118 protein-coding genes, 1 tRNA gene, 2 pseudogenes and 2 CRISPR repeat arrays (2 of these 123 cut by a window edge) are annotated in these 113,033 nt (G+C 56.9%); of the genes and pseudogenes, 17 read left to right on the plus strand and 104 right to left on the minus strand.

Annotated elements, in window-relative coordinates; translation table 11 throughout:
* The 17 genes and pseudogenes from B5G03_RS02340 to murD all read right to left on the minus strand — a co-directional run.
* Positions 1–794, minus strand: the 5' portion of a protein-coding gene (locus B5G03_RS02340) for a carbohydrate ABC transporter permease (protein WP_087180197.1). Its footprint begins 37 nt before the window's first position; only the first 794 of its 831 coding nucleotides appear in the window; its start codon is at positions 792–794; its stop codon lies beyond the left edge, outside the window.
* Positions 795–808: 14 nt separating this feature from the next.
* Positions 809–1,738, minus strand: a complete 930-nt coding sequence (locus tag B5G03_RS02345; protein ID WP_087180198.1) for a carbohydrate ABC transporter permease — start codon at positions 1,736–1,738, stop codon at positions 809–811.
* A 101-nt stretch (positions 1,739–1,839) separates the two neighbouring features.
* Positions 1,840–2,163, minus strand: a complete 324-nt coding sequence (locus tag B5G03_RS02350; RefSeq protein WP_140401625.1) for a hypothetical protein — start codon at positions 2,161–2,163, stop codon at positions 1,840–1,842.
* Positions 2,091–2,507 (minus strand): type 2 periplasmic-binding domain-containing protein, encoded by a 417-nt coding sequence (locus B5G03_RS02355; RefSeq protein WP_087180200.1) that lies wholly within the window; start codon positions 2,505–2,507, stop codon positions 2,091–2,093. The genes B5G03_RS02350 and B5G03_RS02355 overlap by 73 nt, the downstream gene beginning before the upstream one ends.
* Complete coding sequence (locus tag B5G03_RS02360) at positions 2,504–3,094, minus strand: ABC transporter substrate-binding protein (RefSeq protein WP_087180201.1); 591 nt, start codon at positions 3,092–3,094, stop codon at positions 2,504–2,506. The genes B5G03_RS02355 and B5G03_RS02360 overlap by 4 nt, the downstream gene beginning before the upstream one ends.
* A gap of 204 nt (positions 3,095–3,298) precedes the next feature.
* Entirely contained in the window at positions 3,299–4,828 is a 1,530-nt protein-coding gene (locus B5G03_RS02365) for a glycosyl hydrolase family 65 domain-containing protein (RefSeq protein ID WP_343286887.1), read from the minus strand.
* Positions 4,829–4,873: 45 nt separating this feature from the next.
* Positions 4,874–5,629: pseudogene (locus B5G03_RS17765) on the minus strand (glycoside hydrolase family 65 protein); the annotation flags it as partial.
* Positions 5,630–5,665: 36 nt separating this feature from the next.
* Positions 5,666–5,959, minus strand: coding sequence for a hypothetical protein (locus B5G03_RS02370; protein ID WP_087180202.1), 294 nt, complete (start codon positions 5,957–5,959; stop codon positions 5,666–5,668).
* On the minus strand, positions 5,943–6,281 hold the full coding sequence (locus B5G03_RS02375) for an RDD family protein (RefSeq protein ID WP_162613312.1): 339 nt from the start codon (positions 6,279–6,281) through the stop codon (positions 5,943–5,945). Before B5G03_RS02375 ends, B5G03_RS02370 begins: the two co-directional genes overlap by 17 nt.
* A 197-nt stretch (positions 6,282–6,478) precedes the next feature.
* The gene (locus B5G03_RS02380; protein WP_087180204.1) at positions 6,479–7,492 is read right to left on the minus strand and encodes a LacI family DNA-binding transcriptional regulator; all 1,014 of its coding nucleotides are present in this window, start codon (positions 7,490–7,492) and stop codon (positions 6,479–6,481) included.
* A gap of 144 nt (positions 7,493–7,636) precedes the next feature.
* Positions 7,637–8,785: a lactaldehyde reductase gene (gene fucO / locus B5G03_RS02385; protein ID WP_087180205.1), complete on the minus strand. Its 1,149-nt coding sequence runs from the start codon at positions 8,783–8,785 to the stop codon at positions 7,637–7,639.
* A 176-nt stretch (positions 8,786–8,961) separates the two neighbouring features.
* On the minus strand, positions 8,962–9,522 hold the full coding sequence (locus B5G03_RS02390) for a TetR/AcrR family transcriptional regulator C-terminal domain-containing protein (RefSeq protein WP_087180206.1): 561 nt from the start codon (positions 9,520–9,522) through the stop codon (positions 8,962–8,964).
* Positions 9,523–10,191: 669 nt separating this feature from the next.
* Positions 10,192–10,267, minus strand: a tRNA-Asn gene (locus B5G03_RS02395).
* Positions 10,268–10,397: 130 nt separating this feature from the next.
* Entirely contained in the window at positions 10,398–11,678 is a 1,281-nt protein-coding gene (locus tag B5G03_RS02400) for a cation:proton antiporter (RefSeq protein ID WP_087180207.1), read from the minus strand.
* Positions 11,679–12,039: 361 nt separating this feature from the next.
* The gene (locus B5G03_RS02405; protein WP_087180208.1) at positions 12,040–13,299 is read right to left on the minus strand and encodes a methionine gamma-lyase family protein; all 1,260 of its coding nucleotides are present in this window, start codon (positions 13,297–13,299) and stop codon (positions 12,040–12,042) included.
* Positions 13,300–13,345: 46 nt separating this feature from the next.
* Positions 13,346–14,137, minus strand: a complete 792-nt coding sequence (locus tag B5G03_RS02410; protein WP_087180209.1) for a GNAT family N-acetyltransferase — start codon at positions 14,135–14,137, stop codon at positions 13,346–13,348.
* Complete coding sequence (gene murD, locus B5G03_RS02415) at positions 14,134–15,525, minus strand: UDP-N-acetylmuramoyl-L-alanine--D-glutamate ligase (RefSeq protein ID WP_087180210.1); 1,392 nt, start codon at positions 15,523–15,525, stop codon at positions 14,134–14,136. The genes B5G03_RS02410 and murD overlap by 4 nt, the downstream gene beginning before the upstream one ends.
* Before the next feature lie 315 nt (positions 15,526–15,840).
* Here murD and B5G03_RS02420 point away from each other — a divergent pair, with 315 nt between their 5' ends.
* Both B5G03_RS02420 and B5G03_RS17305 read left to right on the plus strand, forming a co-directional pair.
* Positions 15,841–17,436, plus strand: coding sequence for an ABC transporter substrate-binding protein (locus B5G03_RS02420; RefSeq protein WP_087180211.1), 1,596 nt, complete (start codon positions 15,841–15,843; stop codon positions 17,434–17,436).
* 139 nt (positions 17,437–17,575) lie between these two features.
* Positions 17,576–17,848: a metal-sensing transcriptional repressor gene (locus B5G03_RS17305; RefSeq protein WP_162613313.1), complete on the plus strand. Its 273-nt coding sequence runs from the start codon at positions 17,576–17,578 to the stop codon at positions 17,846–17,848.
* Positions 17,849–17,923: 75 nt separating this feature from the next.
* Here the strand turns inward: B5G03_RS17305 and B5G03_RS02430 are convergent, their stop codons facing one another.
* The 46 genes from B5G03_RS02430 to B5G03_RS02655 form a co-directional block, all read right to left on the minus strand.
* Positions 17,924–19,072 (minus strand): ribose-phosphate pyrophosphokinase, encoded by a 1,149-nt coding sequence (locus tag B5G03_RS02430; protein WP_087180213.1) that lies wholly within the window; start codon positions 19,070–19,072, stop codon positions 17,924–17,926.
* Positions 19,073–19,440: 368 nt separating this feature from the next.
* Positions 19,441–20,274: an energy-coupling factor transporter transmembrane component T family protein gene (locus B5G03_RS02435; RefSeq protein ID WP_087180214.1), complete on the minus strand. Its 834-nt coding sequence runs from the start codon at positions 20,272–20,274 to the stop codon at positions 19,441–19,443.
* Entirely contained in the window at positions 20,259–21,980 is a 1,722-nt protein-coding gene (locus B5G03_RS02440; protein WP_087180215.1) for an ABC transporter ATP-binding protein, read from the minus strand. The genes B5G03_RS02435 and B5G03_RS02440 overlap by 16 nt, the downstream gene beginning before the upstream one ends.
* Before the next feature lie 192 nt (positions 21,981–22,172).
* On the minus strand, positions 22,173–22,715 hold the full coding sequence (locus B5G03_RS02445; protein WP_087180216.1) for an ECF-type riboflavin transporter substrate-binding protein: 543 nt from the start codon (positions 22,713–22,715) through the stop codon (positions 22,173–22,175).
* A gap of 78 nt (positions 22,716–22,793) precedes the next feature.
* Positions 22,794–23,648, minus strand: a complete 855-nt coding sequence (locus B5G03_RS02450) for an SAM hydrolase/SAM-dependent halogenase family protein (RefSeq protein WP_087180217.1) — start codon at positions 23,646–23,648, stop codon at positions 22,794–22,796.
* 243 nt (positions 23,649–23,891) lie between these two features.
* Positions 23,892–24,233 carry a 50S ribosomal protein L17 gene (gene rplQ, locus B5G03_RS02455; RefSeq protein WP_058965276.1) on the minus strand — a complete coding sequence of 114 codons (342 nt, stop codon included), beginning with the start codon at positions 24,231–24,233 and terminating at the stop codon, positions 23,892–23,894.
* A 23-nt stretch (positions 24,234–24,256) separates the two neighbouring features.
* Positions 24,257–25,213, minus strand: coding sequence for a DNA-directed RNA polymerase subunit alpha (locus B5G03_RS02460; RefSeq protein ID WP_087180218.1), 957 nt, complete (start codon positions 25,211–25,213; stop codon positions 24,257–24,259).
* Positions 25,214–25,292: 79 nt separating this feature from the next.
* A complete protein-coding gene (gene rpsD / locus B5G03_RS02465; RefSeq protein ID WP_087180219.1) occupies positions 25,293–25,895 on the minus strand; it encodes a 30S ribosomal protein S4 in 603 nt (200 codons plus the stop codon).
* Between the two features lie 21 nt (positions 25,896–25,916).
* Positions 25,917–26,324, minus strand: a complete 408-nt coding sequence (gene rpsK, locus B5G03_RS02470) for a 30S ribosomal protein S11 (protein ID WP_058965279.1) — start codon at positions 26,322–26,324, stop codon at positions 25,917–25,919.
* Positions 26,325–26,339: 15 nt separating this feature from the next.
* Positions 26,340–26,711, minus strand: a complete 372-nt coding sequence (gene rpsM, locus B5G03_RS02475; protein WP_058965280.1) for a 30S ribosomal protein S13 — start codon at positions 26,709–26,711, stop codon at positions 26,340–26,342.
* A gap of 94 nt (positions 26,712–26,805) precedes the next feature.
* Positions 26,806–26,919, minus strand: coding sequence for a 50S ribosomal protein L36 (rpmJ, locus tag B5G03_RS02480; protein WP_058965281.1), 114 nt, complete (start codon positions 26,917–26,919; stop codon positions 26,806–26,808).
* Positions 26,920–26,952: 33 nt separating this feature from the next.
* Positions 26,953–27,171, minus strand: a complete 219-nt coding sequence (gene infA, locus B5G03_RS02485; protein WP_058965282.1) for a translation initiation factor IF-1 — start codon at positions 27,169–27,171, stop codon at positions 26,953–26,955.
* A 20-nt stretch (positions 27,172–27,191) separates the two neighbouring features.
* Positions 27,192–27,443, minus strand: coding sequence for a KOW domain-containing RNA-binding protein (locus tag B5G03_RS02490; RefSeq protein WP_058965283.1), 252 nt, complete (start codon positions 27,441–27,443; stop codon positions 27,192–27,194).
* Positions 27,431–28,204, minus strand: a complete 774-nt coding sequence (map, locus tag B5G03_RS02495; RefSeq protein WP_058965331.1) for a type I methionyl aminopeptidase — start codon at positions 28,202–28,204, stop codon at positions 27,431–27,433. The genes B5G03_RS02490 and map overlap by 13 nt, the downstream gene beginning before the upstream one ends.
* Before the next feature lie 5 nt (positions 28,205–28,209).
* Positions 28,210–28,842 (minus strand): adenylate kinase, encoded by a 633-nt coding sequence (locus tag B5G03_RS02500; RefSeq protein WP_087180220.1) that lies wholly within the window; start codon positions 28,840–28,842, stop codon positions 28,210–28,212.
* 40 nt (positions 28,843–28,882) lie between these two features.
* Positions 28,883–30,178 (minus strand): preprotein translocase subunit SecY, encoded by a 1,296-nt coding sequence (secY, locus tag B5G03_RS02505; protein WP_087180221.1) that lies wholly within the window; start codon positions 30,176–30,178, stop codon positions 28,883–28,885.
* Position 30,179: 1 nt separating this feature from the next.
* Positions 30,180–30,620 (minus strand): 50S ribosomal protein L15, encoded by a 441-nt coding sequence (gene rplO / locus B5G03_RS02510; protein ID WP_058965286.1) that lies wholly within the window; start codon positions 30,618–30,620, stop codon positions 30,180–30,182.
* A gap of 20 nt (positions 30,621–30,640) precedes the next feature.
* Positions 30,641–30,799, minus strand: a complete 159-nt coding sequence (gene rpmD, locus B5G03_RS17770) for a 50S ribosomal protein L30 (RefSeq protein ID WP_058965332.1) — start codon at positions 30,797–30,799, stop codon at positions 30,641–30,643.
* A gap of 203 nt (positions 30,800–31,002) precedes the next feature.
* Complete coding sequence (rpsE, locus tag B5G03_RS02520; protein ID WP_058965287.1) at positions 31,003–31,503, minus strand: 30S ribosomal protein S5; 501 nt, start codon at positions 31,501–31,503, stop codon at positions 31,003–31,005.
* Positions 31,504–31,514: 11 nt separating this feature from the next.
* Positions 31,515–31,874, minus strand: coding sequence for a 50S ribosomal protein L18 (rplR, locus tag B5G03_RS02525; protein ID WP_058965288.1), 360 nt, complete (start codon positions 31,872–31,874; stop codon positions 31,515–31,517).
* 18 nt (positions 31,875–31,892) lie between these two features.
* Positions 31,893–32,435 carry a 50S ribosomal protein L6 gene (gene rplF, locus B5G03_RS02530; RefSeq protein WP_058965289.1) on the minus strand — a complete coding sequence of 181 codons (543 nt, stop codon included), beginning with the start codon at positions 32,433–32,435 and terminating at the stop codon, positions 31,893–31,895.
* A gap of 18 nt (positions 32,436–32,453) precedes the next feature.
* A complete protein-coding gene (rpsH, locus tag B5G03_RS02535) occupies positions 32,454–32,852 on the minus strand; it encodes a 30S ribosomal protein S8 (RefSeq protein WP_087180222.1) in 399 nt (132 codons plus the stop codon).
* A 160-nt stretch (positions 32,853–33,012) separates the two neighbouring features.
* On the minus strand, positions 33,013–33,198 hold the full coding sequence (locus B5G03_RS02540; protein WP_058965291.1) for a type Z 30S ribosomal protein S14: 186 nt from the start codon (positions 33,196–33,198) through the stop codon (positions 33,013–33,015).
* A gap of 14 nt (positions 33,199–33,212) precedes the next feature.
* Positions 33,213–33,752, minus strand: coding sequence for a 50S ribosomal protein L5 (rplE, locus tag B5G03_RS02545; RefSeq protein WP_058965292.1), 540 nt, complete (start codon positions 33,750–33,752; stop codon positions 33,213–33,215).
* A 17-nt stretch (positions 33,753–33,769) separates the two neighbouring features.
* Positions 33,770–34,084 (minus strand): 50S ribosomal protein L24, encoded by a 315-nt coding sequence (gene rplX, locus B5G03_RS02550; protein ID WP_058965293.1) that lies wholly within the window; start codon positions 34,082–34,084, stop codon positions 33,770–33,772.
* 13 nt (positions 34,085–34,097) lie between these two features.
* Positions 34,098–34,466: a 50S ribosomal protein L14 gene (gene rplN / locus B5G03_RS02555; protein ID WP_087180223.1), complete on the minus strand. Its 369-nt coding sequence runs from the start codon at positions 34,464–34,466 to the stop codon at positions 34,098–34,100.
* A 29-nt stretch (positions 34,467–34,495) separates the two neighbouring features.
* Positions 34,496–34,750: a 30S ribosomal protein S17 gene (gene rpsQ, locus B5G03_RS02560; RefSeq protein ID WP_058965295.1), complete on the minus strand. Its 255-nt coding sequence runs from the start codon at positions 34,748–34,750 to the stop codon at positions 34,496–34,498.
* A 13-nt stretch (positions 34,751–34,763) separates the two neighbouring features.
* A complete protein-coding gene (gene rpmC / locus B5G03_RS02565; protein WP_058965296.1) occupies positions 34,764–34,949 on the minus strand; it encodes a 50S ribosomal protein L29 in 186 nt (61 codons plus the stop codon).
* Positions 34,946–35,383 (minus strand): 50S ribosomal protein L16, encoded by a 438-nt coding sequence (gene rplP, locus B5G03_RS02570; protein WP_087180224.1) that lies wholly within the window; start codon positions 35,381–35,383, stop codon positions 34,946–34,948. The genes rpmC and rplP overlap by 4 nt, the downstream gene beginning before the upstream one ends.
* On the minus strand, positions 35,383–36,069 hold the full coding sequence (rpsC, locus tag B5G03_RS02575) for a 30S ribosomal protein S3 (protein ID WP_087180225.1): 687 nt from the start codon (positions 36,067–36,069) through the stop codon (positions 35,383–35,385). Before rpsC ends, rplP begins: the two co-directional genes overlap by 1 nt.
* Before the next feature lie 13 nt (positions 36,070–36,082).
* Positions 36,083–36,418, minus strand: a complete 336-nt coding sequence (gene rplV, locus B5G03_RS02580; protein WP_058965299.1) for a 50S ribosomal protein L22 — start codon at positions 36,416–36,418, stop codon at positions 36,083–36,085.
* A 20-nt stretch (positions 36,419–36,438) separates the two neighbouring features.
* Entirely contained in the window at positions 36,439–36,711 is a 273-nt protein-coding gene (rpsS, locus tag B5G03_RS02585; protein ID WP_058965300.1) for a 30S ribosomal protein S19, read from the minus strand.
* 15 nt (positions 36,712–36,726) lie between these two features.
* Positions 36,727–37,557 (minus strand): 50S ribosomal protein L2, encoded by an 831-nt coding sequence (rplB, locus tag B5G03_RS02590; RefSeq protein ID WP_087180226.1) that lies wholly within the window; start codon positions 37,555–37,557, stop codon positions 36,727–36,729.
* A gap of 98 nt (positions 37,558–37,655) precedes the next feature.
* Positions 37,656–37,949 carry a 50S ribosomal protein L23 gene (gene rplW, locus B5G03_RS02595; protein ID WP_058965302.1) on the minus strand — a complete coding sequence of 98 codons (294 nt, stop codon included), beginning with the start codon at positions 37,947–37,949 and terminating at the stop codon, positions 37,656–37,658.
* Positions 37,949–38,572: a 50S ribosomal protein L4 gene (gene rplD, locus B5G03_RS02600; RefSeq protein WP_087180227.1), complete on the minus strand. Its 624-nt coding sequence runs from the start codon at positions 38,570–38,572 to the stop codon at positions 37,949–37,951. Before rplD ends, rplW begins: the two co-directional genes overlap by 1 nt.
* A 14-nt stretch (positions 38,573–38,586) precedes the next feature.
* Complete coding sequence (gene rplC / locus B5G03_RS02605) at positions 38,587–39,219, minus strand: 50S ribosomal protein L3 (protein WP_058965304.1); 633 nt, start codon at positions 39,217–39,219, stop codon at positions 38,587–38,589.
* A 158-nt stretch (positions 39,220–39,377) separates the two neighbouring features.
* Positions 39,378–39,689 (minus strand): 30S ribosomal protein S10, encoded by a 312-nt coding sequence (rpsJ, locus tag B5G03_RS02610; protein ID WP_058965305.1) that lies wholly within the window; start codon positions 39,687–39,689, stop codon positions 39,378–39,380.
* Between the two features lie 495 nt (positions 39,690–40,184).
* Positions 40,185–40,748: a zinc-ribbon domain-containing protein gene (locus B5G03_RS02615; RefSeq protein ID WP_087180228.1), complete on the minus strand. Its 564-nt coding sequence runs from the start codon at positions 40,746–40,748 to the stop codon at positions 40,185–40,187.
* A 27-nt stretch (positions 40,749–40,775) separates the two neighbouring features.
* Entirely contained in the window at positions 40,776–42,527 is a 1,752-nt protein-coding gene (locus B5G03_RS02620) for an Rqc2 family fibronectin-binding protein (protein ID WP_087180229.1), read from the minus strand.
* Positions 42,528–42,594: 67 nt separating this feature from the next.
* The gene (locus B5G03_RS02625) at positions 42,595–43,230 is read right to left on the minus strand and encodes a hypothetical protein (RefSeq protein ID WP_087180230.1); all 636 of its coding nucleotides are present in this window, start codon (positions 43,228–43,230) and stop codon (positions 42,595–42,597) included.
* 18 nt (positions 43,231–43,248) lie between these two features.
* Positions 43,249–43,995: a Nif3-like dinuclear metal center hexameric protein gene (locus B5G03_RS02630; RefSeq protein WP_087180231.1), complete on the minus strand. Its 747-nt coding sequence runs from the start codon at positions 43,993–43,995 to the stop codon at positions 43,249–43,251.
* A gap of 23 nt (positions 43,996–44,018) precedes the next feature.
* On the minus strand, positions 44,019–44,687 hold the full coding sequence (locus B5G03_RS02635) for a class I SAM-dependent methyltransferase (protein ID WP_242962266.1): 669 nt from the start codon (positions 44,685–44,687) through the stop codon (positions 44,019–44,021).
* Complete coding sequence (locus tag B5G03_RS02640) at positions 44,684–44,884, minus strand: DUF1858 domain-containing protein (protein ID WP_087180232.1); 201 nt, start codon at positions 44,882–44,884, stop codon at positions 44,684–44,686. Before B5G03_RS02640 ends, B5G03_RS02635 begins: the two co-directional genes overlap by 4 nt.
* 92 nt (positions 44,885–44,976) lie before the next feature.
* Positions 44,977–47,319 carry a DUF2142 domain-containing protein gene (locus B5G03_RS02645; protein WP_087180233.1) on the minus strand — a complete coding sequence of 781 codons (2,343 nt, stop codon included), beginning with the start codon at positions 47,317–47,319 and terminating at the stop codon, positions 44,977–44,979.
* Positions 47,320–47,551: 232 nt separating this feature from the next.
* On the minus strand, positions 47,552–47,830 hold the full coding sequence (locus tag B5G03_RS02650; protein WP_087180234.1) for a zinc-ribbon domain containing protein: 279 nt from the start codon (positions 47,828–47,830) through the stop codon (positions 47,552–47,554).
* 141 nt (positions 47,831–47,971) lie between these two features.
* Positions 47,972–48,517: a sigma-70 family RNA polymerase sigma factor gene (locus tag B5G03_RS02655; protein ID WP_162613314.1), complete on the minus strand. Its 546-nt coding sequence runs from the start codon at positions 48,515–48,517 to the stop codon at positions 47,972–47,974.
* Positions 48,518–49,028: 511 nt separating this feature from the next.
* Between B5G03_RS02655 and hcp the strand changes: the two genes are divergently transcribed.
* A complete protein-coding gene (hcp, locus tag B5G03_RS02660; RefSeq protein ID WP_087180236.1) occupies positions 49,029–50,669 on the plus strand; it encodes a hydroxylamine reductase in 1,641 nt (546 codons plus the stop codon).
* A 66-nt stretch (positions 50,670–50,735) separates the two neighbouring features.
* Here hcp and B5G03_RS02665 read toward each other — a convergent pair whose 3' ends face one another.
* The 12 genes from B5G03_RS02665 to B5G03_RS02715 all read right to left on the minus strand — a co-directional run bounded on the left by B5G03_RS02665 (position 50,736) and on the right by B5G03_RS02715 (position 66,749).
* Positions 50,736–51,185: a GNAT family N-acetyltransferase gene (locus tag B5G03_RS02665; RefSeq protein WP_087180237.1), complete on the minus strand. Its 450-nt coding sequence runs from the start codon at positions 51,183–51,185 to the stop codon at positions 50,736–50,738.
* 236 nt (positions 51,186–51,421) lie between these two features.
* On the minus strand, positions 51,422–53,053 hold the full coding sequence (locus B5G03_RS02670; protein WP_087180238.1) for a glycoside hydrolase family 13 protein: 1,632 nt from the start codon (positions 53,051–53,053) through the stop codon (positions 51,422–51,424).
* Positions 53,054–53,065: 12 nt separating this feature from the next.
* A complete protein-coding gene (locus B5G03_RS02675; protein WP_087180239.1) occupies positions 53,066–53,821 on the minus strand; it encodes an HAD family hydrolase in 756 nt (251 codons plus the stop codon).
* Between the two features lie 19 nt (positions 53,822–53,840).
* The gene (locus B5G03_RS02680) at positions 53,841–55,571 is read right to left on the minus strand and encodes a glycoside hydrolase family 13 protein (RefSeq protein ID WP_087180240.1); all 1,731 of its coding nucleotides are present in this window, start codon (positions 55,569–55,571) and stop codon (positions 53,841–53,843) included.
* Positions 55,568–57,031 (minus strand): 4-alpha-glucanotransferase, encoded by a 1,464-nt coding sequence (gene malQ / locus B5G03_RS02685; RefSeq protein WP_087180241.1) that lies wholly within the window; start codon positions 57,029–57,031, stop codon positions 55,568–55,570. The genes B5G03_RS02680 and malQ overlap by 4 nt, the downstream gene beginning before the upstream one ends.
* 10 nt (positions 57,032–57,041) lie before the next feature.
* Positions 57,042–59,300, minus strand: coding sequence for a glycogen/starch/alpha-glucan phosphorylase (locus tag B5G03_RS02690; RefSeq protein ID WP_087180242.1), 2,259 nt, complete (start codon positions 59,298–59,300; stop codon positions 57,042–57,044).
* Between the two features lie 22 nt (positions 59,301–59,322).
* Positions 59,323–61,272: an amylo-alpha-1,6-glucosidase gene (locus B5G03_RS02695; protein WP_087180243.1), complete on the minus strand. Its 1,950-nt coding sequence runs from the start codon at positions 61,270–61,272 to the stop codon at positions 59,323–59,325.
* A 26-nt stretch (positions 61,273–61,298) separates the two neighbouring features.
* Positions 61,299–63,215, minus strand: a complete 1,917-nt coding sequence (pulA, locus tag B5G03_RS02700; RefSeq protein WP_087180244.1) for a type I pullulanase — start codon at positions 63,213–63,215, stop codon at positions 61,299–61,301.
* A gap of 33 nt (positions 63,216–63,248) precedes the next feature.
* Positions 63,249–64,115 (minus strand): sugar ABC transporter permease, encoded by an 867-nt coding sequence (locus B5G03_RS02705; RefSeq protein ID WP_087180245.1) that lies wholly within the window; start codon positions 64,113–64,115, stop codon positions 63,249–63,251.
* Between the two features lie 3 nt (positions 64,116–64,118).
* Complete coding sequence (locus B5G03_RS18075) at positions 64,119–64,688, minus strand: ABC transporter permease subunit (RefSeq protein WP_343286883.1); 570 nt, start codon at positions 64,686–64,688, stop codon at positions 64,119–64,121.
* Positions 64,618–65,496, minus strand: a complete 879-nt coding sequence (locus B5G03_RS18080) for a carbohydrate ABC transporter permease (RefSeq protein WP_343286884.1) — start codon at positions 65,494–65,496, stop codon at positions 64,618–64,620. Before B5G03_RS18080 ends, B5G03_RS18075 begins: the two co-directional genes overlap by 71 nt.
* A gap of 20 nt (positions 65,497–65,516) precedes the next feature.
* A complete protein-coding gene (locus tag B5G03_RS02715; protein WP_087180246.1) occupies positions 65,517–66,749 on the minus strand; it encodes an extracellular solute-binding protein in 1,233 nt (410 codons plus the stop codon).
* Positions 66,750–67,034: 285 nt separating this feature from the next.
* Here B5G03_RS02715 and B5G03_RS02720 point away from each other — a divergent pair, with 285 nt between their 5' ends.
* Positions 67,035–68,039 (plus strand): LacI family DNA-binding transcriptional regulator, encoded by a 1,005-nt coding sequence (locus tag B5G03_RS02720; RefSeq protein ID WP_087180247.1) that lies wholly within the window; start codon positions 67,035–67,037, stop codon positions 68,037–68,039.
* 108 nt (positions 68,040–68,147) lie between these two features.
* Here the strand turns inward: B5G03_RS02720 and B5G03_RS02725 are convergent, their stop codons facing one another.
* Positions 68,148–68,777 carry a Crp/Fnr family transcriptional regulator gene (locus tag B5G03_RS02725; protein WP_162613315.1) on the minus strand — a complete coding sequence of 210 codons (630 nt, stop codon included), beginning with the start codon at positions 68,775–68,777 and terminating at the stop codon, positions 68,148–68,150.
* A 347-nt stretch (positions 68,778–69,124) separates the two neighbouring features.
* Between B5G03_RS02725 and B5G03_RS02730 the strand changes: the two genes are divergently transcribed.
* The 3 genes from B5G03_RS02730 (at position 69,125) to B5G03_RS02740 (ending at position 72,332) form a co-directional block, all read left to right on the plus strand.
* Complete coding sequence (locus B5G03_RS02730) at positions 69,125–70,204, plus strand: SulP family inorganic anion transporter (RefSeq protein WP_087180249.1); 1,080 nt, start codon at positions 69,125–69,127, stop codon at positions 70,202–70,204.
* A gap of 19 nt (positions 70,205–70,223) precedes the next feature.
* Positions 70,224–71,477: an amidohydrolase family protein gene (locus tag B5G03_RS02735; RefSeq protein ID WP_087180250.1), complete on the plus strand. Its 1,254-nt coding sequence runs from the start codon at positions 70,224–70,226 to the stop codon at positions 71,475–71,477.
* A gap of 96 nt (positions 71,478–71,573) precedes the next feature.
* Positions 71,574–72,332: a MerR family transcriptional regulator gene (locus tag B5G03_RS02740; protein WP_087180251.1), complete on the plus strand. Its 759-nt coding sequence runs from the start codon at positions 71,574–71,576 to the stop codon at positions 72,330–72,332.
* Between the two features lie 433 nt (positions 72,333–72,765).
* Positions 72,766–75,493: direct repeats of the CRISPR family, unit length 33 nt; unit sequence ATTTCTATCCACGCCCTCCGTACGGAGGGCGAC.
* 184 nt (positions 75,494–75,677) lie between these two features.
* Here B5G03_RS02740 and cas2 read toward each other — a convergent pair.
* The 16 genes and pseudogenes from cas2 to B5G03_RS02815 all read right to left on the minus strand — a co-directional run bounded on the left by cas2 (position 75,678) and on the right by B5G03_RS02815 (position 92,939).
* The gene (gene cas2 / locus B5G03_RS02745) at positions 75,678–75,968 is read right to left on the minus strand and encodes a CRISPR-associated endonuclease Cas2 (RefSeq protein WP_087180252.1); all 291 of its coding nucleotides are present in this window, start codon (positions 75,966–75,968) and stop codon (positions 75,678–75,680) included.
* 19 nt (positions 75,969–75,987) lie between these two features.
* Positions 75,988–77,019 carry a type I-C CRISPR-associated endonuclease Cas1c gene (gene cas1c, locus B5G03_RS02750; protein ID WP_087180253.1) on the minus strand — a complete coding sequence of 344 codons (1,032 nt, stop codon included), beginning with the start codon at positions 77,017–77,019 and terminating at the stop codon, positions 75,988–75,990.
* Complete coding sequence (gene cas4, locus B5G03_RS02755; protein ID WP_087180254.1) at positions 77,016–77,687, minus strand: CRISPR-associated protein Cas4; 672 nt, start codon at positions 77,685–77,687, stop codon at positions 77,016–77,018. The genes cas1c and cas4 overlap by 4 nt, the downstream gene beginning before the upstream one ends.
* A complete protein-coding gene (gene cas7c, locus B5G03_RS02760; RefSeq protein WP_087180255.1) occupies positions 77,684–78,568 on the minus strand; it encodes a type I-C CRISPR-associated protein Cas7/Csd2 in 885 nt (294 codons plus the stop codon). Before cas7c ends, cas4 begins: the two co-directional genes overlap by 4 nt.
* A gap of 1 nt (position 78,569) precedes the next feature.
* Complete coding sequence (cas8c, locus tag B5G03_RS02765) at positions 78,570–80,297, minus strand: type I-C CRISPR-associated protein Cas8c/Csd1 (protein ID WP_087180256.1); 1,728 nt, start codon at positions 80,295–80,297, stop codon at positions 78,570–78,572.
* Complete coding sequence (gene cas5c, locus B5G03_RS02770) at positions 80,294–80,938, minus strand: type I-C CRISPR-associated protein Cas5c (RefSeq protein ID WP_087180257.1); 645 nt, start codon at positions 80,936–80,938, stop codon at positions 80,294–80,296. The genes cas8c and cas5c overlap by 4 nt, the downstream gene beginning before the upstream one ends.
* A gap of 270 nt (positions 80,939–81,208) precedes the next feature.
* Complete coding sequence (cas3, locus tag B5G03_RS02775) at positions 81,209–83,368, minus strand: CRISPR-associated helicase Cas3' (protein ID WP_242962267.1); 2,160 nt, start codon at positions 83,366–83,368, stop codon at positions 81,209–81,211.
* A gap of 255 nt (positions 83,369–83,623) precedes the next feature.
* A CRISPR array of direct repeats spans positions 83,624–84,463; the repeat unit is 33 nt; unit sequence ATTTCTATCCACGCTCTCCTTGCGGAGAGCGAC.
* A gap of 657 nt (positions 84,464–85,120) precedes the next feature.
* A complete protein-coding gene (locus B5G03_RS16975) occupies positions 85,121–85,963 on the minus strand; it encodes a hypothetical protein (protein ID WP_140401626.1) in 843 nt (280 codons plus the stop codon).
* 3 nt (positions 85,964–85,966) lie between these two features.
* Entirely contained in the window at positions 85,967–86,431 is a 465-nt protein-coding gene (locus B5G03_RS02785; RefSeq protein ID WP_087180259.1) for a low molecular weight protein-tyrosine-phosphatase, read from the minus strand.
* A gap of 88 nt (positions 86,432–86,519) precedes the next feature.
* Positions 86,520–86,912 (minus strand): annotated as a pseudogene (locus tag B5G03_RS18130) (DUF1016 N-terminal domain-containing protein); the annotation flags it as partial.
* An 89-nt stretch (positions 86,913–87,001) separates the two neighbouring features.
* On the minus strand, positions 87,002–87,748 hold the full coding sequence (locus tag B5G03_RS02795) for a metallophosphoesterase family protein (protein ID WP_087180260.1): 747 nt from the start codon (positions 87,746–87,748) through the stop codon (positions 87,002–87,004).
* 23 nt (positions 87,749–87,771) lie between these two features.
* Positions 87,772–89,397 (minus strand): recombinase family protein, encoded by a 1,626-nt coding sequence (locus B5G03_RS02800; RefSeq protein ID WP_087180261.1) that lies wholly within the window; start codon positions 89,395–89,397, stop codon positions 87,772–87,774.
* Positions 89,398–89,403: 6 nt separating this feature from the next.
* Complete coding sequence (locus B5G03_RS02805) at positions 89,404–90,147, minus strand: recombinase family protein (RefSeq protein ID WP_087180262.1); 744 nt, start codon at positions 90,145–90,147, stop codon at positions 89,404–89,406.
* The gene (locus B5G03_RS02810) at positions 90,147–91,751 is read right to left on the minus strand and encodes a recombinase family protein (RefSeq protein WP_087180263.1); all 1,605 of its coding nucleotides are present in this window, start codon (positions 91,749–91,751) and stop codon (positions 90,147–90,149) included. The genes B5G03_RS02805 and B5G03_RS02810 overlap by 1 nt, the downstream gene beginning before the upstream one ends.
* 75 nt (positions 91,752–91,826) lie before the next feature.
* Positions 91,827–91,967: a hypothetical protein gene (locus tag B5G03_RS17310; protein WP_162613316.1), complete on the minus strand. Its 141-nt coding sequence runs from the start codon at positions 91,965–91,967 to the stop codon at positions 91,827–91,829.
* A 684-nt stretch (positions 91,968–92,651) separates the two neighbouring features.
* On the minus strand, positions 92,652–92,939 hold the full coding sequence (locus B5G03_RS02815) for a helix-turn-helix domain-containing protein (protein WP_087180264.1): 288 nt from the start codon (positions 92,937–92,939) through the stop codon (positions 92,652–92,654).
* Between the two features lie 622 nt (positions 92,940–93,561).
* Here B5G03_RS02815 and B5G03_RS02820 point away from each other — a divergent pair.
* Positions 93,562–93,792, plus strand: coding sequence for a helix-turn-helix domain-containing protein (locus tag B5G03_RS02820; RefSeq protein ID WP_040648020.1), 231 nt, complete (start codon positions 93,562–93,564; stop codon positions 93,790–93,792).
* 74 nt (positions 93,793–93,866) lie between these two features.
* On the opposite strand, the gene B5G03_RS02825 is transcribed toward B5G03_RS02820, so the two are convergent.
* From B5G03_RS02825 to B5G03_RS02835, 3 genes are all read right to left on the minus strand, one after another.
* Positions 93,867–94,337: a hypothetical protein gene (locus B5G03_RS02825; RefSeq protein WP_242962268.1), complete on the minus strand. Its 471-nt coding sequence runs from the start codon at positions 94,335–94,337 to the stop codon at positions 93,867–93,869.
* 110 nt (positions 94,338–94,447) lie between these two features.
* Complete coding sequence (locus tag B5G03_RS02830; protein WP_087180265.1) at positions 94,448–94,870, minus strand: flavodoxin; 423 nt, start codon at positions 94,868–94,870, stop codon at positions 94,448–94,450.
* 44 nt (positions 94,871–94,914) lie between these two features.
* Positions 94,915–95,466: a DUF3793 family protein gene (locus B5G03_RS02835; RefSeq protein WP_087180266.1), complete on the minus strand. Its 552-nt coding sequence runs from the start codon at positions 95,464–95,466 to the stop codon at positions 94,915–94,917.
* 260 nt (positions 95,467–95,726) lie between these two features.
* Here B5G03_RS02835 and B5G03_RS02840 point away from each other — a divergent pair, with 260 nt between their 5' ends.
* On the plus strand, positions 95,727–96,122 hold the full coding sequence (locus tag B5G03_RS02840) for a metal-dependent transcriptional regulator (protein WP_087180267.1): 396 nt from the start codon (positions 95,727–95,729) through the stop codon (positions 96,120–96,122).
* Between the two features lie 2 nt (positions 96,123–96,124).
* Here the strand turns inward: B5G03_RS02840 and B5G03_RS02845 are convergent, their stop codons facing one another.
* From B5G03_RS02845 to B5G03_RS02875, 7 genes are all read right to left on the minus strand, one after another.
* Complete coding sequence (locus B5G03_RS02845; protein WP_087180268.1) at positions 96,125–96,271, minus strand: winged helix-turn-helix domain-containing protein; 147 nt, start codon at positions 96,269–96,271, stop codon at positions 96,125–96,127.
* Between the two features lie 374 nt (positions 96,272–96,645).
* The gene (locus tag B5G03_RS17775; protein WP_242962269.1) at positions 96,646–96,789 is read right to left on the minus strand and encodes a hypothetical protein; all 144 of its coding nucleotides are present in this window, start codon (positions 96,787–96,789) and stop codon (positions 96,646–96,648) included.
* A gap of 37 nt (positions 96,790–96,826) precedes the next feature.
* Positions 96,827–97,072: a heavy-metal-associated domain-containing protein gene (locus tag B5G03_RS02855; RefSeq protein WP_007713022.1), complete on the minus strand. Its 246-nt coding sequence runs from the start codon at positions 97,070–97,072 to the stop codon at positions 96,827–96,829.
* A 6-nt stretch (positions 97,073–97,078) separates the two neighbouring features.
* Positions 97,079–97,765: a class I SAM-dependent methyltransferase gene (locus B5G03_RS02860; protein ID WP_087180270.1), complete on the minus strand. Its 687-nt coding sequence runs from the start codon at positions 97,763–97,765 to the stop codon at positions 97,079–97,081.
* Between the two features lie 184 nt (positions 97,766–97,949).
* Complete coding sequence (locus B5G03_RS02865; RefSeq protein WP_087180271.1) at positions 97,950–99,689, minus strand: ABC transporter ATP-binding protein; 1,740 nt, start codon at positions 99,687–99,689, stop codon at positions 97,950–97,952.
* Positions 99,686–101,437 carry an ABC transporter ATP-binding protein gene (locus B5G03_RS02870; RefSeq protein WP_087180272.1) on the minus strand — a complete coding sequence of 584 codons (1,752 nt, stop codon included), beginning with the start codon at positions 101,435–101,437 and terminating at the stop codon, positions 99,686–99,688. Before B5G03_RS02870 ends, B5G03_RS02865 begins: the two co-directional genes overlap by 4 nt.
* Positions 101,438–101,506: 69 nt before the next feature.
* Entirely contained in the window at positions 101,507–102,127 is a 621-nt protein-coding gene (locus B5G03_RS02875; RefSeq protein WP_087180273.1) for a TetR/AcrR family transcriptional regulator, read from the minus strand.
* Between the two features lie 166 nt (positions 102,128–102,293).
* On the opposite strand from B5G03_RS02875, the gene B5G03_RS02880 reads away from it, so the two are divergent.
* The 3 genes from B5G03_RS02880 to B5G03_RS02890 all read left to right on the plus strand — a co-directional run bounded on the left by B5G03_RS02880 (position 102,294) and on the right by B5G03_RS02890 (position 106,471).
* Positions 102,294–102,923, plus strand: coding sequence for a TetR/AcrR family transcriptional regulator (locus tag B5G03_RS02880; RefSeq protein WP_087180274.1), 630 nt, complete (start codon positions 102,294–102,296; stop codon positions 102,921–102,923).
* 75 nt (positions 102,924–102,998) lie between these two features.
* Entirely contained in the window at positions 102,999–104,744 is a 1,746-nt protein-coding gene (locus tag B5G03_RS02885) for an ABC transporter ATP-binding protein (RefSeq protein ID WP_087180275.1), read from the plus strand.
* Positions 104,741–106,471: an ABC transporter ATP-binding protein gene (locus B5G03_RS02890; RefSeq protein WP_087180276.1), complete on the plus strand. Its 1,731-nt coding sequence runs from the start codon at positions 104,741–104,743 to the stop codon at positions 106,469–106,471. The genes B5G03_RS02885 and B5G03_RS02890 overlap by 4 nt, the downstream gene beginning before the upstream one ends.
* A 110-nt stretch (positions 106,472–106,581) precedes the next feature.
* Here the strand turns inward: B5G03_RS02890 and B5G03_RS02895 are convergent, their stop codons facing one another.
* Together B5G03_RS02895 and B5G03_RS02900 are read right to left on the minus strand one after the other, a co-directional pair.
* Positions 106,582–108,456 (minus strand): heavy metal translocating P-type ATPase, encoded by a 1,875-nt coding sequence (locus B5G03_RS02895; protein ID WP_087180277.1) that lies wholly within the window; start codon positions 108,454–108,456, stop codon positions 106,582–106,584.
* A gap of 103 nt (positions 108,457–108,559) precedes the next feature.
* Positions 108,560–108,835 carry a metal-sensing transcriptional repressor gene (locus B5G03_RS02900; protein ID WP_087180278.1) on the minus strand — a complete coding sequence of 92 codons (276 nt, stop codon included), beginning with the start codon at positions 108,833–108,835 and terminating at the stop codon, positions 108,560–108,562.
* Between the two features lie 393 nt (positions 108,836–109,228).
* On the opposite strand from B5G03_RS02900, the gene B5G03_RS02905 reads away from it, so the two are divergent.
* From B5G03_RS02905 to B5G03_RS02925, 5 genes are all read left to right on the plus strand, one after another.
* Positions 109,229–110,014 carry a ZIP family metal transporter gene (locus B5G03_RS02905; protein ID WP_087180279.1) on the plus strand — a complete coding sequence of 262 codons (786 nt, stop codon included), beginning with the start codon at positions 109,229–109,231 and terminating at the stop codon, positions 110,012–110,014.
* Between the two features lie 18 nt (positions 110,015–110,032).
* Positions 110,033–110,725 (plus strand): class I SAM-dependent methyltransferase, encoded by a 693-nt coding sequence (locus B5G03_RS02910; protein WP_087180280.1) that lies wholly within the window; start codon positions 110,033–110,035, stop codon positions 110,723–110,725.
* Between the two features lie 42 nt (positions 110,726–110,767).
* Positions 110,768–111,583, plus strand: coding sequence for a class I SAM-dependent methyltransferase (locus tag B5G03_RS02915; protein WP_087180281.1), 816 nt, complete (start codon positions 110,768–110,770; stop codon positions 111,581–111,583).
* 24 nt (positions 111,584–111,607) lie between these two features.
* A complete protein-coding gene (locus B5G03_RS02920; protein WP_087180282.1) occupies positions 111,608–112,432 on the plus strand; it encodes a class I SAM-dependent methyltransferase in 825 nt (274 codons plus the stop codon).
* Between the two features lie 137 nt (positions 112,433–112,569).
* On the plus strand, positions 112,570–113,033 hold the 5' portion of the coding sequence (locus tag B5G03_RS02925; RefSeq protein WP_087180283.1) for an MptD family putative ECF transporter S component. It continues 136 nt past the right edge of the window; the window shows 464 of its 600 coding nt (coding positions 1–464); the start codon lies at positions 112,570–112,572; its stop codon lies off the right edge, out of view.

A 113,033-nucleotide genomic window follows, 5' to 3' on the forward strand; every position in this document is an offset into this window, starting at 1 on the left:
AATCGGTTGAAAATCAGGTAGATGACGATGATGGGCAGCACCGAGATGCAGGCCGCCGCCATCACCTGGTTCCACATGGTGCCTGCGTTCTGGCTCTGGAAGCTCTGCAGGCCCAGGGTAAGGGTGTATTTGGTTTCGCTCTTGATGTAGAGCATGGGTGCGGTAAAGTTGTTCCAGAAACCCATGAACACAAAGATGGCCTGGGTTGCAATGGTGGGCCGTGCCAGGGGCATGCTGATGCGGAAGAAACGGGCATAGCGGCCCAGACCGTCGATGCTGGCGGCCTCTTCCACATCCTTGGGGAAGTTCATGAAGAACTGACGCATCAAAAAGATGTTTGCAATGTTGGCCGCCGAGGGGAAAATCAGGGCGGTGAAGCTGTCCAGCATGCCCAGATTCTGCAGGATCAGGTAGTTGGGGATCAGCAGCACCTGACCGGGAACCATCATCAGCATCAGCAGCAGGTGATGGATCTTATCCCGCCCGGGGAAGCTGAGCCGGCTGAGAGAGTAGCCCGCCATGGTGTTGATGAACACGTTCAGAATGGTACCGATCACACTGACAAACAGCGAGTTGAAGAACCAGCGGGTGAACAGCGAGGAGCGGCCGAAGATGTACTGGTAATTTTCCAGCGACATGTTGGGCGAGATCAGCGACATATTGCCGCCCACGATCTCCTTCAGGGGCTTAAAGGACGCGGACACCATCCACAAAAACGGGTAGAGGGTAAAGAATGCCGCGCCGACGAGGATCACATACAGGGCAACGCGCCCGGGAGTAAGTTTCGCTTTCATTCCGGTCAGCCTCCTTAATAGTCCGAATCCGAGGCGTTAAGCTTTTCGGAGGTGAAGGACACGATCATGATGATGACAGCCAGCACGATGGCCATGGTGGCCGCGTAGCCCATGGCGTTCTGGGTACCGAAGGCATAGCGGTAGACCAGCAGAGACACCGTCAAAGTGGAGTTGGCCGGGCCGCCGGAGCCGTTGGAGAAGATGTAGGCCTGGTCGAACATCTGCAGAGTACCGATGATGCTGGTGAGCAGCACGTAGGTGGTGATGGGCTTTAAGTAAGGCACCGTGATGGCCCAGAACCGGCGGACGGGGCCCGCGCCGTCGATGGCTGCCGCCTCATACATGCCGCCGGGCAGATCCTGCAGGCTGGCCAGGTACATGGTGGTATACTGGGGAATGGTGGACCAGATGTTCATGACCATGATGACCTTCAGCGCAAAGCTGGGATCGTTCAGGAAGTTGATTCCGGTCTCCAAAAAGCCCATCTTAATGAGCAGGTTATTCACCGGGCCGGTGACGCTGAACATGAACATGAAGATGATGGTCAGCGCACTGCTGGAAGTCAGGGTGGGCAAAAAGTAGATAGTCCGGAAGGTGTAGCGGCCCTTGATGTTGCTGTCCAGCACAGCCGCGATAATCAGGGACAGAATGGTCTGAATGGGTACCACGACCACCGCAAAGGATAGCGTGTTTTTCAGCGCGGTGCGGGCCATTCCGTCGGAAAACAGGCGCATGTAGTTTTCCAGACCCACGAAGGTGTACTGGCCGGTGAACAGGTTGACCTTGTGGAAGGACAGATAGATCACGAACAGTACCGCCGCGCCGATGAAGATGCCCAGTACGATCAGGGCGGGCGTCAAGAACAGGTAGCCCTGGCGGAATTCCGCCAGCTGCGTTTTGGTGTGCTTACGGGGCTTCGCCGCTGCTTTGGTGTTGCCCGACATGGCAGTTCCTCCTTTTTGTTGGCCGGTTCACAGATAAACTCTGTTCCGTAAAAGGCCCGCCGGTTTGAACCGGCGGGCACTTGCGGGATTCAGGATTCCGATCAGTCGGCGTTTGCGATCTCGCTGTTGGCCTGCTGCATCGCTTCCTGTGCGCTCAGCTCGCCGCTCACGGCCAGGGGCAGGAAGTTCTGGCAGGCGCTGTTGATGATGGAGCAGGTGTCCTCCAGCTGCCAGGGAATGGCGATGGAAGTCATCTCCGAATGGACCTTCCAAACGGGATCGCTCTCCACATCCATGGCCTCGGCCACGTCGGGACGGCTGGGCAGGCAGCCGGCGCCGGAGCACCAGGTGGTCATGCCTTCCACACCGCAGGCATACTTGATCCACTCCTTGGCCAGCTCCTTGTTCTCGGAACCGGCGAAGATGCATAGCCAACGGTGAAGCTCATGGAAGCCTCCACGCCCTTATAGCTGGGCATGGCCTTTACGCCGAAGTTGATGTCGCTGTAGTCCTTCTGCAGGGTACCGTAAACCCAGTTGCCTTCCTTCATGATCACAGCCTTGCCGGTACCAAAGGCCTCGCCGTTCCAGCCCAGGCCCAGGTCAGCGGGAGTAGTCCACAGACCGTTGTTCACAAAGTTCAGCATGAACTCCAGGTTCTCCACCACGCCAGCGCTGGCCAGAGTGGAGTTGCCCTCAGCGTCACACACAGCGGCGCCGCCGTTCTGCAGGATGGGCAGGTTGCGGGACAGGTCCTGGTTGTAGGTCATGCCGCGATCTGGTTCTTGCCGTATTTCTCATCCAGCTTGGCCTGCAGCTCGGTGAGGAAGTCGAAGTAATCTTCGTAAGTATCGGGGATATCCTCGGGAGTGTAGCCCACACTCTCCAGCAGGTCGATGTTGTAGTAAACCGCCAGGGTGGATACATCCTTGGGGATGCAGTAGATGGTGCCATCCTCAGCGGTGAAAGCACCGATCAGGTTCTCATAGTAGGCATCCACACCCATCTCCTCCGGGTCCAGGGGCTCCATCACGCCCAGCTGGCTGTAGAAGGGGAACATGTTGCCGTCCACATAGAACACATCGGGAGCGGTCTTGCCGATGAAGTCCGCCTGGATCTGGGTGTTGTAGTCGGTGTAGGTCTTCAGCTCCACAGTGCAGTTGTTGGCTGCCTCGAAGTCTGCCTTTACCTGATTGATGGCGGCGGCCTCCTGGTCGTTGCCGCCCCAGATGCCCACGGTCAGGGTCTTCTTTTCACCGGTGGCCTGGCCGTCACCGCTGGCCGACTGGCCGCCGCAGGCTGCGAAGGACAATACCATAATGCCTGCCATTGCCAGAGCAAGTGCTTTCTTTAACATACGATATCTCCTCCTGTTGCTTGTATCCCGCCGGGGACGCCGCCCCGGCGGAAGGGATCTCAGTGAATTTCGAAAACGTTTTTGTTGACAGTTTCAGTATAAACCTAAAACGTTTTTGATTCAATGGAACGGTTATCCAAACTTCGCAGGCCTTTTTCGGCAATATCCACGATTTTCAAAACCGTTTTCGTTAACAGAATCCACTTACAGGCTGCGGGTCACAGAATCGGTCAGGCTGATCTGCTCGCCGACCAGCTCCATCTCCACGGGAGCGGTGCCGGTCAGGTTCTCCACGGTCACGCTGCCGGGGGTCTGCACCACGTGCAGCTTCTGACCGTGCCAGTACAGGCTGAAATCCAGACGGCTCCAGGCCTTGGGCAGAGCGGGACGGATGCGCAGCTTGCCGCCCAGCATACGAACACCGCCGAAGCCGAACACGGCACACTGCCAGATGCCGGCCACGCTGCCCGCATGGATACCGGCGCTGCTGGACTTCATATCCGGGCCTGCGTCGATGGCAGCAGCACGGCGGAACAGCTGGTAAGCCAGCTCGGTGTCGTGCAGGTCGTTGGCCAGGATGCAGTGGGTGGACAGAGACAGGCTGGAATCGTGCAGGGTGCGGGGCTCGTAGTAGTCCCAGTTGGCCTGCTTGGTCTTGTGATCGAACAGGTCCTCCATCAGCAGGAACAGCAGCAGGATATCCGCCTGCTTGCTCACCTGGATCTGGTTCACCTGCTCCAGGTTGTAGTCATCAAACAGGCTGCCCACGTGGTCCTGATTCTTGTACTTGGTCAGGTCGATGTCCTTCAGCTGCAGGTAGGTGGCGTTCTGCGGGATCACGCCGTCCTCATGGGGCTGGGGCAGGAAGATACGGTCCAGCGCGCCGGTCCACTGAGCATAGGCCTCGGCCAGGCCCAGCTTGGCGTCCAGCTTGGCAAACAGCTCGGGCTTTTCGACCTTCAGCAGATCGTGGTACTCGATGGCCTTCTTGATGTTCCAGTGCGCCATGTAGTTGGTGAAGGCGTTGTCGTCCACATGCTCCTTGTATTCGTCGGGGCCCACCACGTCCAGAATGTGCAGCTTGCCGTCTTCCTTCTCGGTCATGCGGCTCACCCAGTAGATAGCAGTGTCCATCATCAGCTCATAGCCGGACTTGTCCATGAATTCCTGGTCACCAGCCACGGTGCAGTACTGCCACAGGCCGTAGACCACGTCGGCGGTGATGTGCTCTTCGATGAAGCCGGACCAGATCTTGGTGGGCAGGCCGGTCACGATGTCCGCCGCGCCCCATACCGGAGTCACCTCGCCGTCGTCCAGCCAGGCAGCCTCCCAGGGAAACTGAGCGCCCTTGTAGTTGTTGGAAGCAGCCTTCTTGTGGGCGCCGGGCAGGGACAGATAGCGGTACTCCTCCAGGCTCTTGGCGATGGCGGGATCGGTGAAGTTGAAGTAGGGCAGGATGAACATTTCAGTATCCCAGAAGGTGTGGCCCTTGTAGGCCTCACCGGACAGGCCCTTCGCACCCACATTCATCCGGTTGTCATGGGCGGGGGTCATCACATACAGATGATACTGGGCGAAATGCAGAGCCAGAGCGTCGAACTCGTCCTCGGACTCCACAGTCACGGCCACACGGTCCCAAACGCGCTCGTTCCAGGCAGCGGCGCTCTCGTCGGCCAGGGCCTGGTAGCCCATGGCCTGAGCCTCCTCGGCCTGGGCCAGGGTGCGGGTCTGCATCTCCTTGAAGTCCACGCCCTCGGCGTCCTTGTCGCGGCTGGTGTGCACGGTGCTGATCTTCTCGATGGTCAGCGCCTCACCGGCGGCCAGCTCCAGGGTGTAGCGCATGTCGATGCGGCGGCGGTCCATGGTGATAAAGCCCTTCTCCTGCTGCTCGGTGCCGTTCTTGAAGAAACGCAGACGGGTGTTGAAAAAGAAGTCGATCTTGCTCTGGATGGTGGTCTGGGTGTACTGCATCACCGCACCGTCATACAGGCGCTTCTCGCCCTCGCTGAAGTGCTGGCTGCCAGTGTTGGTCATCTGGCCGTTGATGCCGCTCTCCACCACCAGCTTCACATCCCGGTCGGCCCGGATGGTGACGCTCTGGGCGATCACATGCAGACGGGCAAAGCTTACGATGCGCTTGAACTCCAGGTCCAGCACCTCGCCCGCCGGGGCCTGCCAGCGAACGGAACGGACCATCTCGCCGGTGCGCAGGTTCAGCTAGCGATGGTAAGTCAGGATCTTGCCCTGGGTCAGATCGAACCGCTGGCCGTTGATGCGCAGAGTCAGGTTCAGCACATCGGCGGCGTTGGGCAGCTCGGTTACTTCATTCTCGTCAAACTTATTGAAGGTGCCGGCCACGAACAGGTTGCGCTGCTCGCCCAGATACTGCTCCTCGGTGGCGCAGCGCAGACCCATGTAGCCGTTGCCCTGGCACATGACCGCTTCGCACTTGCCCAGCAGCTCGGTGCTGAAGTCCTTCTCGGCCAGAATCCAGTCCTTTGCCGCAGAATAATCCATAAAGGTATTTTTGCTCATACTTTTTCCCCCTTGGCTGCCCTGGCAGCCTGTTTGCTAGTGATAAAAATAGTAATTGGAAAACCACATCATGGTCACAAAACCGCACAGCACACATCCCGCACTGAACAGCAGCGGAAGCCCCAGCAGACAGAAGCCCACCAGCGCCGCCGCGCCCAGCGGCAGATACAGCCGCACGCTTTTTGCAAAATCATTGGTGCGCCGGAAGGCCCTGGCGCAGAGCCAGGCCAGCAGGATCGCCGCCCCCAGGCAGAGGGCCACCAGCAGCGGATCGGTGGTGGCCAGCGGCGACGTGGGATCGATGCGGTACTCTTCACCGTTCACGTTCATACTGTGCCTCCTGCTCTGCGCGGATGCGCTTTGCCTGCCCCAGGTACACCACCCGGGTGCGGCCGATCAGATCGTGCAGGGTCACGCCCCGCACCAGATACATGCCCAGCGAGACGATCATCAGCACCGGGCCCGCCAGCGGCTGCAGATACATGGCCTTTGTGAGCTCCCGCAGGCCAAGATACATTATAGAAGGCTTGGTGCCGTCCCGGTCCAGCACACACATCTTGCCGCAGTATTTGCCCAGGGTCATTCCCCCGGTGATCTCGCAGCACAGCGTGCCATACACCGCCCACAGCAGCAGGATGCTTGTCTTTCGCACGAACGGCACCTCCCCCGCTCCGCCCTTGCGCCGGACGGAACGCTTGTTTGCAAAAACGTTTTCGTTGAGAACAGAATATCATACTTGCTCCCTGATTTCCAGATAATAAAAGCGCCAAACTTCCCAATGGACGTTTGGCGCTTTTGCACAATTTTCGATTTTGTTTTGTTTCGAAATGACCAAATTTTCGTCAGCGATCAGGGCATCGCCGTTTTCCGGATCACCAGGTCGAAATCCACGCTGGGCAGCTCGCCGGTGGACTTGCCCTGCAGCATACGGCAGACTGCCTCTCCCGCCATGCAGCCCAGCTGATAGGGGTCCTGCTGAACGGTGGTAATCCCGCCGAACAGATATTTGGCAATGGGGATGTCGTCGAAGCCGATCACATCCACATCCCGGCCGGGAATCAGGCCCAGCTGGCTGATGGCCCGGCAGGCCCCGATGGCCATCAGGTCGCTGGCGGCAAAGATAGCGGTGATCTTCGGGTGACGGCCCAGCAGCTCCAGTGTGGCCTGCAGCGCCTTGCCCTCGTCGAAATCGCAGCTGCGCAGATAATCCGGGTTCGGCGCCAGGCCCTGTTTCTGAAAAGCCAGCCGGTAGCCCTCGTACCGTTTGCGGGAAACCACCGCCTCCGGCTGGCCGTTCAGCATGGCAATATTCTTATGGCCCTTTTTGAGCAGGAACTCGGTGGCCCGGCAGGCCGCCTCCACGTTGTCCACCGAAACATTATAGAGGTTGTTCCCCTTCTCGTCCATATCCACCAGGGCGATGGGCAGATCCATCTGGCGCATCTGAACCATATAGGGGGAATCCAGCCGGAAGCCGGTGACCACCAAACCGTTCACGCCTTTTTTCCGGCACAGCTGCAAAAGCGGCGTCTCCTGCTGCTCCTGCGGGCTGGTGACCAGCAGCATAAAGTCGCAGCCCCGCCGTTTGCAGATGTAATGAACGCCGCTCAGAATGCCAAACACAAAACCGCTGGGGTCCTCGGGGCGCAAATCGCTCACCAGCAGGGCGATGGTGGTGGTCTCCACCTTGCCGCCCATGTTGCGGGCGTTGGTATCCGCAACATAGTTCAGCTGGTTGGCAACCTCCTGAATCCGTGTGCGGGTCTCGGGGTTCACGTCCGGATAGCCGTTCAGCGCCTTGGACACCGTTGCCACCGATACCCCCGCCGCTTTTGCCACATCCCGAATGTTCACCCGCCGCATTACTCAACACACCTTTCCCCTTTTGTCTGATTTCGTTACCATTTTATACAATCTTCCGCAAAACGTCAATTGTTTTGCACACATGCAAAAAAGTGCGCCCCAAGCTTGGCTCGGGGCGCACAAAAATTCGATTCAGTTGGCTGCTTACAGCAGGCTGCGGTACAGAGCAGCGATCTCCTCCACGCTGGTGTCGCGGGGGTTGCCGGGGCGGCAGGCATCGGCGAAAGCGGACTCAGACAGGAACTGTACGTCCTCTTCCTTCACGATCTCCTTCAGGTCAGCGGGGATGCCCACGTCGGCGGAGAGCTTCTTCACAGCGTCCACAGCGGCCTTGATGTACTCTTTCTTGGTCATGGTCTCGGTGCCTTCCACGCCCATGGCCTTGGCAATGTCGCGGTACTTCTCACCGGTAGCGGGAGCGTTGTACTCCATCACGGTGGGCAGCAGGATGGCGTTGGCAACACCGTGGGGGGTGTCGTAAACAGCGCCCAAGCTGTGAGCCATGCTGTGAACGATGCCCAGGCCCACGTTGGAGAAGCCCTGACCGGCGATGTACTGCGCCAGAGCCATGCCCTCACGGCCCTCGGGAGTGTTCTCAACAGCGCCGCGCAGGTGCTTGGAGATCAGCTCGATGGCCTTCAGGTGGAACATATCGGTCATCTCCCAAGCGCCCTTGGTGATGTAGCCCTCGATAGCGTGGGTCAGGGCGTCCATACCGGTGGCAGCGGTCAGGCCCTTGGGCATGCTGCTCATCATGTCGGGATCAACCACGGCAATCTCGGGGATGTCGTTGGTGTCCACGCAGACGAACTTGCGCTTCTTCTCCACGTCGGTGATGACGTAGTTGATGGTAACCTCGGCAGCGGTACCGGCAGTGGTGGGAACAGCGATGGTGAACACGGCATGCTTCTTGGTGGGAGCAACGCCCTCCAGGCTGCGCACGTCGGCAAATTCGGGGTTGTTGATGATGATGCCAACAGCCTTGGCGGTATCCATGGAAGAACCGCCGCCGATGGTCACGATGCAGTCCGCGCCGGAAGCCTTGAAGGCCTCAACGCCGTGCTGTACGTTCTCAATGGTGGGGTTGGGCTTGATCTCGCTGTAAACTTCGTAAGCGAAGCCGGCAGCGTCCAGCAGGTCGGTGACCTTCTTGGTCACGCCGAACTTGACCAGATCGGGGTCAGAGCAAACAAAAGCCTTCTTGTAGCCGCGGGCGGTCAGCTCGGGAACGATGTTCTCGATGGCGCCCTTGCCATGATAGGAAATGGTGTTCAGAACAATGCGGTTAGCCATGGGTAAACCTCTCCTTTTTGTTATGAAAGTAAAACCGGGACGCTTCTCTCGCTGCAATCCGGCGGGAAGCGTTTCACTGTTATTATTATAACAACGTGATTTTCCTGTTTACAAGTTACACATGAATCCCAGTGTCACATTTCATAATTTTATCAAAAAGGCCAGAAAGGCGCAGTTCAGGCTTCCGGATGCAGATCCCGCAAAAGCAGCTCCAGCCGCTGGGGCATCGCCTCGATCAGCAGTTCCACCATCTGCTCCGGGCTGCGCTTCATGCCGCTCACCGCCCAGCTGGCGGTCATCTGAATGGAGGCGCGGCAATACATCTCCAGCAGGAAGGCCACATCCTCGGTCAGGGGCGCGCCGGTCTTGCGGGTGATGATCTCGCTGTAAAAGCGATGGATGTATTCGTAGTCATAGGCCATCAGCGAGTTGGCATCATGGCTGCCGAAGGCACAGGCGAAAAAGCTCTGCTCCGCCTTGATGAAGCGGAACTTGTTGAGCAGCCCTTCCCGCAGGGTAAGGCTTACGCCCATTTCTTTAAAGGACTGCTCCACCAGCCGCTCAAAATACCAGTTTACCAAATCGTATTTATCCAGAAAGCAGCGGTAGAAGGTCTGACGGCTCACGCCGCAGCCCTCCACGATCTGCTTGACAGTGATCTTATCCAGAGGTTCGCGGTCCACCAGCTCCTTCAGGGCATTGGCCAGTTTGTATTTGGTTTTCAGCGCGGATTCCATGGCGGGCGCCTCCTTTTGACAAATCGTTCTACCCTTCTACTTTATCACAAACCCGGTGTAAAGTCACGATATTTGCCGCTTGTACAGCTTTTGCAGCTGTTATCGTTTATAAAAGAAAAAACGCACCGGTCACCCGATACGCATGAATGTGAGTATGTACAGACCGAACCAACGACCATTCCGAGCCCGGAAATTGTCGCGCTGCATCGCCCACTGGGCGCGCTCGGCTCCGGCGCAGTTAACAGCCGCCCCGCGCCGTTTTGTTTGTGCGTTCGGTTTTGCTTTGCTGCACCCCGCCAGCTCTTGCGGCTGTGAACGCACAGGGTCGTTGGCGCTTTGCAAAAGAAAAAGCGCACCGGTTGCTCGATACGCATGAATGCAAGCAGCTACAGACCGAACCAACGACCATTCCGAGCCCGGAAATTGTCGCGCTACACCACGGGCCTTTGCCCGCGGCACATCCCTCTGTTTCCGGGCCCGCCTCCGCCTCGCTGCATCGCCCACTGGGCGCGCTCGGCTCCGGCGCAGTTAACAGCCGCCCCGCGCCGTTTTGTTTGTGCGTTCAGTTTTGCTTTGCTGCACCCCGCCAGCTCTTGCGGCTGTGAACGCACAGGGTCGTTGGCGCTTTGCAAAAGAAAAAGCGCACCGGTTATCCGATGCGCTTTTTTCTGGCTCCCCCTGTTGGGCTCGAACCAACGACCCTGCGGTTAACAGCCGCATGCTCTACCGACTGAGCTAAGGAGGATTATCTTGCCGCCCTTTCGTTCGGCGACTTTAATAATATAACACAACTCAAAAAAGAATGCAAGCCTTTTTTCTATTTTTTTCAAAAAATATGTGCGGGCCCTTTTGCAGGGCCCGCACATGCAAGCACATCAATGCTTCTGGTTCTTTTCCTTGATCTCCTGTTCGCGGGTGAGCAGCTGATCGGTAACGATATCCAGCTGTTCCAGCGCCTCGCTGCGGTTCTCCAGCGGGCTCTCCTCCAGCTGCAGATCGTCCTCGCCGCGGTAGGCCAGCTTCAGCAGGATCGGGGTCAGAATGGTGCTGATGATAACCATGATGATCACGGGTCCGAACAGAGCGTCCGGCATCAGGCCCACTTCCGCGCCCTTGTTGGCAACGATCAGCGCAACCTCGCCACGGCATACCATGCCCAGACCGATCTGGTTGCACTCACGGGTGGTAAAGCCGCACATCTTGGCGCCCGCGCCACAGCCCAGCCACTTGGACAGAACCGCAACCACCACCAGCAGAACACTGAAGATCACGATCTGAGTGTTCATGGCGGGCAGCACTACGGTCATACCGATGCTGGCGAAGAACACGGGGGCCAGGAACAGGTACTGCACCGGCTCAAACTTGGAGGCGATGTAGCCCGCCTTCTTGGTGGCGCCGATCATCAGGCCAGCCGCAAAGGCGCCGGTGATATCGGCCACGCCGAAGAAGTGCTCGGCAATCCAGGCCATCATCAGGCAGACCACGAAGGCCGCAATGGGGAAGCGCCGCAGATCGCGACGGCCGGCACGCTCGATGTACCAGTCCAGAGCCTTCAGGCCGACCACATACACGAAGCAGCAGACCACCAGGAACAGAACGATCTTCAGCAGCACTACGGCAATGCTCTCGCCGCCGCCGCCCAGGCTGGTCATGATGGTCAGGGCGATGATGCCCAGGATATCGTCAATGATGGCAGCGGCCAGGATGGTGTTGCCCACCCGGCTCTGCAGGCGGCCCATCTCACGCAGGGCCTCCACCGTGATGCTCACGGAGGTAGCAGTCAAAACGGTACCGATAAAGAAGTTCTGCAGCATGTTCTCGGTGGGAGCCAGCCAGGCAGCCAGACCCGCACCGCCCAGCAGCGGCACCAGAACGCCCAGCATCGCCACCAGGAAGCCGGACTTACCCGCGTTTTTCAGGTCGCGGATGTCGGTCTCCATACCGGCAGAGAACATGATCACGATCACGCCCAGCTCCGCCAGCTGCTTGATCATCTCGCTGTCGCTGGGCAGCAGGCCGAACACGGCGGGACCCAGCAGCAAACCTGCAAGCAGAGCGCCTACCACCTGGGGCATCTGGAAGCGGCGGGTGATCAGGCCGCAAATCTTAGTGCTTACCAGGATCAGAGCGATCTGCCACAAAAAATCATAAGACATTTCGTTGATTCCTCCTACTTATTTAAAACTCTCTCTTTGCAATAGGGCACCAAGGCATTATACACAAATCAATCACAAAGTGCAAGCGTGGGAATTTTCACATTTTTGCTTATTCAGAGGAAAAAACTTTGTCAGTTTTTTAGCAATATTTCACAAACAAACAAGTTCGCCAGTTTCATTTCGGAATTTCTGATTATTTTATGAATTCTGTTCAGCTTGCCTTCTTTTCTTTCATAAATATTGCAGTTCTTACAAAATTGTATCAATTTTTTCGTAAGAATGCACAGTGCTGATCGTACAAAACAAAGTACAAAAAAGCCCCATATCGAACGATATGGGGCTATGTTCAGAATGATTTTTCTTATTGGCCGTCAAATGCACGCTGAGCGGCCAGCAGCACACCGGCACGGCTGGCGGCAAAGTTCAAACCGCCCTGCAGGTAAACGGTGTAGGGCGGGCGCATGGGACCGTCGCAGCTGAGCTCGATGCTGCTGCCGTTGGTGAAGGCACCCGCCGCCATGATCACCTCGCTGGTATAGCCGGGCATGGCGTAGGGCTCCGGCGCAGCGAAGCTGTCCACCGGGCTGCCTGCCTGGATTCCCTGACAGAAGGCCACCATGGCCGCCGGGTCGCCGGTCTCAAAGCTGGTGATGATGTCGTTGCGGGGGTCGGTGTACTTGGGCAGAGGATTCTTGCCCAGCAGGTCCAGCAGGCAGCTGGCGTAGATGCTGGTCTTGATGGCCTCGGCAGTTACACCGGGGGCATAGTACAGGCCCAAGTACAGCTGACGCAGGCTGTCCAAGGTGCAGCCCAGCTCCCGGCCGGTGCCGGGGGCTGTGAGCCGGTGGGCGCACTTTTCTACCAGATCAGCCCGGCCCGCCACATAGCCGCCGGTGGGCGCGATGCCGCCGCCGGGGTTCTTGATCAGGCTGCCCACGATCAGGTCCGCCCCCACACTGGTGGGTTCTGCGGTCTGGGTGAACTCACCGTAGCAGTTGTCCACCATGACCACCACGTTGGGATTGGCCTGCTTGGCGGTGCGAATCACCTTTTCGATGGTGGCCAGGTCAAAGGCGGCACGGCTGGAATATCCGCGGCTGCGCTGGATATGGCAGACGGTGGCGTTCTTCGCCTTTTCGGCAATCAGCTCATAATCCGGCTGACCGTTCTGCAGGGGAGCTTCGTCGTATTTCACGCCGTATTCCGCCAGGGTACCGCAGCCCTTGCCCGCATCACCAATGCCGATCACACCCTCCAGAGTGTCATAGGGACGGCCGGTGGCGGCCAGCAGGGTGTCGCCCGCCCGCAGCAGACCGAACAGCGCCACAGTCAGCGCATGGGTACCGGACAGAAAATGGGGACGGCAGAGCGCGTCCTCCGCGCCCACCACCTGGGCGAACACCTGATCCAGACGGTCCCGGCCCGCATCGTCATAGCCGTAACCGGTGCTGCCCATCATGTGGGTGGCGGCCACACGGTTATCCGTGAAGGCCTTCAGCATCTTCACCTGATTGTAATCGCGGATGGCGTCGATTTTCTCGAACTCGGGGCGGCACAGCTCCATAGCGCGGGCGTCCAGCTCCTGAAAACGGGGGCTCACATCAAAAAATTGCTCGATCATGTATGATAATATCCTCTTTTCTCGTATTGATAACAGGCAGCTCTTTTCAGTTCAAATCCGGCTGAGGGCTGTAGCTGCTCACTTCGCCCTGTTTGACAAATCCCAGCCGCCGGTAGAATTCCTCTAAAGCAGGCAGACACAGCAGCTCCACCAAAATCCCCTGCTCCGCCAGCTGATTGGCCAGCCCGGTCACCAGTGCGCCTGCCAGGCCATTGCCCCGGGCATCCTGCCTGGTTTCCACTCCAGCCAGATAGGCGGTCTTATTCCAGATGGCATAGACTCCCGCCGTGGCGGCGATCTCCCCGGTCCGGCTTCGTGCCGCCCAGAGCAGCGCCCGGCCGTGGTTCACCAGGGTACAGGTCTCGCTGTAAAAACAGTCGCGGGTCTGCTGATCTCCGCTCAGGCTTTCGCCCTGGCAGAGGAACTCGGTCACCTGGCTCACAGCAGGATGTTCCTGCAGCACAAAAGCTGCGGGCAGTTCCCGCCGGGGCAGCTGTTCCCCGACGGGCAGAAGCATTCGGGAATACCGTCTCCGAAGCGTCCAGCCCTCCGGAGCCATTCCGGCGGCGCGCAGCCGGCACACACCCAGAAACCCCAAAAAACCGGCCAGCTCTTCAGCATCCGCCGGGCCGGCCAGAAGAGCGGTTTGTCCGCGGACGCCCAGCGCAAAGGGGGTCTCCCCCTCACCGCTGGTATAAAACTGCCAGCCGGAGCCGGGCAGCGGTCCGAACACCATCTCGCTTGCTCCCAGCTGGCAGGCTACGCCTGCGGCCCGGGGATCGGCCAGTGCGGCTGTAAAGCGCCGCCGGGTCTGTGCGGAATTGACCGCGCAGATCACAGCGCGTTCACCAGTTCCTTGAAGTGGCGGCCACGCACCTCAAAGTTGGGGTACAGATCAAAGCTTGCGGATGCGGGCGACAGGCTGACCACATCGCCGGGCTTTGCGTTCTTGCGGGCCAGCTGCACCGCCTCGGCCATATCCTCGGCGTGCTCGATGACCAGGCCACTCTCTGCAAAGCCGGGGCAGGCGCGCACTGCTGCCTCGATCTTGGGACCGGTCTGGCCCATGAGCACCAGCACCTTCACATGGGCCAGGATCTCGGGAGCCAGCGGCTCGTAGGGAATCTTCTTGTCATAGCCACCGGCGATAATGATGATCTTCTGGTCGAAGCTGCGCAGGCCCGCGATGGTGCGGGTGGGGCTGGAAGCGATGGAGTCGTTGTACCACTGCACGCCGTCCAGCAGGCGCACCGGCTCGATGCGATGCTCCACGCCGGTGAAGCTGGAGCCCACCTTGGCCATGGCTTCCACCGGCACGCGGCCCCACACGGCGGCACATGCTGCCAGCAGGTTCTCGATGTTATGCACACCCCGCAGCTTGATCTCGTCCTTGTGCAGGATGGGGGTCACCGCGCCGTTTTCCGCCATGCAGAGCATGCCGTCCTGGCGCAGGAACGCGCCGTTGTCGGTTTCCCGCAGGCGGGTAAACCAGCACTGGGTGCCCTTGCAGTCCGCCTGCATGCCCCGGGTGATCTCGTTCTCGTAGCCCAGCACCGCGCGGCAGCTCTCGTCCTGCCAGAGCAGGATGTTACGCTTGGCATCCACATACTCCTGCATATCCTTATGGTGATCCAGATGGTTGGGGGTCACGTTGGTGACCACCGCAACCTTGGGGCTGCGGCGCATGCTGATCAGCTGGAAGCTGGAAAGCTCCACCACGGCCTCGTCCGCCGGGTCGATCTGGTCCAGGATGGGCAGCAGGGCCCGACCGATGTTGCCGCCCAGATGCACGGTACGGCCCGCCGCCTCGAACATGGCGGCAATCAGGCTGGTGGTGGTGGTCTTGCCGTCCGAACCGGTGACCGCGGTGATCTCGCAGGGGCAGTACTCGAAGAACAGCTCCATTTCACTGGTCACCAGGCTTCCCGCCGCCTTCGCTGCCTGCAAAGCAGGCGTATAGTATTCGAAGCCCGGCGTGCGCATAATGATATCCTGCCCGGCCAGGCCGTTCAGGTAATCCTCGCCCAGGCTCAAGTTCACGCCCAGCTGGTTCAGAGTGCCGGCATAGTCGCCGAAGTCCGCCAGCTGTTTTTTATCGCACAGCGTCACCTGCGCTCCCATGGCGCAGAACTGCCCGATCAGTGTTTTGTGGCTTACACCGGCACCGATGAAGGCCACCTTTTTTCCCTTGATGAATTCGGCCAGCCGCTGCTGATCCTTCTGCATATTGCAAAACCCCTTTTCCCTTTGATGGAACTTGATTTCTTTGGATTGGTGTGATCAAAATGGTCTGTTGCTATTATAGTCACTTTTGGCCGCCCGCGCAACCAAATCCCCCGGCCTTACCGGGCATTTCGGCCATTTGGCGGCAAAACCGGCAGACAACCGACAAAATTTACGCTTTATTTACGGATTTTGCGTCATTTATCCCGGTGCGGGTTTGTATTTTACCGCGTTTTTTGATAAGCTAGATATGTATGCTTTCCGGCATTTTTTCACCATTACCGGCCCATCCGGCCGTTTACCGAAAGGACCTTTTCCATGAGATTTCATCGTATTCTCTGCCTGTTGCTCTGCCTGCTCCTGACAGCCGGAGTTCTCACCGGCTGTGGCTCCGGCGGAGCCAGCTTCACCTGGCGTGTGGATCACGTGCCCGCCAATCTGGACCCCCAGATCGCTCAGGAAAGCCCCGAGCGCATCGCCGTGACCAACCTGTACCGGGGCCTCACCCGTATCGACGAAAACGGCGAGGCTGTACTGGACTGCGCGGAAAGCTACACGGTGAGCGATGACGGCCTGACCTATACCTTTACCTTAAAGGACGGCCTGGCCTACACCAAACTCAAAAAGCACGAGAAGGAATATCCCCTCACCGCAGCGGATTTTGTGTTCGGCATGGAGCGAGTATTCCGGGATGAAACCTCCAGTCCCTATCGGGACCTGTACTCCAACCTGAAGGGAGCCGACGGCAGCGGCGCCCTGGGTGTGAGCGCACCGGACGAGCGCACGGTAGTTTACCAGCTGAGCAGCCCCGACCCGGCATTTCTGGAAAAGCTGGCCCAACCGGGCGCCATGCCCTGCAACGAGGAATTTTTTGAACACAGCGCCGGGGCTTACGGTCTGAGCGCCGCCACCACGCTGGCCAACGGGTATTTCTATCTGTATAACTGGAACGAAAACGGCCTGTTCCTGCGCCGCAGTGCCAGCAGCAGCCTGATCATCAGCCTGCGCATCGTGCTGGACACCACCACCCAGGCCACCCCCACGCCGCAGCCCGCCTCCGGCACCTCGGTGGCTCAGGAGCAAATCCCAGCCACCGGCGCGGCCGCCGTGGCTGCCGGGGATGTGACCGCCGCCATTGACGAGGCATCCGCCGCCGGGAGCCTGCCCTCCATCCCCTATACCGCCACCACCTGGGCTCTTGTTTTCAACTGTAAGGACGAACAGCTGGCCCCGCAAAGCGTGCGGCTGGCTCTGGGCGCCAGTGCCACGGGCATCGAACAGCTGCCCACCGGTTTTTCCGCCGCGGACGGACTGATCCCCCCCGCCATCCAGGTGAACGGTTCCGGATACCGGGATGCGGTGGGAAGCCAGATGCCCACTGTGAGCGATGTGAAGGAGCTCTGCCGGACCGGTTTGAGCGAAGCCGGACTGCAGCAGTTCTCCGGTATTCAGGTGCTGTATCCGGAGGGCTCGACCTATCAGACCCTGATCGAACAGGTCAGCCAGCAATGGCAGAAGGAGCTGGGCGCATTCTCCGCCTACTTCACGCTGAAGGCCATGCCTTTGGATGAACTAAAAAGTACCGTTGCCAGCGGCGATTATCAAATCGCCCTGCTGCCCTTCTCCCCCTCCAGCGCGGACAGCGCAGCTTTTTTGCAGCAGTTCACCGGCGGTGCGCTCACCGGTTGGCAGTCCGCCTCCTTCGACAGCCAGGTCAGCCAGCTGTCCGGACAGCTGGACACCAGCGCTGAACAGATCGCCCAGGCCGAGCAGACCTTACTGGCCGGCGGAGCCATCTCGCCCCTCTGGTACCAGGACCAGGCCCTGGTGATGGCACAGGGTGTGGACCATGTGGTGTTTGATCCCTTTGGCCCCGTGCTTGATCTCACCTGGGCGACCTATACAGGCAGTTAATTCGATTTATTTTTCTCCGGCTCGTACACCCGGCAGGCCCATTTTCCGGCTGCGCCGGGTGTTCTATTTCCTAAATTGCCGCGGGATGCTGCCCCGCATCCCCATTTTTAATTTTTCCCAACCCAAAGGAGGACCCGCTATGCACTGCACGCACTGCCAACATTCCGCCGACGTGAACCGCCGCCTTGCCCGCATCAGCGGCCAGCTGAACGGCATTCGGGAGATGGTGAACGAGGGACGCCCCTGCGGCGACCTGCTGACCCAGCTTTCCAGCGTGAACAGCGCCATCACTCAGGTGGCAAAGCTGATTCTCACCGAACATCTGGAACACTGTGTGCGCAGCGGCGAGGACACCGACCAGGTGATCGCCCAGCTGCAAACCGCCATTGACCAGTTCGCCAAGCTGAAGTAATTTTGCATACAAAAACAGCGCCCCGGCTTTTGAATCGCCGGGGCGCTGTTTTACTTTTCGTATAAAAGCGTTTTCTTATTTCACGTTGTAACGCTTCAGCAGGGCGTCGATCTTGCTGTGAGGATCGATGATATCGCCGATGCTCATGTCGTGATTGATGGCGTCAACGAAATGAGCGATGTACTTGGACACATCCACCTCATGGAACCACTCGCGGCTGAGCAGCTCGGGGGTGCGGTAGGTCAGGTTAGTACCGAACACGCCGGAGATGATGCCCTCCTGGTAGGCCTTGTCGAACTCAGCCAGACCGTTGGTGTAAATCGCATAGGTGGCGTAGCAGAAGATCCGCTTGGCGCCGCGCTTCTTCAGCTCGTAGCCGATGTCCAGCATGCTCTCGCCGGAGGAGATGATATCGTCGGCGATGAACACATCCTTGCCTTCCACGCTCTCACCCAGGTACTCGTGAGCAACGATGGGGTTGCGGCCGTTCACAATACGGGAGTAGTCACGGCGCTTGTAGAACATGCCCAGGTTTACAGCCAGCACGCTGGAGTAGTACATGTTCCGGTTGATGGCACCTTCGTCGGGGCTGATCACCATGAAGTTGTCACGGGTGGGCTTGAAGTCCTCGATGCACTTGAACATGGTCTTGAGCACCTGGTAGGTGGGCATCACGTTGTCCATACCCATCAGGGGCACCGCGTTGGAAACGCGGGGGTCGTGAGCATCGAAGGTGATGATGTTCTCAACGCCCATGCTGTGCAGCTCCTGCAGCGCGTAGGCGCAGTCCAGGCTTTCCCGGTAGGAGCGGCGATGCTGGCGGCTGCCGTAGAGCAGAGGCATGATGACGGTGATGCGGCGGGCCTTGCCGGAAGCAGCCTGGATCAGGCGCTTCAGATCCTGGTAGTGATCATCCGGGCTCATGCAGTTCTCGTTGCCGAACATCTTGTACTTGCAGCTGTAGTTGCCCACATCCACCACAAAGTACAGGTCGTCGCCGCGCACGCTCTCGCGGATTACGCCTTTGCCGTCGCCGGAAGAAAAGCGGGGGCACTCGCTGGGGATGATGAAGGTCTCGCGGTCCACGCCCTTTTCACGGGCCCAAGCCACCAGATGGCGATCGATCAGGGCGGTCAGCTCCTGGGCGCCGGGAGTGGCGATCAGACCGAGTTCAGCAACGCCGTTGCTTGCCATGAGGATCTCTGTACCGTTGGATTGATACATCGTTAAACGCTCCTTACGTTGTTAAATGGTTGTTTTGCCCGGTTCGGGCAGACATCGTTCAACTTAATATTAACATAAAATTTACTTTTATGCTCGGCAATTCTCCGCTTTTCGTCATTTTCTGCGGCTTGCCCGGCCTTCTCTTTTTCCGTGCGTCAAAATTAGGCGTTTTGCCCAATTTTTCTGCCAAAAATGCTCCCCTTTGACCGGCTACAGGGTGTTTTTTGTCCGATTTTCGCTCGTTATTTCCCTATCAAAATAACCAAACTTTTTCTTTGATCCTCGGTATTGTGCCCAATTTTTTATTTTTCCTACGCAAAACACCCGGCCTTCACGGAATTTCTTCCAGAAAAGCCGGGTGTTTTCATTCAAATAAACGGGTTGTAATAGCGGCTGCCGTCCCAGAAGGTGAAGATCAGCGAGCCAATGGCGATCACTGCGCCCAGAATCAGCACCACCCAGTCCCGGGTGGCAAAAGGCCGTTTCGCATACCAGGTGCGGCGCTTGTTTTTGCCGAAGCCCCGCAGCTCCATGGCATTGGAAATGACCTCGATCCGGTTCAGGCTGCCCAGGATCAGCGGAAGCAGGATGTTTGCGCTGCCCCTGAGCCGGTCCATCAGCTTATCCTTGCCGGAAATATCCACACCACGGGCCTGCTGGGCCTGGTTGATGTTATGGTAATCCCGCTGCACATCCGGGATATACCGCAACGCCAGGGCCACCGCGTAGCCGATGCGGTAACTCACACCGATGCTGGCCAGGCTGGCGGCAAACTCGCTGGGATCGGTGCAGAGAATGAACACCAGGGCCAGCGGGATGACCACAACCACCTTCAGCGTCATGTTCAGGTGGTAAAACAGCTGCTGTGCCGTAAAGGTATAGGGCCCGATCAGCTGCACCAGCAGGGTGCGGCTCTGGTAGATTTCCACGCCGTATTCCGGCTTGAACAGATAAACGAACAGGTTGTTCAGCAAGAGGAAGACAAATGCCATCCACAAAATGAGCTTCACGTCCCGGTAACGCACCCGGCTGATCTTGAAGATGGCCAGGCTCATCACCAGAAAGACCACCAGCGCCCGGGTGTCGTAGGTAACCATGGTGGCCACGCTGAACAGCAGGAACACGATCAGCTTGGTGGTGCCGGTAAGCTTATGCACCACGCTGCCCCGGGGCAGATAGGAAAGGATCAAACTGTTTGCCACTTGTCGCGTACCTCCCGGTCGTAGTCGATAAAATGCTGCACAAAGGCCTCCGGCGGCTGGATGCCGCACTTCTGGGCCAGCGTAAAGAGACTGGTCTCCTTCAAAGCGGCCTGCTCCACCAGAGCACTGTCACACAGAAGCTCTGCGGGGGGCAGATCGCCGATCATCCGGCTCTGGCTGAATACCAGCGCCCGGCTGGTGTACTCCAGCATCAGGTGCATGTCGTGGGTGACCATGATCACCGTGTAGCCCTTCTGATTCAAGCTGCGCAGAAATTCCATGATCTCGGTGTAATGGCGGAAATCCTGACCGGCGGTGGGCTCATCCAGGATCAGCACCTTGGGCTGCATTACCAGCACGCTGGCAATGGTCACCCGCTTTTTCTGTCCAAAGGACAGAGCGGATACCGGCCATTTCCGGAAGCGATACAGACCACAGATGGTGAGCGCCTCATTCACCCGGCGCTCCACTTCGTCCTCCGGCAGCTTCGCGGTGCGCAGACCCAGCGCCACCTCGTCAAAAATCAGGCTTTGGCTGATCATCTGGTTGGGGTTCTGCATCACGTAACCGATGTGTGCGGCCCGCTCCTTGATGGTGTCCCCCTCCAGGTTCCGCCCGTTCAGCCAGATGCTGCCGCTGCGGGGCGTTTCAAAGCCGCAGATCAGCTTGGCAAGAGTGCTCTTGCCCGCGCCGTTCCGGCCCACGATGCTCACCATTTCGCCTTCGTTCAGGGTGAAGCTCACATCCCGCAGGTTGGTCACGCCCTCGCTGTAGCCGAAGCACAGGTCTTTCACCTCCAGCAGCGGAGCAGTGGCAGGAGCCTGCGGCCGGACCACCGTCTGCTGGTACCAGGCGCGGACCGCCGCCTTGTCCTGCTCGGTGAGGCGCAGTGTGTCCACATGGGCAGGTTCTTTCTCCGCCTCCAGCGACACACCTGCATACTTCAGCGCCGTGATATACAGCGGCTCCCGGATGCCGTTTTCCGTCAGCTGATTTCCGGCCAGCAGAGCTTCCGGGGTGGTGTCCGCCAGAATACGGCCCTCACCCATGAGCACGATCCGGTCCACGCTGCGCCAGAGCACATCCTCCAGCCGGTGCTCGATGATGATCACCGTGGCCCCGGTCTTCTGCTGTACCTGGTCGATCAGCTCGATGGTCTGCTTGCCGGCAGCCGGGTCCAGGTTGGCCAGCGGCTCGTCGAACAGCAGGACTTTTACATCGTCCACCATTACACCGGCTAGGCTCACCCGCTGCTTCTGGCCGCCGCTCAGGGCGTGGGGCTCCTGCTCCAGCAGGGTATCCACATCCACCAGGCGGGCCACCCGCTCCACGGTCTTTTTCATCTCCGGCTGGGCAACGCACTGGTTTTCCAGTGCAAAGGCAATGTCCTCGCCCACGGTCAGGCCGATGAACTGGCCGTCCGGGTCCTGCAGAACCGTGCCCACGTGCTTGGACAGTTCAAAGATGCTGGCATGGGGCGCGTCCACTCCATCCACCAACAGGCTGCCGGTGCAGCTCCCCGGATAGCTGAAGGGGATCAATCCGTTGATGCAGCTGGCGATGGTGCTCTTGCCGCTGCCGGACGGGCCTGCAATCAGCACCCGCTCCCCCGGCTGGATGGCCAGGTCGATGTTGTGCAATGTGGGTTCTGCCTGGGCGTCGTACTGGAAGCCAAAATTCTTGAATTCAATAATGGGCTGTGCCACGGCGGTTCCTCCGTTTTCGTTGCTCTTCCCGCGCACCGGAAGATGAGGCGGCGGTGTTGAAAGGGGGGCATTCCCCCGGGAAAGTTCGCCTGCGTTTTAAAGCAGACAGTTCAAAGAAAAAGCGGGGCTTTCGGCGCATTTTGCCGGAAGGCCCCGCTTTTGTTCGGGATCAAGGCCAACCAGGCCGATGGATCAATCCTTGTTCAGGGAGCCCTTCTTGGTGCGGGTCTTGGCGTAGGCAACCAGCAGGATGGTGCCTACCACGCCAGTGGTGATGGCGTTCACGATACCGGCGGTCAGGCCCTGGGCAAACAGCTTCTCAATGGGCTCGTTGTAGATCACGATGTCCAGAACAGGAGCCACTACACCCCAGCAGACCACATGGGCGATCAGCTGAGAAACGTTGAACAGGATGATCTGCTTTTTGCCGAACTCGCCGCTCTCCAGATCCAGCTTGCCCAGGAACAGACCGGTCAGCAGGCCGAACACGCCGGAAGCGATGATCCAGCTCCACCAGGGACCATAAGCGGTGAAGTCCACCAGAGCATGGCCGATCAGGCCGATCACCAGGCCGGCGATGGGGCCGAACAGACCAGCGAATACCGCCTGGATGGCGTACTGCAGGCTCACATAGGTGTTGGGTACCGGGGTAGGAATGGAGATCTTGCCCAGCACAAAGAACAAAGCTGCGCCAATACCGATGGCGACAACAGTTTTTACAGACATTTTTTTCATGACGATTCCCTCACTTTTTCTTGTATGGATCACGGGCCGGGGGCACGCAAGAATTCCCTAAACCGGCCCGGGCGGACCTTATTCGTAGATCATGCGGGGTGCTTTGCGCACGCTGATGCGCCAGGAAGTGCCGGTGCCGATGTTGTAAGCCCGGGCGAAGCTGCCCTGGTTGATGGCCACAGCCAGGTTGTCCAGGCTGTTCACATACAGCAGAGGCTCACCTACGTACACATCCGCAAAGCTCTTGGCGTATACCATAATGTTTTTATACAGCACGCGGGTATCGTTGCTGATGGTGATCTCCACCCGCTGGCCGTGCTCAATGTTCAGCGCCGCGAACAGAGTGCGGGGGATGTTGGTCCACAGGCTGCCGAAACGAACGTCCAGCACGTCGATGGTGCCGCTCACCACATCGCCGTCCAATACGGCATCCACCACCGGGAGCTCCACAATGCTGGCCGGATCGATGGCCGGGCCCACCTCTTCCCAGCGGATCACGCCGGAAGCCAGCCGCGCGCCGGTGAAGGCGTAGATGTCACGGCCATGGAAGGTGTAGCTCTCGCCGGAATTGGGCAGGCGGTTGACGATCTCGTCGATCACACGGGCCTCCACAATGCCGCTCATCCGCTTGATGTGGGTCAGGGTGCCGTTGTCCGGGGTGACGATGTAATGCCCGCCGCTGGTCTTGGCAACAATGCTGCGCCGGTCGCTGCCCACGCCCGGGTCCACCACGCTTACGAATACGCTGCCCTCAGGCCAGTACTGCACCGTCTGGATCAGCCGGTAGCTGGCTTCCCAGATATCATACTGGGGAATGTCATGGGTCAGATCATATACGCGCAGGCTGTCGCACACGCCCTCGGCCACGCCGTACATGGCGCTCACCGCGCCGTCTGCCAGGCCGAAGTCGGATTGCAGGATCAAGGGTTTCATGGGTCAATTCGCTCCTTTGCCAATGGGATCGCCCCGTACCGTGCGCGGCTTTTCCGGCCGCAACCAGGGGCGGTAAAAACAACAACTTTTATTATAGGCATCGCGGGGCGTTCCGTCAATATTTTCGGCGGCTTCTTTACTGTGAAATTCAGGGGCTGCTTCTGGATTTTCCAACTGCGAACCAATTCCCGAAAAACAGCAAAAAATCCCTGCCCGTTACGGGGCAGGGATCGCAGGCTTTGATTAAACCAGCTCGATGATCGCCATCTCGGCGGCATCGCCGCGGCGGGCGCCGATCTTGATGATGCGGGTGTAGCCGCCGTTGCGGTCGGCGTACTTGGGGCCGTACTCATCGATGACTTTCTTGGCAACGGTCTCCTTGGTAATGTAGGAGAAGACCTGACGCTTGGAATGCAGATCTTCCTTCTTACCCAGGGTCACCATCTTCTCCGCCATGGAACGAACTTCCTTGGCGCGGGTAACGGTGGTCTCGATTTTGCCGTTTTCAAACAGGTAGGTGACCATAGCGCGCAGCATAGCGTTGCGGTGATCGCTGGTCCGGCCGAGTTTTCTGGTACCGGGCATCCCGTTTCACTCCTTTGCAGTAATTACTCGTCGTCTTTGGTAAGTGTGAAGCCCAGGGAGTCCAGCTTTGCCATGACTTCTTCCAGGCTTTTGCGGCCGAGGTTCCGAACTTTCATCATTTCGTCCTCGGACTTGTTGATCAAGTCTTCCACGGTGTTGATGCCGGCACGCTTCAGGCAATTGAAGGAGCGCACGCTCAGATCCAGCTCTTCGATGGTCATCTCCAGAGCCTTCTCCTTGCCCTTATCGTCCTTCTCCACCATGATCTCAGCGCCCATGGCCTCTTCCGACAGGTTGACAAACAGGTTCAGGTGCTCGGTCAGCACGCGGGCCGCCAGGCTAACAGCCTCTTTGGCGTTGATGGTGCCGTCGGTCCAAACTTCCAGAGTCAGCTTGTCATAGTCGGTGATCTGGCCAACGCGGGTGTTTTCCACCGTGTAGTTGACTTTCAGAACGGGGGTGTAGATGCTGTCGATGGGCAGAACATTCAGGTCGTTCTTTTCCAGCACAGCCTGCTTGTTACGCTCTGCCGGCACATAACCGCGGCCCTTGTCGAAGGTCAGCTCCATTACGAGCTTGCCGTTCTCTTCCAGGGTGGCGATGTGCCATTCGGGGTTGAGCACCTCGATCTCATCGCTGGGCTTGATGCTGCCAGCAGTAACCTCCCCCTCACCGGACGCCTCGATGCGCACGGTGACAGGTCCGTCGGCGTAGAGCTTGGCGGCGATGCCCTTCAGGTTCAGCACGATCTCGGTCACGTCTTCTTTCACGCCGGGAATGGTGCTGAACTCGTGGACTACGCCATCGATCTTTACGCTGGTGACGGCAACGCCGGGAAGCGACGAAAGCAGGACACGCCGTAAGCTATTGCCCAAGGTGGTACCAAAACCGCGCTCCAGAGGCTCAACGACGAACTTGCCGTAGCGGCCGTCCGGAGACAGGCTGGTGGTATCGATTCTGGGGCGTTCAATCTCCATCATAGTAAAACCCTCCTTGGTGGGCCGGCCAAAACGCGTTTGGCCGGCCTTTGTTGTTCGCTTTCCCTATGCGCTGAGCTTATTACTTGGAGTACAACTCAACGATCAGGTGTTCCTCAACCGGCAGGTCGATATTCTCGCGAACGGGCAGCTTGGTAACAGTGCCCTTCAGAGAGTTCTTCTCACGATCCAGCCACTGGGGCAGGGCAACCACGGGGGCGTCCTCGCCGGTCAGCTTGCTGAACTTCACGGAAGAGCGGCTGGCGGAGGCAACCTCCACCACGTCGCCAGCCTTCACCAGGTAAGAAGGAATGTTAACCTTCTTGCCGTTCACGGTGAAGTGAGCGTGGCTCACCAGCTGACGAGCCTCACGACGGGTAGCGGCGAAGCCCAGGCGGTACACCACGTTGTCCAGACGGCGCTCTACCAGAACCAGCAGGTTCTCACCGGTCTTGCCGGGCATGCGGCTGGCCTTCTCGTAGTAGGAACGGAACTGACGCTCCATGATGCCGTAGACGAACTTGACCTTCTGCTTTTCGGCCAACTGAAGAGCGTACTCACTCTTCTTCTTTCTCATCTGGCCGCCAGGATTGCGATTGGTGTTCTTCTTCGCATAACCCATAACAGCAGGAGAAATGCCCAGAGCGCGGCAGCGCTTTGCGATAGGCTGCATATTCTTAGCCATAACTGTAGTTTCTCCTTTCGATCAAATGCGGCGGCGCTTCGGGGGACGGCAGCCGTTGTGGGGGATGGGGGTAACGTCTTTGATCATGTTGACTTCCAGACCGGTGGCCTGCAGGGCACGGATGGCAGCCTCACGGCCAGCGCCGGGGCCCTTCACGTACACTTCAACAGTCTTCATGCCATGCTCCATAGCGGCCTTCGCTGCGGTCTCGGCAGCGGACTGGGCAGCAAACGGAGTGCTCTTACGGGAACCGCGGAAGTTCAGACCGCCAGAGCTGGCCCAAGAAACGGTGTTGCCCTGAGTATCCGTAATGGTAACAATGGTATTGTTAAAGGTACTCTGGATGTGAGCAGCGCCGCGCTCAATGTTCTTGCGCTCGCGCCGCTTGGTGCGGACGGCGCCCTTTTTAGCAGCAGCTTTGATTGCCATTTCTCTTGCTCCTCCTTACTTCTTCTTGTTCGCCACAGTGCGCTTGGGACCTTTGCGGGTACGGGCATTGGTCTTGGTGCGCTGACCATGAACGGGCAGGCCCTTACGATGGCGGACACCGCGGTAGCACTGGACTTCCACCAGACGCTTGATGTCCAGCGCAACGTTACGGCGCAGGTCACCTTCCACGATGATGTTGTTCTTGTCCAGATACTCACGGATCAGGCCCTCTTCCTCAGCGGTCAGGTCCTTAACGCGGGTGTCGGGATTGATACCGGTACCAGCCAGGATCTGCTTAGCAGTGCTGGGACCAATGCCATAGATATAAGTCAGGCCTACTTCAACGCGCTTCTCGCGGGGCAGGTCAACGCCGGCAATACGTGCCATAGTTTAAAAACCTCCTAAATTAACATCCCATGTCCATGTCGGGGGCTGCGCCGGGAATCTACGCACTTGCCCCCCTAGCGTTTTGGGCTTTAAATCAGCCCTGGCGCTGCTTGTGCTTGGGGTTTTCGCAGATGACCATCACGCGGCCTTTGCGCTTGATGACCTTGCATTTTTCGCAGATGGGTTTCACGGAAGGTTTAACCTTCATGATGATGAACCTCCTTTTGACTCAAGGACGCTCTTACTTGGAGCGCCAGGTGATGCGGCCCTTGGTAAGATCATAGGGCGACATTTCCAGTGTTACTTTATCGCCGGGCAGGATGCGGATGAAGTTGGTCCGCAGTTTGCCGGAGATGTGTGCCAGCAACCGATGGCCGTTTGCCAGCTCCACCCGGAAGGTGGCATTGGGCAGGGCCTCTACGACCGTACCCTCTACTTCGATTACGTCTTCTTTAGACAAGCTCTTCCCTCCTCGTGAGTTTACATGGGGTGATCAGCGTCATAGGCGCGGATCGCCTCACTGAGCTGTGTGTCGTCTGCGAGAATCTCTTCCCGCAGGACGGTGGCGGTGGGGGCCACATGCCTTATCTTTTTGGCCTTCGGCCGGCTTACTTTGCGCAGACTGCCGTCTGCGAGAGAAAGCATCTGGCCTTCCACGGCCATTACCGCAAAGGTGCGGGTCTTGTCGCGCCCGGCAAGGGATCGAACGAGCTGACCTTTTACAAAGTCCATCCCGGTCCCTCCCAGTCCTTTGTCAAGACGACCGGCCCTGCGGAGGTAATGGCGATCGAGTGCTCAAAGTGGGCAGAAAGACCGCCGTCCGCCGTTTTTACCGTCCATCCATCGGATTGTGTTGCCACTGAATAGTGTTTTTGGTTGACCATGGGCTCAATGGCCAGGGTCATGCCGCTGACCAGCCGGGGGCCGCGCCCGGGTTTGCCGTAGTTCGGCACCTCGGGGTCCTCGTGGAGCTCTTTGCCCACGCCGTGGCCCACAAAGCTGCGCACCACCGAAAACCCATGTTCCTCAACATAGGTCTGCACGGCGTTGCTGATGTCGCCGATGCGGGCGCCGCACACCGCGGCACGAATGCCTCTGTGCAGCGACTCGCGGGTCACATCCAGCAACCGCTGGGCTTCCAGGTCCAGCTTGCCGCACCCGAAGGTGCAGGCATTGTCGCCGTTGAAGCCGCCCCAGGCAGCGCCTGTGTCGATGCTGACGATATCGCCGGGCCGGATCACCTTCTTTTTGGAAGGAATACCGTGGATCACCTCGTCGTTGACGCTGATGCACGCGGTGCCCGGGAAACCGTAAAGGCCTTTGAAGTTGGGCTTTGCACCCTGCTTCACGATATAGTCATAAATAATCTTGTCAATATCGGCGGTGGTAATACCAGCCTCGATCGACTCGCCCCCGAGCCGGAGGGCGGCGGCGCTGATTTCACAGGCTCGCCGCATGACCTCCAACTCTTTGGCATTTTTGATCTGGATCACGATGCTCACGCCTCCAGTGCTTTCAGCAGCAGTTCGCTGGTGTCAGCAATGCTTTCATGACCTTCTACCACCACCAGCTTGCCGCGTTCACGGTAGAACGCGATCAGCGGCTCGGTGAGCTCGTGATAGGCCTTCAGGCGGCCCTTCACGGTTTCGGGAGCGTCGTCCTTGCGGATGATCAGCGCGCCGCCGCAGCGATCGCACCGGTCAGGCTCCCGGCTGGGTTTGTTTTCCACGTGGTAGGACGCACCGCAGGCCGAGCATACGCGGCGGCCGGCGAGGCGATGAATGATGATCTCGTCCGCCACTTCCAGGTCAACCACCTTGTCGATGACCACGCCCATCTGCTCCAGCGCCTCAGCCTGGGCCACCGTGCGGGGCACGCCGTCCAGAATGAAGCCATTGGCGCAGTCCGGCTCGGCCAGACGTTCCTTGATGATGCCAATGATGACGGAATCAGGGACAAGCGCGCCTTTGTCGATAAACTCCTGAGCCTTCAGCCCCATCTCGGTGCCGTTTTTGACCGCGGCACGCAGGATGTTACCGGTGCTCACAGCGGGGATCTTCAGCTTGTCGCAGATTACCTCCGCCTGAGTGCCTTTACCGGCTCCGGGAGCGCCTAACAGGATGATATTCATACCGGGTTGTCCCCTTTCTCATGGGTCATTGAAATTTTCATTACTCTAAGAAGCCCTTGTGATGGCGCATCAGCATGTAGCTTTCCATGCTGCGGCCGGTATCCAGAGCCACGCCCACAACGATCAGCAGGCTGGTACCGCCCAACTGGATGTTCATGCCGGCCACGTTGCCCAGGATGATGGGCATGACGGCGATAACACCCAGGAAGATCGCACCTACGAAGGTGATCTTGGACAGGCACTTGGTGATGAAGTCGCTGGTGGGTTTGCCCGGGCGGATGCCGGGGATGGCACCGTTGTTCTTGCGCAGGTTGTTGGCAATCTCAACAGGGTTGTACTGAATGGCCACATAGAAGTAGTTAAAGGCCAGGATCAGCAGCAGGTACAGCACAGCGTACAGCAGGCTGTTGTAGTTGAACACGCTGAAGAAGCCTTGCCAGATGGGGCTGTCCGTCTGGATAAAGCTGGCGATGGTGCCGGGGATGCTCAGCAGGGCGCTGGCGAAGATGATGGGCATAACGCCGCTCATGTTCACCTTCAGGGGGATGTGGCTGGACTGACCGCCATACATCTTACGGCCCACAACACGCTTTGCATACTGCACCGGGATGCGGCGCTCGGAGTTGGTCAGGATGACCACGAACACGATAGCCGCCAGAGCCAGGACCAGAATCACCGGGATCAGGATGAAGTACTTGATCTCGCCGTTCATGGCGTTGGTGATCATGGTGCGGGCAGTGGTGATCACGTTGCCCCAGCGGGATACAATACCCGCGAAGATCAGCAGCGAGATGCCGTTGCCAATGCCCTTAAAGTCGATCTGCTCGCCCATCCAGGTGAGCAGCTGCGCACCGCCGGTGAAGCTGAACACGATAACCACAGCGGAGAAGATGCTCTCCCAGCCAGTGGTGTAGGCCAGCACGCCGGTGTAGCTGCGCAGAACCAGATAGTAGCCCACGCTCATCACCAGCGCGATGCCGGCGCCGGTGTAGCGGGTGATGCGGGTCAGCTTGCGCCGGCCCTCTTCGCCTTCCTTGCTCAGCCGCTCCAAAGCCGGGATGGCTACAGTCAGCAGCTGAATAATGATCGAGGCATTGATATAAGGAGTAACGCCCAACGCGAAAATCGCGCACTGCGACAAAGCGCCGCCGCTCATCATGTTCAGGTAGTCCAGCATGTTGCCGGTACCGCCCGCGAACAGCTGCAGCGCCTCCGGATTGATGTACGGCACAGTGATGACGCAGCCAATCCGGAAGATCACAATCACCAGCAGGGTGAACAGAAGCTTTTTGCGCAGCTCAGGGATCTTCCACGCATTCCGGAACGTATCAAACACCTTAGATCACCTCGGCCTTTCCGCCTGCCTTTTCGATCTTCTCTTTAGCAGAAGCAGTGAAGGCGGCGGCCTGAACGGTCAGAGCCTTGGTCAGCTCGCCGTTGCCCAGGACCTTGATGCCGTCCAGAGACTTTTTGATGATACCAGCCTCTACCAGAGCCTTGGTATCCACTACGCTGCCGGCCTCGAACTTCGCTTCCAGGTCGCTGATCTTGACGTTGGCGTACTTGGTGGCAAAGATGTTGTTGAAACCGCGCTTGGGCAGACGACGCTGCAGGGGCATCTGGCCGCCTTCGAAACCGGCCTTCTTGACGCCGGAGCGAGCTTTCTGACCCTTGTGGCCGTAGCCAGCGGTCTTGCCGTTGCCGCTGCCATGGCCGCGGCCCTTCCGCTTTGCAGCGGTGTTGGAGCCCTGAGCGGGCTGTAATTCATGAAGCTTCAATTGCTTGCACCTCCTTGCTGTTACGCTTTGGTCACCGCTACCATGTGGCTGATCTTGGCGATCTTGCCGTTGGTCTGGGCGTTGTCGGGCTGAACGGTCACGTCGCCGATCTTCTTCAGACCCAGGCTCAGAGCGGTAGCGATCTGCTTCTCGCTGCGGCCGGACAGGCTGCGAACCAGCTTGACGGTAACAGTAGCAGCAGCGGCAGCCTTCTTGGAGGCAGCCTTCTTAGCGGGAGCCTTTTCACCCTCAGCCTTCTTGGCAGCGGGCTTCTTGGCGGTGGTGGTCTTCTTAGCCGCAGTCTTCTTGGCTGCAGGCTTCTTCTCAGCAGCCTCGGTGGCTACTACCTTCTTCTCGGTCTCTGCCATGGTTGACTGCCTCCTTAACCTAAGATTTCCTTCACGGTCTTACCGCGCTTGGCAGCAACTTCCTCAGCGCTTACCAGACGGCACAGACCTTCGAAAGTGGCGGTAACCACGTTGCAGGGGTTGTTGGAACGCAGGCACTTGGTACGGATGTCCTTAATGCCGGCAACTTCCAGAACCGCACGCACGGGGCCGCCGGCGATAACACCGGTACCGGGAGCGGCGGGACGCATCAGGATGCGGCCGGCGCCGAACTCGCCCACGATCTCGTGAGGAATGGTGGTGCCCTTCAGGGCGATGGTGTGCATGTTCTTCTTAGCGTCCTCGATGCCCTTGCGGATCGCCTCGGGAACCTCGCCAGCCTTACCCAGGCCAAAACCGATGGTGCCCTTGCCGTCGCCAACGACTACCAGAGCGCTGAACTTGAAGATACGGCCGCCCTTAACGGTTTTGGATACGCGGTTGATCGCAACAACCTTTTCCAGCATTTCACTGCCGGTCTCGTTATTTCTCTGCATGTGTATCCTCCTTACAGCTCCAGGCCGCCCTCGCGAGCGCCCTCAGCCAAAGCTTTTACGCGGCCGTGATATACAAAGCCACCGCGGTCGAATACTACGACCTTGATGCCCTTCTCCAGAGCCTTCTCGGCGATCATCTTGCCAACCTTGTTAGCAGCCTCGATGTTGCCGCCGAAGCCCTCAAAACCCTTCTCCATAGTGGAAGCGCTGCACAGGGTCACGCCGGCAACGTCATCAATGATCTGGGCATAGATGTGCTTGGAGGAGCGGAATACATCCAGACGGGGGCGCTCAGCGGTGCCGCTGATCTTACCGCGCACGCGGCGGTGACGACGAAGACGAGCTTCGTTCTTGTCAGGCTTATTAACCATTGTCTTTCACTCCTTACCTTATTTGCCTTTGCCGGCCTTGCCCTCTTTGCGGATGATGTGCTCACCAGCATAGCGGATGCCCTTGCCCTTGTAGGGTTCGGGAGGACGTTTCTCGCGGACTTCCGCCGCGAACTGGCCGACCTTCTGTTTGTCGATGCCCTTGATGATGATGGTGTTAGCATCGGGAGCTTCGATCTTGATGTCGTCGGTCTCATCGACGATCACCTGGTGGGAGAAGCCCAGGTTCATGACCAGGCTCTTGCCCTGCTTGGCCACACGGTAGCCAACGCCCTGAACCTCCAGCTTCTTCTCAAAGCCGTTCACAACACCTTCCACCATGTTGCTGATGTTGGTGCGGGTCAGGCCGTGCAGGCTGCGGGCCTGCTTCTCGTCATTGGGGCGGGTCACCAGCACTTCACCATTCTCGACGGTTACGTTCATCAGAGGATGGATGTTGGAATTCAGGGTGCCCTTGGGGCCCTTCACGGTAACGTTGTGGCCATTCACGGTCACTTCAACGCCCGCAGGAATGACGATGGGTTTTCTTCCAATTCTCGACATTGTCTTTTTGCCCCTTTCTTACCACACAAAGGCGAGTACTTCGCCGCCAACATGGGCAGCGCGAGCAGCCTTATCGGTCATAACGCCCTTAGAGGTGGAGATGATCGCGGTGCCCAGGCCCTTCATGACCTTGGGCATATCTTCGCAGTTGGTGTAGATGCGCAGGCCGGGCTTGGAAACACGGCGCAGGCCGGCGATAACGGGAGCACCGTTCTCCTGATACTTCAGGGTCAGGCGCAGGGTACCCTGCTTGTTGTCTTCGATCAGCTGCACACTCTTGATGTAGCCCTCGTCAACCAGAATCTGGCAGATCGCTTTTTTCAGGTTGGAAGCGGGAACGTCTACAGAAGGGTGTTTGGCAGTGCTGGCGTTGCGGATGCGGGTGAGCAGGTCCGCGATAGGATCAGTAATGTGCATGCCACTAACCTCCTTTAAGGTTCTTCGTTTCGTTTTTGTTCGGACAGTTGTGAGACATTCGCCTCACATATATTTAAGTGTGAGACCCCTTGCCGCCTCCCCCGCCGCGCCGAACCGGCACGGGGAGGAGCGCAAAGGAACTCACAGCTTAAAACAGTGTTTACCAGCTGGCTTTCTTCACGCCGGGGATCTCGCCCTTGTAAGCGAGCTCACGGAAGCAGATACGGCAGATACCGTACTTGCGCAGGTAGGCGTGGGGACGGCCACAGATCTTGCAGCGGTTGTAACCGCGGGTGGAGAACTTAGGCTCGCGCTGCTGCTTGATCTTCATAGAAGTTTTTGCCACAGTCGTACCCTCCCTTAGTTAGCGAACGGAGCGCCCAGAGCCTTCAGCAGCTCCTTGGACTCTTCGTCGGTCTTGGCGGTGGTCACGAAGCAGATGTCCATGCCACGCACAGCGTCGATCTTGTCGTAGTCGATCTCCGGGAAGATCAGCTGCTCCTTGATGCCCACAGCGTAGTTGCCGCGGCCGTCGAAGGAGTTGCCGTTGATGCCGCGGAAGTCGCGCACGCGGGGCAGAGCCACGCTGAACAGACGATCCACGAACTCGTACATACGCTCGCCACGCAGGGTGACCTTCACGCCGATGGGCATGCCTTCGCGCAGCTTGAAGTTCGCAACGCTCTTCTTGGCACGGCACACAACGGGCTTCTGGCCGGTGATCTGAGCGATATCGCCCAGGATGGCGTCCAGCATCTTCTGGTTGTCCTTAGCGTCGCCGCAGCCAACGTTGATGACTACCTTGTCCAGCTTGGGGATCTGCATAACGCTCTTGTACCCAAACTTGCTCATCAGGGCGGGAGCAACTTCATTGACATACTTTTCTTTCAAACGTGCCATTGTGTTGTATTCCCTCCTTACAGCTCGGCGCCGCACTTACGGCAGACGCGCACATTCTTGCCATCCTTGGCAGCGTGAGCCACGCGGGTGGCCTTGCCGCACTTGGGGCAAACCGGCATAACCTTGCAGGCGTAGATAGCACCCTCGGCCTTCACGATACCGCCCTGCTCGCCCTGGCGGCGGGGTTTTACGTGCTTGGTGACCATGTTCAGACCCTCAACGATCACCTTGCCCTCCTTGGGGCTAACAGCGATCACTTTGCCGGTCTTGCCTTTGTCTTTACCGCTGATGATCATTACGTTGTCGCCGGTTTTAACATGAAGATTGTTCATTCTTAAAACCTCCTTACAGCGATTCCGGAGCCAGGCTCAAGATCTTCAGGTAGCCGTTCTCACGCAGCTCGCGAGCAACGGGTCCAAAGATACGGGTGCCTCTCGGGTTCTTGTCTTCACGGATGATGACTGCAGCGTTCTCGTCGAAACGGATGTAGCTGCCGTCCTCACGACGCAGGCCCTGCTTGCTGCGAACGATCACAGCCTTGACCACGTCGCCTTTTTTCACAGTGCCGCCGGGAGCTGCCTTCTTAACAGAAGCAACCACAACGTCACCGATGTTAGCGTATCTCTTGCGGGAGCCGCCCAGCACACGAATGCACATTAACTCTTTGGCACCGGTGTTGTCGGCCACTTTGAGATAAGTTTGCATCTGAACCATTGCCAGATCCTCCTTTCAAAGTACCAGGCTTACTTCGCCTTCTCTACGATTTTGACCATGCGCCAGCGCTTGTCCTTGGACAGGGGGCGGGTCTCCATGATCATTACACGGTCGCCAATGCCGCACTCGTTGTTTTCGTCGTGGGCTTTGAACTTAACAGTGCGCTTCAGGATCTTCTTGTAAAGGGGGTGCTGCACGCTGTCTTTCACGGCAACCACGATGGTCTTATCCATCTTGTCGGACACAACGGTGCCCACACGGGTCTTTCTCAAATTGCGTTCCATCGTTTAACCTCCTTTACGCTTTCTCAGCCAGGACAGTCAGCACACGAGCGATGTCGCGCTTAACGGTCTCGATGCGGCCGGGGTTCTCCAGCTGGTTGATGGCGTGCTGAAAACGCAGGTTGAACAGCTCTTCCTTCAGCTCGGCCAGCTTCTTATTCAGGTCAGCAGCGGACATACCGCGCAGTTCTGCAGCTTTCATGCGTTGCCACCCTCCTCTACTACATTCTCTTCGCGCTTAGCGAACTTGCACTTAACAGGCAGTTTGTGCATAGCCAGGCGCAGAGCCTCGCGAGCGATCTCCTCGTTCACGTCGGCCAGCTCAAACAGCACGCGGCCGGGCTTCACAACGGCCACCCAGTACTCGGGAGAGCCTTTACCGGAACCCATTCGGGTCTCAGCGGGCTTCTCGGTAACGGGCTTATCGGGGAAGATCTTGATCCAAACCTTACCGCCACGCTTGATGTAACGGGTCATGGCGATACGGGCGGCCTCGATCTGACGGGAGTCGATCCAGCCGGGCTCCAGAGCAACAAGACCATACTGGCCCTGGTTAACAGTGTTGCCGCGCATGGCTTTACCGGTCATACGACCACGATGCACACGGCGGTATTTGACGCGCTTAGGCAGTAACATTACTTGTTGCCTCCTTCTTTACGGGATGCGGGCTTGGAACCCTTCAGAACCTCGCCCTTGTAGATCCACACCTTAACGCCGATGCGGCCGTAGGTGGTAGCAGCCTCAGCGAAGCCGTAGTCGATGTCGGCGCGCAGGGTCTGCAGGGGAATGGTGCCCTCGTGGTAGCTCTCGGTGCGGGCGATGTCCGCGCCGCCCAGACGGCCGGAAACCTGGGTCTTGATGCCCTTGGCGCCACGCTGCATCGCACGGCCCATGCACTGCTTCATCGCACGGCGGAAGCCGATGCGGCGCTCCAGCTGAGCGGCGATGTTCTCAGCTACCAGCTGAGCGTTGGTGTCCATGTTCTTGACCTCAACGATGTTCACGTTGACGGCCTTTCCGGTCATCTTAGCCAGCTGCTCCTGCAGCTTGGTGATCTCGCTGCCGCCCTTGCCGATAACCATACCGGGCTTGGCGCAGTAGATGTTGACCTTCAGCTTGGGAGCGCCGGACTGATTGTCCACAGTACGCTCGATCTCGATCTTGGGGATACCCGCGCCGAAGAGCTGCTTCTTCAGGGTCTTACGGATCTTGTAGTCCTCGACCAGGGTGTCGCCGAATTCCTTCTTGGAAGTAAACCAGCGGCTGTCCCAATCTTTGATTACACCCACGCGAATGCCGTGGGGATTGACTTTCTGGCCCATTGTGTTTACCTCCTTACTCTTTCTCTTTCAGAACCACGGTCACATGGCTGGTGCGCTTCAGCACACGGTAAGCGCGGCCCTGGGCGCGGGGACGGATGCGCTTCAGGGTGGGGCCGGGGGTAACAAAGCACTCGGCCACATACAGGCTGTTCTTGTCCATGTTGTGGTTGTTCTCCGCGTTCGCGGCAGCAGACTTCACCAGTTTCAGAAGGGGCTCGCAAGCGGCCTTCGGGGTGTACTGCAGAATCGCCAGCGCCTTATCCAGAGGCTGGTTGCGGATCAGATCCAGAACAACCGAAACCTTCCGGGGGCTGATGCGGGCGTATCTAAGATGTGCCCTAGCTTCCATTGCTTTACTCCTCCTTTTAATTACTTACCGGTCTTGGAGCCGGCATGGCCCTTGAAGGTACGGGTGGGGGCGAACTCGCCCAGCTTGTGACCAACCATATCCTCAGTTACATACACAGGCACATGCTTACGGCCGTCGTGCACCGCGAAGGTGTGACCGACAAAATCAGGGAAAATGGTGGAGGAGCGGCTCCAGGTCTTCAGAACCCGCTTCTCACCGGCGGCATTCATCTCCTGAACGCGCTTCAGCAGAACAGGCAGGACATAAGGTCCCTTCTTAACACTTCTACCCATGTTCGTTCTCCTCTCTTAACCGTTCGCGCGCTTGACAATGAACTTGTCAGAGCGGTTGTGATGCTTGCGGGTCTTGTAACCCATAGCAGGCTTGCCCCAGGGGGTAACAGGGCCGGGACGGCCAACGGGGCTCTTGCCCTCACCACCACCGTGGGGGTGATCGCAGGGGTTCATAACAGAACCGCGAACGGTGGGACGCCAACCCATGTGGCGCTTGCGGCCGGCCTTACCGATGTTCACGTTCTCGTGATCCACGTTGCCAACCTGGCCGATGGTAGCGATGCAGTTCAGAGGGATGTTGCGCATCTCGCCGGAGGGCAGACGAACCAGAGCGTAGCCGTTCTCTTTCGCCATCAGCTGAGCCATGTTGCCGGCGCTGCGCACCAGCTGGCCGCCCTTACCGGGGTACAGCTCGATGTTGTGGATGATGGTACCAACAGGGATGTTGGCGAAGGGCAGAGCATTGCCGGGCTTGATGTCGGCGCTGGGGCCAGCCATGATCACATCGCCAACCTTCAGGCCTTCGGGAGCCAGGATGTAACGCTTCTCGCCGTCCTCGTACTGAACCAGAGCGATGTGAGCAGAACGGTTAGGATCGTACTCCAGGGTCTTTACAGTAGCGGGAACATCAAACTTGTTGCGCTTGAAATCGATCACACGGTACTTGGTGCGATTGCCGCCGCCGTGATGGCGAACGGTGATGCGGCCGGTGTTGTTGCGGCCGGAAGCCTTCTTCATGGGCTCCAGCAGGCTACGCTCGGGGGCCACTTTGCTCAGCACGCTGTAGTCAGTAACAGTCATACCGCGGCGGCCCGGGGTAGTCGGCTTATACTTCTTGATAGCCATTGCTATTCTCCTTTGTTACTTATGAATTGTTATCGGGGTCATATCCCCATACATGAGCCCTGCTCGGGCTCTTGGAAGAAATCGTTTGAAACGATCTCTTATACCATGCTCTCGAAGAACTCGATGCCCTTGCTGCCCTCTTTCAGGGTAACAACAGCCTTCTTCTTGGCGGCGGTGTAACCGCCGTGCATGCCCTGGCGGCGGTAACGGCCGCGCACGTTGATGGTGTTAACCTTCTCGACCTGGACGCCGAACAGCTTCTCAACGGCCTTCGCGATCTCTACCTTGTTGGCATCGGTGGCAACCTTGAAGGTGTACTTCTTGGAAGCAATGCCCGCCATAGAGTTCTCGGTAATGACAGGAGCCAGGATGATGTCTTGTGCAGTTTTCATTAGCCCAGAACCTCCTCAAGTTTCTTGGCCGCGTCTACGCTCAGGATGAACTTGTCGGCGTTCACAACGTCGTAGGTGTTCACGCTGGTAGCCACGGTGGTGACCACGCCGGGGATGTTGGCGGCGCTCTTCACGAGCTTAGCCTCGACCACGGGGGTAACGATCAGGGCCTTCTTGCTAACGCCCAGGGCGTTCAGCATGTTGACCACGGTCTTGGTCTTGTACTCGGCAACGCTCAGGTTGTCGACCAGGATCATGTCGCCGGCAGCAGCCTTGGCGCTCAGGGCGCTCAGGATGGCCAGACGCTTCACCTTGCGGTTGATGCGGTAGCTGTAATCGCGGGGCTTGGGGCCCAGAGCAACGCCACCGTGAGTCCACTGGGGAGCGCGGATGGAACCCTGACGGGCATGACCGGTGCCCTTCTGACGCCAGGGCTTACGGCCGCCGCCGCGAACCTCGCTGCGGGTCTTGGTGCTCTGAGTGCCCTGACGCTGGTTGGCCAGGAAGTTGACCACAGCGGCGTGCACAGCCTTCTCGTTGGGGGTGATACCGAACACGGCGTCGGAAAGCTCTACGGTGGAAACTTTCTTGCCGTTCATATCCAAAACGTCAAATTGTGCCATTGTGCTTTCCCTCCTTACGCCTTCACGCTATCGCTGATGCAAACCACAGCGCCCTTGGGGCCGGGAACAGCGCCTTTGATAGCGATCAGATTATTTTCGGCGTCTACCTTGACGACGGTCAGGTTCTGGATGGTAACCCGCTCGGCGCCCAGGTGGCCAGGCAGCTTCTTGCCCTTGAATACGCGGCTGGGAGTGGAGCAGGCGCCCATGGAACCCGCATGACGGGCAACGGGGCCGGTGCCGTGGCTCTCGCGCAGGCGATGGCCGTTCCAGCGCTTGATGGTGCCGGCGTAGCCCTTACCTTTGCTTACGCCAACTACGTCGATGTGGTCGCCAGCAGCGAACACGTCGGCCTTCAGGATATCGCCCACGTTCATGGCGCTGATATCCGCCAGGCGGAACTCACGCAGGGTCTTCTTGGGAGCAACGTCCGCCTTAGCGAAGTGGCCCTTGGCGGGCTTGTTTACGCGCTTAGCGGAAACTTCGCCGAAGCCCAGCTGAACTGCCTGATAGCCGTCGCTCTCAACGGTCTTCTTCTGCACTACGGTGCAGGGACCAGCCTCGATGACGGTTACGGGAACGACCTTGCCGTTCTCATCGAACAGTTGAGTCATGCCCAGCTTTTTGCCGATGATACCTTTTTGCATTTTTCTTTTCCTCCTATAAGGTTATTGGTTGACATCGTGAGTAACTTGGATGCCAACATGACCTCTCCGTTTGGATAGCATTTCGATCGATGTTGCCTTCATTGAATCCGGCAGTTGGCGGCACCAGAGCGGCCGCCCTTACCTGTTTAAATGTAAGCTTACAGCTTGATCTCGATGTCTACGCCAGCGGGGAGCTGCAGGCTCATGAGAGCCTCGACCGTCTTGTTGGACGGCTTCAGAATGTCGATCAGACGCTTGTGGGTGCGGGTCTCGAACTGCTCACGGCTGTCCTTGTACTTGTGAACAGCACGCAGAATGGTGACCACTTCCTTGTCGGTGGGCAGAGGAATGGGGCCGGACACGCGAGCGCCGGTGCGCTTAGCGGTCTCCACAATCTTCTCAGCAGCACCGTCGATCAGCTGATGATCGTAGCTCTGCAAACGAATTCTGATTTTCTCTTTGACTGCCATTTTCGTCGCCTCCTGTAATTATTTGGTGCCTAGGCGGCCGATCAACTACTGAACACAGCGCCGGGTGTTTCACAATTTGGCACGATAAAAGCCGGTGAACCGCTTGGCAGTTCCCCCGGACACACTTCGGCAAATTGTGTTGGACATTGGTACGCCGCGCAGAATGCGACAGTGTACGTATCCCTTTGCTCTCAGTAATTCTTTCGCCCGGTTCTAGATCGGACATACTCCGCGGAAAAACCCGTCATGTGACGGCAACCTCCCGCATCAACGCATATCATGGCTTGCGCAGCTTGGTACACAAGCCATTTGCAGCCGAGACTTATTGTAGCACATGGATTCGCCTGTTGCAAGGGCTTTTTGTAAAAAAAATAAAATTTTTCAAAAGTTTTTCGGCTATATGCCAAACGTGTTTTAACATAGCCTTTTCCCTGCTCCAATCCAGAGGCGATGACCCCCGGCGCAGGGGGGTCTCTCTGCGCCGGGGGTGCTGCATCAATAATAATAGAAGGGCGAATCAAAGCCGTAGCCGTAACCGCCATGGCCGAATCCGCCGTAGCTCAAGCCGGTGAAATAGGCAACCAGACCAAAGAGCGCGATGCACAGGATCACACTGACCACTGTGCTCACCGCCACCAGAATCAGCTTGGCACGGGCCCAGTTGCGCTTGGTGATGCTGGTACCGCCGCCAAAGCTCCAGATCAGCAGCACCACCAGATTCACAATGGGAACGGCGGTGAGAATCAGGCTCCACAGCCACTCCAGCGTCTTGACCGGCGGTTCCGGCTCGTCTTCCGCCTTCGGGCCGGGCGCGGGCGGCACCTGGCGCTGGTAACGGGGCTCTCCATAAGACGGGGGCGGCGGGGTGGCCGGACCGCCTGTAACGCCTGCACCGAACTCCCAGGAGGCGCTGTGCTGCTCCGGTGTGCTTTGGGGCTGCACCGGCTCCGCCTGCGCGGGCTGCGATTCAGGAGCAGGCTGCTCCGGCACAGGCGCGCCGCACACCGGACAGGTCAGGGTGTTCGGCTCCAGATAGCTGCCGCACTGTTTGCAATACATATTCCTTCCTCCTTCAGGTCGTTGTTCTCATCGCTTGGCCGGCTGTTCCCGCAGGCGTTCCTCGATGCCCTCCTCCGGGGTGATATAGCCGGTCTCATATTTTTCATAGAGCACCATGCCGGGCTTCAGGTCGCCGGTCTTGCGGATGTTCTTCACCTCGGTGTAGTCCACCGCCACCTTGGCGCCTCCCGCCAGGCTGGAATGCACCACCGCCAGCATGGCCGCTTCGTTCTGGGTGGTGAGGGGGATGTCTCTGCCCTCGCTCATCACCACGGTATGGCTTCCGGGCGCATCCTTCACATGGAACCACAAATCCTTGCCCCGGGCAGTGTGCAGGGTGAGCTTGTCGTTCTGCAGGTTGTTTCGACCCACCAGAATCAAAAAGCCGTCCGAAGAGCGGTAACGGTAGAAGTCCGCGGGCTTCTGCTTTTTGTCCCGGATCTTGTAATACTTCAGATAGCCCTGGCTTTTCAGCTCGGCGCGAATCTCGCCCAGTGCCTGCTCGCCAGTGGCGGTCTCCACCTCGTAGAGCACAGTGCCCAGGTATTCGATCTCCCGCTCGCCTTCCTCCAGCAGCTTTTTCAGCATCTTGGCTGCGGTCTGCTTTTTCTTGTATTCCTTAAAATACTTCTGGGCGTTGCCCACGCCGTTCAGCCGGGCGTCCAGCGGAATCTCGATGGTCTGGCCATCGTAGTAGTTCAGCACCTGCACGCTGCGCATGCCCTTGTCCACCGCCCAGAGGTTGGCCTGCAGCAGCTCGCCGTACAGCCGCAGCTGGTCGGCCTTGCCGCTCTGGGCCAGCTCTTCCTTTCGGGCGGCCTGCTTGCGGATGGCCCGCTCGTGCAGGTTCTTCACAGTCTTGGCCAGATCCTTGCTTTTCTGGCGCAGCCGCTCGGCCCGGTCCTTGGTGGAGTAATAGCCCTCCAGCATGGTGCTGAAGCTGTCGTAATGGGTCAGGCGTTGCTCGCCGTACTGGGTCAGGGCGGTGAAGCTGAACTCCACCGGCTTACCGGTCTCATCGCAGGCCAGACAGGGCTTGCCGCCCGCCTCATAATCCGCCTTGATGCCGTCGATGGCGGCAATCAGCGCGGTTTTCTCGCTCTCGGTGAGCATATCCGCCTGAGCCGCGCTCTCTCCCAACGCCCGGAAGGCTGCCTCCCGGCAGACCACCGGACCTACACCGGCACAGCTGCGCATGAGCGCATCCGCCACCGGCAGATCCTTCTGGCAGGCGGCAGCCACCAGCCCGGCACTGCTCACCGTGAACAGATCCGGCTTGTTGGGCTTCTGGGGCAGAGTGTACGCCAGACCCGGCAGCAGCTGGCGAATCTGGGAATCCTCGAAATCCACTCGCTTGAGGGCGTCAATGATCCGGCCGTCCTGCACCAGCACCAGGTTGGAATAGCGGCCCATCAGCTCCACCGCCAGGATGTTGCGGACCAGATCGCCCATCTCGTTGGTGCACTGGAACTCAAAGAAGACCAGACGGTCGCCCTGCTCCACTCGCAGGTCCACCAGGCGTCCGCCAGTCAGGTGCTTACGCAGCAGCATGCAGAAGCTGGGCGGCACCGCCGGGTTTTCAAAGGTGTCCTGGGTCAGGCAGGCGCGGGCGGAACCGCTGCGGGCGGAAAGCAGCAGCTTGAAGGTATCCGTCCGGGTGCGCAGTGTAATGACCACCTCGTCCCGGGTGGGCTCGAAGATCTTGTCGATCTTGGCATCCAGCAGGGTTTGTTTCAATTCGCGGGCTGCGAGGGCCAGCAATGCGGCATCCAATGCCATGGGTCTCACCTCTTTGTAAAAAAAGCGGCCGTGCCGGGCGGCACGGCCTGCTTGCAGTCAACTTGGTTCAATGGCCGCGCAGCGCCGCTTCGGCGGCGTCCACATCGGCCAGACCGGAAAATTCCATCGTGATGTTGCGGTGGCGGGTATGTCCCTTGTGATAATAGGTTTCCACCTGACCGTTGGAAAGGATCAGGTCGCCGGTCCCATCCTGATAATAGCGCTTTTCCACGCCCTGGATGGAATCCAGCTCCCAGGAGCTTACCCGTCCCCTGGTCACCACCAGCACCCGCTGATCGGTGATGGCGTAGACGATCTCCTCCGGCTTTGGCCCGCCCACCTGGGGGAACAACAGCTTGATGCCCACCAGGATGAACGGAATGCCGAACAACGGGAACAGGATACCGAACAGCCCTGCACCCAGCGTGAGGGTCTGCAGCGCCATCAGCTCCCAGAAGCAGGCAAAGCCCAGGAAAAATAACGCAAACAGCTTGCCCGCGCCCCGGGGACCGTGCAGCTTTTTCGGGCTGCCGGACCAGAGCAGACGTTCGCCGGGAGCAATCTGGCGCTTCAGCAACGCCTGAGCACCGCTGGATGCCTCGCGAGACCGAGGCGGTTCCCCGGCTTCCCGCCCGGCTGCGGGCGATTCGCCAAACATTTCCTCGTTATATCCCACGCTGCTCTTGTCTTGCTCGTTCCACATGGCAGCTGCTCCTTCCTATTATAAATAAGAAAAGGGGTCCTTGTTGCGGCGGCTGCAGATCACCCGCAGCCCGTTGAAACGGCGGCTCAGATGATCCGCCAGCACCGGCACGATGGGAAATTCGGTGCTGTAATGCCCGGCCACGATCAGGCTCAGGCCCATTGCCCGGGCGTCGATGGCATCGTGGTGGCTGGCCTCGCCGGTGAGCAGAGCATCCGCTCCGGTGACAGCCGCGTCCGCCAGCATACTGCCGCCGCTTCCGCCAATCAGTGCCAGCCGCCGGATGGGTTTGCCCGCATCTGCCAGCTTCACATGGGCGTTCAGACGGCTCTGGCACAAGGCGGCCAGCGTCTTTGCGTCGGTGGGCTCCACGCTGCCCACCCGGCCGACCCCCGCTTCACCGAAGGGTTCCGGGTTTTCTACCTCAAACAGCCGGGCCAGCACATCATTCACGCCGCCCTCTGCCGCATCCAGATTGGTGTGCATACAGATGGCGGAGATATTTTTCTTCACCAGGCGGAAGGCCACATCCCGCCGGGCAAGGGTGCGCAGCGGTTTGAAGATCACCGGGTGATGAGCCACGATCAGCTGGCAGCCCTGCAACTCCGCCTCGGCCACCACCTCGTCGGTGATGTCCAGTGCCACCAGAACGCTGGTCACCTCGGCTCCACAGTCCACCAGCAGGCCCACGTTGTCCCAGCTTTCCGCCAGGTCCTTCGGGGCCAGCTGCTCCAGGCACTCACAGATCTCACGCACTCTTGCCATGTTGGGTCTTCCTCCTTCCTCCTTCATCCTTCGCCTTCCAGCTGCCGCAGCAGCTCGTCGGCGCGCCGGGCGGCTTCCGGGTCCTGTTCCAGCCCGCGCCGGAATTTTTTCAGCCGGTTCAGCTGCTGAGCCCTGTATTCCGCCGCGCCCTGCTGATCCTGGGTCAAGCCCAGCAGGCATTCCGCGTCGGTGGGCTGCCGGACCGTTCCGGTATACGCCGCGTCCATCACCGCATACCAGCGGTGCGCCGCACACACCAGACGCTCGGCGTTCAGCGAAAAGCCGTTTTCCCACAGCCAGCGCCGGAGTACCGGGGCCTTGGTGGCTGGGATCAGCACCAACTGGGTGCTCTCGTCCCGCACCCAGGGGGCAGCGGTGAGCATTTCGATGGCGGTCTGGGCGCTCACGCCCGCGATCACCACCGCCTGCGCCTCGCCGGGAGCCAGCACGCTCAGTCCGTCGCCCATGCGAAGCTCCACCCGATCCAGACAGCCCGCTTCCTCACAGGTCTTTTGGGCTGTGGAAAGGGGTCCGGGGCGAAGATCCGCCGCGATCACCCGCCGGGCACGGCCGGTGCAGGCCAGATAGGCCGACAGCTTGCCGTGGTCGCAGCCGATGTCCGCGGCGGTATCGCAGGGGCGGACCAGGTCTGCCGCCGCCTGCAGGCGTTCGTCCAGCTTGGGGGCGATCATTCGTTGCCGAAATGCTTGTTCAGCTTGGCCACCAGCTCGTCGGCATTGGTGCCGTGAACCATGCAGGCCTCCTCAATGGTCTCGCCGCGGGCAGAGGGGCAGCCCAGGCAGTGCATGCCGATCTCCAGGAAGAAGGGAGCCACGGTGCCGTCGGTATCCAGAATATCGCCGATGATGGTATTTTTGGTAATGATCATGATGTTCGATCTCGCTTTCCTTTATAAACTCGGGCAGCCGCGCAGGCCGCCGGTACTTATACTATACCCAATTTCTCCATATTTTGCAACCGTCAGGCCCCGCAAAACAGTGCAAAGCTTTCCATTGCAGCGGCTGCGCTGACAAACACCGAGGCCGCGCGAATGCCCCGGCTCACATCCCGCCGGGTGCAGAAGGCTCCCTGCTCGCCCAACAGCAGCAGGAACAGCGGAAGCACCGGCAGCAGGTAACGGCCCTGGATGCCGAACACAGTGGTTGCATTGATGGGTGTCCAGATCAGGGCAGCCGCCACCATGAGCAGCACCACAGACGCCGTCACCAGTCCCATGACCCAGCGAACCGGACGGCTCAGCCGCACCGGCTGTTCGGCCTGGCGCACCGAAGCGCATACCGGGACCAGCAAAAGAAGAATGGTTAAACTCCAGCTCAGAGCCAGCTTATGCACGATGGGTTCGCCGGGCAGCGCACCCACCAGTCCCTGCAAATAGACCGGCAGCTGATCCGTCACCGTGTTGGCCAGCAGCTTGATGGTCTGGCTGGGATGGCTGAGCATATAGCCGATGCTGAAGGTGTAGATGGATTCGCCGTTGGGCTGAATGCCCGCGGCGATTTCCTCCGGGGTCAGAGTCTGGCCGCTGTTGGCCAGCACCCAGAGCACAGTGGCTCCGCCCGCCAGCAGGATCAGCCCGCAGGCCCCAAGGGCCGCCCATTTGAACCAGCGTTTGTGATGCAGTTTATACCAGGCAGCCACGCATACCGCCGCCAGAAGCAGCGCGGGCAATATGGCAAGCTGGATACGCTCGGTATCCACACTGCGCAGCATATACGCCATGGTGGTACCGTTGGCTGCCAGCCAGCCGATCAGAGCTGCCGCGCATACAAACGCCTTGAAGATGCGGCTGCGCAGCCTGCCGCCCAGGTTTTCCGCCTTCATCGGGAAGACCAATGCAACCATGCCCAGGTAGATCGCCTTGGCCGGCGCCAGCAGTGCGGCCAGAACCAGCAGTACCGCCTGGCGAACAAAGCTCACCGGCTTATCCTCCGTCATTCCGGCAAAGCACAGAGCTGTGAACAAAAAGGCCATGCCCAGGACCATGGTATCCGCCGAGAAACTGCCTGCCAGCGAAAGGCCCATGGGCAGCAGCGCCGCCGCGCTGAAAATCTCCTTGCTGCCCCGGGGCGCGGCGCTCACCGCCAGCGCTGCCAGCGCGGTGTAGGCCGCCACGCTGAACAGCCGTCCCATCAGCAGCATGGGATAAAAGCCCAGACCAATCAGCCGGGCCAGCAGAATTCCCAGTGCCTGGGGCAGATACTGCACTGCCTGCGGGTTGGCCGGAGCCACCACCTCCACCTCTTTGGTGAGCTGGCCGCTGTTGCCAAAGCCGCCCGGATGATCCAGGATCTGCTTATAGCCGAACACTCCGATCTCTCCGGAGCGGTCCCGCATGTATCCCGCGTCGCATTCCCGCATGGGAAGTGTGTAGACCTCGCGGCCCCAGTCGTCGTAATCCACCTGGACGCCGGGCTGCCCCATCATCCGGCTGGCCATAGAATAGCCTCCCGCCAGATGGGTGTATTCGTCCGGTCCGGCCATGGGGGGTGTGATCAGCGCCCAGCCCAGACCAAGAACCGCCGCCGCATAGGCCACACAGGCCGGTGCGGACGCCTTTTTCCAGAAGATCAGCCACCAGGCTCCCATCACCGCCGCAAACAGCACCGCCGCCACCGGAACGCACAGCCACAGACCGATATTTCCGCTGTAGTTGGTGATATACTGCAGCGCCGCAGTAGCGCCGCCCTCCGGCTGTACCGTTCCTCCTTCCAGCGGGAAGGCCGGGTTCGCCGCATTGGCACTGATCGCTGCATTCGGGTCCAGCACCAGAGGGATCTGATTTGCATCCAGTTCTGCCTCCTGGGGCATGGGACCTGTACCATAGATAAGGCCCAGCACATCCTCTGCCGTGGCCGGTTCATAATAAATATGAAGGGTATAGTGGGTGGCATCCTTTTCCGGGAAGACCGGCTGCTCAAACACGATGCCCTGGAAGTCCAGCCCCAGAATCTCGGTCATATCCAGCACCGCGCCGGTCAGCCGCTGGCCGTTTTCGTCCAACAGGTCCACATACAAGGTACCGTGTACCACCCGGTCCAGGCTGGAAAAATACAGCCGCACACCGTAAAGCGGGGTATCAGGTCCGGCCAGAATCCCTTGCGTCCATCCCTGGGACGGGTCCGCCGCCAGCATCACCTGGTCCTCGGCGTAATAATCATGCACCTGGTAATATTCCGACTGGCCGTTCACCGTGCGAATCACATTGTAGCCGGTCCAGGCCAGGGCCAGCGCCGTGACCGCAGCCACCAGAATACCCGCGGCGACCAGCCGCCAGCGCTTGCAAGCTGTTTGGTTCCATGCCATAACAGGGCTCCTCCGTTTTCCGGCAAAAGGCCGGTTTTGGTTTCAGACAGGGCGCGCCGCACCTGCCTGCTCTTACATTATTATATATTATATACAGACAGACCGATCAGCACCGTTCTGCCGCCTGTTCATTGTACCGTAAATGCCCTCAAAACACAAGGCCGTGCCCTGCGCACAGAAAAAGCCCCCGGCTTTTGCCGGGGGCTTTGGATCGCAAAGAGACGAAAACGGATCAGCCGTTCTCCTTCATCTTGGCGAAGCACTCGCTGCAGTATACGGGGCGATCCTCGCGGGGCTGGAAGGGCACGCGAGCAACCTTGCCGCAAGCGGCGCAGGTAGCCTCGAACATTTCGCGGGTGCCGCGGGTGGCGTTCTTGCGAGCGTCACGGCAGGCCTTGCAGCGCTGGGGCTCGTTCTCAAAGCCACGGCTGGCGTAGAACTCCTGCTCGCCGGCGGTGAATACAAACTCCTTACCGCAGTCTTTGCATACCAGGGTCTTATCTTCGTACATGCTAGATTCTCCTCTGCATTCTGTTTTTTTGCCCGCGGAAGGATTTCAACCGACACCTTTGGAATTGACCAATGCTCTAAATGTTAAGCTACAGGGGCATATATACTTATGGGTCGCCACCCATAATCCAAAAGAAAAACTTCAGCCGCGGGCCTCTTTCAGCTTGCGGCGCAGGCGGGAAAGTGCGTTCTCCACCGATTTGGCACTGCGATTCAGCACCTGAGCGATCTGCTCGTAGCTGCAGCCGTTCAGGAACAGCTCCAGCACCTCCTGCTCAAAAGGGGAAAGCCGGGTCTGAATGGTCTGCAGAGTATCCTGCAGCTGCTCATTCTGGATGGCCAGCTCCTCCGGCCCGGGAGCGGTGTTCTCCTCGCTGAGGGGAACGCTCTGGTTGAGCGGACCATGCTTTTTGCGGCCGGCCGCTCGCCTTGCGGTGCGGATTGCATTCTGGATGCAGCGGCCCGCATAGGTGCCAAACGAGGTTCCTTCTCCGGGGCGGTAGCTTCGGATGGCGGCAAACAAGCCGATGATTCCTTCCTGCACCGCATCGTCCAGATCGAGCCCGGGGCAAACCCCTGCGGCCGCATGGCTGCGGATCACTGGCATCATGTGGGCAAGCACAGCGGCCAGCGCAGCTTCCTGCCCTGCCTTGGCCTGCTCAAGCAATTCTGGAGTGATCTGAGTCATACGCGGCGACCTGAACCGGCCTATCCGCCGGACCTCTATGTGACATAATAAAAGCATACCGTTTTGCCCAACGTTTGTCAAATGGGATTATCGACAACTTTTGGAGCAAATTCACAGGCAAATTCACCAATTACCTATCATCTTTGTGCGAGTTGGTAAACACCTTCCTGTTTGTTAACACTGTATCACAGAAAAGTCTTCAGGTCAATGAAAAAATAGTGACAGTTTCCCCGTTTTTATGCATAAAAATCTCAAGTCTCACAATGTGATATTCAGAAAACCTGCCTGAATTCTAGGGAATTTCGGTTCCATTCCTGCGCAATATATCTTTATCCGGGGCCGTTCTTTCCATTTGGCATCATCAAAATGTTGGATTTCAAACATACATGTTTTCAAAAATGCATTATCATTAGAGCAGCTTTCCGGCAGATAAAGCCTTTTATGCCGGTTGCTTTTTCACTAAGAACGCTCCGGCGTTCCCTTCATTCCCCATCCATAAGGAGATTTGACCATGGAACAGAAAATGTTTTGTTATCAGTGCCAGGAAACCGCCGGCTGCAAGGGCTGTACCCTTTCCGGCGTGTGCGGCAAGACCCCCGATGTGGCCGCTATGCAGGATCTGCTGGTGTACGCCAGCAAGGGCATCAGCGCGGTGACCACCGCCCTGCGCAGCGAAGGCAAAGAGGTGCCTTCTCACATCAATCATCTGATTACTCTGAATCTGTTTGCCACCATCACCAACGCCAATTTTGATAAAGAAGCCATCGTGGCCCGCATTCATGCCACTCTGGATGCAAAGCAGGCTCTGCTGGCTCAGCTGAATAACCGCACCCCCCTGCCCGAGGCCGCTCTGTGGGACGGCAGCGGCGACTGGGAGCAGAAAGCCCGTACCGTGGGCGTACTGGCCACCGAAAACGAGGACATCCGTTCCCTGCGTGAACTGATCACCTACGGCCTGAAGGGTCTTTCCGCCTATTCCAAGCATGCCAACGCTTTGCTGGAGGAGGACCCGGAGCTGGACGCCTTCCTGCAGCGGGCTCTGGCTGCCACTCTGGACGACAGCCTCACTGCCGAGGAGCTGACCGCGCTGGTTCTGGAAACCGGAAAGCAGGGTGTGACCGGCATGGCTCTGCTGGACAAGGCCAACACCACCGCCTACGGAAACCCGCAGATCACCCGGGTAAACATTGGCGTGGACAAGAACCCCGGCATCCTGGTTTCCGGCCACGACCTGCGGGATCTGGAGATGCTGCTGGAGCAGACCCAGGGCACCGGCGTGGATGTATACACCCATTCCGAGATGCTGCCCGCCCACTACTACCCCGCCTTCCGCAAATATCCCAACTTTGTGGGCAATTACGGCAACGCCTGGTGGAAGCAGAAGGAGGAGTTCGAGAGCTTCAATGGTCCCATCCTGATGACCACCAACTGCATTGTACCGCCCAAAGCCAGCTACAAGGATCGGCTGTACACCACCGGCGCCGCCGGTTACCCTGGCTGCAAACACATTCCCGGTGAGGCAGGCCAGACCAAGGACTTCTCGGCCATCATCGAGCAGGCCAAGACCTGCCCGGCTCCCACCGAAATCGAGACCGGCGAGATCGTGGGCGGCTTTGCCCATGCGCAGGTGCTGGCTCTGGCCGACCAGATCGTGGACGCGGTGAAGAGCGGCGCCATCAAAAAGTTCGTGGTCATGGCAGGCTGCGATGGCCGCGCCAAAAGCCGGGACTACTACACCGAGTTCGCCAAGGCGCTTCCCCAGGATGCCGTGATTCTCACTGCGGGCTGCGCCAAGTATAAATACAACAAGCTGCCCCTGGGCGACATCGGCGGCATTCCCCGGGTACTGGATGCCGGTCAGTGCAACGACTCCTACTCTCTGGCTGTGATCGCACTCAAGCTGAAGGAGGCCTTCGGCCTTTCGGACATCAACAAGCTGCCCATCGTTTACAACATTGCCTGGTACGAGCAGAAGGCGGTAATCGTGCTGCTGGCGCTGCTGTATCTGGGTGTAAAGAACATCCATCTGGGTCCCACGCTGCCCGCCTTCCTGAGCCCCAATGTGGCGAAGCTGCTGGTGGAGCAGTTCGGCATCGCGGGCATCGACACCGTGGAGGAGGACCTGGCCCTCTTCTTCGGTGAGAATGCCTGATCCTTTTTTCAAAATACAGCCATAAAAACGCCGGGCTTTCCGATCAATCGGGAAGCCCGGCGTTTCTTATCGTCTTTTCTCCATCACAAAATTGCACAGCAGAATCCCCTTGCGCTCCACCTGCTGCTCCTTCACCACCACATATCCCCGCCCCTCAAAAAAGGGGCGGGCGGTGATGGAGGCATGGGTAACGATGGTTCCGCTCACGGCCCGCTCCAGTCGGTCACAGAGTGCAGTGGCAACGCCCTGCTTCTGGTAGTCCTTGTGCACATACAACCGGTCCAGATAGCCGGTGGCGTCCATATCGCCAAAGCCGACGATTCGTTCCCCTTCCAGCGCCACCAGACTGAAATGCTCCCGCAGCGACCGATCCCACCGTTCCAGATCAGGCTTCCCATCCGCCCAGGCGTCCAGCTGAGCCGCGGTGTAATCCTTACAGTTGACAGTGTGCACCGTGTCATAAAACAGCCGAGTAAGCTCCTCGCAGTCTCCCGGCCGGTATTCCCGGATCTCCATTTTCTTCTCCCCTTTGAGCGTTTTGAGGGCAGTTTTACCCGCCCCATGCTTTGCTTTTATTATAGCGCGGCAGTACCCTTTGGGGGAAGTTCCGGCGGCAATTCTCTTCTGTCCGGCCGGTGATTTTCTCTGCAACCCCAGAAATTTAGGTACAATCAGTAATTCCTGTATCAAGAAATACTTTTCGTAGTTGAATTTTATGCTGTTGAGTCCGAGACCTGCCCTCGATGCGACAATCACCGTCGCGCAGTGCGGTGCAGGATCATAGCCTCCCAGGGGCGCAGCGTGTCCGCCCGGTCAGAGTAGTTGGAAATCAGCACCTGGGCATCCTGCCACAGAGCAGGCAGAGTCCAGCGAGTCTCGCCGCCGCCGAAATTGCATACCACCAAAATCTGCTCCTCCCCGGTGCCGCGCTGGTAAACAAACAGGTTGGGATGCTCTTCCTCCAGCAGGGTAAAATCCCCTTCCACGAATACCGGGTATTCCTTGCGCAGGGCAATCAGCTTTTTGTAATGCCAGAATACCGAGTCCGGGTCCGCCAGAGCAGCCTCTGCATTGATGGCCGTGTAGTTGGGGTTCACCGGCAGCCAGGGGGTGCCGGTGGTAAAGCCTGCGTTTGCTTCACTGCTCCACTGCATGGGGGTGCGGGCGTTGTCCCGCCCTTTGGCATAAATGGAACGCAGGACTTCTTCCTCCGGGTAACCCTCAGCCATCCTCTTTTTATACATATTGCGGATTTCCACATCCTGGTACTGCTCCAGCGGCAGGCGGATATTGGTCATGCCCAGCTCCTCGCCCTGGTAAACGTAGGGCGTGCCCTGCATGCCGTGCAGCATGGTGGCCAGCAGCTTTGCGGACTGCACCCGGTATTCGCCGTCGTCGCCCCAACGGGAAACGATGCGGGGCAGGTCGTGGTTGTCCAGGAACAGGCTGTTCCAGCCGCAGCCGTGCAGACCCTGCTGCCAGCGAGCGTAGCTTTGCTTCATCTTCACGAAGGGCAGCGGCGCCAGGTCCCATTTGTCCTTGCCGGGCTGCTGGTCCAGCACCATCTGTTCAAACTGGAACACCATGGAAAGCTCACTGCCGTCCGGCGCGCTGTACAGCTTTGCCCGGGGGATATCCGCTCCCCAGGCCTCGCCCACCGTCACAAGGCAGCCCTTCTGGAAGGTCTCGGCACTCAGTTCCCGCAGGAACTCATGCAGGCGAGGGCCGTTGCCGGTGATCTTGTTGTCCGGCTCCTTGGCGATCTGGTCGATCACATCCAGCCGGAAGCCCTCCACGCCCTGCTCCATCCACCACAGGATCATATCGTAGATCTCGCGGCGCAGCGCCGGGTTCTCCCAGTTCAGGTCCGGCTGCTGGGGTGCAAACTGGTGGAAGTAATACTGCTCCACCTCCGGCACCCACTCCCAGGCCGGACCGCCGAAGGTGGCCTGCATATCGTTCGGGAACTTGTCAGGGGTACCATCCCGCCAGACGTAGTAGTCATGGTAGGGATTGTCCCGGCTGGTCTTGGCCTGCAAGAACCAGCGGTGCTGGTCCGAGCTGTGATTCAGCACCAGGTCCATCATGATGCCGATGCCCCGCTTTTTGCCCTCCTGGATCAGCTGACGCATATCGTCAAGGTCACCGAACATGGGGTCGATGGCCCGATAATCCGAAATGTCGTAGCCGTTGTCCACCTGGGGAGAGGCGCACACCGGCGACAGCCAGATCACGTCGATGCCCAGCGTTTGCAGATAGTCCAGCCGCTTAATGATGCCTTGCAGATCGCCCACACCGCTTCCGGTGGTATCCTGGAAGCTTTTGGGGTAGATCTGGTAGGCAACGGCGGATTTCCACCAGTCCTTTTTGGTTTTGTCCAGCATTGTGGTTCCTCCTTACCGCGCTCCGGCCTGCGCCTGGCCGGGCAGTATCGTTTTTATTATCCTATCATAATCCGCGAACTCGCAAAAGAGGTCGCAATCCGGCTTTTCTGTCACCCCGTCGGTGTTCAAAAAGCAGGTGCGCATCCCCAGCGCCCGGGCGGGGGCGATGTCGTCGTGGATGCTGTTGCCCACCATCATCACCTGACCGGGCGGGCAGCCGCATTCCTGTAAAACCAGACCGAAATAGTTCGGCGAGGGCTTTTTCACGCCCCAGTCGGAAGAGAGGAAGATCCGGTCGAACCGGCCGCACAGCTCCAGCATGGTCATCTCCGGCCAAGTGAACAGCCGCTGCGCGTTGGACAGCAGAAACACTTTCTTCCCCGCGCCGCGCAGCGTGTCCAGCATCTGGTGCACACCGGGGTACAGCTCCGCCTGATCGGTGGCACAGGCCCGCAGCAGCATTCCCGCGCCGCGTACCATTTCACCAGTCACCCAGGGAGCCCCCTTTTTGCGGAACAGCGCTTCCAGCACCTGCTCCAGCGCCACCTCGCCGCAGCCGGAGCCAAAGCGTGCATCCGTCGCTCGCTGACGGCGGCGCACCTCGGCCCGATAGGCCCGGCGCAGCTGGTCCGGGCCGTCGTACTGCGCCCCGTGATAGCCGTAATAGAAGGTCATCGGCTTCCAGACCCGCTCCAGGTCCTCCTCATCGGTATGAATGCAAATCAGGGTGCCATACAGGTCAAACACCACCGCACGGATCGTTTCCATCGGTTTCCTCCCATCTGTTTTATTCGGTCATGCGACGAATACACACGCCGCCGGATGCGAGGATGTTATCCCGCAGGCCACGGCAGAAGAGGTTCTGCCCCTCTCCGGGCAGCTTCCAGGACGTTTCGCCGCAGTTGAGCAGCACTTCCACATCGCCCCGCCGGTAATGTACGTTCCGGCCCTCCGCTTCGGTCTCCACGAAACCAAGCTCGCTTCCGCGCAGTTCAGGCAGGGTACGCCGCAGCCGAATCAGCTCTTTCAGCTGGTGAATGCGCTGACTGTTTTCCGGTTCCTCCAGCCGGTCCCAGGGTATGCAGCGGCGGCAGTCCGGGTCGTGCCCTCCCGGCAGGCCGATCTCGGTACCGTAATAGATGCTGGGGCTGCCCGGCAGGGTGAACAGCATGGCAAGCTGCTGAAAAAATGCATCCTCACTGCCCGCCCGGGTGAACAGCCGGTCGGTGTCGTGGGAATCCAGCAGATTGAACATCACCTGCCCGGTCTGGCGGCGGTACATGCCCATACAGCGGTACAGGTCCCAGGCCAGTGAGCGGGCGGTTTTGTCCTTATGGGCAAAGAAGCCCTTTACCGCCTGCTGCAGCGGGTAGTTCATCACCGCGTCATACTCGTCGCCCTCCAGCCAGGGGGAGGCATCGTGCCAGATCTCTCCCAGCAGGTAAACGTCCGGGCGAATAGCCCGCAGCCGCCGGTGCAGTTCCTTCAAAAGCCGGTGGGATACCTCATTGCCCACGTCGAAGCGAATGGCATCCACGCCGTATTCCCCCACCCAGCGCTCACACAGGCCGCAGACATACTCGATGACCTCCGGCTCGTTGGTGTTCAGCTTGGGCATGTTGGGTGCAAAGGCGAAGGAGTAATAGCGGCTGTCCCGGGTGTCCCGTCCGGGGGCCGGGGCGGGCCAGCGATTTACCATGAACCAGTTCCAGTAACGGGAGGCCGGACCCTTTTGCAGTACGTCCTGCCAGGGAGCGAAACTGGCCCCGCAGTGGTTGAACACCGCATCCAGCATCACCCGGATGCCCCGCTCGTGGGCGGATTTCACCAGGTGGGCAAGGTCCTCATTGGTGCCGAAGTCCGGGTCCACGGTCTCGTAATCCCGGGTGTCGTATTTGTGCACCGAGTCCGCCGCGAAGATGGGGTTCAGATACAGCCCGTTCACTCCCAGCCCGGCCAGATAATCCAGCTTTTCGCAGATGCCCGGCAGGTCGCCGCCGAAGCGTTCCTCGTTGGTCACGGGGCCGGTGCGCCAGGGGGTCTGGCAGCTGCTGGCCCCGCTACGGCAGAACCGGTCCGGGAAGATCTGATACCACACCGTGTCCCGCACCCACTGAGGCGGGGCGGGAATGTCCGCCGGGTTCATCCAGGGCTGATGGAACGCCGCCGGGCGCTCCTCTTTTTGGTTTTGCTCCGGTGTGCAGAAGCCGTCCTCTCCGTAGAACCAGACCTCGCCGCTCTGATGCAGCTCAAAATAGTAGCGGCACCGCTTGTAGGGCGGACGGATGGCAGAGCTCCACCACAGGCAGTGTTCCAGCCGCAGCGGGCCGGTGATTTCCTGACGCTGGCCCTTCCAGCGCTCGGCGCCGCCCAGAATACCCGCCTCAAAGGGGTCTCCCCAATGCAGGAAGACTCGCTCTACCTCAGGGCCGGTCTGCAAACGCAGAACCAGTTCGTCCGGATTTAGTGCATAGCTATAAGGGGCCTGAGCCCGGTGAAAGACCGCCGCAAAATTCATTTTGCTTCCCTCCGCTGTAAGATGGCGGGCCGCAGCACATGCAGTGCACGGGCCGCTTCGTCAAAGCCGGTGAGCCGCCACTCCCAGTTGGGGGAGCCCACGGTGCCGGGGGTATTCATGCGGGCGCTGGCGTTCAGCTCCATGATATCCTGTGCGGGCAGGATGGTCCAGTCCGCCGGGCTGGCCAGCGCGCAGCGGTTCAGCCGCTCCACCACGCTGCCGGTGCCGAAGCCCTGCCGTTTCAGCCAGCGGCGCAGCTTGCGCCGGTGCGCGATGGGCAGGCTCTCGTACCATTCCTTCAAGGTGGCGTTGTCGTGGGTGCCGGTGTAATGGATCTGGCAGGCCCGATTCGAGCCGGTGTCCTCCACATATTTGCCGGAGGCATCCAGCACAAATTCCAGCACCTTCATTCCTTTTAAGTGGTAGTGGTCCCGTAGCTCCAGGACCTCCGGGCGCAGATCGCCCAGGTCCTCCGCCACCAGTTCCAGACCCGGAATTTTTTCATACAGGGTATCCAGCACCGCATAGCCCGGCGCTTCGATCCACTCGCCCTCAATGGCAGTGGGGCAGCTGGACGGAATCTTCCAGTAGGTGTCGAAGGCGCGGAAGTGGTCGATGCGGATGATATCGAACAGCTTCTGATTGTAGCCGATGCGCTCCACCCAGAAGGCAAAATCATCCTGTTGCATCTTTTCCCAGTTATAGATGGGATTGCCCCACCGCTGGCCGGTGGCGCTGAAATAATCCGGCGGCACCCCGGCGATGAAGGTGGGGCGGCCGTCCTCATCCAGCAGGAAGTTCTCCCGCCCGGCCCAGACGTCCACCGAGTCCACACCCACATAGAAGGGCACATCGCCCATGATGCGCACGCCCTTTTGATGGGCATATTCCCGCACAGCCTTCCACTGGTTCAAAAACTGATACTGCAAAAAGCTGTGGTAGGCGATTTCTTCCGCAAACTCACTCAGGTCCCCCTGCCGGGTCTGCGGCCAGTCCCGCTGCCACTGGGGCCATTCCAGCCAGCAGCGGCCCTCGTTTGCCTTTTTGAAGGCCCGGAAGACACTGTAGTTTTTCACCCAATCCTGCCGGGCGAAGGCGTTGTAGTCCTCGTCCGGTTGGAAGGCGGCACAGGCGGCGCGCAGCAGCGGCTCCTTCCAGGCGCGCACTGCCTCATAGTCCACCCGGCCCGGGTTGGCCCCGGCAAATTCCGGCACCTCGGGCAAAAGGCCCTGCTGTGCCAGCAGCTCCAGGCTCAGATAAAGCTCATCCCCCGCGCAGGAGGAATAAGGCTGATAGGGGGAGTTGCCGTAACCGGTGGGGTTCAGGGGCAGAATCTGCCAGATACTCACCCCGTTTTCGGCCAGCAGGTCGATCCACTCATATGCCGGCCGGCCCAGCTCCCCCACCCCGGTGCGGGATGGGAGAGAGGATACCGCCAGCAGAATTCCTGTTTCTTTCATTCGATCGTCCTCACAGATGCCAGATGTCCCGGTTGTACTCGGCGATGGTGCGGTCGGAGGAGAAGAAGCCCGCCTTGGCGATGTTCACCAGGGTCTTGCGGCTCCAGGCCAGCTCATCCTCGTAATCCGCCAGCATCTCTTCCTTCTTCTGAATGTATTCCTTCACGTCCAGCAAGGTCATGAACCAGTCCTTGCCCACAATCTCCTTATACAGGCGGCACAGGCTCTCCACATCGCCGATGCGGATCATCTTTTTGTCGATGATGAAGTCCACCAGACGGGCGATCTCCTCGTCGCCATCGTAGAGGGCGGCGGAGGAATAGGCCTGCTCGTCGTACAGGCGGATGACCTCCTCGGAGCTCTTGCCGAAGGAATAGATGTTCTCCTCGCCTACCAGCTGGGCGATCTCCACGTTTGCGCCATCCCGGGTGCCCAGGGTGAGTGCGCCGTTGAGCATGAACTTCATGTTGCCGGTGCCGGAGGCCTCCTTGGAGGCCAGGCTGATCTGCTCGGAAATATCGCAGGCAGGAATCAGCTTTTCCGCCTTGGTCACGTTGTAGTTTTCCACCATGACCACTTTCAGATAGGGGCTGACCTGCGGGTCGTTTTCGATCAGCTGAGACAGGCAGAGGATCAGATGGATGATGTCCTTGGCGATGGTGTAGGCGGGAGCAGCCTTTGCGCCGAAAATCATGGTGATGGGCCGGGCGGGAAGCTTGCCCGCCTTGATCTCCAGATACTTGTAGATGGCATACAGAGCGTTCATCTGCTGGCGCTTGTACTCGTGCAGGCGCTTGACCTGAATATCGAAGATGGAATCGGCGTTCAGTTCCACGCCCTGGGTGGTTTTGAGGTAGCGGGCAAGCGCCTGCTTGTTTTCGGTCTTGATGCGGCGCAGCTGGTGCAGCACCTCTTCATCGTTCTGGAAGTCCAGCAGCTTTTCCAGCTCTGCCGCGTCCTTTTTGAAACCGGGGCCGATCAGACTCTCGATGAAGGCGGCCAAAGGCTGGTTGCAGTGGAGCAGCCAGCGGCGGAAGGTGATGCCGTTGGTCTTGTTGTTGAACTTTTCCGGGTACAGCTCGTAGAAGGGCCGCAGCTCGGATTCCTTCAGAATCTCGGTATGCAGAGCGGCCACGCCGTTCACGCTGTAGCCGTAGTGGATGTCGATGTGGGCCATGTGCACCCGGTCCTGATCGTCCAGAATGGCAACCCGGGGATCGGCGCTCACCTGCTTTGCCCGCTTGTCCAGCTCCTCGATGATGGGCACCAGCTGAGGCACCGCCTTGCGCATAAAGTCCATGGGCCACTTTTCCAGCGCCTCGGCCAGAATGGTGTGGTTGGTGTAAGCGCAGGTCAGGCTCACCTCGCGGATGGCATCGTCCATACTCATGCCCTCGGCGGTGAGCAGGCGGATCAGCTCGGGGATGATCATGGTGGGGTGGGTGTCGTTGATCTGCACCGCCACAAACTCGTGCAGCTTCTCGATGCTGCCGCCCCGCTCCCGGGTCTCTTTCAGGATCAGCTGAGCGGTACTGCTCACCAGGAAGTACTGCTGGTACACCCGCAGCAGACGGCCCGCCTCGTCGCTGTCGTCCGGGTAGAGGAACAGGGTCAGGTTGCGGGCAATATCGCTCTTATCAAAGGCGATGCCGTCCCCAATGATGGATTCGTCCACCGTCTCCACATCGAACAGGTGCAGGCTGTTGCGCCGGCCGTTGTAGCCGGGCACTCCCACGTCATACATCACCGAGCGCAGCGAAAAAACGCCGAAGGGCACGGTGAAGCGAACGCCGGTGTCGGTGAGCCAGCTTTCCGGGGTGATCCAGGGATTCTTTTCTTCCTTCTGCTTGTTGTTCTCCAGCTTCTGGTAGAACAGGCCGTCGTGGTAGTTCAGGCCCGCGCCGTCGCCGCACAGGTTCAGCGTGGCGATGGAATCCAAAAAGCAAGCCGCCAGTCGGCCCAGACCGCCGTTGCCCAGCGAGGGCTCGTTCTCCGCTTCCTCGATCACGGTGAGCTCGCGGCCGTGCTTTGCCAGCAGCTCTTTCGCCTCATCAAACAGACCCAGATTGATCAGGTTGTTGCTGAGCAGCTTGCCGATCAGAAACTCCGCCGACACATAATACAGCTTTCGTTTGCCCTCAGTGCGGGGCATAGCGGCCAGCTGTTCCTTGGTGTAGAGCATCAGCGCGGTGTAGACCTGCTGATCGGTGGCGGTGTCCAGATTTTTGCCGTAGTGCTTGTTCAGAATGCTCTGCAGTCTCTGTTCCATATACCTTTCCCTCTCGTTTCTCTCAGTGTTCCAGTTGGGGGCGTTCCAGGGCTTCGTATACCCGCAACAGCTCGCCCACGCTCCACGCCTGGGCAAAGCAGCCCCGGGAAGCGGTGGGGTTTTCCCCGTCGTAAATTTCCGGCAGTTGACCGGCGCACCCCTCTCTGAGCGCCGGTTCCAGTGCAGCCAGCTGCTGCTTCACCTGCCGTTTTGCCTGTGCTGAATATTCGTTTACCTTTAAATAGGCCAGATACCAGGCCCCCAGCGGGAAGGGCCACACCGTTCCCTGATGGTAGGCCAGATCCCGCTGCTGCTGCGGTCCGCCGTAGGTGGGATGGAATTCCGCATCCTCCGGCGAAAGCGTCCGCAGGCCCACCGGCGTGTACAAATGGCGAAAAACTGTTTGCACCACCTGCTTTTCCTGCCGAGGTTCCAGCATGGTGAAGGGCATGGATACCGCCCAGATCTGGTTGCAGCGAATCTGCTCGTCGGCCTTTGTGCCGGACACCAGATCTTTCAAGTATCCCTTGTCCTCCATCCAGAACTGGCGCACAAAGCTTTCCCGTACTTTTCCCGCCAGTTCCCCATAGCTTTGAGCGGCTTCGCCCATCTCGGGAGCCAAGTATTCCATGATTCGCAGCGCGTTGTACCAGTAGGCGTTGATCTCCACCGGTTTGCCGTGGCGGGGCGTGGGCAGGATGTCGCCGATGCGCACATCCATCCAGGTCACCTGATCCAGCCCCTGCCCAGCGGCGATCAGGCCGTCCGGCTCCATGTGGATGCCGAACTCCGTGCCGCTTTGATACCCCTCTATGATTCGTTTCATCACCGGCCAGGCCTTTTGCACAAAGGCTTCGTCACCGGTATAAGCCCGGTAGAGCCAGATGCAATTGATGAAGAGCAGCGCCGCGTCCACCGTGTTGTACATGGGCTCGTTGCCCCCTTCCGGGAAGAGGTTCGGCATCAGGCCGCCCCGCTCGTGCTCCAGGAAGGTGGTGAGGATGCTTTTCGCGTCCTCGTACCGGCCGGTGGCCAGGGTGCAGCCGGGCAGAGCGATCATGGTATCCCGCCCCCAGTCCTCAAAAAAGGGGTAGCCCGCCAGAATCGTTTTTGCCCCGGTGGAGGCCCGCTGGGTGATGAAAGCGTCGGCGCTCACCGCCAGCTGACGGGCCGCCGGATGGCGGAAGCCGCTCTGCTGTTCCAGCGCCCGCAGCCGCTTTTTGGCGTTTTGCAGCACCCTGCCCGCGGCGGGCAGCTCCTGCTCCAGCGAGAACACCATATCCAGTGTTTTCTCCGCTCCTGCCGGAACGGTAATGGAAATCTGCACGTTTGACGCCGTGTGCCCGGCGGCCCGGCGGCCGTCGCAGGCGTCGTAGGCATACCAGAGCGTCTGGCGGCGCAAAGGCGTTTCCTGCAACTGGCCGTTGGTGCCGATGTGCAGCCGCAGCCCGGCGGATTCCACCGCGCCCTCCCGGAAAACAAATCGCTGCCGGGCGCTCAGATCCTTGCCCTTGGGCACGAACTGCATCCAGGGTGTGACGGTGAGCGTACAGTCCGCGCCGGATTCATTGCCGATGCGGTAGCGCACCGCAAGGGTGTTGCGCTCCCAGTCCAGCGCCAACTCCTTTTCCACCCGCACACCGTTCAGCTGATACCACCAGTGGGGCAGGCCGTCCACCTCCATGCTGCACATATGTTTCCAGCCATCCTCCGCCGGAAGTCCCCGGAACTGCTGGCTGGACAGATGCTCCGCCCCGCCCTCAGTCTCCAGAACCTCCTCCAGCCGGTGGATTAGGTTCCAGCGGTGGTTGGGCGCCTGGGTGCAGGCCATCAGTACCGCGTGGTCATTGCGGGCGGCGGCTCCGGTGATGGTCTGAGAGGAAAAGCCCCCCAGACCGTTGGTCACCAGCCAGCAGCTTTCCTGCCCGCGTTCCTGACTGCGAAAATCCTGTTTTCCATATATAAACCGCATTGGTTTCCCCTCTTATAATTGTGTTGTTATCGTTTGCCCAGGATCATCGCGGCCATGGGCTGCACCTGCACGTTTTGCACAGCGGGGTGCTCCTGCCACCAGGAGCTGCTGCGCTCGTCTGCCAGCAGCTCCCACTCGCCCTCTTCCAGTTCCAGCTCCATCGGGCGGGAAGAGGCATTGTAGGCCAGCAGAATTTTGCTCCAGCGTCCGCCGTTTTCCAGCAGGGCCGTCACGCACCGGGCTGCTGGCACCTCCGAATGCAGCAGCCGCCGGCCAGCCTGTTCCGTCTTGTCGCACAAGGCGGGCAGCTGCTTGCGCAGGGCGATAAGTCCCTGATAGTATTCCACCAGCTCCCGGTTTTGCCAGGCCCGCTCCCAGTCCAGCCGGTTCAGCTCGATGGGTGCTTTGTGGGTGTTGTCCTCCCCCTGCTTGGTGCGGCCAAATTCCTCGCCGGAAAGCAGAAACAGCCTCCCCTGGCAGGTCATGTAAATGGCCGCCGCCAGCCGGCTGGCCCGCATCACCTGCGGGGCCGGATCATCGAAATTCTGCTGCGGGTCCATGGTGACCACCAGCTTATCCCATAACGTCATATCATCGTGGGAGGAAAGATAAGTGATGGTCTGGGAGGGCGCTGCCGCCCGGAAGTTCCGCGCCTGCCCGCACCAGGCGGTGATGCTGTGCAGGATTCTCTTCTCAAAACCGCTGCCGCCATTCACAAAGCCCGGCTTTTCCCGGTACATCACCGGGCCCTTTACTGCGTCGCGCACGCCGTCGCAGAAGGCGCCGATCTCCGGGTCCAGCTCGGCAAGGGCTTTTTTGTCCGCCAGCTGAACTCCCCGCTTACGGGCGGTGGGACCGGCGGCCCAGGGCTCGCCGAACACCAGCTTTTCGCCCCGGCCAAAGCGCTCGTCCAGCGCGGCGCGGATACGCTCCATCAGATCGGTATCCAGAAGGCCCATCAGGTCAAACCGGAAGCCATCCATGTGGTATTCTTCGGCCCAATAGAGCACCGAGTCCAGAATGTATTTCGCGCACATGGAGCGCTCGCTGGCCACGTCGTTGCCGCAGCCGGAGCCATTGCTCCAGCTGCCGTCCGTCCAAGCCCGGTAGTAGTAACCGGGCACCGCGCGCTCCAGCCAGGAGTCCTGATGGTAGGTGTGGTTATAGACCACGTCCATGATCACCCGGAAGCCCTGCCGGTGCAGCGACTGTACCAGCTCCTTCAATTCCCGGATACGCACCTCGCCCCGGGCCGGGTCGGTGGAGTAGGAACCCTCCGGCACATTGTAGTTCACCGGATCGTAACCCCAGTTGAAGCTGTCGTCCGGGTGTGCTTCGTCCACCGAGCCGTAATCGTACACCGGCATCAGCTGCACATGGGTCACACCCAGCTGCCGCAGATACGCAAGGCCGGTGGGCTGGCTGCCCCGGTCGAACAGGGTGGTGTCCGCACAGCAGAAGGCCTTGTATTTGCCTCGCCAGCGTTCCGGAAAGCCGCCGCTTTCCGCCCAGGAGAATTCCCGCACATGCACTTCATAGATGATATCCTCCGGCTGACGGTCAGGGGCTTTGTCCTCCTGCCAGCCCTCCGGGTCGGTGGCAGCAAGGTCCACCACCATGCTGCGCTGGCCGTTCAGCCCGCAGGCCCGGGCATAAGGGTCGACGGTGCGGCGGGTGGTTCCCTCTACCGTGACCAGATAGTCGTAATACATGCCGTCCAGCCGCCGGGCGATGCAGGCAAGCCACACGCCCTTTTCGCCCCGCTCCATGGTCAGCGTCTCAAAGGCTTCTCCCTCATGGCCGGACCGGAACAGCCGCAGCTGCACCGTTTCGGCGGTGGGGGCCCACAGGCGGAACTCGGTGCCCGCTTCGGTGAGCCGGGCGCCCAGATCGCCGCCCTCGTAGTGGAACCTGCGCGCAAACGCTTTGCTGTTAAAATCCATTCCTCTGCATTCCTTTCCGGTCACAAAATGCCGTTAGCCCTTCACCGCACCGGCCATGCCGTCCACATAATATTTCTGAAGCTTCAAAAACAGCAGCGCAATGGGAATCGAGATCAGCACCGCGCCCGCCGCGAAACTGGTGTACCAGCTGTCGATGTATTCCTTCTCCAGCATCTTCCACAGGCCGATGGCCACGGTGTACTGGTCGGAGTTGGCCCGGCAGATCACCTTGGCAAAGATGAAATCCACCCAGGGTCCAATGAATGCCGTGAGCATGGTGTACACGATCACCGGCTTACTCAGCGGCAGGGTGATCTTGGTGAAAATCTGCCAGCGGGTGCAGCCGTCGATAAGAGCAGCCTCGTCCACCGCGTAGGGAGTGGTGTCGAAAAAGCCCTTGGCAATCTGGAAGCCCAGCGCCGCGCCGCCGGAGTAGCACAGAATCAGCGCCAGACGGATCATGGAGCCCTCGGTCAGGCCCACCGCCTTCAGGATGAAGTACACCGCCACCATGGACATGAAGCCCGGGAACAGACCCAGCACCATGGACATATTCATGTAGGGCTTGCGCATTTTGAACCGCATGCGGGACAGGCAGTAGGACGCCGACAGCACATAGAAGCTGGAAAGCAAGCAGGAGCACACCGCAATGATCAGGGTGTTCATGAACATCTGGGGAAAGTTCAGCACTGCCGTATCGGTGAACAGGCGGGTATAGTTTTCCAGTGTAAAGGTCTGAGGGAAGAAGGTGGACACATAGGACCCCTTCTCACCCCGGAAACTGGTCATGATGACCCAGAGCACCGGGAATACCCAGATGGCAGCCAGCACCGCCAGCAGGGTGTGAACCAGGATGTTGGTACGCCGCCGGGCGGCCTTTGCGCTTTTATACCGTTTCATCGCTTAAAATCCACCTTCCTCTTTGTAGGACTTGCTGCGCCGGTAGGTGAACAGTGCGCCCACCGACAGGATGATAAAGGTCAGAATACCCACGACCGCGCCCACGTTGTAGTACTGCTTGTCGATGGTCAGCTTGTACAGCCAGGTCACCAGCAGGTCGGTGCTGCCCGCCGTGGAGGACAGATTGGTGATGGGGTCGCCGCCGGAGAGCAGATAAATCACGTTGAAGTTGTTCACGTTGCCGGTGAAGGTTGCAATCAGATAGGGAGTGGTCACATACAGCATGTAGGGCAGCGTGATGCTGAAGAAGGTGCGCACCGGGCCCGCGCCGTCCACCTTGGCGGCCTCGTACAGATCGCCGGGAATGTTCTGCAGGATGCCGGTGAGCTGCATCAGGGTATAGGGCACGCCCACCCAGATGTTGATCACGATCACGGCCACTCTGGCCCAGGTGGGGTCGGTGAAGAAGGGCAGACTGGCGTCCCGGGCGATCAGGCCCAGGTTACGCAGCAGCACGTTCACCGCGCCGTTGGGCTGGAGCATGGTGCGCATGATCAGCAGCGAAACGAACATGGGTAGCGCTGGAAAGCACGAAGCAGAACCGCCAGAAACCCTTGGCCCGGGTATCCTTCCGGTTGATGAGCAGGGCCAGCAGCATACCGAAAATGTAGTTGGTAAAGGTGGCGAACACTGCCCAGACCAGCGTCCAGGTCAGTACCGACCAGAAGGTGCTGCCCAGCACACTGCTGGAATCGAACAGGGCCGCGAAGTTTTCCAGGCCCACCCAGTCGAAGAGCACCAGATGGTTGTCGATGCGGCTGTAGTTGGTGAAGGCCATGCAGATCATGAAGGCCAGCGGCAGGATGGTGAGCGCCGTGATGAAGAACATGGGCGGGGTCATCAGCAGCCGGTAGAGGTTTTCGTCCAGCAGGCTGGCCAGATCCTCCCGGAAATTATTCACATGACGGCCCTCTTTTTTCAGGCACTCCGCCTTGTAGGCACTGCGCAGCGCACCGCGCCAGCCCCAGAAGGCGATCACCGTGAGCAGAATGGTGGCCACGCCGTACAACAGCAGCAGCACCGACTGGTCACCCTTGGTATAAAGGAACACCTGATTGGCTTCGTCCCAGATCTCCTGCTGCTCCACCGAACCCAGGGTCACCAGCATCACAAGATTGTGGAAGCCGTAGCGGATCATGAAGAATATGTATGCCAGCTCTCCGGCCAGAAACAGAAGGCCCTTAATGAGCTGCCCGTTCAGCATATTGCCGAGGCCCAGCACCAGCGCGGACAGCCGGGTCACCGCGCTGCCCCGCCGCAGGGCCTGGATGCAGGTATAGGGGGTGTACCCTTCTGCCTGCTTGGAATTGAACCGTTTCATCGTCACACCTCACACCTTTCTCAGATTCCGTCGCTGTTCATGGCGTCGTTCATCGCCCCCGTCTGCTCGGCGGCGTTTTCCTTGGTCACCGTACCGTTGCGGATCGCCTTGCCCATGTTTTCCACCGGCGTCCAGCAGTTGTTCATCTGGGCCACAAAGGGCTGCAGCTTGGAGGTGCGGTCAAAGGTGTCGTTCTGGGCCCGTACCACTTCATCCGCCGCGATGGCCGGGTCCTCATTCAGCTCAGTGTTGCAGGGGATCACGCCGCGCAGTTCGTAATGCAGCTGCTGTGCCTCGGCGGAGCCCAGATACATGGCCAGCTCCACCGCCTGCACCATGTAATCGGTGGAGGTGTTCACGCCGATGGCCTTGGAGCCGGCGTAGGAATACATCTGCTTTTCCTCCCCGTTCAGCGTGTAGGTGGGCAGCGCCGCCACACCCATGTTTTCGCCCAGGATCTCCCGCACCGCGGCGGCATCCCAGGAGCCGGAGAAGATGGCATGGATGCTGCCGTCCCGCAGGCCGGCAAGACCGCTGCCGTCCTGGTCGATTTTGAAGTTGGGATTCGCCGCCAGATCCACCAGATGCTCGGTCACTTCCACGGCGTTTTCCCCGCCGAAGTCCGCGCCCAGTTCCTCCTGGGTGCCGTCACCGAAGAGGGTGCAGCCGTTGCCGAAGTAGAAGGCGGGCAGATACCAGGAATTCACAAAGGGGAAGGATACAACGCCCTTTTCCAGCATGGCATCCAGGCTCTTCACATCCTCTTCACTGAACACCCGCTTGTCGTAATACATGTACCAGGTGTTGGTGGTGAAGGGCACTCCGTAGATGTATCCGTCCATCGTGAGCGAGTCCAGCAGCGTCTCGCTGTTGGTCGCCTTCAGCTCATCGGCATATTTTCCGCCGAACTTTGCCAGCGCTTTCGCATCGGTCATGGTGGTCAGGGTGTCGTTGGCGTACAGGAACACATCTGCGCTTGCTTCCGGGTCCTGGGCCACTGCGGTGGCCGCCGAGGCCTCGTCCGCCACACCATATACAAAGGTGATGTCCCATTCCGGGTGCGTCTCAGCAAACCGCTCGCAGCAGGTCTGCAGCCACTGCCCGCTGGACTGGGACTGGTCCTCCGAGGGGGACCACACCATCAGTCGAACCTTCTCCGCCGTCTGCTGCGCGTTTTCGGTGCCGCCGCAGCCGGTCAGGAGCATTGCCCCCGCACACAGCGCCGCTGCCGCCCGCGCTAATTTTCCCTGCATTCGTTTGTTCCTCCTTCAATTTATTTCGTAAAGTTTCGCTGTATTCACTATACTCCCCTCTCCCCTTCGCCGTCAAGGTTTCTGGGGATATTCCGCCATTTTCTGCCTTATGCACAAGGATATGGCGGCTCTTTCGTCACTTTCCACAGAGGCAACTCGAAACTTTACGAAACATTCTTTTTTAAGCGTATGTTTGGGCTCACACATTGATTTTCCGCCTCAAACCCGCTATAATGAGAACAAAACACATCATTTCTTCTTCTTTTCGAAAAAACGAGGACATTCATGGCCAGAATCGAAGACATTGCCAACAAATTGAACATTTCCAAGGGAACGGTTTCCAAGGCGCTGAACGGCGCGTCGGACGTGAGCGAAACATTGCGAAAAGCCGTGCTGGAAACCGCGGTGGAGCTGGGCTACTCCCGTTCCATGCGCAAGCGGGGTGCAAAACAGCTGTGCCTCTTCATTGAGAACATGACCTGCGAGGAGCCCTCGGACTTCGGCTACGACATTGTGACCGGCTTCCGCAAGGTAGCCGAGCCCGCAGGCTTCGTGGTGTGCGTGATACCGCTGAATGATCAGATACAGAAAAGCATCTCCTACGACGAATACATGCTGCAAAACAACTATGTGGCCGCCTTCTTCCTTGGCCTTTCGCTGGCGGACCCCTGGCTGCACCAGCTGCAGACCAGCCGCACCCCCGCTGTACTGCTGGATAACTACGTGCGGGCCAACCCCGCCACCTGCTATGTGGGCGTGGATAACAGCGAAGGCATGGACCTGGCTGTAGCTCATTTAAAGGAACAGGGGCACCGGCGAATCGGCTACCTGAGCGGCGGCCTGGGCTCCTACGTGAACCAGCAGCGCTACAGCGTCTTTTTCCATGCGCTGCGCAAGCACAATCTGCCGGACGATCACAGCTTGGCGGGCAGCGACTATTTTTTTTCCGAATGCCTGCAAAAGCACCTTCCCGCCCTGCTGGCGCAAAAGGTGACCGCCATCGTGTGCAGCCACGACCTGCTGGCTCACACAGTGATGATCCACTGCCAGGAGAAGGGCCTGCGCATTCCGGAAGATCTAAGCATCATCGGCTTTGACGATCTGCCCCTCTGTGCCTACACCCAGCCCCCCATGACCACCATCCGTCAGGACCGCACCCAGCTGGGCAAAAGCGCTTTTTACGCTCTGTCCAGCCTGTTGGCGGACGTGCCCATCAGCACCCTCTTGCTCCACGCCCAGCTGGTGGTGCGTCATTCCAGTGGCCCCGCGCCGAAGCCGGGCCAAGCCTGATGCCAAATCTGCAACCATACAAAAAGCGAGGACCGCATAATGCAGTCCTCGCTTTTTCATTTGATCGTTCCGTTTTTTATCGGCAACCCAAAACGGCGGCGTTTCCTTTCAAGCCTCATACTCGTCCACACGCGGAAAGTGGAAAAGCTCCAGCAGCTCCTGCTCCTCCTGCTCCGGCGGGTTGTTGATCAGCCGGCTGAGCGTAACGGGACTCATATTCAGAAAGGAAGCGATGTGTTTATGGCCGATCTGCTCCTTCACATGGGGATAGTTTTTTACAAACCACTGGTATCTCTGGGCGGCGGTATACTGATACATCATGACCTTGAGCTGCCGGTGATAATCCCACGCCAAGAGCAACATTTTCTGATACATCTCTTCCACCTCCGGATGGCGTTGTTTCAGCCTGTAGAACGCCTCCATGGGCAGACTGAACACCTGGGTATCCGTCAGAGCCTCCACTGTCAGCTCCGAAACCGCCTTCAGGTTGGATTCCGGCATGAGGGGATACCCCGGGGTCACCACCAGACAGTCGGTGATCTCATTCCCTTCTGCATCCAGAAAAAAGCCGCGCAATATCCCCTTCATCAGCAAGGAGACCTTCGTGGGCGCCTGCCCCGGGCGGAACAGACAGTCCCCTTTTTGAAGCGTCTCCGTCCGGCAAACGGCAAGCGCATCGCGCAGCAGCTCCTCCTGCTGTATGCCCAGCACATTCCGCAAAAAATCAAGTTCAGACATTGCGCACCTCCTTTGTTTATTACAGCTCCAGTATAGCATATGAAATCACGTCTGCCCAGCATTGGCCTGGAAGTCACACATGACGTTTGCTTTTGTCCATGTTTCCCATAGACAACCTGTCTACAAAGTCAACTACAAACTTATTGGTGCATGGCTTAGATATTATGCCGACCCAAAAGCAGAAAAGTCATACTCTAAAAATTCTTGACTCTATGCTTACCATAGGGTTTATCCTGACATTGCAAGCCATTTACTGACAGCAAAAGACAGCGTTATATAGACAAAGCAGCACCATAGAGGGAAAACACAACTCTGTATGACGCAGGAACAGAGAGGAAGGAATCATATTGGAATTTGAAATTATCAAAGACATTCTTTCGGTGTTGGGAAACGTAATCAACGGTCTTTCGGGAATCATCATGGGCCTTAGCTTCGGATTCCTGTCCGCCCCCACCGCACTGGGCTATTGCGCGGGTATCATCGGCATGCTGGCCTTCAAGACAGTTATTCCCATCAACATCCAGGGCGAGACCATCGTTCTGGCAGGCAGTGTCGGAAAAAACTTCCGGGAGCGCATCAGCATCGTATTTTACAGCGGCGTGATCATGGTGGTGCTGGGCGGACTGGGTCTGCTCCAGCGTATCGTGGATTTTGCGGGCAATTCCATCATTTCCGGCATGGAGGCCGGTGTGGGCATCATCGTTATCCGCGTGGCAATTGACCTGATCAAGGAGAGCAAGAAAACCGGCGCCGTCTCGCTCATTTCCGCCTTTGCCGCCTATTTCCTGACCAAAGACCTGAACTGGACACTGGTCATCAGCATGGCTGCCAGCATCGCCTGCTTCCTGATTCTAAACAAGGGTCCCATGGAGGAAGTGAAGGAAGAGAGCAAATTCAAGTTCTTCAAGCCCGTAACCAATTTCAACGTCATTCGAGGCGCCCTTGCCCTGGCCTGCTTGTCCATCGGCACGAACATCGCTTACAGCGGCATCGTTTCCGGCATGGCCGGAATGGAGAATCCCAATGTGGACGGCCTGACCATCTATTCCGGTGCAGCGGACATTCTGACCGGCCTCTTCGGTGGTACTCCCGTTGAAATCACCCTCTCCTCCACGGCAGCGGCACCCCATCCGGTGGCGGCTGGTATTCTGCTGATGGTGGTGATGGCACTCATCCTCTTCGCGCGCATGGTACCGAAGATCGCTCGGTTTATTCCGGCGGTCTCCATTTCCGGCTTCCTGTTCGTGCTGGGTTCCATGGTCAGTGTTCCCCAGTATGCAGCAGCCACCTTTGACGGTGCAAGCCCGGCGGATGCCCTGGCAGGCGGCGCTACCATTGCCGTCACCGCACTGATCGATCCCTTTGTGGGACTTCTGGCCGGTATTGTAATTCGATTCCTGTCCGTTGTGTCGGGACTCGCGGTCTGATAGGAGAAAGGAACACACAGTGAATATTCTTCATGGCAACATCCTGTTTTCAAAGAGCTACGACGAGTTGGTCACCTATGAAGACAGTTATCTGATTGTGGAAAACGGAAAGGTCCGGGAAATTTGCAGCGTTCTCCCGGAGCAGTATAAAGACGCAGAGATTACGGACTACGGCAAAGGCGTGATTATTCCGGCCTTTTCGGACCTGCATGTCCACGCTTCGCAGTATATTGAGCGTGGCCTCGGCATGGATATGCTTTTGTCGGACTGGCTGAATCAGTATACCTTCCCTCAGGAAGCCCGCTTTGCGGACATGAACTACGCCAGGCCGATCTACGACGCCTTCATCGACGATATGATCAAGCACGGAACCTTCCATGCCTGCATTTTTGCCACCATCCATCGGGAAGCAACCTCGTATCTGATCCGCCGCATGGAGGAGCGCGGCCTTTACGGTTATGTGGGCAAGGTAAACATGGACATCGCCTCTCCGCAGTATCTGTGCGAAACGGTGGAGGAATCGCTCCGGGAGACCGAGCAGTATCTGGCCGACTGCCAGAATCACAAAACCGCAAAACCCATCATCACTCCGCGGTTTGCCCCCACCTGCAGCGAGGACCTGGTAAAGGGACTAGGCGCTCTTGGCAAAACATATCATGTGGGCTTGCAGACTCATCTGGTGGAATCCCGCTGGGAAGCCCAGGAGGCCCTGCGGGTCTATCCAGGATACAAGTGCGACACCGAGATCTACGAGAGAGCAGGACTGATGGACAACGGCCCTGTTGTGGGCGCACACTTCATTTTCCCTGCCAAAGAGGACATCGAAATCATCAAGCGCCACGGCGGTCATACCGTTCACTGCCCGGATGCAACCACCAACATCATTGCCGGAATTATGGGTGTTTCTTCCCTTCACAACGATGGCGTGAATATCACCCTTGGCACCGATGTGGGCGGCGGACATTCCATGGGCATCTACACGCAGATCGGCCGCGCCGTCCAGCTGTCTAAGCTGAAGTGGTTCTATGAACCGGAAAACGCCAACCCCATTACCTTTACAAACGCCTTTTATCTGGCCACCAAGGTCGGCGGAAGTGTGTTCGGGAAGGTGGGCAGCTTCGAAAAGGACTATGTGTTCAATGCGCTGGTCATCGACGGCATGGAAGATCTGGATTTTCCGCTCACCCCCGCTCAGGTCGTGGAGCGGTTCTGCTACATCGGTACCACCGACAATATCAAGGCCCGGTATCTGGGTGGCAAGTGCATCGGCTGACACAGCTCTTGACAAAAACACAAATTCACCCTATCATGACAACCGTCGAAGCCCGGCGGTTGTCATCTTTTTTACCGCCATCATGGGAGGTGCGTTATGAAGGAGTATCTGCGAATCGGCGAACTGGCCAGACTGTTCCATGTGGATGTTCAAACATTACGGCTGTATGAGGAAAAAGGACTTTTGCTGCCGCAGGGCCGGGAGGAAGGAAGCAACTACCGCTATTACAAGTTCGACCAGTCTTATTCCTTGGCGCTGATCCGCTATCTGCGGCGGCTGGGCTGCCCGCTGTCGGAAATCAGCGGCTTTATGGGCCAGCGCAGCTTCACAGAAACCTGTTCCTATCTGCGTCATCAGTCCAGCAACCTGCGCAATCAGCTTCAGGAGCTGCTGCGTCTGGACGCGGTGATTCAGACAAAAATCGTCTTTACCGAGCAGGAGCTGAAAAACCTTTGCGTTGAAAAGATCAGTGCAGAGCATCTTGATGCAATGCAGTATATTGCGCTGGGAAACCTCAGCGAGGTTTTTTCCAACGAACTGTTCTACCTTTATCCCACTCTGGCCTTTTATCAGGGCGAGGAGCAGTCCTTCGGCGCATATCTCATTGGTGATGTTCCTGAGGCCTCTCAGCATTCGGTTCACGAGATACCGGCCGGAAACTACCTGACCGGTTACCACTCTGGCCCCTACTCCACCATCTGGGAAACCTTTACCCGCATGCGCACCTCCACCGAACTGCCCTTGGCCGAGGACGTCATCTGTATCAACATCATCGATCAGTTTGTGGAGGTAAATCCTCAAAATTATATTACGAAGATTCTGATTCGAATTCTAAACCACAGCGGCACCGTATGAAGACCAATATCCTATTCCTGTTCACTTTTAAAAGCTCGGCTAGATGGTTGTATTCAGCGAAAAGTTAGGAGTGAATAAGAAAAAAGCCCGAATGAACTTGCATTCGGGCTTTTTGAGTTTTCGTGATGAAATTGACACCTACTCCCTTTCTGAGCCCGTAGGGCGGGGCCCCCGCGAAAGTTTGCACTGCAAAGTTTTGTGGGGAGAAGGAGGAATGACGGAGCGGTATGAGAAAAGCCCAGCCAACTGGCTGGGCTTTTTGAATGGAGCGTAGTCCATTCCGACGTGAGTTTGCGTGATGAAATTGATACCCGAAAAAGCTGTACTCTTCTCTGTGCAACAATCAGCAAAATGAGCCCTCTGTACAAACTCCGCATACGTACTTTGTACAGAGGACAACTACCGTAAGTTATTACTAAACTATCAAGATAAGATTTCTACCCAAGCCCTCTATGCGGAGGGCGACGATGATGTTTTTCCCGCTGACCCCGGCCAGATGATTTCTATCCACGCCCTCCGTACGGAGGGCGACGCTATAGCTGGTCGATCAGCTGCGCCCAGAACAAATTTCTATCCACGCCCTCCGTACGGAGAGCGACGATGCTGGCCGCCTGGCCGGTTGGCAGTGGGGTAATTTCTATCCACGCCCTCCGTACGGAGGGCGACCCGCAGGACATTCTCGGATTCCGCTACCCGCTGATTTCTATCCACGCCCTCCGTACGGAGGGCGACCCTACGGCGTGGGACAACCACAACGTCACCGAGGATTTCTATCCACGCCCTCCGTACGGAGGGCGACGATGGTGATGTCCTCACCGCCGGAGACAAAGCTATTTCTATCCACGCCCTCCGTACGGAGGGCGACCCCCGCCAGCGTGGCCAACAAGCTGCAGGAGTACATTTCTATCCACGCCCTCCGTACGGAGGGCGACGTGATAACCTCACCGTTTGCGCCCTTGTCCCACGATTTCTATCCACGCCCTCCGTACGGAGGGCGACTTGAGCAGAGCGCAGTTGAGGGTGCCAGCCGTGATATTTCTATCCACGCCCTCCGTACGGAGGGCGACCTTCCTGTTCATTGTAGCACCGGAGGGGCAAACAAATTTCTATCCACGCCCTCCGTACGGAGGGCGACATCCGGTTTTGGATGCGCCCCAGCCCTCGTAGTTATTTCTATCCACGCCCTCCGTACGGAGGGCGACCCTAAAGGGTGGGCCGTGCACCCGGTTTAGCAGTCATTTCTATCCACGCCCTCCGTACGGAGGGCGACGATGTTGTGAGCTCTGCCTTCAGGAGGTTCGGATCTATTTCTATCCACGCCCTCCGTACGGAGGGCGACGTTTCGTTGGTGAGCGTGCGCCCCTCGCCAACCGATTTCTATCCACGCCCTCCGTACGGAGGGCGACCTTCGCGGCAATACACATTTTTTCCCGGAAACCGGATTTCTATCCACGCCCTCCGTACGGAGGGCGACCGCCGGGAGCAAATGCGCCGGTAAACTTTGTGTTATTTCTATCCACGCCCTCCGTACGGAGGGCGACGGAAGCCCACAAAGCCCTTGGGCTGGATGATGTGATTTCTATCCACGCCCTCCGTACGGAGGGCGACCGGGCGTGGTTTTCGCCGTGAGTTATTACTAAAATTTCTATCCACGCCCTCCGTACGGAGGGCGACCTGACAGCGGCGCAGCTGATGGTCTGCCCCATGACATTTCTATCCACGCCCTCCGTACGGAGGGCGACCCGGTCCCGCACCATTTCCGAGGAGCTGGAAGTCAAATTTCTATCCACGCCCTCCGTACGGAGGGCGACTGTAGTGATCGCCCATGGTTTGATTGAGGTCGCATTTCTATCCACGCCCTCCGTACGGAGGGCGACCTGACGAGGGCGGGCAGTTCTTCAATGCCATGGAATTTCTATCCACGCCCTCCGTACGGAGGGCGACTGGCCGAGCGGGCCAAGAAGTACCGGAGGCTGACATTTCTATCCACGCCCTCCGTACGGAGGGCGACCGATGACGCAGACGACGCCGCCGACGCCGCCAAAATTTCTATCCACGCCCTCCGTACGGAGGGCGACGTGCTGCCCAGCATCCGCAAGACTGGGGCCTATGATTTCTATCCACGCCCTCCGTACGGAGGGCGACCTTTGGACGCTAAGGAACTGGGAACCAAAGACGATTTCTATCCACGCCCTCCGTACGGAGGGCGACTAATGTTGGCGATGGTCACCGGGCAAACGATCTGGATTTCTATCCACGCCCTCCGTACGGAGGGCGACGAAATGGTAATAAAAAAGCGCCCTGCCGGATAGCAATTTCTATCCACGCCCTCCGTACGGAGGGCGACCAATGCCAAACGGCGTGGATGTGTCGAACATCTCGATTTCTATCCACGCCCTCCGTACGGAGGGCGACTACTACATCCGGCAGCTGGCAAGCGGTCTGGATATTTCTATCCACGCCCTCCGTACGGAGGGCGACGGCGGTCTTTTTTGCTTCGTTGGCGTTCTGAATGTATTTCTATCCACGCCCTCCGTACGGAGGGCGACTCCGGTGTCTATTTTTTCAATTCGGCCGATGTCACATTTCTATCCACGCCCTCCGTACGGAGGGCGACCTTTGCGGCAGCTGCTGCGAGCAAGCACTCGGAAGATATTTCTATCCACGCCCTCCGTACGGAGGGCGACGGTGCTTCGGAGCTGTCCAACAGCATCCAGCAGGATTTCTATCCACGCCCTCCGTACGGAGGGCGACGCGATGATCCAGTTGATGCCGGGGCCAAGGTTGGAATTTCTATCCACGCCCTCCGTACGGAGGGCGACATGCTGCGGGCAGGCTACGGCCGGTACGCCAGCCAATTTCTATCCACGCCCTCCGTACGGAGGGCGACAGGTTGGTCATGTCGATGTCGTACCGGCCAATGGCATTTCTATCCACGCCCTCCGTACGGAGGGCGACGCGCCAACCAGGGCGACGGTGACGTGGTTGCCGGAAATTTCTATCCACGCCCTCCGTACGGAGGGCGACATTGTAGTAGTGGCTCATTGATTTCTTGTACAAATTTCTATCCACGCCCTCCGTACGGAGGGCGACTCAAAGTTGTTCGCTCCAAACGGCCGGAAATACTGATTTCTATCCACGCCCTCCGTACGGAGGGCGACAGCAAAAGTTCACAAAATATTGTTTGCTTTTGCAGCACAAACACGAAAATTCGTCGTTCTGATATTACAAAATACATACTCTCTGCTTCTATCAAAACTATTTCGTGCTCTTTTACATCATTTTTCAACTATCTTTTGGTGCGAAGGTCCCAGTGCTTTTCTGTGCGCTTCATGTTCGCACCCGCTACAGCAGCAGCACATCATCCTGTGACCACTGCGGGCAGCGCCCGATATGCTCCACCTTCTTCTTGTAAGAGTTTCCCAAACAGTAAAAGCGCAGGCTATCGCATTCCGGATCAATCAACTGCGTCAATTTTGCTTTCAAAACCGCATATTGAGCCGCATCCAGCAGGCATTCAAACACTGAATTTTGTACGCGCTGCCCGTGATCAACACAAATTTTTGCAACTTTGCGCAAGCGTTTGCGTCCGGCCGGTGTTTCTGTGTTTACGTCGTAGGTGATCAGAACCAGCATATCACACGCCCCTTTTGCTTCACTTCCAGAAAAACGGCGGGTATTCCTCCAGATCGCAGCGCAGTGTACGGGCAAGCAACAACGCCTGTACATAGGGCACCAGCCCCCATGGCATTTTTTCGCCCAGAAACGGATGCGTGATGGTTTCCTGTTTGCGTTTTTGCCAGGCGGAAAGGAACACCTTGCGTCCTTCATCCGTCAGCCAAACTGCTCCGCTGCCCTGCCTCTGGCAATGCTTTCCTGTAATGATTTTTTGGTTAATGCAGGACAAAACGAACCGATCAGCGCACACAGGGCGCAGCTCCTCCATCAAATCCAATGCCAGACTGGTTCTTCCCGGGCGAGGCCGGTGCAAAAAGCCCACATACGGGTCCAGCCCAACGCTTTGCAATGCCGCTGCACATTCCCTTGCGAGCAATGTATACGCAAAGGAAAGCACTGTGTTTATGGGGTCCAGTGGCGGCCGACGGCTGCGGCCGGTAAATGCAAATTCTGTTCGCTGCTGTAAGATCAGACTGTCAAACCCATCAAAATATCGTTGTGCCGCTTCTCCTTCCAATCCCCGCATCTCCTCCAATGTACCGCACTCTCGGATTCGCATCAAGGACGCTGCCAGCTGCGACGAGATTTCTTTCAGCCGTTCCACCGGTACGCGCTGAGGATGGTCACGGGTGGCGCGCTCCAGCACCCAGCGCGCGTTGTAGACTTTTCCGAGAATAAACCCGCACGCATATCGGCAGCTGACTGCGGGATCATCCGCAATCCGATACTGCTGCTGACGAAGCAGCACATTACCGCGTTCTTCCCCTACGGTGCGGGCCAGAAATCGGCCATTCGGCGTAAAAAATGCCAGATCAATCCCTCGCTCAGCACAAGCACCCATCAGCGCGGGAGATGCTCCTGCATAGGCAAAGGTGAGAATCCCTTCCAGTGTGTGCAGTGGAAACCGTGCCGCCTCTGTTCCGTTCTGATTCACCACCACGGTTTCACCCTCCAGCGAAAGATAGCTTTCCGGTGTAAGAACAAACAGCGTATTCAGCATCTTTCTCATTTGGCTTCCTCCGTGTTCTGCTCTGCCAGATGAGTACGAATATACTCATTTACATCATTTTTCCTGCACAGCGTCGGCAGGCAGATCTCTTTCAAAGAACAGGCATTGCAGTGTTTCCCGGGGCGCACCTTCGGCGTATACCCTCGGACAAAGTATTCGTTCATCTCTGCGGCGGTGCGGTGCGTTTTTTCCCGCAGCTCCGGCGTGAACTCCACAAGCTCCCGCCGGCGTGTCTGCGCATAGTACAGCGCACCGCGCGGCACGCTGCACACCAGCATTTCCTCCAATGCCATTCCCTGTGCACACAGCTGCAATCGGTCGGCATCGCTCTCCTTTGGGGTGCCGTGCTTGTATTCCACCGGCAGAGGCAGCCATAAGCCTTCCTGCCCCTGTAATGGCACACCTTGCGGATCAAGCGAAAACTCCACCACATCGCACACGCCGGACAGCTTCAGCGTGTGCGATGTTACCCGCATTCCCCGCACAATCAGCAGATTGTTCCGCTTTTCGCGCAGCGTTTCATCGTGGCAGCGCTGATGGTCCAATCTGCCCTCGGCGGTTCGGAGATTTTCCTGCCACTGCTGCTCCAGATGGATCAGTGCCCATTGTCGACGGCAGAAGCAAAAATGCTGAATGCCTGACAGCAACAGATATTCATTTTCCATCATCTCAACCGTTCACAGATCACTCCATTGGGCAGGTTCTCATCCACCGTTACCTGATAGTCACGATAGCTGCGTGCCACAGCTACCTCCGGCTTGCGCTCAACATGTACCGCATCAAACAGCTTATAGGCAGGTGCATTACCCAACTCACTGTCATGTCGGAACACAATCAGCTCCCGCACCGCCATTTTACCGCGTGCTGCACTATGGTCATTTTCAAACATGTTCAGAATCGCCTGCCACAGAAGCTGCAGATCCTCTTCCGAAAATCCGGTTGTTTTGCGGGCTAGATTTGCCGACACATATCCTTCTGCACGATACAGGCCATATGGTACGATATATTTGCGGCCCATCTCAGTACCCTTGTTCTCGGCATCTGCCTCCGTAGTGATGGCCACACGGGTGATAGTGACCTCCTGCGGCAGAATCGGGTCCACACTGCGGGCAAAGCCCAGCTGCACCGGACCGCGCACCTGCCCACAATTCAGCGCCCCTTTTACAAAGGTAGTCATCACGGCACCGAAGGTACGGATATCATAAAAATTGCTGCACATAAAAATTCGAATTTTTTCATCCAGAGTGGGGTCATCCTTTTTGGCCGCTTTCAGGTCTTTATCCACCTTCAAATACTCCAGTGCCTCGGCATCGCTGCGCTGCAGCGGAACCTGATCCTTGATGTAGATCCGATAGCCCGGAGCATCTTCTTTTGCAGTTTCCACATAATTGCGAATCTTGCGCTTCAGGCAAACATCGGTCACAAGGCCATACCCTGTTTCAGGATCAATGCGCGGCATATTGCCTGCATCCGGATCTCCGTTGGGATTGCCGTTTTCCACATCGAACAGGATCACAAAGTCGTATCGATTTTTAATGATTTCAGACATTTTATACTTCCTCCTTTTTAGTATAACGCTTCTGTGTTTCGTGATAATAGCCGATCTGGAAGGCGCTCTGCTCCGGCAGGGTCAGGCGGGCAGGCAGCGTTTGTGTGATACGGGAATTCAGCTCCGTTATCTTGCGGTTATAGTGTATGACCAATCCTTTATCCAGCTTTGCCAGGTGTTTTTGAGCCAGATTGATCAACAATGGAAACACCGTCGCGGGCGTTGCTGAAGCAGAATTGAAGTAACGATCCTTGATAGTCGTATTGATCTTGGGGTTGGCCTGTTGCTGAATATCCTCCAATACCGCAAACAGCCGTCCCAACAGATACGGCAGATAGTTGCTTTGTTCGTTGAGTTCCACAGTCATGACCTCCTTCAGTTGTTCGTTTTTCGTGTTGCGCAGATACCAGGCTTTTACGATTGCAACCCGGCCGCGCGTGATCTCTCGCTCGGCACGGATACGCAGTACTATGCCGTCCAACAGAGTAGCCGGATAGGGTGTGCCATTCAAAATCGCCAACAAAAGATCTCCCGCCAGCCGCGGGTTCGGCTCCGGATTGCGGGCATTCTGATTCACCGTTTCCCGCAGCAGCCGCCAGACCGGCAACGTGGGAAATTTATCAAACGAGGGCCGCACAATTTCCAGATCCCGATAATGTTTTGTTACGTTTTGAATCAGCGTTCCAAAGCTGTTTTGCCAGAAAAAACGAACGGAGAGTCGCGCGGCATTGGGTGCAAGCCCCAGAACATAAAAGCGTGTATCCGGCGAAAGTTTCTGTTTCTGCCACTCCACAGGCTCACCTTTGGACAGGTGAACCATAGTCCCCAGGATGTCTCTCTCGTCCACGTTGTCATCGTACAGCGCTGTCATCATGAAATCCTGATAGGCAGGTTGTCCACCCGCTGCCCAGCAGACGATGGTGGTATCGCCCACGCGGCGTGTGTGCTCCCGGTCGGCAATGAGGGTATTAAGCGCTGTGGTATAAGCAAAAGACGCATATTCACCGGTCGGAGCATTGTCCCCCTGTTCATGCTCATACGAGCAGAAGGCTGGTGCATTGAAAGACACCAGCGCCGCACCGGCGGTCTGTGCGCCCACCACTCCCTTGATATTTGGGTGCAGGCGAGCAGTCGGTCCGTGATGACCGGTAACAAGACACAGCGTATTTTCTGCATCCCCGCTTTGTTCGTTGGCATGCTGCCAGCGTTCCCGCACCTGCGTATCTTCCGTCACAGGACCTCCCCGGTACCAGAACAAAAGATTGCCGCCCTTCATCACCTCATCCCACTCCTCTTTCAGCGCCGGGTGATCTTTTGCGGTCTGTGGGTTCCAATGTTCATAAAATGCCAGCACAGCATGCGCGGCCGAGCTCTGGGCCTCCTTCAAAATCTGCTCATGCAGCATGCGGGAAGCCGCAAAGCATTCTGCGGTTCGTTCCGGCTTGCCTTTGGCATCAGCTCCCAGAAGATAACCGGATGTATCACACAGAAAATTGGCTGCCACACCAGATGACCGCTTAACCGGCTGCGGCACCTCTCGCTCCTGTGGAATCAGTACCGTTTTCTTTCCTCTCTGCACCTCCTGCTGCAGGTGCAGCAAACCCAGCAGTTCGCCATTATCACTGAGTTCCAGCGCCCAAGATACCTTTGCTTTCGCCCAACCCGGACGCGCGATTTTCCCAAGAGCCAGCAAATCCTCATAATATTGCGTCAAAGCCTGCAGGATCATCGAAGCACCTCACAATCCGCCACATGTACAACGCCCTGCTCCAAACGAGCTCGGAAATAGGTTGGTGTGATATCCTTTGGGTCTGAGTAATCGAAATCGTACAGCATCAACCCCAGATCTCTCGTCTCTTCAATCGCGGGGATTTCGCCGCCGGGCCAGCGGCGAAACTTTGCCGGAAATTCTCTGCACCCGAAGTAAGGGGTGTGATAGCATTGCCCCCGCTCCATGCGCCGGGTCACGATATCCTGAAATTTTCCCGGATTATCACCGGGCGCAGCACGGTCTGTCATCGTAAAATGCGCCTCAATTACATAATGTACATCCTGTAACACCAGCGATGCCCTCTGCACAATCTCCTGAGGCGAAGCCAGATACAGTGGCTGTCCACTTCCCTGTGCCGCAGCGCGGGCTGATGTGGCAAGCACCTTATTTTTCAACTCGTTGCGGCGTATACTGACAAAACGAATGGGATTAAGTACATAAATCCGATCAATGTGCCAGCGCAGACCGGGGTGATAATAGATGGCTTCCACCAGCCCGCGTGCCGCCGAAGGTGTGGGCACGTCATAGGACATTCGCTCCACCTTTAATTCAGGGCGGGAAAAGAGCGCATAATCGCCCCAGACTTCCAATTGGATCACTCAGCATCGCTCCTAACTTCTATTGAATGTATTTTAAAATCATCTCAATAATATCTCTTTTGTTTACTTTCGTCAAGCAAAGAAGAAAGAATCATCATTATGCAAGAATCGATACCGCTCACATTGTAAATATTTTCCAAATTCATAGTTGTTGTAGTTTGATTGTTGATGGGATATAATAGGACCGTCAGCAATTGCTGTGGGTAGAAATTATTGTATGTATTTTATGGAGAAACGGCGGCAGGGCATCCCCCTGCCGCCCTTCTTCGTTTAAATCATCCAGGCTTTCCCTGTTTCCACGTCCAGAGCGAGTCCGGTCTCACGATTGTACAGGGTAGTATCCGTCAGCACCCAGTCTTCCCCATCCAGCATTTCCACCGCACCGGCCGCATGCAGCGCCGCAAGATGTTCAGGATACACCGTGACGCCGTATTGGCCCAATTTGCGATACAAAGAACGGCTACCATTTCCCTCCCACAGAGCTGCGAGCAGTTCCTGGTTCTCTTCTGTTGGTATATATACCGTCACCGCGCAGGATTCGATCAGACGGAATCGTTCCGCAGCAGTCGCAAAGGGAAGCATACGCCCTTCCATTGTTTCATTGAAGCCCTTCAAAATTTGTTTCTGATCCAGCGCGTCTTCTCCCTTTACCGCATACAAAAGGGAAAAATATGCTTCGATTGCCTGCGGCTGTGAGACATCTTCAAAGTTGCGCCACACACTGCGCGCTGCGTCTGCATTTTGACGAATGATCTGTGGAACCGGCTGACCACTCAGCCGAAAAACAATAACCACACTATCCGCCACCGGATGTTTTCCCTCCCGATTGCACCGTCCTGCCGTTTGCAAAACCGAATCCAGCCCTGCTTCCTCCCGCCAGGCCACCGGAAAATCCACATCCACACCGGCCTCGATCAACGAAGTAGACACAACACGGCAGGGCAGCCCTTTTTGTAAGCGAGTGCGAATCTCACGCAGCAGACGTTTGCGGTCAGCTGCACAAAGAAGTGTTGTCAGGCAGTAGCTTCCATCAGCAGGCAAACTACTGTACAGCCGCTGTGCCGTTGCCCGACGATTCACCACACACAGCACCTGCTGTACCTGACTCAATTTCTCTGCCAACCGGTCTTCTGTGAGTTCTCCTTCATTGCGAAGATTTGTACGGTGAAAGAAATGGTACAAGTCGGCTGTATCGTTACAAATCTCCCGTAGTGTCAATCCCGGAGCCAGTTCCCGGAACAATGGTTCCAACGCCGGTTGCGTAGCTGTGCATAAAACAGCGCTGGCCCCATAATAACGCACCAGTTGCCCAATAGCCGCCACACAGGGGCGCAGATAAGCCAGTGGAAGCGTCTGCGCCTCATCAAACACAATCACACTATCAGCCAGATTGTGCAGCTTGCGGCAGCGTGAAGAACGGTTAGCGAACAGCGATTCAAAAAACTGCACTGCGGTCGTAACGGTCACCGGCGCATCCCAGTTTTCCGTCGCAAGCACCTTACGGCAAATATCCGGGTCTGATTGGCTTTCCTCCATCACCGCATCACTGCCCGAATGATGTTCCAACACATTTTCCTCGCCTAAAATGTTGGTAAACACCTCAGCCGTCTGGTCGATGATGGACGTATAAGGAATCACATAAACAATTCGTCGTTTTCCATGTGCCACCGCATGAGACAGAGAGAAGGCCAGCGAGGAGACGGTCTTTCCTCCGCCTGTGGGTACCGTCAAGGTAAAAAGTCCCGGCTGCTCCGTCACGCCTTTTTCAAAGCAGGCGCGAAGAATTTCACATCGCTTTTTGTTCAGTTCATTTTTTGCATCCCACCAGGGAGCAACATATTCCTGCAATCGAGGGAGCAATTGTTCCGGCGGCTGAGTTCCCCCACGCGGTACAGGGCCTCCATTCATAAAGGTCTCTGTATCCAAATAGTCTGCGTCCACCAGACAGGAATACAGCATTCTCGTATAAAAAGCAGTGGAAAAGCCATCCGGAAAGTGTTTTCTTTCCGTCTCATCCGGAAGTTTTACCTCCTCCTTCCATTCACTATAATCAGGAATTGCAGTTTTCTTGATACGGCCAAATAAGGTAGAGCTTTCTGTATCACTTTTGGCTCCGCCATCCGGCAAGCCGCCATGGTGTCCTGCCACTGCAAAAGCCACCTCCAGCTGCCTCATGGAAAAGGCCTCCTGCGCACCGGCAGTGGAATGATCTGTTTTTTCCCCACCAGCCAGTCGTTTTTGGAACGCATCGCTGTATTTTCCGATATCGTGCAGCATTCCCGCCAGATACGCCTGTGCCGCAGCACCAAAGGGTTCTGCAAAACCGGAAGCCAGATTTGCCGTTCCATTCAAATGTTCCAAAATCGTTTGCGGGCGTAACCCATCCTCAGAAACATGTGCCAATCTATAGGATTCATCCATGGAGTTCATATTTTCACCTCCGCATTCAACTGTGAGCCTTTTCTAAAGTATAACACGCTGAATGTCCAATAGTACGGATTGATTTCCTGAATTTCCCATTTGATTTTGCTTTCATAAATATTTTTACATTATTATCTATTCCGAAATACTACGTCAAAACAAACAAAAGCGTAGTTTTCAGCGCAATGCTAAACCGATTTATTTAAGATACTCTCCTCGCGGAGAGCGACTGTTACACATGGAGAACAGCCTGACTTACACGATATTTCTATCCACGCTCTCCTTGCGGAGAGCGACTGGGCTGGTCGATCACGGTGCCCCAGTCGCGCTGATTTCTATCCACGCTCTCCTTGCGGAGAGCGACTTCGTATTGCCTCGGATGGGTGCGCTTTAACCGCTCATTTCTATCCACGCTCTCCTTGCGGAGAGCGACCTGAAAAACTCGACCAGAACCTTGATGTGTTCCTATTTCTATCCACGCTCTCCTTGCGGAGAGCGACCTGACCACGGAACGAGAAATCGCCGAGAGCTCTGATTTCTATCCACGCTCTCCTTGCGGAGAGCGACTTTAGGCAGCGCACAGATTATGCTGCTGAATACATTTCTATCCACGCTCTCCTTGCGGAGAGCGACGCCGCAGGCTCCACGAAAGGGCATTGCTTAATCTAATTTCTATCCACGCTCTCCTTGCGGAGAGCGACCATCCGCCACCTGGGTGATGCTGATCACACGGTTATTTCTATCCACGCTCTCCTTGCGGAGAGCGACGCTCCACAATCAACCGCCGCACCGTGGCCTCATCATTTCTATCCACGCTCTCCTTGCGGAGAGCGACCCGCCAATGTGGTTTTAGGATTAAGGGATGCAAATTTCTATCCACGCTCTCCTTGCGGAGAGCGACCGTCAGGCGCATTGACCGGGGCCGCAGGTGCCGCCGATTTCTATCCACGCTCTCCTTGCGGAGAGCGACAAGGGAGCAGCTTAAGCAGGCAATTGAGCATACGATTTCTATCCACGCTCTCCTTGCGGAGAGCGACGTTAATTTTATCATCCATCATGGAACTCATCATAATTTCTATCCACGCTCTCCTTGCGGAGAGCGACAGTAAAATGCCACAAAAAACAGTTTCTTTTTTGTAGTTAAACTTGCTATAATACCATTACCATACGCGATTTTTAGAGATTTGTCAAAGTTCTTTCGACGTTTGATACATTTTGAAAGGCATTTCTTGGTGCGAAGACTCCTGGATTTTGATGTTCTTTTCATACTCGCACTAGAGTAAAAACAATCTTTTCTAATCTCCATCTAACCATGCGCCTCGAGACAAAACTTTAAGTCTTTTTTGAATGCGCTTTTTTCCTCTCTTGAACTTTTTCGAATATCACTTTAGCAACAATTGCCTCCTGCGCATTCTCCACGAAAACATACCGAAAGTACCGTCATTCTTTTCCTGCTTACCCTTTAAAAAAACAGGTGTATAGGTTTTCTACATCAGCACATTACCAATGCTTCGTGCTGACTCGACAGTAAGCTGCAACCCACAATTTTTCTTTCTTATGAGAAAAAGTACTCATTTCCGGCATCATAAAAATTCCTCCATGCCAGAAGTATAGCATGGAGGAATTTTTACTATATGAAAACACAAGAAAAAAGCTACACTTTGATTTCTCAAAATGTAGCTTTTAACATGGAACATCGCAACACTATAGATGCCGCTTTTCTTTAAGCATGTGCCAGAACACAAATCATAATTCAATTATTTATTCCTCTATTTGTTCTACTTTTGCTGTCATAACAATATCCATGCCATCATACAAATAGTGGTCACACAAAATACATATATCATCTAAGGGCCCAATCTCAATTGGTTTGTCCAATAATTGAAGGATTCTCTGGTTATCTGTATTAATGATAAAACGTCCTTCGTTCTGGTCTTTGAACCGAATATGTTTTACAGCTAATTCCATAGGGCTTTTCTGCCCAAAGTCCCACCAACCAAATTCACCATACTGATCAAAATCAAAATAACTAACTTTAGTTTCTATAATTTCGCGGTCAAGCAAACCGATTTCTATAAGTTTATGGACTAATCTTCGCTTAAACTCCGGGTAGTCTTCAATAACAATGAGGACTGGTCTCTCATCTTCGGGCAACTTTTGAACTTCTTCTGGAGACATATTATCAGCAAAGTCTCTAAAATATGAGTATGGAATAGATGTTTTCAACTTTTGAATACCTGGTTCTTTCGGACATATGAACATACTGTTTTTTAAATAATATAAGCAAAAGCAGGGCAAGTGCATATCCCGTCTTCTTTTTAAATAGATCCTATTGCCATTCTGAATCTTTAAAAGATCAGTGTAATGGCTGTATTTTCTTAAAATAGGAAGTGAATTCTCAAAATCCCAAATATTGAAAGTTGCCATTGTTCCTTCAAGGCGATCGCCTCTGCCATCACCGTATTTTTCTTCATACTCAACCCATGAACTCGGTGTACTAAATTTGATCTGGCCGCAGTTCAAAAATGTGCGCGCATATCGCATTTTTGTACAGCGCAACACCATTGAAAAAGCATCCGGATTTCCCCAACAGTTATCGTTCATAAATTACACCACTGCCTTCTTGATAATTTTCTGCAGAAGTCCCCGGCAGCCTTCCTCCACATCCCGCCAGGTCGTGTCGAAATCGTCGGTATACCACGGATCGGCTACCTCGCCGGGGCGGTCGGTAAAGTCCATCAGCAGGTGCATCTTGTCGGCAAAATCGCCGCCGCAGATCCGGTACATACTCCGCAGGTTGGCCCGATCCATGCCAACCAGAAGGTCGTACTTCTCGTAATCGCTGTTCAGGAGCTGCCTGGCTCGTTTGCCAGAACAGTCGATGCCATGCTCGGACAGCTTGCGGCGGGCTGGCGGATAGACCGGATTGCCGATCTCCTCGGTGCTGGTAGCTGCCGACTCGATTTGAATGCTCTGCTCCAGACCGGCTTTCTTCACCAGATCCTTCATGATGAACTCGGCCATCGGGCTTCTGCAAATATTGCCGTGGCAGAGAAAAAGTATCCTGATCATGCTCCGTACACTCCAACTCATTACTATCGCACTCAGTATAGCACGGAACCTCAGATTCGTCGAGTTGGATTTCCAGATGGGCGTCAGAATCGATTTTTCTCTGGAGTTCTGCCTTTGACCAGCCGAAACGACCAGCGGCACGAAGATACCAGCGCCGCTCCTCCAGCTCCATGTCTGCTTCCAAAATGACTACATTCTGGGTCCAACTGATCTCCATGGCCAGGGCCAGCAACTCGGGGGTGTCCTCATACATCCGATAGAACTCCCGCATCCGGCGAAGGTTCCGCGGGGAGAAGCCGGAAGCATCGGGGAAACGGCTGTGCAGATATTCGGCTGCAGCCACTGCCGCGCCTTTCTCCGGCCGGGAACAGACGATGCGGCCCAGTTCGCAGCAGAGTTGCATCTGGGGCAGCTCGGCGCTCAGCGCAGCCTCCAGAGCCGCAAACATGGCAGAGTAATCGATGTTTTTGCGGATGTTCATAGCTTCTCCTTTCCGGCAGGACCTGCCTTATTTTGAAACAGGCCAAAGAGAAGCACAGGAGGCGCCTCCTGCGTTTCTCTTTGGCCTGTTCACACCACTTGTACCATCTGCTCCCAGAGCAGGACGAAGCGGTCGTCGATGATTTTGTTATCGTGGTAATGTCCGAACAGCCAGTAATGAAACCTGGCTCGCTTTTTGACTTCTTCCAGGAAGTCTGTCAGGTGGTCGTGAACATAGCCGCCATTTCCCAGTATGTCCACAATACTGCTGGGGGCACAGTGGGTGATTACATAGTCCACCTCATATTGAATGCGCTCCAGACTGTGCTGGGCTTCCTCATACTCCGTCTTGCTGGGAAGCTCCTGCTTCCACCAGGATCGGTGGTTGACCCGGAATCGAGCGCCCATTCTGCGAAGGGCCCAGTATTGTTCTTCGAAATCGGGTGCTTTGGGGTTCAGGATACCGTCCTCGATGTCATGGCTTCTGGCGCCGCCCATGGTAAAGAAGGAGTATCCTTGCAGGTCAAAGACCTGCCCGCGCATCAGGTGGATCACATGAGGCCGAATTCGCTGAATCTTTCCGCCGTTCCATTCCTCTGTCGGGTATTTGCTCAACAGGTCGAAGTTTTCATGGTTGCCGCTGATGAACAGCGTGGTAAAGGGCAGATCCTCCAGCCAGTCCAGATTGCGCTCCTCCTTTTTACCCCTGTCCCATACGCCGCCGAAATCTCCGCAGATGAGCATATAGTCTTCCTTGGTCATTCCGGCCTGCTCGGGGAAGTGTTCGGGTGCAAACCGCTGGAAGTTGCCGTGGGTATCGCCGGTTGCGTAGATCATTTCGGTTCACCTTCTTTTGCCTATTATATCATATCCTGTTCCACCTGGATGCCACCGCGGAGGAACACCGTGATTTTCTCCGCTGAGTTGACCTTGACCGTATCCACCAGCTGCCGGATGAGAGCTTCATCCCATTCGCTGATGTAGGTGGACGCCTGAGCCATCGCGGCAGCCGCATCTTCAATGCGCCGTACAGCCTGAGCGTTGCTCTGACGCTGTTCTTCGATCAGGGCCCGCTTTTCTTTCAGTACGGCAGCCTCATTCATGACAGCTCTCAGCTGGGCGGTGCAGGCGGAGGCGTCCTCCGCTCGGGCAGCTTCTGCTACCAGCTCACGGGTCTGGTCGTTCAGCTCGTCCAGCCGCCTTTCAATATCGGCAAGACTCATGCTCTCGCCGGGAACCGGAGCCAGCTCCATTTCCATGGCGGAGGTGATCTGCCGGATCAGCGTACTCTTTTGACTCATGACGGAGTTGATTGCGGCGAGGATTGCCTTCTGGAGCGGTTCCTCGTCCAGCGTTGGTGAGTTGTGGCAGTACTTGGTGCCGTAGTCCAACCGGCTGACACAGCGCCACACGATGCGCTTCCTGCCTTGCTTGGACCAGGTGCAGCGGCGGTACAGGGTGCCGCATTCGCCGCAGACAAGGCGCTCCGACAAGGCGTATTTGCTGGCATAGGATGTCATCCCCGTGGGGGCATTCTTTTTGGAAGGGCTTTTTCCGGCACTGCGCCGCGCCATCTCTGCCTGTACCGCATCGAAGGTTTTGCGCTCCACGATGCCCTCATGATGGTTCTGCACCAGATACATGGGGAGCTGCCCCGTGTTGCGGATGACCTTGCGGCTGATGCAGTCGCTGATGTAGGTCTTCTGAAGGAGGACATCTCCGCAATACTTCTCATTGGTCAGGATGCTTCGGATCGCCGTGATCGTCCATTGGGAGCCGCCGGTCACATTGGGGATCTGCTCCGTTTCCAGCCTGTCTTTGATCATCCGAAGGCTGGCTCCGCTCAGATATTGCTCATAGATCGAGCGAACCACTTCTGCTTGTTCCTGGATGATTTTCGGCTTGCCGTCCTCGCCTTTTTCATAGGCGTACAGCCGGTTATACTGTATGATTGCCTTGCCCTCGCGCATGGCCTGCCGCTTACCCCAGCGGACATTGGCGCTGATGCTCTCGCTTTCCGCCTGGGCGAAGGCGCCGAGCATGGTGATGAGGATCTCACTGTCGGCTTCCAGCGTGTTGATGTTCTCTTTTTCGAAGATGACCGCAATGCCCAATTCCCGCAGGGCACGGATGTAATTCAGGCAGTCCACCGTATTTCTGGCGAAGCGGGAGATGGATTTGGTCAGGACGATGTCGATCTTCTTCTGCTTGCACAGCCGGATCATCTTCAGGAATTCTGGCCGCTTCCGAGCCGATGTCCCTGTGATACCCTCATCAGCGAAGATCCCGGCCATGGTCCACTCCCGGTTGGTCATGATCTTGTCGGTATAGTAGTTCTGCTGCGCCTCATAGCTGGTGAGCTGCTCCTCGTCATCGGTGGATACCCGGCAGTAGGCGGCCACACGAAGCTGGCGCTGGACCGCCTGCCGGCTTGCGACCTCCGGCTTTGCGGGTATGGTAATGACTTTGGGCGGGCTTTCTCTCATGCTGTTTCACTCCTTCCTGATTACTTGACCGTTTTTTAGCTGGATATTTAGGGTTCCATCGTTATGACAATGGATGGCAGATACTGAGCTTTGAAGCAGTTCTGCCTCCAACTCAGTCATGGGCTGACGCCCGGAAAACACTCTGCGTAGACGAACTGTTTCGTATTCGCGGGAGTCGACGGCGCTGTACTGAGCCGCAGCGATGGACAGGATCAACGACTTTGCGGCATCCTCGTCGATTGGCTGGCATTCCATCACCCTGTCCAGCTCATGCTGCAGATTCAGCTCAGTGGATCGATCAGGAGGCGCCGTTGCCGGAAGCCGGAGCTGTTCCGGCGATATGATCAGGCTGTTGAGCAGATCCAGTACCTGTCGCTCCATGCGCTCTGTTGATGGCCGTCCGCTGAAGCGGCGGAGAAGCTTCTGTGTGTCTGTTTTGGGAGCTGCCGTCTGTTTTGCGTTTCGCTTTTCCAGTGCTTTCTCCAGGGCTTCTCGAGCAATGACCGGTGGATAGCCGCGCTCTCCCGTATAGCGGCTGTCTTCCAGAATTCGGGCGACCATGTTTTTGTTCCAGACCTTTCCCTCGTCATAGGGAATTGACTGTTCCCGAAGCTCCTCTACCAAGGTGTTATAGGTGGCACCCGCAAGGTATTGCCGGAAGATATGCTCCACCAGCTTTGCTTCCTGCGGGTGAAGGGCGATTTCCCCCATAACCACCCTGTAACCAAACGGCTGCTTCCGATTGCCCATCAGCGCACCGTCCTTTCTATGGTTTCGGCCAGCTCCAGCCCGTTTTTCAGGCGGAAGCGGAGCCGCTCATTGCTTTCCACGATGATTGTTTCAACGAGCTCACCGAACAGCTCTGCGTCAAAGCTGTCAAGGAAGTCCGGGCCATCGTCCAGGATTTCCATCAGCTCTCTTGTTTGGGCGATGGTGTTGTCGCCATCGACGGCCAGAAGACGCTCCTTTTTCAGCTTTACAGTGCGGAGCTGCTCGGTCAACTCATTGCTCTGGGATATAAAAATGTCAGGATCAATGAGGCCCTGTTGTTTCAGCGTGGCCAACATTTGATTCTGACTGGTAAGATCGGATATTTGCTTGTTGAGTTCAATGACATCCAGGCTCCAGAGCATCCGGTGGTTGCGGATGGCTTGGAGAGATGAAAGCATTTGAGAGAGAATATCCCCGTTACATTGCTTTAGCTTGTAATAAAATCTCACGAAGGTCTCTCGCATTTCGGTATCCAGAACCTGTGTTACAGGACAACTCTGGGTATTCTGGCTATGCTTTCTGCAACTCCAGAATAGGTTTCCATGACTGACTTTTTTTCGAAATGAAGTCCCACATTGTCCGCAGAATACCTTTTGATCAAATGGTGAATCATGGTTCTTGGAGATTTCTCGTTTGGCGCGACGATGGAGAAGCGCTTGTACTGAATCGAATTCTTTCTTGGAAATGATGGCCGGATGCGTGGATTCCGCATAATACATTTCTTTTTCTCCGCGGTTTCGTACCATTATTGGTGGAAATGCATCCGTCATATATGTCTTTTGCCATAAGGAATCTCCAATATATCTCTCATTGGTTAGAATATATCGAATAGATGTTTTGTGCCACTTGATATTGGAATTTCTTTTGCGCTTGGGGATTCCTGCAAGATTAAGTGAATCTGCAATTGTAGCCATATTCTGTCCTGCGAGGTACGCTTGGAAGATATTGCGAACAATTTGGGCTTCTGCCTCATCAATCTCTATTTGCCGATTACAAACTTTATAACCGTAAGGAATTGACGATGGGAGGAATGTCCCGCTTTGCATTCTCCGCTGATAGCTCCACCGCATATTGCCGGAGATGGATTCGCTCTCGGCCTGGGCGAAGGAGGCGAAGAGTGCAGTCATCATTTCGCCGGACATCGTCGCAGTGTCAATGTTCTCTTTCTCGAAGTAGACGCCGACACCGAGCGATTTCAGCTCTCTGATGGTTTCCAGGCATTCCTTGGTATTGCGGGCAAAGCGGGAGATGGATTTTACCAGCACCCTGTCGATCAGCCCTCTGCGGCAATCTGCCAAGAGCCGCTGGAAGTCCTCACGCTTTTCAGCCGATGTCCCAGTAATACCCTCATCTGCGTATATGTCAACCATTCTCCAGTTTTCCTTGCTGGAGATCAGGTCACTGTAGTGACGGTTCTGGGCGGCGAAGGAGTTGAGCTGGTCATCAGAGGCGGAGCTGACACGGGCGTATGCCGCAACCCGCAATTTGGCGTTTTGGGGCTTTTCGGTTGCCTCGATGGTGATGACCCGGTATTGCTTTTCTCGAAGTGCCATGCTGCCATCGGTCATCAGCTTTTCCGCCATGTCAGTTCACCTCCTTTTTTGCAACACAAACAATACCACAACACCTTTGAAATAGCTATTGAAAAGAGTGCGATTTCAGAAAAAAAGGATAATGTCCGCACCGGTCTGCGCGGCAATTCTGGCCAGAATCCTGCGGGCCTCTCTTTCCGTCGTTTTCTTCTGCTCTACCAGCGTGCGGAGCAGTCGGGCGATGCCGCACAAATCGATATTTGTCATCTCGTTTCCTCGCTTTCGTGGATTTGCATTTGATAACAAAAATATGGGACCCAATCAGGGAGTTTGAGGAGAAAAGGAGGAGGAGTGTAGAGGGGGAAAGATGAAGAACTCAGAGAAACGGAGGTTGAGAAGAAGAGGATGTACTGTGATCAGATCCCATATTTCTGCTATCAAAAGAAAAACAGAGGGCCGCTCCCAAAGGTCAGGTGAGCGAGTGTAGGCTCCGAGTATGGAACGGCCCTTTGTTTCTTGATGCTGCTTAGTCGCCTGTATTCGACACTACTTCCCCAGGCGGGGCGGCAACTTGAACTGTGCTGGCGCACATCATGGGACTCTCACCCCTCCGAGGATCTCTCCGAGCCGCGTAAGCAGAAGTATCATTGTAGGCTGACGGGGTCATGGCGGGGACAGCTTGCCAAGGCTGCCTTGGCCTGAGTGGGTATCGCTCTGCACCTTATTTGGCCGTCCTTTGATGCGGATCTGCTCCGCACAGGTGGTCTTCGCGCACTCGGCCTGACGCTCTCCCGATCAGCTAAGGTATTCAAGTTGCCGGATATGACCGCCTGGGGCGGTGTTTTTCAAGGTTCGCTCTGAGATGTTTTGATCTCACGAAGATTGTAACTCCGTGCGTATACTTCCAACAGAAACAGAATGGAAAGTTTACCAACCCAAAATGGAAAGTTTTTAGAGAGATGCCTCCAATTCGGACAGTAGAGAGATGGCCATCCGCAGTCCGCGCTTCTGTTCCTCCGCAAAATCTCCTTTTCCCACCAAGAGATAATCCAGAGAAACCTCAAAGAATGCTGCAAATTCTACGGCCAGCTCGACTGGGCCAGTTTGCTTTCCAGTTTCGATTTTTGCGATGTATGGAGTGCTGACATTCATCTTCTCTGCCAACTGCTCCTGTGTGAGCCCACGCTTTTTTCGCAAGCTCCTGATCCTTGAACCATAGTCCTCTCTATTAAAGTACATGGTGATTTACTCCGTCTTCTGAAATTTGGATGCGAACCAAATTTCGGAGCGGTGGGTCGCGGCAATGGAGCGACCGGACATACCGGACGCTGAGCAGAGGCCGCCATTTTTCGACAAACAAAAAATGCACCCACCGTGCGGTGAGTGCATACGAAGAGAAATATTTGCCGAGCTTTAGCGGTATATAGTGAGTAAGGACAAATGGTGTCGAATAAAAAAGAACCGCAACCCCTTGGAGGATTGCGGTATGTAATGTTACTCTTTTTTCCCTGACCCCCGGCGGGTGTTCATTGCTCCCTATACGCTTTCCTGCCATATTCTCCCCTTGCGGGGATAACAGACAAAAAGTGCGTTTCCCCTCACCGTTTCGATGGGGGTATTATAATAGGGAATTTTTAGGGGTTTCTTAGAAATCGCTTAGGTTTTAGGCAGTTTTGCTGAAATTTGAAGATTATCCGCTTTTTGTATTATTATATATTCATATTGGCTAAAAAGAACCAGTCAAAACTGTGCATTCTATATGTGCAATTAGTCTGACAAGATTTTCTACATCTTATTTTTCTATTCTACCAAGGGTACACTAAACTTGTCAACATATTTCTTGTGGTCGGAGGGTTGGCAAGTGGAATATGGAACTATTCGGATTAAGCTGGACGAGCTGTTGAAGGCATCCGGTCTTAGCAAGAACATGCTGAGCCATCGGGCTGAGATGCAGCGGACGCAGATCAATAATTATTGTAAAAACCAAATTACTCGTTTAGATATAGATGTCCTCGCAAGGCTTTGTACGGTGTTGAATTGTGAGATCGGCGATCTATTAGAATTTATACCACCAGAAAAGATAGAAAAATGAGGCTCGAAAGAGGAATGTACTTTTCTCCCTAACCCTTTGTGTTCTTAATACTCTGCCTATTAATGGATTATTATTTATGGGCGTAATAGCAGCTTTAAAAGAATGGCTGTGGCGGAACTAAGATCACCACAGCCATTCTTTATACTTGCCGTCATTTTCTCCTTGACGATGCTGGTGTTCAACCTCATCCCCAGGGTGGCGCAGACCGTCACAAGGCTTTCTTTTGCTGCTTTGGCGTCTACGGCGATCAAAACGCCGCCCAGGTTTCCGCTGTACTGACACGAGCGGAGAGCGGAGCTGTCGGAGAGGAGGAAGATCCCCGGCGCCTCCACCATGCAGGAAGTACCCTGTAACGCTCGGACAGTAAGGCGGCCGGTCAGACAGAAAAGCACCTCAAACTGGAGCGGTGTGCCGCACACCGCAATGGGCCGCAAGGGTTCCTGCTCCGGCTCTGGCAAGGAAAAGCGGCAGATCTCCACCCCCGGCATACCGTGGCTCCAGCGGCCTGTGCCGGAGTCCTGGCTCAATAAATATTCTTTCAGCATGATTTCTCACGACCTGTTTCCCTGGGTTCGGAATTGGTTTTACCTATGCTGACCGGGGAACCAGAGAGAAGGCAGGAGACAAGCGCCTCCTGCCTTCTGCGGTGCTTTTGTCAGGCCAGCGATGCGCCCAGCTCGCGGCAGGCCGCCAGAGCGTCATCGTCCGGAGCTTCGTTGCAGATTACGCTTTCACAAGCCAGATTGGCGCCGTCGTCGTTGCAGCGGGACTCCCAACTGCGCATCCATTCGCCGTCGCCCCAGCCGTAGGAGCCAAACAGGGCGATGTTCTTCCCGCTCAGCCTGCCCTCACAGGCGGTGAACATGGGCTCGAACTCGCTCTCCTCCAACTGCTCCGACCCCATGGAGGGGCAGCCAAAGGCGATGGCGGAATATTCGCCGACCTGCTCCGGCGAGAACTCCGCGGCGGTGATCACAGACACCTCGGCGCCCTTGCCCTTGACGCCTTCGGCCACCGCCATGGCCATGGCCTCGGTGTTTCCCGTGCCGCTCCAATACACAACTGCAACTTTACTCATAAGACGCAACGACCTTTCTTTCTGGATTTGTTATGGTAGAAACATCAACCAGCCACGGTGAGCTGCTCGATGGATTTCCCTTGCTGCCACTGCAGGGAGTAGATTTTGCTGCACACCTCGTATTTTTCAAAGATGTTTTTGGCGGCCTGTTCGTCGCCGTAGACCTTCCAGCAGCCCACGCACTTGTGATTACACGCCCGATTGCAGATGAAGCCCAGCACATCCTCCGGCGGATAGCTCAAAAACAGTCCGATCTCATGGGGGAATTCCCCCTCGCTCCGGAGCCGGTGGATCAGGTGAACCACACAGCCATTGGGGTTTTCCGGCACATAGCCGTATTTCAGAAGCAATGCTCTGGCGCGGTGATCGGTCAGATCGCTCTCCAGCGCATTGGGCCGGTAGGCGTAGATCAAAGCGCGGCCTTTGCGAACCCGGAGCGGCAGAATACGGATTCCTCTGGGAACCAGTTTCTTGTTCAGCCGGCACAAGTCTCGCGTCAGATCCTTCCGGCTGGGGCAGGCGCAGGAAAAGAGATTTCCCGTCTTGATCCCGGCCAGGGTGGGAGAGCAGTGACGAATCAGCAGATCCTCTGACATAGGCGTTTTCCTCACAAAATCATGTCCACACGAAGACTGTACGGAGAAATGGAAAAACTGAAAGCAAATATTGTTAGCGACAGCTAACCGATGTGCCAAAAATATAGCCGCCGCCTTTTGGTTAGCGGTAGCTAACTAAAGAAATTATATATAGAATGAATCCGCTTGTCAAGAGGACGGATGGAATCTGTTGACAAAAAATAGCGCATTTTGGACGCCTGTGTTATAATAAGCAAAATGTCCGTTTTGGGGAGGGTCCTATGGCGATTCACGAATCTGGCCAGATGTATCTGGAAACTATTTATATTCTCTCTCAGAACAGCGCCTTTGTTCGGGCTATCGATGTGGGAGAGCAGTTGGGCTTTACCAAGCCCAGCGTCAGCAGAGCCATGTCCATTCTGAAAAAGGACGGATATGTGAATGTGGACGCTGACGGTGCGATCACCCTGACGGAGACCGGGCTTGCCATTGCGAAGACGATGTACACCCGCCATACGGTGTTGAGCCAGATGCTGATGGAACTGGGTGTGGACGAGAAGACCGCGACCGAGGACGCCTGCCGGATCGAGCATGTGATCAGCGAAAAATCCTTTGCGGCGGTGCAGGCGCACTTGGAGCAGGTAACGAAAATGCGGGAAGATGCTCACGGGCAATGAGCCTATCTCTCAATTTTATATCCCACCCGAAAAACAGTCTTGATGTAGGTGGGGCGCTTTGGATCAGGCTCCAGTTTGCTCCGTAGCTGCCAGATCGTATTGTCCACGGTGTTGGTGCCCAATTCATGAATTATAGAGTGTAGTAGCATAGCAAACGACGTACTGAATAGGGGAACTGAAAAGTCCCTCCTGTCTACGCATTTAGGGGGCAAAAAGCCCAGAGAAATCAAGGCTTTTGGGCGGTAGTTGGTGCCCAATTCATAAACAACTGAATGTGAGCTGAACCCAAGCCTATATTGCGCTCGCCGCCGTAAATCCGGAAAACCCTATATGCAAATTTGGTGGACTTTGTTATCGAGCGGCAACGCGATAAGTAAATACCTGCCATTTGGCACGGAATATCAAATGAGGTGGAGCCGGGATATGGCCCCCACCGCATTTTATGTGTTCTGCGCTTTTGAATCAGGAGCGGCCTGCTGTGTGAGTTCACCGCCAAGGGCACCTGCTCCATAGCTCCAACCGCTCACGACAGATCGCCCTTATGTGGCTGCTGTCTTTTCAAAAACTTTCGGGCGGCTTTTTTGATGTTATGACACACGCCAAGAACAGCGATGCAGAACAGCAAAGCTGTTAATCCATATCCAAATGACTGCATTGCCGTGTTCATGTTCACGCCTCTTTTCTGACCGCTGCCGCCAACGAACTCAACCGAACAATCCTCTTTTTTTGTACGGCTCCTTCTGGATCGTGCCGACCTCATACCCTGTGCTGCGAATAGCATTCATAAGAGCCTCCGTGTCCAGCTCTGTTTCAGAGAGGATTACAGTCTGGTTTTTGCTGCGGGAGGAGTTTACCTTTTTGACCGGGCAGGCTTTGCGTACGGCGTCATTGACATGAGCCTCGCACATCCCGCACATCATTCCGTTGACTTCCACTGTGTACTTCCACATGTTCTCTCACTCCTTCTTGACTTTTGGATCATCGAGCTGCGCGGACCGGACGGTAGCCTGCCGTGCCGCAGTCCGTTCATCCGGGATCTTCCTGGCTATCAGACAGCACAGCGGCGCCAACGAACTCCCGAGAAGCGGATGGCGAACGATGGAATAGCCGCGCTCGGACAGGTATGCCATCAGCTCCCCGGCAGTCCAGACGTGGTACACCCGAAAGCCTGACAGCCCCATGAACCAGAGCCGGAGTCTGGCGCTTCGGCTTTTGCCCCAGACAAAGGTGGGGGCGAACAGCCATCCCCCCGGCTTCAGAATCCGCCAGGCTTCCGCCAGAGCCTTTTCCGGGTGAGGCATGACATGGAGAGCGTTGGAGATCACCACCGCATCGAAGCTCTCCGGCCCGTAGGGCAGCTTGGTAGCGTCCTGGACGGAGAAATGGAGCCGGGACGAATGCACCTGCTTTTTGGCCTGACGGATCATTTCAGCTGAAAAGTCGGTTGCCTCCCAGCTCCGGACACATGGAGACAGCGGCACGGACAGCTGGCCTGTTCCGCAGGCCAACTCCAGCACATCCATGTCCCGTTTCAGAAAAGGGCGCATTGCTTTGCAGATCTGCTGATAGGTTGCCTGGGAGCGGCGCATGAAACCAGAGTAGTGCCGTGAAAACCGCTCCCAAAACTGCTTGTTGTCATCCATACTATATGGTCACCTCAACAATGGTTAGCATTTGCTAACTACATCATACTCTTTGTCGCACGAAATTGCAAGATGCCGCCATATTGGTTTTGCATGTTCTCTGGGATAAATCAAGGGAAGAAGCGAGAACGAAGAATGACCGGGACACGCATCCCGGTCATTCTTTTCTTTCGCGCCTCTGCCTTTACCGGCACCAACTGGTGGGATTGGAGCGGGCGGTGATGAAGCGGCGATAAATGCCCTCCTCCTCCATCAGTGTGTCGTGGGCGCCGGCCTGAACGATGCGCCCCTGGTCGATAACCAGGATCTCATCGGCGTGACAAATGGTATTGAGCCGGTGGGCAATGACCAGCAGAGTCTTGCCCCGGCACAGTTGGGTGATGGCCTCCTGGATGTAGCTCTCGTTGTCGGCGTCCACGCTGGCAGTGGCCTCATCCAGAATGACGATGGGAGCATCCTTCAGAATGCAGCGAGCAATGGAGATCCGCTGCCGCTCTCCGCCGGATAGGCTGGCTCCACCTTCGCCGATGACCGTGTCAAAGCCGTCGGGCAGCTCCATGATGAAGTCATAGCATCGGGCTTTTCTGGCCGCCTCATAGACCTCCTCCCGTGTGGCGTCTGTCCGCCCCATGGCGATGTTGTTATAGACGGTATCCTGGAATAAGTAGACCCGCTGGAACACCATAGAGATCTGATCCATCAGATCAGAAAGAGGAATATCGCGGATGTCCCTGCCCCGCACCAGGATCTGTCCCTGTTTGACATCCCAAAACCGGGAGAGCAGGTTGGCTACCGTACTTTTACCGCCGCCAGAGGGTCCCACCAGGGCCAGCATCCGGTTTTTCTCCAGCGTGAAAGAGACATCATGCAGTACCTCTTTCTCCCCGTAGGCAAAGGTGACATTTCGGAACTCCACCTCCGGGGCACCGCTGGCTTTGGGTAAGGACTCCCGGCCCCGGTCAGGCAGTTCCGGCTGAGCCAACACTGCCTCGATCCGGTCCATGCAGGCGTTCATCACCGTCAGGCGGGTGGCTTGGCTGTAGAGTGCCTTAATGGGGCCGAAGAGGTCAAAGACGAAGAGCAGGACACCCAGCAGGAAGGTGATGGAGAGCGACCCCCGGCCATAGAGCCAGAGGGACAGGGGGATTATCAGCACCGAGCCCAGACCGCACACCAGATAGAGAGCCCGCATCCAGGGGGCCTGACTCTCCTCGAACTCGATGCTGACCTTGCGGCTCCGGGCGAAATTCTCGGTGAGCTGCGCGGAACGCTCTCCCAGCAGGTTGAAGGTCTTGGCGATGCCGATGCCCTCCACATAGTCCAGCACCGCCCGTGTGAGCGCCTCGCTCTGCTCCTGTCGAACATCAGAGTGGGCCAGGGTGCTCCCCAGGGATGCGCGGCCCAGCTGCCAGATAATCAGCACCACCACCAAGGCGGCCAGTCCCAGCCAGGGATTCAGGAAGGCCAGCCACAGCACCAGAATAGCCTGGGCAAAGGTATAGCTCATCATGTTGGCAATGTCGTGCATACAGTTCTCCTCAATGAACACCATGTCGGTGGACAGAACGGAACTGATTTTGCCGATGTTGCCCTCTGTGAAATAGCCCATGGGCAGGCGGCGCAAATGCCGTCCCAGCTCCATGCGCAGATCGGCGAATACCATATAGCCCGCCGCGGCCTGGAGCCGGTCGGCGATGTTCTGGCACAGGCACTCCAGCAGAACGCAACCCACCGTGCCCACCGCCAGCCACAGGCACAGCCGTGCCGTCATGGTTCCCTGGAGAAAAGCGCTCAGGGCCAGGAAGGACAGACCGATGGGGGCCTTGGACAGCATGGCCTTCAGGAACGCAAAGACAAAGGCCAGCTTGATCCGCCCCTGATAGGGGCCGGATACGGACAGGATTCGTTTCATCAGCGCGATCATGCCTCGTCGCCTCCTTTCTCCGCAGAGACACGCCAGGCAGCGGCTCCCTCGGCAGCCCGCCACAGTGTTTCATAGGCGGGGCAGGTCTTTCGCAGCTTCTCGTGGCGGCCGATCCCCGCCACATTGCCCTGATCCAGCACCACGATCTGATCGGCGCCTGCAATAGACGGAAGCCGGTGGGCGATGACGATGACCGTCTTGCCCCGGATCACCTCGGCAATGGCGGCGTTCATTTTCTCCTCATTCTCCGGGTCCAAAAAAGCGGTGGCCTCATCCAGCACCACGATGGGAGCGTCCTTCAAAATCGCCCGGGCCAGGGCGATCCGCTGCCGCTCCCCGCCTGAAAGCCCTTTGCCGCCATCGCCGGCCATGGTATAGATTCCTTTTTCCAGCCGTTTCAGAAACTCTCCGCATTGAGCCCGTTCCGCCGCCGCCAGCACCTCCTCGTCGGTGGCGCCGGGTCTTCCCAGCCGGATGTTCTCCAACAGGCTGGTGTTGAACAGGAACTGCTCCTGCGCGACGAAGGAGATCTGCTCATTCAGAGAGGCGAGGGACATCTCTCGCAGGTCTTGCCCCCCCAGCGTGATGCGTCCGTCCGTCACATCGTAAAAGTGGACCAGCAGCTTGGCAAGGGTCGACTTCCCGCTGCCGGATTCTCCCACCAAAGCAGTGAGGCTCCCCTGTGGGACAGAGAAGGAGATGCCGTGGAGGACTTCGTCTTTTTCATAAGAAAACCGCACATTCTCAAAGCGGATCTGCAAATCGTTTCCGTTGAAATCCGTTTTTCCTTCTTTCAGGGGCGGAATATTGAACAGAGATTCCATCTGATCGATCTTGTAGCTCAGCTGGGGCAGCACCGACATAAAGTTCATGGCCCGGACCAAAGGCGGCCCCACGGAAAAAGACATGCACAGTACCAGCGCGTAATCCGGCAGGGTGGAGGCGCCGGCGAGCACCAGATAGCCGCCCACCGGCAGCAGCACCAGCGCCACGCAGGGCAAAATGCTGGTGTAGAGGGCCATCCACAGCCAGCAGGCCCGGAACCAATCCAGCGTAAAATCCCGGTAGTTTTTCACATCGGTCTCAAAGCGGTGATAGGACTCTCCGTCCCGGTTGAAGACCTTCACTACCTCCATGCCGTTGATGTACTCCACGATGGTGTTGTTCATTTTCTGCCCGGCGGCGTAGTAGTCCCCCATCTTGCTCATGCCGGAGCGGTACATCATGCCCATAGCCAGCACGCCCAGTGGGAGGGAGCAGAGGGAAAGCAGACCCAGCTTCCAGTCCGTGAGGAACATGGCCGCAAATACCACCACCGGCACCGCCAGATTGGACAGCCCTTCCGGCAGGGCGTGGGCCAGCAACAGCTCCATGCTCTCGATGTCGTCAATGAACATCTTCTTCCAGACGCCAACGCCCTTCTCCTGGATCGCGCCCAGGGGCTGCTTTTCCAGCTTGCTCTGGAGATGGAGCCGGAGGTTTTCTAAAGTATGATAGGCAGAACGGTGGGACAGTGCCAGCCCCTCCACATAAAGAAGGCCGTAGAGGACCATGCACAGAGCCATGGCCCCGGCGCTCGTCAGGGTTTCCTCCAATGTGAGACTGCCCCCAGTCAGCAGGGGCCGCAGCAGGCGGTAGAGGAAGAAATAGGGCAGCACGCTCATGGCCACGCCGGCCACCAGTACCAGAATGGAGGCATAAGTCGTCTTCCGGTGGCGTCCAGTATAGCGCAGGACTTTTTGAAACACAGTATCACTCCTTTTTAGTTAGTTATTGCTAACTCATTAGCGAGAAAAAAGCCTCCGCAGAGGCGTTTTTCATCCCTTGGGGAATCCCAGGGCAGCGTACCAGTCAAAGAGACGGCAGACCAAAGTGCAGTGGCGCTGGATCTCCGGCCAGGCGAAGGCGTGGATAAAGGGCTCGTAAATGGTGGTCCAGAAAGCGGACAGGACTACATGGAGCTCCCCCTGCGTCATATCCACAGTACACAAGCCCCGGCGTCTGGCCTCGGCGTAGTAGGTCCAGGTGCCTTCCGTCATTTTCTCCACCCAGTCGTGCTGGAAGTTGGCGTAAGCGGTGCCCTCCGCTCCGGTGAGCAGCAGCACAAAGCCATCCCGCCGCTCATTGAGAAAGCGGAACCACCACAGCATGTATTCCTCATCCATATACCACGCCCGGATCAGGTCTTCGTCGGAGAGGGCGGATGCCGGCACCGCCGTCCGCTCCTCATAAACAGCATCCAAATCCGCCACCGTATCCGCCACCACAGCGCGAAACAGTTCCTCTTTTCCGGCGTAACGCTTATAAAGAGCCCCGGTTGTCACACCCGCTCGCTGGCAGATGGATTTCAGGGAAGCCCTCTCAAAGCCAAGCGCCAGGAACTCCTCTCTGGCGCTGTCCATGATCCGAGGGTCGATGGAAGTATCCGGTCTTGCCATAACACCCCTCCCGACAAATGATAATTTGATTACCGATAATCTGATTATCAATATAGCATCCCTTTCTATCCCTGTCAAGGGGAAATCCTCTCTTGACAAACTCGCTTTTTGGTTGTATATTCAAAACATCGTTATAAAACACCGTTTTGGATTGTGAGGCGATACCATGGCAAAGCAGATCGAAGGGGTCTATGAAAATGTACTCCGCTGCGCCCGTCAGGAATTTTTGGAAAAAGGCTTTGCTCTGGCCTCCCTGCGGGACATCGCCAAAGCGGCGGGAACCAGCACCGGCTCCATCTATACCCGCTTTACTGACAAGGCGGGATTGTTCCGGGCCCTGGTGGAGCCTGCCGCGGGAGAGCTGAAGCGCCGTTTTTTGGAGATTCAGGAGTCTTTTCACCAGTTTGACGGCCCAACCCAGCAGGAGGAGATGGGGCGTTACACCGCCCATGCCCAGGAGGGACTGTTTGACTACATCTATGAGCACCTGCCGGAGTTTGAACTGCTGCTCCGCCGGGCCGCCGGGACGGAATATGCCCACTATATTGACGAGTTGGTGGAGATCGAAGTCAGTTACACCTACAAATACATGGAGGTCATCGGCTGTGAGAGCGTCCGCTCCGGTCAGGTCACTGAGGACTTGATCCATATCGTTACCACCGCCTACTTCAACGGAATGTTTGAGCCGGTGCGGCACCGCATGGATAAGGCCCGGGCGCTCCACTATATCCGCCAGCTCAACCGCTATCACATGGCAGGATTTGAGACGATTTTTCATCCCGAAAACTTCCGGTAGTGCAAAAGGCCGCTCTCTCGGCGGCCTTTTCATAAAACCAAAGGTTAGCAATAACTAACTAAAGGAGGCTTATTTATGCAGAAAACGCAAAGCCCGCTGCTGCGGCTGTGGCAGCTGGGCAGGGAACATCACGGCGGCCTGATCGCCGCCATCTTCTGCGCGGTGGCGGGTGTCCTGCTGGGTCTGCTGCCGTATCTCTCAGCGGGGCACATCCTGGTAGCGCTTTTGACCGGGCAGCGGGACTGGAACTTCTATCTTCTGTGGTGTATGGTGGCCCTGGGGGGCTATCTGGCCAAAACCCTGCTTTACAATCTGGCGCTCTCCCTCTCCCACAAGGCCACCTTCCAGATCCTGCGGGACATCCGGAAGATGGTTCTGTCCAAAATGCCCCGCTTACCCTTGGGAGACATTCTGGACACCTCCAGCGGACGGCTCAAACAAATCGTGGTAGATCAGGTGGAGAGTATGGAGACGACGCTGGCCCACCTGCTGCCGGAGATGACCTCCAATCTGCTGGCGCCGGTATGCGTTCTCGTGTATCTGTTTACGCTGGACTGGCGTATGGCATTGCTGAGTCTGGTGTCCATTCCTGTGGGCATGGCTTTTATGATGGCCATCATGGGCAGCTATGGCAAGGACTATCAGGGTGCGGTGGAGACGACCCAGGCCATGAACGAGACCATTGTGGAGTACATCGGCGGCATTGAGGTCATCAAGGCCTTCAATCAGGGAAAGAACTCCTATGAGAAGTTCTCCTCCCGGGTACGGGCCAATGCTGCCTACTACTACAACTGGATGAAGAAATGCCAGTTTGGAATGGCGCTGGCCTATGCCATCGCTCCCACCACGCTTATTACGGTGCTGCCTGTGGGCTGGATCTTCTACACGGACGGCAGCTTGTCCGCAGAGGTATTTCTCACCACCATCATCCTGTCCATGAGTATTGTGGGACCTCTCATTGCCGCCATGGGCTTTGTGGATAATCTTGCCAAGGTAGGTACCATCGTAGGTTCGGTGGACGAGATCCTCCTGAAGCCGGAGCAGGATCACGGAACACAGCCGGCACAGCTGGGAAAACCGGATATCGCCTTGGATCATGTTTCCTTTGGATATGCTCAGGACAAGGAGATCCTCCACAACATCTCCCTCACCATTCCGGCCGGCAGCCTCACCGCTTTGGTTGGACCCTCCGGTTCGGGCAAGTCCACCATTGCCAAGCTCATCGCCGGTTTCTGGGATGTGACCGAGGGCCGCATTACCCTGGGCGGCGTGGAGGAAAGCCGTATCCCGCTGGAACAACTCTACGAACACGTGGCCTTTGTTTCTCAGGACAATTACCTCTTTGACGATACCATCCGGGAAAATATCCGTATGGGCCGGGTAAATGCCACGGATCAAGAAGTGGAACAAGTCGCCAAAGCCGCCGGATGCGACGGTTTCATCCGCCAGTTGGAGCATGGCTATGACACCCGGGTGGGCGGCGGAGGCGCCCATCTCTCCGGAGGAGAGCGGCAGCGTATCGCCATCGCCCGGGCTATGCTGAAAAACGCCCCTGTGGTGATTCTGGACGAGGCCACCGCCTATATTGATCCGGAGAATGAAGCGGTGGTTCAGCGGGCGGTGGCAAAACTGGTGGAAGGCAAGACAGTCATCGTCATTGCCCACCGCCTGTCCACCATTACCGGCGCGGATCAGATCGTGGTGGTGAAGGACGGAAGCATCGAGACGCAGGGAACACATGAAGAACTGCTGCAGCAGTGCCAGTTGTACGCCGATCTATGGCAGGCTCACATGGGCGTAAAGGAGGGTGAAACGGTATGATTGAGACATTCAGAAGCATCCGGCGGTTTGCCGGTGAGGAACAGCGCAACGTCCGGCGTTCGGTGATCGCCTGCTTTTTCAATGCGGTGTTCCATATGTTTGAGATCGCCGCCATCTACTACACCATCCTGGCTCTGCTGGATGGAAAAACCGGCCCTGCCACGGCGTGGCAGGCGCTGGGCCTGTTGGCAGTCAGTATTCTGGGCAGCGCCGTGACCAGATATTTCTCCCAGCTTGAGCAGACCCACGCCGGGTACTTCATGGCGGCCAATAAGCGCGTGGTCATCGGGCAGCGGATGAAATCCGTCCCTATGGGCTACTTCAACGACAACAGCCTGGGAGAGCTCACCGGGGTCTGCACCACCGTGCTGGACAATGTGGAGTCTGTGGCTCCTATGGTACTGGTGACCATGTTGGGTGGGCTGCTCAACGCTCTGGTCTTTACGGTGATGATCCTGATTTTTGACTGGCGGATCGGTCTTATTGTGGTGGTGGCCACCGCGGTTTATCTGTTTATCACCTCTGCCATGGAGCAAAGATCCGCCTCGCTCGCCCCGCACCGTCAGAAATCCGAGGCCAAGCTGGTGGAGGCGGTACTGGAGTATGTGCAGGGCATGAGCGTGGTGAAGTCCTTCAACCTCACCGGACGGGGTGACCGCACCTTGCAGGAAGCACTGGAATACAACTGCCGCAGCAACCTGAACATCGAAAAGATGTTCACCCCTTATATTATGGCGCAGGGGATCGCGCTCCAGCTGGGAAGCGTGGCCATGATGCTTGCGGCGGTATGGTTCTATCTCTCCGGAACGATGATTCTGGCCAACGCTCTGATGGTGGTCATCATGTCCTTCCTGGTCTTTGCTCAGATCTCCTCGGCGGGCAGCGGCATGTCCCTGCTGCGTATCGTCAGCAGCTGCATGGCCCATGCCGATGAGACGGACGCCATGCCCCAGCTGGCAGAGACCGGTCGGGCCGGCACGCCCAGGGAGCACAGCATTACCTTCGACCATGTTTCGTTCTCTTATGACCAGCGGCCTATCCTGCGGGATGTATCCTTCGCCATCCCGGACAGAACCACCACCGCCATCGTGGGCCCCAGCGGTTCCGGGAAAACCACACTGTGTAATCTCATCGCCCGGTTCTGGGATGTGGAGAGCGGCACCGTCCTTGTGGGCGGTCAGAATGTGAAGGACTATACTCTGGAGGACCTGATGGATCAGATCTCCATGGTATTTCAGAAGGTCTATCTCTTTGCCGACACGGTGGAAAACAACATCAAGTTTGGATGCCCCAATGCCACCCACGAGGAAGTGGTGGCTGCGGCGAAGAAAGCCTGTTGCCACGACTTCATTCTCACCCTGCCCCAAGGCTACGACACCGTCATCGGCGAGGGTGGTTCCAGCCTTTCCGGCGGCGAGAAGCAGCGCATCTCCATCGCACGGGCTATCCTGAAGGATGCTCCCATCGTGATTCTGGATGAAGCCACCGCCAATGTAGACCCGGAGAATGAGGACCGGCTGCAAAAGGCCATTGAAGCCCTGACTCGGAACAAGACCATTCTGATGATCGCGCACCGGCTGAAGACGGTCCGCAATGCGGATCAGATCCTGGTGCTGGACGATGGACAGATCGTTCAGCGGGGCACCCACAGCCAGCTCATGGCCCGGGAGGGCTTGTATCAAGCGTTCGTATCCGGCCGTAAAGAGTCCGGCCAGTGGAAGCTCTAAGAGGAGGAACGCCCAAACCGTTATAAATGAGGAGTGCTGTCACCGGATACATTCCGGTGGCGGCACTCCCTCTTTTGGATTCATATGTTTTTATCGAATGTGAAATAGCATTATCTTTTTTCCCAATTCAATAAAATTGCAGAGTTTGCTATAACAAGTACTGAGCCCGTATTATGTACTAATGCTCCGACTACAGGGTTCAAAGTCCCGCTGATGGCGAGAATGATGGCCAAAAAATTAAGAGCCATAGAAAATGTCAGATTGCACTTGATCGTTGTCATCATTCGCTTGGAAAGCTCAATCAAATGCGGCAGTTCCTTTACTTCGTCATCTACCAGCGCGATATCTGCTGCGTCTACAGCAATGTCGCTGCCAACGCCGCCCATAGCGATGCCCACATCTGCTTTTTTCAAGGCTGGAGCATCATTGATGCCGTCCCCGATCATGCACACGGGTTTCCCTGTTTCCTGATATGCGCCAATGGAATTCAGCTTGTCCTCTGGTAAGCAATTGGCGTGTACTTCATGAATGTCCAGCTGACCTGCAATGGCGTTTGCGGCACTCTCATGATCTCCGGTCAACAATACCGGCTGTACATTTAGTTCAAAAAGCGTATGGATCATATCTGCGCTTTCTTTCCGCAGCGTATCGGAGAGAGTGAGATAGCCGGCAAGCATACCGTCTGCCGAAAGATAGATAATAGTCCCGCCCTTGCAGATCGTTTCATCCACTGTGGGAACCGATTCCATAAAGACGCCATGTTCATTCAAAAGTTCCAGATTACCTGCCAGGAGTTCTGCTGCCTCTGTTTGTGCGCAAACTCCTCTGCCGGGAATCATCTGGAAATGATGCACTGGTTCCAGTTCCGCACCGTATTCGCTTTTATAGCAGTTTACTACGGCTTTGCCCAGAGGGTGTTCTGACAGCAGTTCAACAGAAGCGGCCAAACGATAAATCTGTTCTTTTGTATATTGATCGGATACGCTTACAACATCCATGACTTTTGGCTTCCCGTATGTAAGCGTGCCTGTTTTGTCAAAGGCTATTACTTTTACATTTGCGAGCCGCTCCAGCGCATCCCCCTCGCGCACCAAAAAGCCGTGTTTTGTGGCGTTTCCGATGGCGGCCATGATTGCGGTAGGGGTAGCCAACACCAGAGCGCAGGGGCAAAATACCACCAGAATGGTTACGGCACGGATGATCTCCCCTGTGATAAGCCAAGTGATGGCTGCGGCACTCAAGGCGATCACAACGATCCAGGTTGCCCAACGATCGGCAAGCCCTACAATTTTGGCTTTTCCTGCATCTGCACTCTGCACCAGACGGATCATACGCTGAATCGAACTGTCCTCACCCACCTTTGTGGCTTCCATCTCAAAAGCGCCGAACTGATTCACTGTGCCGCTGGACACTTCGTCCCCCACTGTCTTGTCTACGGGCAGTGATTCACCAGTCATCACAGCCTGATTGATCGAGGTTTGCCCAGATACGATTCTGCCATCCACCGGCACGCTTTCTCCCGGCAGAACGCGGAGCAGATCTCCAACCTGCACCTGTTCAGCAGGAACAATGTTTTCCTTTCCATCGCGCAGCACCCGAGCCGTTTGGGGTGTCAGATGCACCAACTTTTCAATCCCGGCGCGGGCTTTGGCTACAGTCAGTTCCTCCAGTAGGCTGCCAAGCTGCATGATAAACGCCACTTCACCTGCGGCAAAATCTTCACCAATCGCAACAGAGGCAATCAGAGCCAATGATACCAGCACATCCGCCTTTATATCGAAGGAGGTGACCAGACCAATAATCGCCTCTAAAATAATCGGAATACCACACAGGATAATCGCAATCCATGCCATATCAAAAGGAAATGGACGGACATCCAGCAGGCTAAGCAGCACTGCAGCTCCGGAGATAATTAAAAAGATAATATCCTTTTTGATGCCGCCCAATTCCAATAACGATTCGAGCCTTTTGACAAGCACTTTCATGATTGTTCCTCTCTTTCATACGGTAGGGGGTATATGTATATTATACCCATGGGGGTATATTTTGTCAAGAAATAAAGCAGCCTTTCGGCTGCCTCATTTGGTATTAACCCATGTTGGAAAATCGTTCTACAGCTTTTGTAAAACTTTCGATTGTTTTATCCGCATCCCCGTGCTCAATGCCATCCCGGACACAGTGGCGAATATGCCCCTCCAAAACCACCTTTCCGCATCCGTGAAGCGCAGATTTGGCAGCATTGATTTGAGCAAGAACATCCTCACAGGGGACATCTTCATCTATCATTCGGTCAATCGCCTGAACCTGACCAATGATTTTCTTGAGTCTGCGGTGCAGATTATCCGCATCCATGCACTGTCTCACAATAGTCGCCTCCATACCATTAGGGGTATATGTAAAGTATATCGAACTTGCAGCGTATTGTCAATCTGCAGCTGGATCGGAAGGGGTATAAAAAGCGATTGGTTCCATGTACTCATAAATCTGGAAAAGCGACTTAGAGGGAAAATGATTTATAAATAGAGAAAATAACTTGACTGGTTAGCGATGGCTAACTATAATCAAGATAGAGTACCTACCCTTAAAAAGTTGGACTATGGAGAAGCGCGAAATCAAAATGGGTTCCGTACAGGCGTTCCTCATCCTGCGTTCTATCATTTCCGTCAGCCCTGGCATTGCTGGCCGACGGACCTATGTGCCTCCGGAGCATCCGGATAGACTTTACAGAAAACCACTGCGGTAAGATTGGAGGAGAATATGCCGATTGAGCTATGGCAAGGGCTGCTGATTCCCTTTGCGGGGACGACGCTGGGTGCGGCCTGCGTCTTTTTTATGCGAAACAATTTGGGTGAGATGGTACAGCGTGCGCTCACCGGCTTTGCGGCGGGGGTCATGGTGGCGGCTTCCATCTGGAGCCTGCTGCTGCCCGCAATGGAGCAGGCGGCGGACATGGGGCGGTGGTCCTTTGTCCCCGCCGTTGCAGGTTTTTGGCTCGGCATCCTCTTCCTGCTGGGACTGGATCGGCTGATTCCGCATCTGCACCGCGGCAGCGCGGAGGCCGAGGGCATCAAAAGCAGTCTTGGAAAAACAACCATGCTGACCTTGGCTGTGGCGCTGCACAATATTCCGGAAGGAATGGCGGTCGGGGTGGTCTATGCCGGGTGGCTCTACGGAGACAGCGGTATCACGCTGGCGGGGGCGCTGGCTCTTTCTCTGGGAATTGCCATTCAGAACTTCCCGGAGGGCGCGATCATTTCCATGCCCCTGAAAGCGGAGGGGGTCTCCAAATCCCGCTCCTTCCTGTATGGGACGCTGTCCGGCGCAGTGGAGCCCATAGGTGCGATTCTGACCATCCTTCTGGCGGGGATTTTGGTTCCGGTACTGCCTTACGCCCTGAGCTTTGCCGCCGGAGCGATGGTCTATGTGGTAGTGGAAGAATTGATCCCGGAGATGTCAGTGGGAAAGCACTCCAATATAGGGACTATTCTGTTTGCAGTCGGTTTTACCCTCATGATGACGCTGGATGTGGCGCTGGGTGCTTGAGTGAGTGAAGGTGAAAAAATGGGACAAGAAGAGCGGATTCAAAACGCCTACCGGGGATTGGGAGGCAAACGGACATTTTATGATGGCATGATCACCTGTTCCACCCTGTCAGGCCGGGCGGTGTGCCGTCTGGTATGGGGAATGGGCCGGGCGGAAACCCAGGACTACCTTTGCGTCGCCCTTTCCGGAATACCGGAGGGGTTTTCCGGAAGACTGCTGGAAGTCCCCGTGGGTACCGGTATCCTGACCATGCCCCTCTATCGGGAAATGCCGGAGGCGGAGATCACCTGCCTGGATTACTCGCCGGAGATGCTGGAGCGGGCAAAATTCCGGGGCGAGGGACTTGCCCATGTGCGCTTTCAGCAGGGGGATGTGGGGGCGCTGCCCTTTGGGAACAGCAGCTTCGACATCGTGCTCTCGCTCAACGGCTTTCATGCGTTTCCGGACAAGGAGGCCGCCTGGCGGGAGATCTTTCGTGTACTGCGGCCCGGCGGGATCTTCTGCGGCTGCTTCTATGTGACGGGGCAAAACCGCCGCACCGACTGGATAATCCGCAGGCTGTATGTGCCAAAGGGCTATTTCACCCCGCCCTTTGAGACGGCGGAGAGCCTGCGGCATCGTCTGGAGGAAACATTCGGGCCGGCAAAGGTCCGCACCGTTCAAAGCATGGCGTCCTTTGTCTGCCGGAAGGCGAAGGAGAAACACCCGTAAACGAATTGTACACAAATATTAAATGACAGGGAGGAAAATCGAATGCAGCAAAAGCGTAATCAACAAGCAGAAATCCGTCTCGGCAGCCACGGCGAAGACTACGGGAGCTGGATGTCCAATCCCGTGTTCTATATTATCGGCGGCATCACGGCGCTGGCCGTGGTTTTAGCCGCACTCTCCTTTTCGGTGTTCCATATCACGGTTCTTGGCGTTCTGTTCTCTGTTGTTGCAGCGGCGCTGGCAGCCCTGCTGGTCTGGATCACATGGATCAGGCGCCAGTATGCCTTTGGCGGCGGCGGGATCATGGAACAGGTTCACCGGGTCGTTCTCTCTCATCTGGACTATGACGGCCAGGGCAGTCTCTTGGAAGTCGGCTGCGGCTCCGGAGCCCTGTCGATCCGTGCGGCCCTGACCTGGCCGGAGTCAAAGGTCACTGGCATGGACTACTGGGGAGCTGTTTACAATTATAGCAAGGCTCTCTGTGAGAAAAACGCCGCCAGCGAGGGTGTGGCCTCCCGGTGTGTGTTCCGGCATGGCGACGCCAATCATCTGGATTTCCCCGATGAGAGTTTTGACGCGGTCATCAGCAACTATGTCTACCACAATATCATGGGAGCCGATATGCACAAGCTGCTGCTGGAGAGCCTGCGGGTGCTGAAAAAAGGAGGCGTCTTTGCTCTGAACGATGATATGAAGCCCAAGCTGTACGGCGATATGGATGTCTTTGCCCAAAAACTGCGGGAGATGGGCTATCAGGATGTCCGGCTCATTGATACCGCAGAAGAAGCCTTCGGCTCCCACCGCCGGGCTGCCATGATGATGCTGGGCTCTTCCCGGCTGCTTGTGGGCAGAAAGTAATTCGTCCAAATAGGAGGGTTGACCATGTCCAAGTTGGGTGTTGTAGAGGACACGCTGTTTGTCCCCATGCTGGGCAGGATCTATGCCAGCGAGTACTGCCCGCAGATCCTGTACGATCCAAAGGCGCTGGAACTGAAAAAGAAACTGCCTTCCAGCCTGCCGGAGCAGGACGGACAGAGCCAGTATACTCTGCTGGCCTCCGCCGCCCGGTCCGCCAATATGGATCGGTACATCCGGGCCTTTCTGGAGCGCAGGCCGGACGGTGTGATCGTCCAGCTGGGCTGTGGCCTGGAGACGGTCTATTACCGCTGCGACAATGGAAGGTCGCACTGGTATGCCGTGGATCTGCCCCATGTGGTGGAGTACCGGCGAGAGCTGCTGCCGGAGCCGGAGCGAGAGACCTATCTCGCCGGAGACGCCTTTGCCGAGGACTGGATCAAGCAGATCCGCGCCGATGTGCCGGATGCTCCTATTCTGGTCACCGCCGGCGGCCTGTTTCACTATTTTGAGGAAAGCAAGGTTGTGGGACTCCTGCGGATGCTCACGGGGTTTGGAGAGATCGAAATCGTCTTTGACTCCGTGAGTAAAAGCGGTATGGCCATGATGCGGAAAAAGTACATGAAGCAAGTGGGCCACGGAGATGCGCAGATGTTTTTCTATGTGGATTCCGCATCGGTGCTGGCCGGAAAAATCGGCAGTGGGGTCAGGGTGCTGGCTGAGGAGCCTTATTACCGCCATATCCCCCGAACCGGATTGAAGCTGTCCACCAAGGTCAGCATGGCAGTTTCGGACAGATTCTGTATGGTGAAGATGGTGCATCTCTGTCACGGCAATAAATCTATTGACTAAACGGGATAAAGCTGTCCAATCGGAGCGGAAAGAACGGCGATGTGTCGCTATACTCAGTAAGGAGGGGCGCGCTGAGCGCCTTTTCTCAGAAATAACGGTTAGCATAATCTAACTATGTTGAAGGAGAGCGGTACATCATGAACACGCAGAAAAAAGGGATGACGGGAAAGGACATCATTACGGTGGGAATTTTCTCCGCCATCTACTTTGTCATCAACTTTGCTTTTATGCTTCTCAGCGGTCTGCATCCCCTGCTTTGGATCTTGATGCCCGGCCTGATCGCTGTATTTGCGGGGATCCCATTCCTGATGATGTGTACTAAGGTGCCAAAGACCGGCGCAGTGGTCCTGATGGGCTTTATTACGGCCTTGATCTACTTTGTTACTGGCCAATTTACGGTGGTGATTCTCATTGCTTTTGCGGTGAGCTGCATCCTGGCGGAGCTTTGCCGGATCTGTAGCCATTACCGGTCTTTCCGTGGCAACGCTTTGGCCTACGTATTTTTCTCGCTGGGGATGATCGGCTCCCCGCTGCCTGTCTGGATCATGCGGGACAGCTTTCTGGCGCAGATCAGCCAGCAGGGAATGCCGGAAGCCTATGT

The sequence above is a fragment of the Gemmiger sp. An50 genome, from assembly GCF_002161595.1.
In the GTDB taxonomy this organism is placed as follows: domain Bacteria; phylum Bacillota; class Clostridia; order Oscillospirales; family Ruminococcaceae; genus Allofournierella.

Excerpts from the sequence above, each read along its gene's own strand:
- rpsQ (WP_058965295.1), bottom strand. The coding sequence starts at position 34,750 with ATGGAACGCAATTTGAGAAAGACCCGTGTGGGCACCGTTGTGTCCGAC.
- B5G03_RS02360 (WP_087180201.1), bottom strand. The coding sequence starts at position 3,094 with ATGTTAAAGAAAGCACTTGCTCTGGCAATGGCAGGCATTATGGTATTG.
- cas8c (WP_087180256.1), bottom strand. The coding sequence starts at position 80,297 with ATGATCCTGCAGGCTTTGACGCAATATTATGAGGATTTGCTGGCTCTT.
- B5G03_RS02430 (WP_087180213.1), bottom strand. The coding sequence starts at position 19,072 with ATGTATCAATCCAACGGTACAGAGATCCTCATGGCAAGCAACGGCGTT.
- pulA (WP_087180244.1), bottom strand. The coding sequence starts at position 63,215 with ATGGATTTTAACAGCAAAGCGTTTGCGCGCAGGTTCCACTACGAGGGC.
- cas7c (WP_087180255.1), bottom strand. The coding sequence starts at position 78,568 with ATGTCTGAAATCATTAAAAATCGATACGACTTTGTGATCCTGTTCGAT.
- B5G03_RS02640 (WP_087180232.1), bottom strand. The coding sequence starts at position 44,884 with ATGATCATTACCAAAAATACCATCATCGGCGATATTCTGGATACCGAC.
- cas2 (WP_087180252.1), bottom strand. The coding sequence starts at position 75,968 with ATGCTGGTTCTGATCACCTACGACGTAAACACAGAAACACCGGCCGGA.
- B5G03_RS02390 (WP_087180206.1), bottom strand. The coding sequence starts at position 9,522 with ATGGAATCCGCGCTGAAAACCAAATACAAACTGGCCAATGCCCTGAAG.
- B5G03_RS02840 (WP_087180267.1), top strand. The coding sequence starts at position 95,727 with ATGGCGATTCACGAATCTGGCCAGATGTATCTGGAAACTATTTATATT.
- B5G03_RS17310 (WP_162613316.1), bottom strand. The coding sequence starts at position 91,967 with ATGACAAATATCGATTTGTGCGGCATCGCCCGACTGCTCCGCACGCTG.
- cas3 (WP_242962267.1), bottom strand. The coding sequence starts at position 83,368 with ATGAACTCCATGGATGAATCCTATAGATTGGCACATGTTTCTGAGGAT.
- B5G03_RS02725 (WP_162613315.1), bottom strand. The coding sequence starts at position 68,777 with ATGTCTGAACTTGATTTTTTGCGGAATGTGCTGGGCATACAGCAGGAG.
- B5G03_RS02355 (WP_087180200.1), bottom strand. The coding sequence starts at position 2,507 with ATGACCTACAACCAGGACCTGTCCCGCAACCTGCCCATCCTGCAGAAC.
- B5G03_RS02785 (WP_087180259.1), bottom strand. The coding sequence starts at position 86,431 with ATGATCAGGATACTTTTTCTCTGCCACGGCAATATTTGCAGAAGCCCG.
- rpsD (WP_087180219.1), bottom strand. The coding sequence starts at position 25,895 with ATGGCTAAGAATATGCAGCCTATCGCAAAGCGCTGCCGCGCTCTGGGC.
- B5G03_RS02895 (WP_087180277.1), bottom strand. The coding sequence starts at position 108,456 with ATGAAAGTGCTTGTCAAAAGGCTCGAATCGTTATTGGAATTGGGCGGC.
- B5G03_RS02450 (WP_087180217.1), bottom strand. The coding sequence starts at position 23,648 with ATGAAACCCTTGATCCTGCAATCCGACTTCGGCCTGGCAGACGGCGCG.
- malQ (WP_087180241.1), bottom strand. The coding sequence starts at position 57,031 with ATGAAAGAAACAGGAATTCTGCTGGCGGTATCCTCTCTCCCATCCCGC.
- rpsH (WP_087180222.1), bottom strand. The coding sequence starts at position 32,852 with ATGCACATTACTGATCCTATCGCGGACCTGCTCACCCGCATCCGCAAC.
- B5G03_RS02690 (WP_087180242.1), bottom strand. The coding sequence starts at position 59,300 with ATGGAACAGAGACTGCAGAGCATTCTGAACAAGCACTACGGCAAAAAT.
- B5G03_RS02845 (WP_087180268.1), bottom strand. The coding sequence starts at position 96,271 with ATGCTACTACACTCTATAATTCATGAATTGGGCACCAACACCGTGGAC.
- B5G03_RS02905 (WP_087180279.1), top strand. The coding sequence starts at position 109,229 with ATGCCGATTGAGCTATGGCAAGGGCTGCTGATTCCCTTTGCGGGGACG.
- B5G03_RS02645 (WP_087180233.1), bottom strand. The coding sequence starts at position 47,319 with ATGGCATGGAACCAAACAGCTTGCAAGCGCTGGCGGCTGGTCGCCGCG.
- rplN (WP_087180223.1), bottom strand. The coding sequence starts at position 34,466 with ATGGTTCAGATGCAAACTTATCTCAAAGTGGCCGACAACACCGGTGCC.
- rpsS (WP_058965300.1), bottom strand. The coding sequence starts at position 36,711 with ATGGGTAGAAGTGTTAAGAAGGGACCTTATGTCCTGCCTGTTCTGCTG.
- B5G03_RS17305 (WP_162613313.1), top strand. The coding sequence starts at position 17,576 with ATGCACTGCACGCACTGCCAACATTCCGCCGACGTGAACCGCCGCCTT.
- B5G03_RS02740 (WP_087180251.1), top strand. The coding sequence starts at position 71,574 with ATGAAGGAGTATCTGCGAATCGGCGAACTGGCCAGACTGTTCCATGTG.
- B5G03_RS02815 (WP_087180264.1), bottom strand. The coding sequence starts at position 92,939 with ATGTACTTTAATAGAGAGGACTATGGTTCAAGGATCAGGAGCTTGCGA.
- rplE (WP_058965292.1), bottom strand. The coding sequence starts at position 33,752 with ATGGCACGTTTGAAAGAAAAGTATGTCAATGAAGTTGCTCCCGCCCTG.
- B5G03_RS02620 (WP_087180229.1), bottom strand. The coding sequence starts at position 42,527 with ATGGCATTGGATGCCGCATTGCTGGCCCTCGCAGCCCGCGAATTGAAA.
- rplR (WP_058965288.1), bottom strand. The coding sequence starts at position 31,874 with ATGGTTAATAAGCCTGACAAGAACGAAGCTCGTCTTCGTCGTCACCGC.
- rpsK (WP_058965279.1), bottom strand. The coding sequence starts at position 26,324 with ATGGCAATCAAAGCTGCTGCTAAAAAGGGCGCCGTCCGCACCAAGCGG.
- cas1c (WP_087180253.1), bottom strand. The coding sequence starts at position 77,019 with ATGAGAAAGATGCTGAATACGCTGTTTGTTCTTACACCGGAAAGCTAT.
- cas4 (WP_087180254.1), bottom strand. The coding sequence starts at position 77,687 with ATGATGGAAAATGAATATCTGTTGCTGTCAGGCATTCAGCATTTTTGC.
- B5G03_RS02835 (WP_087180266.1), bottom strand. The coding sequence starts at position 95,466 with ATGTCAGAGGATCTGCTGATTCGTCACTGCTCTCCCACCCTGGCCGGG.
- B5G03_RS02500 (WP_087180220.1), bottom strand. The coding sequence starts at position 28,842 with ATGAATATCATCCTGTTAGGCGCTCCCGGAGCCGGTAAAGGCACTCAG.
- B5G03_RS02720 (WP_087180247.1), top strand. The coding sequence starts at position 67,035 with ATGGCCAGAATCGAAGACATTGCCAACAAATTGAACATTTCCAAGGGA.
- B5G03_RS02490 (WP_058965283.1), bottom strand. The coding sequence starts at position 27,443 with ATGGACTTTGTAAAAGGTCAGCTCGTTCGATCCCTTGCCGGGCGCGAC.
- B5G03_RS02875 (WP_087180273.1), bottom strand. The coding sequence starts at position 102,127 with ATGGCAAGACCGGATACTTCCATCGACCCTCGGATCATGGACAGCGCC.
- B5G03_RS02675 (WP_087180239.1), bottom strand. The coding sequence starts at position 53,821 with ATGGAAACGATCCGTGCGGTGGTGTTTGACCTGTATGGCACCCTGATT.
- B5G03_RS18080 (WP_343286884.1), bottom strand. The coding sequence starts at position 65,496 with ATGAAACGGTTCAATTCCAAGCAGGCAGAAGGGTACACCCCCTATACC.
- B5G03_RS02830 (WP_087180265.1), bottom strand. The coding sequence starts at position 94,870 with ATGAGTAAAGTTGCAGTTGTGTATTGGAGCGGCACGGGAAACACCGAG.
- B5G03_RS02915 (WP_087180281.1), top strand. The coding sequence starts at position 110,768 with ATGCAGCAAAAGCGTAATCAACAAGCAGAAATCCGTCTCGGCAGCCAC.
- rplV (WP_058965299.1), bottom strand. The coding sequence starts at position 36,418 with ATGGAAGCTAGGGCACATCTTAGATACGCCCGCATCAGCCCCCGGAAG.
- B5G03_RS02695 (WP_087180243.1), bottom strand. The coding sequence starts at position 61,272 with ATGCGGTTTATATATGGAAAACAGGATTTTCGCAGTCAGGAACGCGGG.
- B5G03_RS02825 (WP_242962268.1), bottom strand. The coding sequence starts at position 94,337 with ATGCTGAAAGAATATTTATTGAGCCAGGACTCCGGCACAGGCCGCTGG.
- B5G03_RS02795 (WP_087180260.1), bottom strand. The coding sequence starts at position 87,748 with ATGATCTACGCAACCGGCGATACCCACGGCAACTTCCAGCGGTTTGCA.
- rpsM (WP_058965280.1), bottom strand. The coding sequence starts at position 26,711 with ATGGCACGTATTGCCGGCGTTGACCTGCCCCGCGAGAAGCGCGTTGAA.
- rplW (WP_058965302.1), bottom strand. The coding sequence starts at position 37,949 with ATGAAAACTGCACAAGACATCATCCTGGCTCCTGTCATTACCGAGAAC.
- B5G03_RS02445 (WP_087180216.1), bottom strand. The coding sequence starts at position 22,715 with ATGAAAAAAATGTCTGTAAAAACTGTTGTCGCCATCGGTATTGGCGCA.
- rpsE (WP_058965287.1), bottom strand. The coding sequence starts at position 31,503 with ATGCAGAGAAATAACGAGACCGGCAGTGAAATGCTGGAAAAGGTTGTT.
- B5G03_RS02865 (WP_087180271.1), bottom strand. The coding sequence starts at position 99,689 with ATGATCGCGCTGATGAAACGAATCCTGTCCGTATCCGGCCCCTATCAG.
- B5G03_RS02370 (WP_087180202.1), bottom strand. The coding sequence starts at position 5,959 with ATGAACGTGAACGGTGAAGAGTACCGCATCGATCCCACGTCGCCGCTG.
- B5G03_RS02665 (WP_087180237.1), bottom strand. The coding sequence starts at position 51,185 with ATGGAGATCCGGGAATACCGGCCGGGAGACTGCGAGGAGCTTACTCGG.
- B5G03_RS02460 (WP_087180218.1), bottom strand. The coding sequence starts at position 25,213 with ATGATGGAGATTGAACGCCCCAGAATCGATACCACCAGCCTGTCTCCG.
- B5G03_RS02650 (WP_087180234.1), bottom strand. The coding sequence starts at position 47,830 with ATGTACGAAGATAAGACCCTGGTATGCAAAGACTGCGGTAAGGAGTTT.
- B5G03_RS02380 (WP_087180204.1), bottom strand. The coding sequence starts at position 7,492 with ATGCGGCGGGTGAACATTCGGGATGTGGCAAAAGCGGCGGGGGTATCG.
- B5G03_RS02880 (WP_087180274.1), top strand. The coding sequence starts at position 102,294 with ATGGCAAAGCAGATCGAAGGGGTCTATGAAAATGTACTCCGCTGCGCC.
- rplC (WP_058965304.1), bottom strand. The coding sequence starts at position 39,219 with ATGCAAAAAGGTATCATCGGCAAAAAGCTGGGCATGACTCAACTGTTC.
- B5G03_RS02655 (WP_162613314.1), bottom strand. The coding sequence starts at position 48,517 with ATGACTCAGATCACTCCAGAATTGCTTGAGCAGGCCAAGGCAGGGCAG.
- rplD (WP_087180227.1), bottom strand. The coding sequence starts at position 38,572 with ATGGCACAATTTGACGTTTTGGATATGAACGGCAAGAAAGTTTCCACC.
- rpmJ (WP_058965281.1), bottom strand. The coding sequence starts at position 26,919 with ATGAAGGTTAAACCTTCCGTGAAACCCATCTGCGAAAAATGCAAGGTC.
- B5G03_RS02345 (WP_087180198.1), bottom strand. The coding sequence starts at position 1,738 with ATGTCGGGCAACACCAAAGCAGCGGCGAAGCCCCGTAAGCACACCAAA.
- B5G03_RS02630 (WP_087180231.1), bottom strand. The coding sequence starts at position 43,995 with ATGGCAAGAGTGCGTGAGATCTGTGAGTGCCTGGAGCAGCTGGCCCCG.
- rplQ (WP_058965276.1), bottom strand. The coding sequence starts at position 24,233 with ATGCCCGGTACCAGAAAACTCGGCCGGACCAGCGATCACCGCAACGCT.
- B5G03_RS02810 (WP_087180263.1), bottom strand. The coding sequence starts at position 91,751 with ATGGCGGAAAAGCTGATGACCGATGGCAGCATGGCACTTCGAGAAAAG.
- rplF (WP_058965289.1), bottom strand. The coding sequence starts at position 32,435 with ATGTCGAGAATTGGAAGAAAACCCATCGTCATTCCTGCGGGCGTTGAA.
- rpsJ (WP_058965305.1), bottom strand. The coding sequence starts at position 39,689 with ATGGCAGTCAAAGAGAAAATCAGAATTCGTTTGCAGAGCTACGATCAT.
- rplP (WP_087180224.1), bottom strand. The coding sequence starts at position 35,383 with ATGTTACTGCCTAAGCGCGTCAAATACCGCCGTGTGCATCGTGGTCGT.
- B5G03_RS02920 (WP_087180282.1), top strand. The coding sequence starts at position 111,608 with ATGTCCAAGTTGGGTGTTGTAGAGGACACGCTGTTTGTCCCCATGCTG.
- B5G03_RS02805 (WP_087180262.1), bottom strand. The coding sequence starts at position 90,147 with ATGGGCAATCGGAAGCAGCCGTTTGGTTACAGGGTGGTTATGGGGGAA.
- rplX (WP_058965293.1), bottom strand. The coding sequence starts at position 34,084 with ATGAACAATCTTCATGTTAAAACCGGCGACAACGTAATGATCATCAGC.
- rpsC (WP_087180225.1), bottom strand. The coding sequence starts at position 36,069 with ATGGGCCAGAAAGTCAATCCCCACGGCATTCGCGTGGGTGTAATCAAA.
- B5G03_RS18075 (WP_343286883.1), bottom strand. The coding sequence starts at position 64,688 with ATGTTCGTTTCGCTGCTGATCATGCGCACCATGCTCCAGCCCAACGGC.
- B5G03_RS02405 (WP_087180208.1), bottom strand. The coding sequence starts at position 13,299 with ATGATCGAGCAATTTTTTGATGTGAGCCCCCGTTTTCAGGAGCTGGAC.
- B5G03_RS02670 (WP_087180238.1), bottom strand. The coding sequence starts at position 53,053 with ATGCTGGACAAAACCAAAAAGGACTGGTGGAAATCCGCCGTTGCCTAC.
- hcp (WP_087180236.1), top strand. The coding sequence starts at position 49,029 with ATGGAACAGAAAATGTTTTGTTATCAGTGCCAGGAAACCGCCGGCTGC.
- B5G03_RS02885 (WP_087180275.1), top strand. The coding sequence starts at position 102,999 with ATGCAGAAAACGCAAAGCCCGCTGCTGCGGCTGTGGCAGCTGGGCAGG.
- B5G03_RS02910 (WP_087180280.1), top strand. The coding sequence starts at position 110,033 with ATGGGACAAGAAGAGCGGATTCAAAACGCCTACCGGGGATTGGGAGGC.
- B5G03_RS02420 (WP_087180211.1), top strand. The coding sequence starts at position 15,841 with ATGAGATTTCATCGTATTCTCTGCCTGTTGCTCTGCCTGCTCCTGACA.
- B5G03_RS02635 (WP_242962266.1), bottom strand. The coding sequence starts at position 44,687 with ATGATCGCCCCCAAGCTGGACGAACGCCTGCAGGCGGCGGCAGACCTG.
- B5G03_RS02705 (WP_087180245.1), bottom strand. The coding sequence starts at position 64,115 with ATGAAACGGTATAAAAGCGCAAAGGCCGCCCGGCGGCGTACCAACATC.
- rpmC (WP_058965296.1), bottom strand. The coding sequence starts at position 34,949 with ATGAAAGCTGCAGAACTGCGCGGTATGTCCGCTGCTGACCTGAATAAG.
- fucO (WP_087180205.1), bottom strand. The coding sequence starts at position 8,785 with ATGGCTAACCGCATTGTTCTGAACACCATTTCCTATCATGGCAAGGGC.
- B5G03_RS02615 (WP_087180228.1), bottom strand. The coding sequence starts at position 40,748 with ATGTATTGCAAACAGTGCGGCAGCTATCTGGAGCCGAACACCCTGACC.
- B5G03_RS02365 (WP_343286887.1), bottom strand. The coding sequence starts at position 4,828 with ATGCAGACCCGCACCCTGGCCCAGGCCGAGGAGGCTCAGGCCATGGGC.
- B5G03_RS02715 (WP_087180246.1), bottom strand. The coding sequence starts at position 66,749 with ATGCAGGGAAAATTAGCGCGGGCGGCAGCGGCGCTGTGTGCGGGGGCA.
- B5G03_RS02625 (WP_087180230.1), bottom strand. The coding sequence starts at position 43,230 with ATGTGGAACGAGCAAGACAAGAGCAGCGTGGGATATAACGAGGAAATG.
- B5G03_RS02400 (WP_087180207.1), bottom strand. The coding sequence starts at position 11,678 with ATGTCTTATGATTTTTTGTGGCAGATCGCTCTGATCCTGGTAAGCACT.
- B5G03_RS02855 (WP_007713022.1), bottom strand. The coding sequence starts at position 97,072 with ATGTGGAAGTACACAGTGGAAGTCAACGGAATGATGTGCGGGATGTGC.
- rplB (WP_087180226.1), bottom strand. The coding sequence starts at position 37,557 with ATGGCTATCAAGAAGTATAAGCCGACTACCCCGGGCCGCCGCGGTATG.
- B5G03_RS17775 (WP_242962269.1), bottom strand. The coding sequence starts at position 96,789 with ATGAACACGGCAATGCAGTCATTTGGATATGGATTAACAGCTTTGCTG.
- murD (WP_087180210.1), bottom strand. The coding sequence starts at position 15,525 with ATGCAGAAGGATCAGCAGCGGCTGGCCGAATTCATCAAGGGAAAAAAG.
- B5G03_RS02800 (WP_087180261.1), bottom strand. The coding sequence starts at position 89,397 with ATGAGAGAAAGCCCGCCCAAAGTCATTACCATACCCGCAAAGCCGGAG.
- B5G03_RS02680 (WP_087180240.1), bottom strand. The coding sequence starts at position 55,571 with ATGAATTTTGCGGCGGTCTTTCACCGGGCTCAGGCCCCTTATAGCTAT.
- B5G03_RS02890 (WP_087180276.1), top strand. The coding sequence starts at position 104,741 with ATGATTGAGACATTCAGAAGCATCCGGCGGTTTGCCGGTGAGGAACAG.
- B5G03_RS16975 (WP_140401626.1), bottom strand. The coding sequence starts at position 85,963 with ATGAACGATAACTGTTGGGGAAATCCGGATGCTTTTTCAATGGTGTTG.
- B5G03_RS02860 (WP_087180270.1), bottom strand. The coding sequence starts at position 97,765 with ATGGATGACAACAAGCAGTTTTGGGAGCGGTTTTCACGGCACTACTCT.